The following is an 88,963-nucleotide window of genomic DNA, read 5'->3' on the forward strand; positions in this document are numbered from 1 at the left end:
CGGCGAACCTTTTAATCCGATCATGGCATCCTCGATGTCTGTCGTATCTGCATGCGTAATGACATGGATCTCAGCTTTTCTGGATGCAAGAAGACTTTTGATTGTCGCAAGCCTTGGCTCCCATGATGCTTTCGTAAAGGTAACGACAGCCGGGAGGTCTGCTTCGATAATCTGAAAACCTTCCTCCACTTCCTTTTTGATGCGGATACATGCCCCCTCCCTTTTCGCTTCCAGTCCGTATGTAATCTGGGGATATCCAAGATGTTCTGCAAGCTCCGGCCCCACCTGGGCGGTATCTCCGTCAATTGCCTGTTTTCCGCAGAATATGAGATCTATATTTCCTTCCCGTTTTTGGACCTCTTTAAGGCCCTGTGACAGTATATAGCTCGTAGCCAGTGTATCCGATCCCCCAAACGCTCTGTCCGACATCAGATAAGCCGCATCAGCTCCCATAGACAGGCATTCTCTGAGAACCGCCTTTGCTGCTTCTGGACCCATGGACATTACTATGATCTTAGTTCCTTTTGGATCCGCATCTTTCAGCCTGGCCGCCGCTTCCATAGCGTATGCATCAAAAGGATTCAGAATACTGGGTACTCCCGCACGAATCAATGTATTCCGTACCGGATCAATCTTAATTTCAGTTGTGTCCGGTACCTGCTTCACACAAACAAGTATATTCATGATATTTCTTTTTCCTTTCTCTTCCTTTGCCTTCCTATATAATTGCCTGCATATTCCTGCTCTCACCCTCATAAACGGCCGGCTGTTCCTCTCCGTTGAGAACACGCAGAGCCCCCAATGCCAGGGCTTCATTCTCAAACCCGCCGGGATAAGTACAAAGAGGAGCTAATTTTCCAACTCTCTGCCGTATTAGTTCGACCAAAGCGGTACTGTGGGACATTCCCGCCGTCAGAACAATTGCATCTGCCTCTCCGCATAATGCGGCATAGCAGGCTCCGATTTCCCTGGAAATCTGATATGCCAGCGCCTTGAATACCAATTCCGCTTCGGTGTCTCCTTTTTCAATCCGCTTTTCGATTTCCCGCAAATCTTCCGTTCCAAGATATGCTTTAAGCCCGGCTTCCCCTTTTAATAGTTTAAATACCTGTCTTTCCGTATACTTTCCGCTGTAACAGAGGTGTACCAGCTGGCCTGTTGGGAGTGTCCCAGCACGGTTTGGTGAGAATGCGCCGTCGCCATCACCGCTGGAATCATTGACATCGATGATCCGTCCATGTTCATGCGCCCCTACGGAAACGCCGCCTCCCATATGCACCACAATCAGGTTCACGTCTTCGTACCTGCTGCCCAGATCTTTAGCAGCCCTTCTGGCTACTGCCCTGTGGTTCAGCGCATGGAACGACGCCCTCTTATAAAACAATGGATTCCCGGTAATCCGCGCCTCCGGAAGAAACTGGTTTACAGTAGAAGGATCCGTTGTCAGCAGAGGTATTTCTTTCTTTATCCCTTCCTGCAGGCGCATTGCTATTTCATAAGTCAGATAGGTTGCGTGCGTTGCAGATTTGTCCGGATGGTACATGGATTTCAAATGTTCTTCCAGAGCACCTTCCACCACAAAGGTGCCGCCCTCTCCCCCATAAAACATTCCGCCAAAACGGGGTGCAATTGCATCAAAATCAGCGACCTCCATATGGATGGAATTCAGCCACTCCAAAACTTTCTTTGTTTTTAGCTCCACTTCCTGTTCAGAAGTCAGGCTGAGGTCGATTTCTTCTTGTGTATAATCCATCGAATAGTCTTCCACACAGATTTCGTCTTCCCAGACCGATAATTTTGCAGACGTACCGCCGAAATTTAAAGTCAGAATTCTATACATTTTTTCTGTCTCCTTTCCTGGGATTATATTTCTTTCCAGATCTCCGCTTCTGTAGGAGACTCTTTGCCGGGAACCGTATAGAAAAGTCTGGTATAGTTCAGAAGGTGCTCAAAAGTCAGATTTTCTCCCAGCACGTTCTGCTGCCAGTAACCGCAGCCAAGACCGGTTGTTGCAATGATTCCATTGGTATAATACGGTTCACCGCCGATAATGCCATTGTTATTGTTTACGATCAGGCGGCAGACCGGAAGTTCCAGACCGGCATAGCGCTGGTGTTCCTTATTCAAAGTATAGATATCACTGGAATGTCCGGCCCCTTCGTTCAAAAGATTAGCCTTTGCAATTGCAACACCCTCCGCCCAATCTCCGGAATAAGTAATATAATTAGTCACCGGACACATCTTTTCCTTACAGAGAAGTTCATCCTTTCCATATTTATGGATCTCTACAAAGAAGGACTTTACTTCAGCAGGTACATCCAGGCCGATTGCCTTTCCTATTGTCTGTACAGACTGTCCGACATAGTCCGGATTAGCACGATAAGAGCCCTCTTTCTCCTCGAATAGCAGGTTCCTAAGTTTTGCCACGGTTTCCTCCTCTTTGATTACCATAGCCCCATGCTTCACAAACGCCGCAACGATTGCTTCCGCGTCCTCCTCCGGCATGATCACCGTCTGTTCTCCGGTACATGGAATTCCACTATCCCAGATGCGGTTTTCGATTGCACCTTCCGCCAGCGAGTCAAAGTAGTCCTGCATCCCTTTATCAATCACAACCTGACAGTTTCCCTGTCCAACGCCGAGCGATGGCTTTCCGCTGCTGTTTGCAGCCTTTACCATGCCTGGACCGCCCGTAGCGATTACAACGTCACAGGCTGCCATTGCCGCTGCCGTCATCTCTATGGACGGCTCCTCAATCACCTGTACCAAATCTGCCGGGGCGCCTGCTTTTACGATGGCTTCCCGCATTAGCTGTCCACAGTGATTCGATACATTTTTTGCTCTTGGATGGGGACAGATAATGATGGCGTTCCCGCTTTTCAACGCATACATTGCATTGCCTCCAAAACAAGTGGTCGGATTTGTTACAGGCTGTACTGCTGAGATAACACCGATGGGCTTTGCAATCTTGAGGATGCAATCCACATCCAGCTTACCTTGCTCCCAGCCAACGACGCCGGTTGAGATCTTATCTTTTGTATAGCACCATTGTGTCGTCATCGCGGCACGCTGTTTCAGTATCTTTCCTTCCACGGTTCCCATGCCTGTCTCTTCCACTGCTTCTTTTGCAAAAATTTCTGCATTGTCATACACACAACGTGCCGCTGCTCTTGCAGTCCGGTTCAGCCCTTCCTGGTCAAACGAAGCATACACCGCCTGTGCCTCTCTTGCCTTTTTTACCAATTGGTCTATATATTCCTGTGTTGCTGCTGATATTTCCATATTCACTGCTCCTTTCTTAAATCATCCGTGCGATGTCATATGCACTATGTACGCATGTATAGACGTTTCCTGCCTTCTGCGCATCTCCGGCCGTATAGTACTCGATGCCGGATCCTTTGAATTCTTCTTTCATATCCGGATTTGCCCTTGTCCCCAGAGAAAGTATCACGGTATCCGCCGCAACCTCTTGTGATGCTTTACCATCCGCCGATGTGATGACAGCCCCCCGATCGTTTACTTCGCGGATCAGCCAGCCGCATTTTACATCAACATGATGATGGTCCAGGAGATCCGGAATCATCTGTCGTACACTTGGAGATATCATCGGCGTTGCCTTCAGCACTTCGGGCAATGCTTCCACCAGAGTGACCGAAGCCCCCTGCGCCGCAAAGTCAATCGCACATTCACAGCCGACCAGTCCGCCTCCGACACAGACCACTTTCTCCCCGATCCTAAGATGGTTCGCAAGTACATCCACCGCTGTTTTACATTTTTTGTGATCCGCTCCCGGAATATCCGGGACAACCGCATGAGCTCCTACCGCGTTGATGACAACATCTGGATTCAGTCTTTTGATTGCATCTGCATCCATCTCCCGATGATAGATCACCGGTATCTTAAGTTCTTCAATCTCCTGTATGTACCATTTGACTAACTGCCGTATTTCTTCTTTGAATACATGTGCTCCGGCCGGAAGCAGTAGTCCTCCCAGACAGCCGCTTTTCTCGTAGATTGTGACATCGTGCCCCCGCATCTTTGCAATTCTGGCTGCCTCCATTCCGGCAATCCCTCCGCCGATCACCGCAACCTTTTTCTTCATAAGCGCAGGTACCGTCTGATAATAACTCTCTTTCTGCAGTTGTGGATTTACGGCGCAGGCCACATGTTCACAACCGTCAAAGATCTTATAGCAGCAGGTCGTGCATCCGATACAAGGACGAATCTTATCCGGACGTCCCATTTCTACTTTATGCGCATAATATGGGTCCGCCAAGGACGGCCGTCCAAGGACGATTCCATCGATTTCTCCTTTTTCAATAGCTTCTTCCCCCATCCGCGGGTCATTCATACGGGATCCGCACAGGATTGGAATTCCTACAGCCTTCTTTACCTCTTTTGCAAGCGGAATCACATGGCCTTTCGGCATATACATGGGCGGAGCCGCATGGTAAAACGTGTCGTAGATCCCCACATCCACATTCAGCATGTCATACCCTGATTGCTCAAGGATCTTTGCAATTCTGACCGCTTCTTCCAATGTTCTCCCTTTTTCATCCTCACCGGTAAAGTTCCGCTTGTTCAGTCCGGAAATATAGCTCTTTAATCCCAGGCGCATGGTGACAATAAAATCATCTCCGCAAGTCTGCTTAATGCCCTGTACAATCTCCGATGCTGCACGCATCTGGTTCTCCAAGGACCCGCCATACTCATCTTCCCGCTGATTGGTAATTGCCATCGCAAACTGATCCAGCAGATAGCCCCAGTGCATAGCATGAACCTCCACTCCGGTAAATCCGGAACGCTTCATAAGTTCGGATGCCTGTATTACCGAATCAATTTTCTTTTTAATCTGTTCCTTTGTCAGCACAAGACTTTTGATTTCCGGAGAGCCATATACCTCCACAGCGGAAGGTGCATAAAGCCCTGCATAATTTCTTCCCAGTCCCATAGTTACCTGCTGGATGATCTTAGCCCCATAGAAATCAGCCCTTTCATTCATGCGGGCTGCCATCTTGGCAAAGTCATCCGGATGATTCATAAAATTAAAGCTTTGGTCCGTAGGATCCACTTCCCTGTCCGGATACAACGCGCCGGCGAATATGATTCCGAAGCCGCCGCGCGCCCTTTCTGTAAAATATTCCAGCGCAGTCTCCGTATACTCCCCGTGCGCCCCCTGGAGATCGCCATATCCGCCGCCCATTGGCGCTACACACATTCTGTTTTTGAATATTGTTCTGCGAACTTTCAAAGGGGATAATAAATGTTGAAATTGATTGCCCATAACTTCACCTTCTTCCTTTATCTGACACCCATCTTCTTGGAAATGATCATTTTATGTACTTCCGATGTTCCGTCAAAAATTGTAAAGATCCTGAGATCCCGGTAGATCCTCTCGATCGGATACCCTGCGCAGTAACCATATCCGCCAAATACCTGCAGACATTTGTCCGCAACCTGGTTCGCCGTCTCCGTCGCATAATACTTTGCCATAGAAGCCATATACGTCTCATGCTTTCCCGCATCCAGTGCGGCCGCACACCGATATGTAAGCAGTCTTGCTGCATCCAGTTTAGTCTGGCACTCAGCAAGGACAAACTGGGTATTCTGGAACTGTGAAATCGGTCTGCCAAACTGTACCCTCTGTTTTGCATATTCTACAGCCACGTCAATGGCTTCCTGTGCCAGACCGAGCGCACCGGCCGCCACACCGAGACGGGCCCCCATCAGACTATCCTTTGCATTGAGGAAACCTTCTCCTACTTTTCCAATCTGATTTTCCACGGGTACTCTGCAATCGGTATAGAATACATTGTTCAGTCCCACGCCGTGGATCCCCATTTTTCTCTCTGTTGCCCCAATGCTAAGTCCTTTAGCATCTTTATCTACAATAAGGCAGACCGTCCCCTCTTCCGTTTTTGCAAACGTAATAATATAATCTGCGCGGTCGGCATTTGTAATAAAGGTCTTCTGTCCGTTTATGATCCAGCATTCGCCCTCCAACGCTGCCACGGTCTGCATGCCCCGCGCATCGGAACCCACATTCGGCTCTGTCAGGGCAAATGCGCCCTTCAATCTTCCCTCCGCAGTACCCGGCAAATATTTCTGCTTCTGTTCCGGTGTCCCGCTGTCTATAATCGCCCCATTAAACGCCCCGTTCTGACCGGCTACGGGGGAGTACATAACTCCTGCGCCCTTTGAGACCTCCTCAATTGCAACTGCAAGTGCAAGATATCCCAGATGATTCCCGCCAAATTCCTCCGGTATCGTAAACCCGAACAATCCCAGTCTCCCCATCTTCCTCCAAAGCTCTTCAGGGATGTATAAATTCTCCTGGTCAAACTGTTCTGCCAACGGACGAATCTCCCTGTCTGTAAAATCCCGGATCAGATTTCTGACAGCCTTCAAATCTTCGTCCAGCTCAAATCCATTAAATCCCATCATTTCTCCTTTCTACTCAAAGTGTGGTTCCCGTTTTTCCAGAAACGCACGCATTCCTTCCCTCTGATCTTTACTTCCATAGTTCATCCCGATCATAAATGTCATCAGCTCACATGCCTTTTCTGCATCCATCTCATAACTGAGTGTCATAAGTCTTTTGCCATCCGCGATTGCATTCCGGCTGTTTTTACAAATGCGTTTTGCCAACTCCCTGCAGAATTCCATCAGTTTATCCGATGGCACGATATGTTCCACCATTCCAAGCTCCATTGCCCGGGCGGCCGGAACCTTTTCTGCCGTCGCAAGAAGCTCCTTTGCCCTACCAAGCCCTACTAGCTTGGGCAGGCGCATAGTACCGCCCGACCCAGGAAAGGAACCGATAGCGGTTTCCGTAAGCCCAAGCTTTGCGGTGTCTGACGCCACCCGGACATCGCAGGCCAGCGCCAGCTCAAGCCCGCCGCCAAGTGCGTAGCCGTTCACTGCTGCAATCGTAAAGGGCCTGGCTAATTCTATTTTTCGGAAAAGGCGGGTTGTAGTCTTGCTGAACCGCATTGCCTCCTGAGGTGACGCCTCTTTCATGCATGATATATCTGCTCCTGCCGCAAAGCTCCTTCCCTCGCCTGTTATAATAATAACCTTGCAGGATTCATCTTCATTCAGCCTGTCGATCATGCCCTCCAGTTCATCAAGCATCGGGATTGTTAAGGCATTTAGTACTTTCGGCCTGTTAAAAGTAATTGTAGCGATGCGTTGTTCTTGTTTATATGATATTTCTTCCGACATATCGTTTTCCTTTCCTAAGCAGCACAGTCTTTTGACTTAATCCATGTCCCAGAGCAGCACGGGCTTAATGGTTACACCCGTATGGGCATCTTCCATAGCCTGTTCCAGTTCAGTGAAATGATAGAATTTAATCAGTTTGTCAAACGGGAACATTCCTCTTTTGTAAAGCTCTGCCATAATCGGAATAATGGTGTCCCCTTCCACATTTCCCATACGGATAAACTGAACATTCTTACAGTCCTGGCACTCTGTCGTAAAGTATTCGAAGTTCAGTTCATTGATGAATGCCACGGATGCACAACGGCCTCCCATCTTCAATGCCTTCATTCCACCTTTATAACAGATTCCCTGTCCGGTACATTCGGCCATCCCCTGGGCGCCGCCGCCCGTGATGTCGTTCAGGGCCTCTCCCATTTCATCTGCTGTCATCCCTTTGCTGTTCAAAGCAGCATCTGCACCGAGCTCCATGGCAATATCCAACCTGTTCTGCAGAATATCTACCATCACGACCTTGGCTCCCATTGCTTTTGCCGTCCACAGAGCGCCAAACCCAACCGCGCCTGTTCCCGTGATGATCACCCAGTCATTCAGTTTTGGCTTCACAACATTGTAGATTGAACCGGCTCCGGTGCGGAACCCGCATCCTAGAGGTCCGGCAATCCTCAGGTCAAAATCATCCGGGAGTTTTGTACAGTTGTTTATATGAATGGTACTGTACTCAGCCAGAGCGGATTGATTAAAGAAGGTATATACAGGTTTTCCGTTTCTGCTCAGAGGCCCCGGCGTTCCGTAATAGTCCACGCCCCGGATCTCCAGATCATCCACATGTTCGCACGCCCACTGCTGGCCGCTGGAGCAGGCTGCACAGGTACCGCACCATGGCGTAGACATGGCCACCTTATCCCCTACCTTAAACTTGGTAACGCCAGGTCCTACCTGAACGACTTCCCCTGCACCTTCATGACCCAGAACAATCGGGAATGGGAGGCCCAGCCCCCACAGATTAACCTGTTCCGCACGCTCCGTATGGCACAAGCCGCAGCTTACAATTTTTACCTGGATTTCATTCGCTCTTGGATCTGCAATCTCCACATCATCTTCCCAATGGAAATCCTGGTGGAACCCGTCTAATATCGCTGCTTTCATTTTTTTTGACATAAGAATATCCTCCTTTGGTTTTCGTTTTTTTCTTATATATGTATCTTAAACTACGTCCGAAGGCCTTACAATTTACGATACTTTTTACTTGTCGAGATGTAGATTCCTGCATTTAACTGTCCATATATTGACATTTTTTAATTATGTAAATTGAAAAGCAGAAATTTCCTCCCTCTGTCAGGAATATTTCTCGGCATAGAAAATGAGAGTCCCTAAAAAAGGGGCTCTCATTTTTAAAAATAATCCTATATTGTATTCTTCCTCACGACTTTAAAAGTGAAAATCCATTTTCTTAGCGGCATCTACATACGGACTTCCGGACTCTTCTCCTGATTGTATCGGCTCAAATATAACCGAATTCAGGGACATAAGCCTGGATCGCAGAATGTTTTTTGCCAGCTCCTCCGGTGTCATATCAATTTCCCCCAGAATCCAATGGATTCTCATATAAATCCCGGCAACCGAATGATAATCTGAAGAAAATTTCTGTTCCTTTGTGAGAGGGATCCCCGCATTGTGGGACTGATGCCAGTCCCGGTCATACGTCTGGCTGTGTTTGTACATAAAATCCACAAGACAATTCGTACCGGTAATCTCGCACGCCTGTCTTAAAAACTTGCGGTATTTCAAATCATTTTTGAACGCATTTACTGTCGCATTATAATAGTTCAGTTCGTGAAGATTTTCTCTCTTCCAGTCGGCAATGATGCGATGTTCATAAATGTACTGGATTAGGTCCAGTTTGTCCTTAAAATGATTATAAAAGGTCTGCCTGCTGATACCCGATTTAGCCTGGATATCGCCTATTGTGATTTTCTTCAAATGCTTCTCTTCACATAACTGCAACATTGCATCCACAATAATTGATTTTACATCGATCCCCATGGAAACACTCCTTTCATCTTGTGATATTTATCATAAGATTATTATACCAAGTCTCTGCCGAAAGGAACAGATTTCAATACATAAAAATAGGATTTTCATTAATAACCAATAGATAAATCAATGTGAATATACATACACAAATCGTAATAATCTAAAAGGCTTTACAGCTCGCCCCGAGCTTCCCGTCTGGATAATTCTTTCATAATCTCCGGTAATTTCGCATCCAGCCTGTTAAACGAAGATATAATTCCCAACAGACCATACATAACAATCGGCGCCCAGATGTAAAGTGTTTTGATTGCTTGGATTGCCCGGTCCGGCTGCACCGCTCCCCCTGTAGTGGATGAGACAAATCCAAACGCTCCAATAATCGCCGTAATCAGTGAGAGGATAATCCCGCCTCCTACTTTCTGTCCCACAGAGCTAGCCGAAAAGACCAGTGTTTCCTGCCTCTGATGTGTCTTCCACTGTCCGAACTCAATCACATCGGCCACCATACCATTGAAGAACGCTGACGATGGGCCCTGTCCAAGCCCGCGGATCACCACCACCGCATAGTTTACCGGGATACTATAGGGCGCCGCCAGCAGCAGCAGGTGTCCCAGAATTACCAGCCCGCTTCCCATAACCAGCAGGGTCACTCTTTTTATTCCTGTTTTTCTTATTACAAGCATCATTAAGATTGATATTCCCCAGAATATTTTTTCAATAATAAATAGAGAGCTGTACATTGTATCGCTGTTCAGCACATACTTTGTATAATAAGACATCGTGGTACCGTTTACTCCGAACGTAGTCGCCCAGAATACCCAAAAACAAATTGCCCACCACCAGTACTGATTTGAAAAGAGTGCCTTCAGCTGCTTTTGCAGCGGTATGCTGCTCCCCTGTTTTCTAGCTGCAATATGAACGGTTTCCTTACAGTTTACGAAACAGATCAAATGCACTGCCAATGCATAGACTGCCCAGATTGTCATGACTTTTACCCATGCCTTCTGGTCATTTCCTAACAGTTTCACTAATGGAAGTGAAAGGCCTGAAGATATGATGTGGCCTACCGGAGCCAGACCAAGACGCCATACCCCCAATTTTTCACGTTCTTTTGTATCTCTTGACATAAAAGAACACAAGGTTGCCTGAGCCAGATTACTGATCGTATAGCATACCGTGTTTGCAAAATTGTATGCAATAAAAATGTAACATATTTTCATTGTCTCCGACCCCTGCGGCACCGTAAAACATGCCACACAGGCAACCGAAAACGGAACACTGATCCATAATATCCATGGACGCACCGTCCCCCATTTTGATTTTGTCTTCTGCATGACCAGGCCGGCTATAAAATCAGATACTCCGTCCAACACCCTGGAAATCAGCATGACAAGTGCCACAAAAGCCGGTGATAAGCCGATATAGTCTGTGTAAAACAAAACAAGTAAAGAAGATACTGTAGAAAACATAATATTATCCCCTGTATCTCCCAGCGCATATGAAATATACGTCTTAAATGTTATCTTCTCTTTTGCCTGTTCTGGTTCCAGATTTCTTGTTACCATCGTTCCCATTCCCTCTGCCTCCTTTGTTTAATATGACTATAATGTCCATTTATTCCTTAAAAAAATTGTATATTCTACCCTGTTTTTTCTCAATTTACATCTTTTAGTTAATTTCCAGAAGTAGACATTTTTTCTTTTATATCAACATTATCAAAATAATATCCGGCAGAAGGCCTGTGATTGATTTATCTTCAGTTGCCAGTGCACGAAGCGCCCTTCGTGTAACACAAAAAGACCGCCCCTGCTCTCGCAGTGACGGTCTGTCAACTCTTATTAATCCTGTACGTATGGCATTAAAGCAATGTGTCTAGCTCTCTTGATTGCTACGGTAAGAGCTCTCTGATGCTTTGCACAGTTTCCTGTAATTCTTCTCGGAAGAATCTTGCCTCTCTCAGAGATGTATTTCTTTAACTTTGCTACGTCTTTATAATCGATCTCGTTATTCTCTTTACCACAGAATACGCATACTTTTTTTCTTCTGCGGGCCGGTCCTCTTCTTTTGAAGCCGCCTTCTGGTCTGCCGCCTTTTTCGTAAGCCATGTCTTTTTACCTCCTATATTAATAGAAAGATTTCACAACCGTGTCTTAATTAAACGGTAATTCTTCGTCGATCCCGTCCGGGATGTTCATGAATCCGTCGCCTGCATCAACACTTGGTGAAGGACTTGGAGCCGCCTGATGGAAAGAAGAGCCTCTGTTGGCTTCACTCTCCGCTCTGCTCTCAGCAAATTCCTGATCCTCTACAATTACCTCTGTTGTGTATACTTTCACGCCGTCCTTGTTCGTGTAACTTCCGGTCTGAATACGTCCGGAAATGGAAACACGCATTCCCTGGCGGAAATACTTCTCCGCGAACTCACCGGAACGCCCGAATACAACACACGGAATAAAATCCGCTGTAGGTTCGTTGTCCCTCTTGAATCTGCGGTCAACAGCCAATGTATATCTAGCAACTGCAGTTGCACTATCACCCTGTGAATATCTAACTTCCGGGTCTCTTGTGAGACGTCCTACTAAAACTACCTTATTCATATATACCTCTTTCTCTATGCTTCCTGTCTAACGCATAAATATCTGAGTACATTGTCCATGATGCGGATACGTTGTTCCACTTCTGCAGGAACAGTACTGTCAGACTCGAAGTGGATGAAGTAGTAATATCCTTCTTTCATCTTCTGAATTTCGTAAGCAAATCTTCTCTTACCCCATTCATCAACGTCAGTCACATTGCCGCCGAAACGTGAAACTAATGCTTTCACTTTTTCAACAACTTCTGCTCTAGCGTCGTCTTCGATTTTTGCACTGACAACAACAGCTAACTCATACTTGTTCATGTCTCTTGCACCTCCTTATGGTCTCTGGCCCCCGGATCACCCGGGAACAAGGAAATTTGATGTCCGTGGATATAGAATCCTACGGGTACGTCACGAGTAATTATCATACCATAAGAACTTGTCCGGTTCAAGACTTTTTGCGAATTTCTTTTGTATTTTTTTCCACAAGCTTACGTGGAACCATGATCTGATGGCCGCATCCCGCACATTTCAGCCGGAAGTCCGCGCCCACACGCAGCACCTCCCACTCATGGCTTCCGCAGGGATGGGGCTTTTTCATACGAATTATATCACCGATATCAAATCTTTCTGCCACATTCATCCTCCTTATCCATCATATATTCTGAATATTCTGAAAACGAGCTGCAAAGGGGTCAGACCCCTTTACTCCTCCACAAGAACTCCCTGGAGCAGGAAGCGCTCATCATCGTTTACGTTGGTGCATGTTGACAAGCTGACGATCCTGGACTGGCCATTCACCTCTACATCCACCTGGTAGTTAGAAGACTCTTTGCAAATCTGGAGATAGCTGGAGAATTCCTCGTCATTCAGGTAAGTCAAATTGTAATTTTCTGCCGTATCTTTCACTGTTCCTACGGAGAATACCTGATACTTGAACTCTCCTTCCGGGGTATAGATGTAGAAGTACGGATGTTCCTTGCAGAATTCCTCACTGGCGTACTCGCTCAGCTGGGAGAACATCTCTCCGCCCACCTTCAGGTTGTGTCCGTATATAAATGTGTTTCTGTCGCTGAGGTTCGTGGCGTTTCGCATGTCCATAAAAATTGCACCCAGCTTGTTGTCATTAGCTGTAAATGTTTTTGTCAGATACTCGTTGTTATCTGCACTTTTTACAACAGGGTAACTAATTACTGAGGGCTCATCGAACCTAATCCATGCTACGGTATCCGGATTTTCTTTCAATAATGCATCAAAATCCACAGTATAGCCCGGTTCTCCGTCCTCTTCCTCATTCTTATCAACCGTAAGCGCCAGTTTCTTCACATCGTCATATTCTTTTCCGCCTGAATAATAAGGTACCAGCATTATGGTAAGCTGATACGCGCAAAAAACAAATACGCATATTGCAATAATCAATATGGCGGTAGATATAACTTCTCCAACAGAGCTTTCCTTTTTATGCCTTTTTTTCTTACTCATCGCGTGTTTCTCCTCTTCCCATCTCTTCTTCCGGTCTCATAGCGTTCTAATCCTGATTATTGTATCATATCTCTGCCTTAAAAACATTCTAAAAAAATATGAATTTGCAAAAATCACAAAAATAGCTTTTATCCATTCCTTCTAACTGCGCGGTATGGTAAAATAAGTATATTGAGACAGGGGAGGTGATGCCATTGAAAACACTGCTGATCTGCGACGACGATAAGAGCATCCTGGAGGATCTTAGCTTGCGTCTGTCCCATATTCTTCCTAAAAACTGGGATATCAAAACGTTTCTTGCTCCCGGTGACCTGCGTTTATATTTAGAAACTTCCGCTTCTCTGCCGGATATTATATTTATGGATATTCAATTTGGAGCTGAAAATGGGATCAGTCTGGCTTCTGACATCCAGACCCGTTATCCCTGGATTGCGATTGTATTGATCACCGGATATCTGGATTATGCCAGAGATATCTTTACCATACGTCCCGCCTATTTTCTTGTGAAACCTGTCGATACGGACAAGCTTACGGCGGCAATAGAACGGGCCCTTGCGTTTATGGACTGCTGCCAGGATACGCCGGTTGTTCTGCAGAGCAACGGCAGAATCTTCACACTAAAAAGCAGCGAGATCTGTTACATAGAAAGCGAAAAGCGTCGGCTGCATGTATATACATCGGAAGAAAAATTCACGGTTTATATGAAACTGAATGAGCTGAAGGAAAAACTCCCCGGCTGTTTTTTATCCTGCCATAAAAGCTATGTGGTCAATATGAATTATATCCAGAATTTTACGGCGCAGAAGATGATTCTGCTCAATCAGGCCGAGATACCGGTAAGCCGTTCCAGATATAAGAAGTCAAGAGAAGAATTTCTACGCTTTTTTAGTACGGAAGATTATGATACATAAAACGATTGCCTCGTAAAAGGAAAATGTTATGGTTCTTTATAATATCATCAGGCTGACCCTGGTAACTTCCCTGATAATCTATTTAATAAGCCCGGATGTCGAGCGGCGCCTTTCGTTTGCACTGGCGTTTACAGCTGCATTTTTCCTGCCCGCAAGTGTCTCTATCCCAACCACTTACCATGGTGACTGGCAGATTGCCGCTGTCAGCGAGCTTTTCCGTTTCCTGTTCCAGTTGGCAGTCTGCTATCTCTTCACCGGACGGGGAATGTATTATTTCGTAAAATATATGGTACATTTCATTCTGTTCAACTGCATTTTTTCCGGTTTCACAACCATCGAGGGACTTGTGCTCGGCAACTGGCGGTATTTTCTCCAGGGTATGGCGTTCCTGGAGAATACTTTGTTTCCGACATTGCTGTCTTGTATTGCATTCTTATGCGTATTCGGAATCCTGCGGCTGAAGCTTTTCGACCGCGTCCCCTACACTGTCATGAAGTTCCTGTTCGCGGCGGTATTGCTGCTCGATCTGGCGATGGGGCTGTTTATGCGTCTTACCAATGGAAGCTTAACCGTACTGGCCAGTACGATCGCTTCCGGAACAATACTATTTATTTTTCTGGTTGTGTTTGTCTGGTACCGGCAAAAGCAGGCTTTCCAGCTGCGGAAGCATTATGAACGGATCCTACAGGAGGAATATTCTTTTTATCAGAATATTCAAATTCAGAAGGATGCCGTCCATCAGCTCCGCCACGATCTTGCCAATCATCTGCAGGTGCTGGGGAATTTGTCGCAAAGCCATCTGGAACTGGAAGAGCAAAAGTACAAGCAGTCTCTTCTGCAGTTATTTGACAGTATCCTGACCTCCTTCGGGAAGGAAGCTTCTTCTGCGGATGCAAAAAGCGGGATTTTACGAAAAATCATTCCGCTTCTTATTCTTTCTTTCCTTGGATTCTTTATATTGTGGGAAATATTCTTTCCTTTTATGGATCATCGGTACACCGTGTACGAATGGACGGCCTTTTACTGGTTTTTCATCCTGTTTGCGGTTGCCTGTGTCGTAGTCTGCTTTGGCGCATATCTGGAATACAAAAGGCACAGAGCCCTTCAGACGCTGGAAGGTGCCCAAACATTCAGAAAACAGTGGGAAGATATGATGGTTATGGTCGAAAATCCGCCATTAGAAGATAGTACGCTGTCTGCTCAAGAACTAAAGCCCTTTACACCACAGCCCGTGATCAATACGATGCTGAATGCCAAATACCAGTATTGCCTCCAGAACCATATTTCCACAAACTGGCATGTTTATATTCCGCCGGAGTGTTCGCTGCAGTCCGTAGAAATCACCGGTCTGCTGGTGAATCTCATAGACAACGGAATCGAAGCCTGCCTCCGGGTACCGCAGGACAAACGCCTGTTGAATATCTGTATGCAGGAACGGGCAAATTTTTGGATTGTGGATGTTAAGAATTCTAAATCACCTTTGGAGCACCCGAAACAATTAGATTTTATTTCTGCAAAAGGGGACGGGCATGGGCTTGGACTCCAGATTATCAGAACCATTGTGAATAAATACAACGGAGATATTCAAAGTGTGGATAAGGGAGACTGTTTTCTTGTCACCATCATGTTAGATATACAGAAGCTGGGAACTGTATAATGTTTCAGTTCCCTGCCCCGTACTGCTCCAGAACTTTATAGATAGCATGCGCAGCTCCCAGGTCTTCATTCGATTTTGTCACATATCCGGCCACGGCCTTTACCTCAGGCACGGCATTTTCCATAGCCACAGCAGCCCCAAAATCCATGGACAACATGGAATAATCATTCATGCTGTCCCCCAGCACCATCACTTCCTCCATCTTATATCCCAGTGACTCAATATACTGTTTGAGCACGGGGCCTTTCTGCGCCTTCACATCCGTAATCTCCAGATTTGTTTCGAAAGAAGACGCTACTGCGATATCTTCGTTCTGTTCCAGTTCCGCCCATATCCTTTTCAACATAGGAATATCACCGGAAAACAGGAAAATTTTATATACCGGCACTCCTGCTTCCCTTAGTTCTTCAAAATCAGAAATCTTCTTTGTCATTTTTTTAATCTGCTCATATAAAGGTTCCTTTTTAGCCTGTACTTCATCGATGTCTTTATCCAGATGAAAAACCTTAAGCTGCCGGATAAAACTCTCCTCTATTTCCTCTTCACTTCCAATCCTGTAATCGTAATCATCTGTAGAGAAAACAAGAGATACCGGATATTTTTGCAGCGTTTCATAGATTTCCGCACACAAATCCAGATCAATCGGCGCCGTAAACACGACCTGTTTTTCTGGATTGCGCACTTCAGCTCCACTCCCCACTATGTAATCACAGTACAGGTCTGCGTCTTTTATAACTTCCATGGCTCCCCGGAAGTTTCTCCCGGTTGCAAGCATAAATCGTATGCCCGCATCACACGCCCGGCGTACCGCCTCAAGTGTCTCCGGCGCCAGCCGGTGGTCATCATTCAACAGCGTACCGTCCATATCCGATGCAATAACTTTAATCATACTTCATCTCCTTCTCAAATTGTTAAACTATTCTGAAAACGGAACGTAAAGGGGTCTGACCCCTTTACAGCATTCCTTCCACGCCGTCCATCTGGCGTACAATATCCTGATGCCGTTCGTCAAACAGCAGCCCCTTATTATACCGGTAGTAACTGTCGCTTCCATTCTCTTTGATAAACCAGACACTATAATAGTTTGCATTCAGTTCCGTTATAAACGCGACCATCTCCTGGCTTTGTCCAAATGCATCTTCCAAAAAATCGAATACATACTGAAGTGTCCGGGCTGTATGGTCTATTTCGTCTTCCCGCTTATCCACTTCTTTTTCAAAAAGTGCCTTGACCTCATCGAACACACCGTCCCCGATAAATAGTTCGCCTTTGATACTTATAGCAAATCTCTCAAGCGCCGCAATGACTCGTTTTAATACCAATTCATCCCGGCGGGTCAGCAGTTCTGAACGCATCTGTTGTTCCAGATCTTTTTCCGCCAGATGCCAGATATCCTCTACCATGGAAGTGACCTGGTTCTCCCTGTAGTAGATCAGATACTCATAAAGTTTTGTCACGTAGGCATCCGTCATATAACATTCGGTAAATAACTCGCAGAGTTTACCGTTCAGCAGGCTGACGATACTCAGATGCTCATCAAACGGAGCCGCCTTTACCTTCTGCAGGGTTGCCGTACTCCAATTTCCTTTCAGAATATCCTCTACGCCATAATCCTGTTTGTACTTATAATAGAGCTCGAGATAATTTGCGAAATCCTTGGAAATCGTGCGGTGCTGGATATACTGGTACACCACGTCCCTGTCCACCGTTTTATGCAGACTTTCATAAACCTGGATCAGCTGGGAAAGATCTTCCCAGCCCCGGGCCGTTGCAAAGTATCTGCCATCCACCGTTGTCTCGATCCGGTAAAAGTTCTCTTTTCTGAGTTCCAGATAGGATATCACAGCCGGGTGAATCCCCTGCCTGTATGCATATTCCTTCCAGACATCGAAGTTTTCTTCCACATCAATCTTCTTGATCCGGTCCAGCGTCACGACATCAAATTCCCGGACAGACTTGTTATACTCCGGCGGGTTTCCCGCAGCCACGATAATCCAGCCCTCCGGCACCTTCTGGTTCCCAAAGGTCTTGCCCTGCAGAAACTGAAGCATAGTCGGCGCCAGTGTTTCCGATACACAATTGATCTCATCGATAAAAAGAATCCCCTCTGCAATCCCGGTCTGCTCAATTTTCTCATATACCGACGCGATGATCTCACTCATCGTATACTCGGTTACAGAGTAATTCCTCCCGCCATACACCTTCTCCTTAATAAACGGCAGCCCAACCGCACTCTGCCTCGTATGATGGGTGATGGTATAGGCCACCAGCCCAATCTGGCATTCCTTCGCAATCTGTTCCATAATCTGCGTCTTCCCGATTCCGGGCGGCCCCATCAGCAGAACCGGCCTCTGGCGGATGGCGGGAATCCTGTATTCGCCGAACTCATCCTTCGCCAGATATGCTTCTATGGAATCTTTAATTTCCTGTTTTGCCCTTTTTATATCCATGGCTTTCCCTGTCCTCCAGCTTATAAATAGTAACTATATTGTCTCTTCCAGATCTTCCTGGCCCAATGTCAGTTTGATCGCCCACGGCGGTACATCCGTATCACAGTAATCATCCTGCATAAAAACAAATGCCGTCTTATAAGCAGGCATTTTCCGGGGATATATGCCATACCCATCCGTAAAATACAGAATCCCCCGCAGATCTTCAAAGCTCCCTTTCTCCGCCAGCGCATCCACATAGGCAAAAGCCGGCCGGTAATCCGTCCCGCCTTCCCCGTACAGAGTCAGCTGTTCCATATATTTTGCCAGCTCTTCGGCATTGGTAACACATTGGTCCGAATGCACCTTCTCATCACATTGTATGATATGAATATTTACTTTTTTAAAGAAACTATCCTCTTCACTCAGCACCGAATACGTCTCTTCCAAAAACCTTCTTACCTGGCTGCCTGAACAGGACATCGAGGTATCGATCACCACCGCAAATTCCGAAATCTTCTTTACTTCCTTTGTCTCCTGCGGCTCAATCAAAGGCATATTCCCATAAAGCCGCAGCCCGTAACTGTAAAAAGAATAATCGAAACTGTCTGCATCCACGCCGATTTCTTCCCGAAGTACCGCAAATTTTCTCAAAAACTCTTTATAATTATACCGGTCTCTGTTCTCAATTTTTATCTGATCCAGCAAATCCCCCGCCTGTTCGGATGATTCTTTTGAAAATGTCTCCAGATCCGTTTCCATGCGCTCATTCATATCCTGCCATTTCTGCTGCAGGTTTGGATCCGGCTTCTGCTGTGGGTATTTATTTTCCCAATATTTGTGGTCGTCCACATAAAACTCCTGCTCCAAACGCGCCAGTTCCTTCTCTTCCAAATTCCAGTCCATCAGTAGCGCATAGACCCGCTCCGCATTGAGTACTTTCCGCTCCGCCTCCAGCCTGCGGTAAGTCTCTCTTCTAAGAAGGCTCCTCGAAAACCGGACACAACGGTGCTGGTTCCCGTCTATCATATGTTCAACCGCAATGTCACAGCTCAGGTCCCAGTACCTGTCATCCAGTTCCCGTTTGACCATGTGCCGGAAAATGCAGTGGAATACCATGTGCAGATACCCCCTGTTTACCAGAATCCTGTTTTCTCTGTACATCCCCCCCAGATACTGGGGATGAAAATATATGGAACTCCCGTCTGTCCCAAAAGGATTTACAGTAATATCCATCTGATATAAGAAACTGCTCAGCGCCACATCCAGAAAACGCATTCCCAGATAAAGTTCATCCCGCGCCGCAAATAGAATCTTAGTCCCCACCGCCTCCAGGCGCACTGCTATCTCCTTTTTCTGCTCACTGTCTAATTCGATCACCGCCGGTTCCCTCCTTTCTCCTGCGCACTGCAAAGTCTTATTATATCGTATCCCTCCCGTCAAAGCCTAAACTCTTTTCTAACCGTTGGGAAAGATTTCTGCTTCTCATTCATCAAATAGCTAAGGATCTCTGTCCTGCCCATTTTTGCTGCTGTCTCCAGCGCAAACTCCAACATCCCCGCATCCCACAGCGCATGCGCCGTAAATAATTTGATTTGATCAAAATGTTCTTCTTTTATAAGATACGGCACAACTTCCTGATACCTGTCTCTTATCATATTTTCATAGGAACGCTTATGATTGTCAGACAGATCATATGGACAGGCCAGCCGCCACAATGCCATATCTGCCAGAACATCTGCTTTATCCCGTGCCGCGGCAACCGAAAAAAGACTGTCATATTTGCGGTAATCCACTACTTTATTATAAAAACACTGTCTGTAATTATTTCCGGAACCATGATGCTGTGTAAATAATATCCGTGCAGGCGTATTCTCTACCGCTTCCTCATAATGTTCCGGGAACACAAGAACCGCTTTTCTGCCTTCCTGCTCATAGCAGAACGTAACATCAATCCGCTGCCACAGTTCTCCTAAGATTTCCTTCACGCAGGACTGCCTGCCGCTCTTCATATGCACCTTTAAGAAGGCCAGTCCCCCGCAGCCGGTAAAAGCGCCGCCGCCGATCCGTACCAGCGCATCGGAGAATTCCAGCTTTCGCAATTTTTTGCAGCCATAAAATATATAATTACCGATTTCCCGCACCGTATCCGGAAAAATGATTTCTTCCACATTCCCCCCTGCAAGAAGCTCCTCTTCTCCCTTAAAAAGGGCATGATCTTCCGTCTCATAGACCAGGTATTCCCGATCTTCACTGTCCCTGCGGTCAGAAAATGTATAAGCAGCCACCTTTTCCACAGGCAAACCGTCAATACACTCCGGCAGAACTACTTTCCCGTCGCATCCAAAACATCTGATAATTTCAATAGACTGATTCTCTTCCCGGTAATAAAACTTCATAAATTTCTACTGACCTCTTTTTACTCCTTTTGCCACCTACTCATTATAAAAGTGCGGGGCATTTTTTTCAACTGCTCTGGTTATTTTATCTTTTATACTCACGTATTACTTCCTTACATTAAATGATACAGGATTAAGTTTAAGATTTGTCCTTGCATATGATAAATCAATAGTGTAGTATAAAATCAGTGATTTTACAAATGAATTAGGGGGATTAACATATTATGGATAAAATCGCAGTATTAATTCCGTGCTATAATGAAGGTAAGACCGTCACCAAGGTAGTTACCGACTGGAAAGAAGCCCTTCCCGAGGCAACCATATACGTATATGATAACAATTCTTCAGATGACACCGCCATACTGGCAGAAAAAGCCGGCGCCGTTGTCCGCCATGAATACCAGCAGGGGAAAGGAAATGTTATCCGCCGCATGTTTCGTGAAATTGACGCAGAAGCATATTTAATGGTAGACGGTGACGACACATATCCGGCAGAATTCGGACGGGACATGGTGGACAAGGTTCTTAACCGCAATGCCGATATGGTAGTTGGCGACAGACTCTCCTCCACCTATTTCACAGAAAACAAACGTCCGTTTCATAATTTCGGCAATTCTCTTGTCCGAAAAGCAATCAATTTGCTCTTTAAAAATGATATCAAGGATATTATGACCGGATACCGCGCTTTCAGTTACAATTTTGTAAAAACATTTCCGGTACTCTCAAAAGGATTTGAGATCGAAACTGAGATGAGCATCCACGCCGTCGATAAAAATATGCGCGTAGAAAATGTCGTTATCGAATACAGAGACCGCCCCGAAGGCAGCGAGTCCAAGCTGAACACTTACAGTGACGGAATGAAGGTTCTCCGTACAATCGCAAGACTTTACAGAAGCTACAAACCGCTGGGATTCTTCTCCGCCTTCGCACTTCTTCTGGCGGTTATCAGCACTATTTTCATCATTCCGGTCATCGTAACCTATGCGCGCACCGGCCTGGTGCCCAACTTCCCGACACTGATCGTCTGCGGCTTCGTTTACCTGACCGCAATCATAGCGTTCTTTGCCGGACTGATTCTATCCTCGATCGTGCATCAGGAGCGGCAGAACTTCGAAATACGACTGATCGCATGTCAGCACCGGTATGACCTTACGTTAAATAGAAACGAGGACGAGGACGGGATAAAACAAGAAAACCCAGCTGAATGGGTTTAAACAAATTGATAAACAATTCTGAAAAACAGCCGCAAAGGGGTCAGACCCCTTTGCGGCCTCTTTTTTAATATCAACCAATGTCAATACTCTACCTGATACAGATAATACCTTCCGATTTTTTCCGTCTCATTAAACTGGATTTCTTCTGAACTCAACCCACTTAAATCTTTATCCGTCATAATGTGCTTTACTTGAAGTACCTTCAGTTGATCAGGTTGTAGATTTACAACCAACTGATCATCATACGGGTTGAAAAATACCGGCTCCTGTGAGGTCTCATCCACAATATTTATGATAATATGTGCGTAACGATTATACTTGCTGAAATCTTTTTTTTCAGTGTCAAACTGCTCCCAGCGCTCCAGATCCGGATATACATTTGTCGTATTGATCGTTGGCGCTCCCACAGTTATGGGCAGGTTCAGATATGGGAAGCCCAGGCCTTCCACCATCCACAAACCTTTGCCCTGATCCGCTTCTGTTTGTTCCTTTATGGCCATAGTCAGTTTACTGGAATAGATAGAATCTGCCCCCTGATGTACTGGATTTACCGCTATCCCACAGACTAAGGAGATCATCAGTGCATAACAGGCCAGGCCTGCATATCTTTTCCACTTCATCGCCGCAAAAATGAGGACTGCCCCAGCAGCGATGACTGCAAGCAGTACCAGTGCCTTCTTCTTTCCCATAAACTGCGTGTAATATATAAAACAGATTCCCGCAAGTCCTGCTCCAATTACAGAAGAAATAGTGACGGCAGTTTTGCTCTTATAATTCACAATACTTTCCGAGATAAGATAGACGAGCAGCACAATACTGAGAAATCCGACTCCGACCAGCACCCTTCTTCCCTGGCACATACTCAGAAGTGTGGCTTTGGCAAGCAGAGAGGGCCATGGAAACGCGCAGTACAAGGCAAGAAAACAAGTTCCCGCCGTCATCGTGATTAACAGCGGATCCTTCTTTTTACTCCTAACAATCTGGATTATCCCTAAAATTATACCTAAGGGGAAGAAAGAGAAAAACTGCGCTTCTTCACAAACGTTAGATATCCCAAGACCTGGATCAATATACGGAAAAAACAAACCTCCTGCCCAGCTGAACATTCTTAGAAGCGAAGCTCCCCCCACAAAGGATCTGCTGCCAGGATAAGATGTGTTTAATACCAGCTCAATGGTGTCTGCAGACTTCAGGAAAATGGCCCCTAGCGCTCCGGTCATCAACATAAGAAGAACTACCGCACTCAAAATAACAGAACCCTTTTTCCATGTTACGTTCCTCCGCTCCCGCAGAATAATGCCTATCAACAGAAAAAGGTAAGCATATCCAAGCGGAATCTGCCAGGAGGGATAAAATACCAGAATATATGCTATCCCACACCATGCAATCCCCGCCGACAGCAACAGTTTCTTCCACAGGAATTCTGTATGCATCCACCGGACAAACATAAGAACGGCCAGCTGGCCAAACACCAGCATCTCCACCAGACCGTTAATTGCAAACCACCAGGCAACAACCGGAGAACAGCACACTAACAGCACATATGTCAAAGACAGTAGTTTTTTCTTTTTTGTCAAATACATTCCAAATTCCAGAGATACCAAAAACAGCGCCAGCATCCGGGCACACCAGAAAAATGCCAGCCCCCGCGAAGGTCCCAGAAAAAGATAACCGATTTGGAACGGGCGGAAAATGACCTCCCATGACTTTACCGGCTGCCCGTATACAATAAATGCATCCGTACTGTCTCCCCTGATTGTTTCTGAAAAATACGGGTATTTTCCCGTATGGTTATATTCCTGCGAAAAAGCCATGGGCGTACTCACCGCCCATTCATCCGTTCTGATGCTCCTGCTGGTTCCCAGCAGATCACCACTGTTATCCTGGGCACTGCTTTCATATGTGCCGTCGAGAAGAACGGACCAGAACCCAATGGAAGACCCGCTAATTTCAAACAAGACAGAGCATAACAGGATAACGGCCGCCACAAGATAGCGCAGCTGATACAGCCTTTCCGCAAAATACCCTTTTTCCTTCAAATTCTTCACGCTAAATTATTCTCCTTTATATAAAATTTACCCTCTTTGCTTATGTCTATTGACATAATAGCTTATAGCCAATATTTCGTCAATCATGAACTTTCAGCCCACAGTCTAAATCCTAAAATTGACATTCTATTAAATTAGTTATACTCTATATTACAGAAGTATTTTTTAGAAAAGAGGGAGATAATCATGTCAATTGAAAAGGTCAAAGCATATTTTGCCGGGTACGGCCTGGAGGACAGAATCCTGGAGCCGGAGGCATCCAGCGCTACTGTGGAGGAAGCTGCCCGTGCTGTTGGCTGCGAACCTGCACGCATCGCCAAAACCATGTCTTTTCTGACGGCAGACGGTCCAATTCTAATAGTAATGGCCGGAGATGCCCGGACGGACAACAAGAAGTTTAAAGCAGAGTTCCACGAAAAGGCCCGCATGATCCCGCATGATCAGGTTGAAGTGCTGACAGGCCATGCGCCGGGCGGTGTCTGTCCTTTTGTTGTGAATGACGGTGTGGGGGTCTATCTGGACGAATCTTTAAAACGGTTCTCGACTGTATACCCCGCTGCCGGAAGCGGAAACAGTGCAATCGAACTGACACTTGACGAGCTCGAGAAACATTCCCATTCCAAGAAATGGATTTGCATCTCAAAAGACTGGAATTAGATTCAGATAATGTTGTCAGGAGGGCTGCTATTTGTACCGCATTTTAATTGTGGAAGACGAGAAAGATATTCGCCTGGAACTGAAACTGATGCTGGAAAATGCTTTGTACCAGGCAGAAGCTGCGGAGGATTTCTCTGATATCCCCCGCCTTGTGGATGAAACTGCCCCGGACCTGATCCTTCTGGACATCCAGCTGCCGGGAACCGACGGCCTGAAGGTCTGCCGGGATATCCGAAAAAAGACGGATGTGCCCATCATTTTCGTAACCAGCCGCAGCAATTCCATGGATGAGCTTAACGGCATGATGATGGGCGGTGACGATTATATAACAAAGCCTTACCAGGCGCCCATTCTGCTCGCCCGGATCGCAGCGGTCCTGAAGCGGACGGGGCACAATAAAGCACCGGAGAATCCCTGCAGGTTTACCTGGAAAGGCTGCGAACTGGATATGCTGCAGGGCACCCTTACATATGAAGGCAGATCCGAACAGCTGACCCGGAACGAACTGCGCATCTGCTGCAACCTGTTTTCACGGGCAGGGCAAATCATTTCCCGGGAGGAATTGATCGACGATCTCTGGGAAAACCAGATTTTTATTGATGACAATACTTTAAGCGTTAATATCACCCGCATACGCGGTAAACTGAAAGAAATCGGCCTGGAAAATCTGATCGTAACCAGGAGAGGGCAGGGATATCAGCTATGAACTTTTTAGAATTCATGAAGGACAAGATCCTGCTTCTGCTCTTTCAATTACTTTGTATGCTGTTGAGTTATGTTTATTTGGGCATCTGCGGCCTGAAGAACAATCAGATGATTTTACTTTATCTCCTCTGGTTCTTCCTGCTGGCAGTCTGGTTTTTTGTGTCCTGGTACAGAAGAAACCGTTATTTCCGTGAAATATTTCATATACTCAATGGACTGGACAAGCCCTATCTGATCTCAGAGATCATGCCGGAATCCTGGCGGCTGGAAGACAGGCTCTATCGAAGACTGCTGAAACAATCCAATAAATCCATCATTGACGCCATACACCATCTGGAAAATGAGCGGACCGAATATAAGGAATTCATAGAAAACTGGATTCATGAAGTCAAGCTTCCTCTCACAGCCATGAATCTGATCTGTGACAACCGCAGGGAACCACATTCCTGGAGCCCCGAGGATACCCGACGCCTGAAATCCCATCTGGGCGAGCTGGAAAACGATGTGGACAAGGCCCTTTACTATGCCCGGTCAGACACAGTCTGCCAGGATTACATGATACGGAAATTTCCGCTGAAGAACCCCGTTTATACCGCAATCCGCCGCCTCCAGCCATATCTGATCCAGAACGGCGTTTCCATAAATATGCAGGCCGGCAGTGAAAATGTATACTGCGACGATAAATGGCTGGAGTTCATCATCGGCCAGATCATCATCAATGCCGTCAAGTATAAAAAAGAAGACGGCTGCCTTATCACCATCCGTACACAAAAACAGGAGCGGAAAATAATTCTATCCATTGAGGACAACGGAATCGGCATACGCTCAGAAGAACTGGGCCGTATCTTCGACAAAGGATTTACCGGCAGCAATGGACGGCAAAACCGGCAGTCTACAGGAATCGGTCTCTATCTCTGCAGGAAATTAAGCCGAAAACTTGGAATCACCCTGGATGCACAGTCAGAATACGGAACCTATACCCGTATCCTGCTGATATTTCCCGATGGCGGCAGCCATTTTGGGAGAGATTAAAAGAGAACCCTTTCTCTGCTGTTCACAGGGCCGTGCACCTTGCCGCAAGGCATCCGAACCAATAAAGTAACAATCTTTCAATTTTGTAAGGTTACTGAAAGCTGATTTGATACAACCTGATCACATTTTCCGTTACAATATTGATATCCAGAGGCGGCCCGCAATCCACAACCCGCGGAATAAAAGGGGTGATAAGCCGCCCGTCAAGAAGTAACGGGAAAGGAAGGTATCGATTTCATGAAGGAACTGCTCCATATAGAAGATGTGGAAAAATATTATGGAAACAAAAACAATCTGACCAAAGCAATTGACCGCATAAGCTTTACCATTGACCAGGGGGAATTTACCGCAATCATGGGGGCCAGCGGCAGCGGAAAGACGACGCTCTTAAACCTGCTCGCAACAGTAGACACCGTAACCTCCGGGCATATCTGGTATGGCCGGGACGACATTACAAACATGAACGAGGATCAGATGGCGGACTTCCGCAAAAACAATCTCGGCTTTGTGTTCCAGGACTACAATCTTCTGGATACGCTTACTCTGAAAGAAAACATCGCTCTTGCCATGTCGCTTACCAAAAAAGGAAAACGGGAGATTGAAAAGCAGACAAAAGATATCATGGAGAGGCTGGATATCTGGTCTTTCCGTGACAAATTCCCTTATCAGGTCTCCGGCGGTCAAAAACAGCGCTGCGCCTGTGCAAGGGCTCTCATTAACCATCCCAAAATCGTATTTGCCGATGAGCCGACCGGGGCCCTGGATTCCAAATCCTCCCGGATGCTGCTCGAAACATTTTCCTATATGAACAGCGCGCTCAATGCAACCATCCTCATGGTAACTCATGACGCTTTCTCCGCGAGTTACTGCAGCCGCATCCTTTTTCTGAAGGACGGGCAGATCTTCCATGAGCTGCGCCGGGGCCCGGGGACAAGGAAAGAATTTCTAAATGAAATCCTGGACGTTCTCTCCCTGACTGGAGGTGACGGGTATGCTGACTAAGCTGGCCCTGCGCAATGCCAGGCGCTCTCTCAGGGACTATCTCATTTATCTTATGACAATGGTCTTGATCACCGCCATGATGTTCGCCTTCAATTCTATGATCTTCTCCGATGCCGTCCTGGAAATCTGCACGGAAGCAGGAATGCTGGCGGCCATGCTTGGAATGGCAACCTTCTTCATCGTACTGATCATTATCTGGCTTGTGCACTATATGGTTAAATTCATGGCAGAAAAACGAAGCCGGGAGTTTGCCACCTATCTCCTTCTGGGCTTTTGCAAAAAGCAGATTGCCAACCTTTTCTTAAAAGAGACGATCCTGCTTGGAGGGGTGGCATTTGTCATCGGCCTGCTCCCCGGAGTATTTCTTCAGCAGATCCTCACCACCCTGATATATGCCATGGTAAATGCAGACTACAGCATCCGGCTTGAATGGAAAATAGGTACCCTGCTGATGACGGCGGGGATCTACTGCGGATCCTATCTGCTGGCCCTTTTCAGGAATAAACGCAGGTTTAAGAAAATGAACATCAGGGATATGATGTATATGGATCATCAGAACGAAGAATTAAAGAACGGCAACAAATCCGGCAAACAGTGGATGTTCTTCGCCTCTGTGGCTTTCATGCTCATTTTCGGCTGGATGCTGCTCTTCGGCCGCTTTAACGATTGGAACGTGTATCCCATGATCCTGGGGCTGGTGGTATCCGTTTATCTGCTCTATATGGGGCTCTCCGCTTTCCTCATCGGCTACATCAAAAAAGGCCGGGCCGGCGTCTGGAACCAGGCCAATATCTTCGTGCTGCGCCAGCTTTCCTCCAAGATCCGGACCATGCAGTTCACGCTTGGCACACTGACGGTCCTCTTTATGGTCGCTTTAATAGGAGCCTCCTGCGCCCTCATGCTGAACCAGTTCCAGAACACACAGTCTGACGAGAAATGGCCCTTCGACATTGCCGTATACCATCAGGATCCGGACTACGATTTCGCAGGAGAAAAGGAGGCCATACAAAAAGCGGCGGAAATAAAAGACGCATATATTTACCAGATATTTGAAAATGAATCCGATGACATGAACAATTTCCTGATTCATAATTATTCCCTGGCAGATAAAAGCTCTTACTACAAATATGACACCTATATGAAGCTATCCGATTACAATTATCTGCGCAGAATGCTGGGGTACCCGGAAGTATCTCTGGGGGAAAAGGAATATCTGCTCCACATCAAGTCCCGCCTGGCCAAGACGGCCGCCCCCTTCACGGAACATCCAATCGATATAGGCGGCGACCCGTACACCTGCTCCGGCATATACACAGAAGGCTTCGAGCAGAGCGGGCACAACGGGGCTGACTACATCCTCATCGTACCGGATCAGACCGCCGAATCCATGAAGCCGTATTATTCGCTTCTGATGGCCCAGATAAACGGCACCGTTCCCAAGGACTTCGGAGACACCCTCCTGAGCATCCAGGGGATCACATGGAATGAAGAAGAATACGAGTATGAAGGATACGGCGATGCCGAAGCACACAGAGGATACGGAACCGACAACATCTATGTCTCCGACAGCTACACCTTTGTACGGCAGAACGAAATGCGGGAAATGAAATTCCTCATGTCCACTCTCATTTTCCCGCTCTTTTATATAGGACTCGTCTTCCTGTGCGTAGCGCTCACCGTACTGGCAGTGCAGCAGCTAAGCGATTCAAGTAAATACCGCTACCGTTATAACCTGCTGCGAAAACTGGGCCTGCAGGAAAAAGAACTGAACAGCCTCATCCTGAAACAGCTGTTCCTGTACTACCTCTGCCCCTTTATCGGTGCACTTCTGATCAGCGGAGGGATCGCAGGCTATATCAGCCATGCATTCGTCACATATTCAGGAGTGGTGGCGCCGGTGTGGTCTTATTTTGGATTATCACTGCTGCTCTTTGGGGGGATCTATATGATCTACTTTATAGTAACTTATATTGAATTCAAGAGGAATATTCTTGGGGGTGAAAGGGGACGGGTCTGATGAAGGGGGCGCCGTGAGAACCGGATATGGGGATGTCTGGAAACGGGGCCGGGCTGTAAACAGGAGTAGCTGTTGGTTGATTTCAGGACTATCTATATATAAAGCATACCTTGTCCAAATCAATCCCATATTCCATCATGAATTGATATGGAAATATGAGCAATCCCCCTCTTGGATTCCTGCAATTTTGCGGAAGATACGCATGAAAGTCTCCGCTGTTGACCATAAGCAGGGTGTCTTTCGGAACGTCATACACGACTCCGTTTTTCCAGAAGCGGCAGGGATTGCTGATGTAATTTGCAATCTCAAAACTGTCATTAGAAGAGAAGGTCAGACTTCATTTAAGGATCGAGATTAAAGTTCGCTTGATCTCTTGACGTTTTGAGATTTTTTTGGTATAATCTAAAAGCTGATTGAGTAGTATATAAAGTACAGCGATTAGCTAAGGCGCAGTAGCCAAGCGGTAAGGCGTGGGTCTGCAACACCCTGATCACCGGTTCAAATCCGGTCTGTGCCTCTCCCAAACTTAAGAGTTTAAGGTGCACATTGATGAGTTCATGATTAAGAACTTGTTATAATTGCTGACAGACTTTGATCCAAGACGGACATATCGTCAATAGATGGTATGTCCGTTTTGTTGTATGATGCTAACCGCTTAGCACAAAGTGGGCAAGCCCACCTCAACTCCCCACCCCCTCACTCATGAGGGGCTTGCACACTTTGGCGCCGCCGCGATGCCGCCTTGCGGCTATTTACCTTATCGCGGCGTGTGCATCTCCCCTGAGGGGTTTTATGATATAGGAAATTCCAGAGGAATTTCCTATATCATAAAAAAGAAGATCCAGTTCACCTTTATTGGAGAAATACTCTTATACCCTTTTATGATTGATATTCACACTCCAATCTATGGTATCCGCCTGTAACTTCCTTAATTTTTCCGTTCGGTAGGATAATTTCCGCGGGGATACCTTCCGGTATTCTAACATCAAGAATGAAACGTTGATCTTTGATTTCCCAATCGCTGCGAATCATGCCCTGAATACTTTCATAACTACATGAGGCATTTTTCAAACTTCCGCCAGGAACCGGGGCGATACGAATCTTTTGAAAACCCGGTTGTGCAGGCTGAATGCCGGCGCAATACGCAAACAACCAGGCAACGACTGCGCCGGGTGCAAAATGATTATGGGAGTCTACAGGTACGCCGTTTCCAACGATACCGTTCCAGCTTTCCCATGTTGTTGTGGCTCCTTTCGTAACTGCAAATAACCACCCCGGCTGCTTTGTATTCTCTAGAAGTTTATACGCTGTTTCGCTGTATCCACATTCTGTTAGTACTTTCAACACCTGCCAGGTAGTTAAAAATCCAGTTCCTATTTTATAATCATTTTCTTTACAAAGAGAATTCAATTTTGCACATATCTTCTCTTTTTGCTCTCCACTTACCAGTTGATGCGCAATGGGCCTGACATATCTGCAATGACGTTTTGAATACACCATACCTTTTTTTAAAAACTCCTTATGATATGCCTGATACAGTTTTTCAGATAAAACCTCATATTTTTCTATGTCCTGCGTTTTTCCGAGAATTTTTGCCATAGTTACAAACTGCATGACTGTTGTATAAAACCAAGCCGTTGTTACTTCTGTGTCCGGAAAAAACAGATCCTTGAGTACATCTTTATACATCGGTCTTCCCGGTTCCAACCATTCACCGTAATGAAAGCCTGTTTCTACTATATATTTGCGATGTTTTCCGCACTTAAAAAGGAAAAACGGATTTTTCTTTTTTGCCCGCTCCACATTAAAATCTATAAACCGTTTTACGGAATCATAGACATCTTGCAAATCTTCTTTTTTACCGTAAAATTGATACAGCTCTATAGATATATTTGCAATGGCGTTTGACCAGCCAAGACATCCTCTCTGCCGCATTGGCTTTCCGGCGCATGGAACAACATACGGAAAATTTCCGTCGTCACTCTGCTCATATTTGTAATCCTGCAGCCATTTTTTTAAAAACTTTCTGGAATCACTTAAATAGCACGCTGTTTCTGCAAAAACAGAAATATCTGCAGTCCATCCACTTCGCTCTCTGGTGGGGCAGTCCCCGGGAATATCAACAAAATTACTTTTTAGGCTCCATCGCACATTTCGCACCAATTGGTTGATCAGTTCATTTGAACAGTGGAAATGGCCCTTCATCGTTATATCAGAATACACCGCAATTCCTTCAAAATTTTCTGCAATTACCTCTTCCGGCCAGTTTTTCAAAAGTACATATCGAAATCCACTATTTAAAAAGAGCGGTTGAAATGTCTGGTTTCCGTCTTTTAAAACATATTCTAGTTTCTGCCCAACTTCACCGCTGATACTCCCTGAGCCTTCCGCCACAAGATTTTTCATTGTGAAATTACCGTTTTCGTCGAGAACCTCTCCCATGGTAAGAGAAACACTTGTTCCCGCCTCACCTGTAACATGAAAACGGACATATCCAGCAAAATTTTGTCTCATATCAAGAACGACATTACCGTCGGGCGTATGAAGCACCTGCGGGGTAAAGTGCTCATGTTCCAGAATCAATTCTCCCTGCTGCGGAATTATCTGCCCATTATAGGGCGCAAGGTAGGCCCTATGCCACTGGCCCTTTACCATGTCATAGCCCGGTATATTCCAGCCAATCAATTCTTTTGATGCATCATAACGCTCTATGGTCTTGAGATTGTTTTCACGCAGCGCGCCCGACTGAGATACACTCCAATTTTCATTCGTCGTGATAGTTTCTTTTGTGCCATCTTCAAAATGAAGTTCCAGATAACATAAAAACTTTGTCTTTGTACCGTAGGCGTTTCTAACGCTCCCTATGTCAATACATCCACGATACCATCCGTCTCCTACAACGGCCCCCAGTACATTTTCACCCTGCAGTATGTTTGCCGTTACATCATATTCCTGATACTGCACACGATAGCGATAATCCGTATATCCCGGTGTCAGCTGCTGCTCTCCTAAGCGCTCACCATTCAGATATCCTACGTAAACGCCAAGCGCAGACATAATCAGATTTGCTTCGGAAATCTTTTTATCAACTACAAAAGAGTATCTCACATAAGCACCATTCTGCTGGATCTTCGGATCGATATCCTGTTCCAGTTCAACAAAAAATTGATTTAAATGTTTATTCATCTGCCGCTTCCCTCCTTCACTATTATTCAGCTCTGATCTCATCCATCTGTGGGTCAACGTTACAACAATACAGACAAATTAAAACAATAAAATTTATAAACAACGGAACAAATGCAACTGTATAGCGTTCTACCGCAATTGTATAGGCAGACTGCACCGCGCCTGCTGCAGCTAATGCCCCATCATATTTTGCAATTTCAAGAATCATACCGGTAATCGCTGCACCAATTCCCAAACCTGCTTTATTACAAAAGCTTGTTGCGCTCATCATCACACCGGTCGCATTTGTTTTGAATTTGTATTCACCATAATCGCAAATATTTGCCACGCGTGCTTGAAAGCATGCTGCAAAAGCTGAGCCACACAAACCTGCGATAATCTGTCCAGCGAAATACGTCGGCACATTTGTTGTTATCAGACCGAATGCTGCAACGATCAGACCAATCATATAACCCACACGTCCATATACCAGAATTTTATGATGTCCAATTTTTTTTGCAAGAGCAACTGCTGCCGGAAGACCGATTAACGTCGGTAATAATACCGCTAAAGTAACTAGTGTATATAATCCTGCGTTGCCAAAAATATCACGACAGAAATAAACTCCAAGTCCTGTTGTTATACCATTGATCAAATTAATCAGAAGTCCCGCAGCAACTGCGAACAGATAGTACTTATTGTGGAATATACTGTATACAACCGTTTTCATAGAACCGCTTTTCTTTTGATTCCTGTTCGCAGCTTTGGGAATATTTCTTTCTTTTAAACGAACTGTTGCAAAGATGCCTAATACTAGAACCAGAACTGAGTACAGAATTATCGTTATATCATATCCGAATTGTGTATAACCAAATGACACTAACAGGACGGATGTTAAAGTTGTCGCCACCAATCCGCCAATATAAGTTCCCGCCATATTGGAGGCCCCGAATTTATTTCTTTCCTGTGTATCGTTTGTCAGATATACCATCAGTGTGGAGTTTGCGACGCCTTCCATTGTTGCAAAGACAACCATAAGAAGAAAATAAGTAACTGCAAGCCAAACCACTTTACCACTGATGCTAAGAGAGCCCGGTGCATGGAAAATAAGAAACATAGTCAATGTTACACCTATGGTTCCAGTCAAAATCCATGGCCTTGCTTTTCCTAACCTGGTATTTGTCCGGTCAATTAAACCTCCTATAAGCAAATCACTGATGCCATCTGTAAATCTCATGAGCAGAACAACACTTCCAACTACCCCCGCCGAGACCAATGCAACGTCTGTATAGTATGCTGAAAGAAATGAACTTAGCAGATACTGCGGTAATATATATACCAGCGCAGAACATGCATAAGCGATGTAATCAACTGCTCCAATTTTTCTTGTCTTACTCATATAAATATTCTCCTCCCATGTGTGAAATATTATTTTTATATTGATTATAATTTCTCTTTGTTTTAAAATATAGTTACTTTCATCAACAAAAATATAACTTTCGTACAGGAGAATTTATGCCATATAATTATCACGGTCTTTCATTGTTTACATTATCTGATATCGTAGATGACAAAAAAATAGAGGCTCATTATAAATGCCTATCCGGTAAAATGCCAGAAGTTGAATTAAAAAAAATCCGTCCTTTTCATCAAGGCGCATTTCAGCTCTCCGGCACAAACCACTTTATGCCGGATTTTATTGTCAGCGAAGAAGCAAAGCAAACATTGAGCTACCCTCAGGGATTTCTAATTATGGAAGCCGACAGTTCTTACTATACAGACCGGAAAAATCTGGATTCTTATGAAATTAGTTTTACTCTGGAAGGAAAAGGGTTTTTAGAATACCGTGGAATGAAATATCAGCTGGAAAAAGGAGAAGGGTATTTTATCAGTTGTAAAGAACATCATTTATATGGCACAGCCACAGAAAAATGGAGCCGGACTATTTTCCATTTAAATGGTTCTCTTGTAGAAACATTATTTTCAAAATATTCTTCTGATAGAAATGTAAAGTTTACATTGAATTCGTTTCCCAATTTTGAAATGCTGCAACTACAAGTATTGAAAGCATCTCAAAAAATTATGCCATACCGCGAATATCGGGTTTCCTGTCTGATAGATTTACTGCTAACGGAGCTGTTGACAGCCAATAATGCTACAGCATTTCCTGCCTCAACGCAAAATGTGATTGCAGCAATCATACAGCATTTGAGAGATTATTATAATCAGGATATCACATTAACAGACCTTGCACATGATTTTGGAATCAATAGAACCAACCTATGTAAAGAGTTCAAAAACTATACCGGTTTTTCTATAAAACAGTATGTCTTGACACTTCGTATCAATCATGCAAAACTTTTTTTAAGAAACAGTAATTATCGTGTGGAAGAAATTTCGGAACTTATTGGTTTTCATGATACTGCCCATTTTATTCAGATTTTCAAAAAAATGATTGGACTTACTCCACATCAGTTTCGTAATCAGATATAGTAACAAAAAAGAACTATAATGTGAACATATGATTTAGTATAGTAGATCTGAAAAAAATAATATGAAATATTGCAGAAGTGGATTATAGCATTCCTATCTCAGGCTATAAACAAAGACTCCGTTAAAGGGCTCTCCATATACTGGAGCGCCCTTTAAAACTAATGTTTTTATTATTTTTATAGTTTAACAAAATTTTAGACCCAAAATAATTCTACACTCTTCTCTATAGTCACAGCATAATTTATCCCTTTAATCCTTTTCCATATCTAGAAAAACAATATCATAAATTTACGGTACTTGCAGAATATTCCGGTACTCCCCTTAGTTTATTGGGACATCAAATAGGTGATTTTTTCCGCAGTGGACTGTATTCAAATAACCGAAATGCTAATTTGTTATAGAAATGTTATCTTTCAGTGTTAGAGTGTATCTGAAAAGACAAATAGCCTGTTGGCCGGACCGTTATCAGGCTTTAGAGACAGGTACAATATTTTGCAAATCACTATGAGCTTTTTCCTGAGGAAATTTTGGCTCGCTTAAATCTTATGGAAAGGAACGACTAATATGAATGATCTTATTCTAAAAACAAATGATTTATCTAAACGCTATGGAGATCAATTAGCTGTTGACGGAGTCAGCCTGAAGATCAGGCGGAATTGTGTATACGGGCTGCTGGGACCGAACGGAGCCGGAAAGTCTACTACGCTGAAGATGATTACCGGACTGATAAGGCCCACGAAGGGGCAAATTTATTTTAACGGGAAGCCCTGGAAACGAAATGCCCTGGAAAAAATCGGATCTTTAATTGAATCACCCGCTTTGTATGGCAACCTTACGGCGGAAGAAAATCTGCTGGTACACACCAGGCTCTTGGGGATACCCGGCGAAAAGATTCATGAGGTGCTGGATACTGTTAATTTGAAAAATACCGGTAAAAAGCGGGCTTCTCAGTTTTCTATGGGGATGAAACAACGGCTGGGTATTGCCGCAGCGCTTCTGAATGATCCGGCCCTGCTGGTGCTGGATGAACCATCCAATGGACTTGATCCCTTCGGAATTCAGGAATTGCGGGAACTGATCTCTTCTTTTCCTGAAAAAGGCATTACGGTCCTGCTCTCCAGCCATATTCTCTCTGAGGCCGCTCAGGTTGTGGATCAGATCGGAATAATCAGTAACGGACGGCTGCTGTTTCAGGGCGCCCCTGATCCCGGCGCAGACCTGGAGGACTTTTTTACAGATATTATAATGAATGGAGGGTATAAATGATGAATGGACTTCGATCTGAACTCCTTAAATACAAAAGAACTTTTATGGGAAAACTAATTGTTTTGGTTCCGGTGTTTTTCGCAGGGTATGCGCTGATTATGCAGGCAACGCTTATGAAACATCCCTTGTCGCAGAACAGATCCTGGATGTGGGACAGCCTTTTAGCCCTGATCTTTAACTGGTGGACCTTTGTATTCCTGCCTCTTGGTTTTGCACTTTTTGCTGCATTAGCGGCCGGGCAGGAAAAGAAGTCCGGAAATTATCGCGCCTTACGTTCACGCTGTATTTCACCAAAGCTGCTTTGGATATATAAGGTGGCTGCTATGGCGGTCTACAGCCTGCTTTCATCGATGGTCCTGACCCTTGCCGCAATTCTGGCAGGAGTATTCGCAAAATCCGGCGCAATTCCCTTCCGGCAGATTGCAGCAGCAAGTATTGTCTGCTGGGCAGCTTCCCTTGCCCTGATTCCTATTCAATTGTGGGCGGCTACGTGGAAAGGGCTGTTTCTGAGCATGGGGATCGGATTTGCGGGCATGACAGCCGGGGTTCTTGCCGCGCCTGAACCTTTCTGGTTTACGGTACCCTGGAGCTGGGCAATACGGCTGATGTGCCCCATTGTTGGAGTACATCCAAATGGTTCGGTATTAGAAAACGGCGATCCGCTCTTGGATACATCCGTGATCCCAATCGGAATCGTGGTGCCATTTGCTGTATTTCTGGCAGCTACACTGCTTACCGCTGTATGGTTTAACAGGAGGGAAGAAACATGCTGAATCTCTTATTATCAGAATGGCTCCGGACAAAACGGACGGCTGTCCGGTGGCTTACTTTTTGTATGCCGGTTATATTCTCTCTGTGTACGGCTGCCTATCTGGCAGCCCGGGAGGGAAGCACGCAGGCGTTTGCTTTTGAAGGTTTTTTTACAATCTGGACGGTGTTTATAATCCCGGCAGGCATAGGTGTTTTAGCAGGTTTCATTGTGCAGGAGGAAGAACTTGCCGGAAACTTTTCCGGCTTTTTAGGCACCGGGCTTTCCCGTGTCAGGCTATATGCCGGTAAGTTTTTACTATTGTTTTTTTGTGTGGCCGTGTGTACATTTATCGCGGTATTGCTCCTCTGCGCAGGAATGAGGGCCGCAATGCCGGCAGGAGTTACTGTCTGGGTCTTTGTGGCAGGCGCCACTCTTACAGTTATAGGAACCCTCCCTCTGCTTGCACTTCACCTGTGGATCAGCTTCGCATGGGGAATGGGAGCCTCTGTCGGCATTAGTTTTGGAGGTCTTTTAATGGCGGCAATACTTGGGCTGACAGGCCTTGGTTCAGGGTTATGGCCGCTCATTCCATGGACATGGCCGGTCAAACTGGGGATGCTCCCGGGCACTTACTTCCTCAAACATACCGTTTCCCTACCGCAGGCAGAGATTACATCCGGCTTGATAAAAACGGCATCCACAGGACTCAGCGCTGCAGCAGCTGGTCTGATTGTGTTCTTGATTGGAGGGATGATATGGTTTAATATATGGGATGGAAGGAAAAGCTACGAGTAAACGGTGATTGTTTTGTAAGCAGAAGGGAGTGCCATATTGAGTAAAATATTGATAATTGATGACGAAACAGACCTTGTCATGCTGCTCAAGGATGAGCTGGAAGCAAAGGGACATGAAGTCCTTACGGCTTATGACGGGCAAACGGGTATTGATCTGTCACAAAAACAGCCGGACCTGATCATTCTGGATATTATGATGCCCGGTATAGATGGGTTTGAAGTGTGTCGGGCAATCCGGGCTGATGTCTTGTGCCCTGTTATTTTTCTGAGTGCACGGCAGTCGGAAACCGATAAGATCAGAGGATTAACACTTGGCGGCGATGACTATATAACCAAGCCCTTTGGACTGCATGAGCTGATGGCGAAAATTGAAGCAAACCTGCGGCGCGAGAGACGGTCGCAGTACTTGAATGCGGAGAACAAGCGGTCTAAGCTGTACTTTGAAAAACTGTGCCTGGATATGAGAGAACGCACTGTCAGGGTTGATGGAAAAGACATAGAATTGACCAAACGGGAGTATGACATTGTAGAATTACTGGCGCTCCATGCGGGTCAGGTTTTTTCGAGAGAACAGATCTACGAAAAGATATGGGGCTTTGATTCCGAAGGAAATTCCTCCACCGTTGTTGAACGCATCAAGAAAATCCGGGCAAAATTTTCAGCAGCGGCTGACAAAGAGTATATCTCCACCGTCTGGGGGATCGGATATAAGTGGAACAAAACGTAAGAAAGCGGGGTACATTCTATGAAGAATCAATCACTTGCTTCCCAGTTCAGGCGTACTTTAATATGGATTCTGACAGCCAGCGCAATCGGGACGGCGCTTACCTCTGCGATTGCATTTTCTTTATTTACCCAATCCCTGGACCGTGATATTTATACTCCGGATTACTACGAGCGGCAGGTTCCCGGTATTGAGGCTTATATTCGTGAAACGAACCTGGATCTGCTGTCCCCGTCCGAAGAAACCGGTTTAAAGAATACCATTCCGGACGGCGGGATGCTTTATCTGGTTGTAGATGAAAATGGAGACATTCTCTATGGTTCGGATTCCCGGAAACCGTTTGAGACAAAGGAAGAACTATTTCAAAGCTTTGCAGGGACAACTGTTTTTCGGCAGGGGCATTACATCTATACAGTTCCTCTCCTGGATAACAGAGGAAATACAGCAGGGGCCGTCCTTCTCTCCTATCAGATTAAAACAACCTTTGCAAATAACAGGGGAAAAATGGTATTCGCAGCTGTCATCCTGGCTCTGTGCTCTCCGTTTCTCTATATCATCGGTTTTACACTCCTGTTTTCAAAAATTTTTGCCCGCAAGATCAATCAGCCCCTCCAACTTTTGATTGATGCGTCCAAAAAGATACAGGAAAAAGATCTCGACTTTGAAATCGACTATCATTCAGACAATGAACTGGGCAGGCTCTGCCATGCTTTTTCTGAAATGAAAGGGGAACTTCAGAATTCGCTGTCTGCCCAATGGAAAATGGAACAGGAACGTGTGGAAATGGCAGCGGCTCTGGCCCATGATTTGAAGTCCCCTCTTTCTATTATTCTGGGATATACTGACGCGTTGATTAAAAACAATTCCGAGGGAAGCGAAAAGTTATACCGGTATCTCAGCGTTATTCGGGAAAACGCTGAAAAAAGTGCGGCTCTTGTCCAAAAGATACAATATTCATCCGGTCTGGAAACATCAGACATACAGCCCAATCTTGTGCCTGTATGCTTACCTGATTTTTTGACGCAGAAAGTCCATGAATTTGAGCTGCAGGCAGGGCAAAAGGATATTAAAATTGCTTTGGAGATGCAGGGTAACATGGAGAATACCATATGGACTGATTCAGAAAGGCTGTCGCGGATTTTTGATAATATTATTTCGAACAGTCTGCGTTATACCCCGGCAGGTGGGACGGTTCATATTTCCGTAAAGGCAGAGAAAGAACGGATTACGTATAAGATTTGTGATTCTGGCTGTGGATTCAGCCCCAAGGATTTAAATAAGGCTCTTGAAAAATTCTATCGCGGCGATGAAGCCCGGCAGTCGGACGGCGGGCATTCCGGGCTTGGACTCTATATTGTCAGACAATTAGTGGAACAGCTTGGCGGTACTGTGGAAATCGAAAACACAAAAGCGGGCGGAGCGTGTGTGATGTTTTGTCATAGTATTTCATAACTAAAAGCATTATAAAAGGTGAATTGGGCAAGCCCACTTCAACTTCTCCCCCCTCCCTCATGAGGGGCTTGCATACTTTAGCACTGCTGCAATACCGCCGGTGGACTTTTCCCTTGTCCCGGCGGTATCCTCTCTTTAAAATCCCAGATTGTCGTTCACAAGTATGACTTTTATTCTTTCCTTTACTCCCGAATTACGCGTCACAAGCACCTGACAGCACATGGAATTTGCACCTTTACAGTCATAGCACAGCCCATTGTTCCTGCAAGGTGTATCTATGCCCAGACGAACTGCATTTATGGGGGTAGCCTCATTGTGCACACGACTCAGTGCTTCTTCCAGATTTTTAACCGCTTTATTCATTCCAACGATTAGAATCACATTTTTCGCTCCAAAGGCAATGGCCGCGATCCGGTTCCCGAACTTATCTATATTAACCAGTATTCCATCATATGTAATGGCATTGGAGCCGGCAAGGAAGTAGTCACTCTCAAAGCATGCCAGTTCTGCCTGACGCTTTTCCTCCGGAGTCTTACAGACATCCCTGTTGATCACCTGATAATTGCCTTCACAGACCGCCTGCTTCAGTCCAATCTCCGTCACGGAGGCAGAACCGCCCCAGCCTACGCTGCTTCCTTCCGGCATCATCTCAAGCGCCATTTTCAGGGCTTCCTCTTTCGTCTTTGCATAATAACCAGCCATATTACGGCTTTTTAGATTCTTAATCATGTGTTCTGCAAGTATTTGATTGCGTTCTGCACGGTAATTATCCATACTTTCATCCTCCTGTCATTTACAAGGTTTACATGTTCTTCACATATTCATTATAAGCATTGCGGGTGGAAAAATCTACCTGGCAGAAACATTTTTAAGTTTCAAAGGGAGGTTAACGCAAGCTTCAAGTCTTGTAGACATATGGGGGCGCGAAATGAAGGAATAACTGCAAGCCTGCCAAGCGAATTAATACGCTGTCACCATTTTGGAGCCACTCCCAGTGGACAAGCCTTTCCTACCGGTCGGATATACCAGCCGAAAAACTAAACCTTGCGTACTACTGGGGTCAGTCCCCCCTTTTGCACTTATTAAGCCAGCTCTTGAAAAAGTTTTTTCATGGCCGGGTATATTTTTCTGAATTTCTGGTAGCGTTCTTCATATTTCTCTACCAGCTGTACATCTGGTTCCACGGTCTCAATCACCTTTACCAGCTTGCCTGCTGCCTCTTCCACGGATGCATATTCCCCGCAGCCTACTGCTGCCAGGATCGCGCCTCCGTATCCGGGGCCTTCTTCGCTTTCTATGACATCTACTTTCAGGTTCATGACATTCGCAATAATTTTTTTCCAGAGCGGGCTCTTTGCCCCGCCGCCGCATATCTTTGTTCTTTCGATCCGGATACCAAGGCTTCTGGCCACTTCCAGAGAGTCTCGCAGCCCGAATGCCACGCCTTCCAGTACGGCCTGGGTCATTTCCTCTCTTGTAGTATCCATAGTCATTCCCGTAAACGTTGCCCTTGCTTTCGGATCATTGTGCGGGGAGCGCTCTCCCATCAAATATGGCAGATAGAATACCTGATTTTCTCCCAGTTTGACAATAGCCTCCTGCTCTGCTGCATATTCTTTTGTCTTCAGAATCTCATCCATCCACCACTTATTGCAGGATGCAGCACTTAGCATACAGCCCATTAGATGATAATGGCCGTCTGCATGGGCGAATGAATGCAGCGCATTGTTGTCATCCACGCCAAAAGAACTGCTTGAGATAAAAATTGTGCCGGATGTTCCAAGAGAGATATTGCACATCCCATCCCCCACCGTTCCGGTACCTACCGCTGCCGCCGCATTATCCCCGGCTCCTGCGATAACCTTTACACCGCTGCCAAAACCAAACTCTGCTGCCACATCAGCTTTCATATCCCCTACAACATCATAGCTCTCATAGAGCGTGGGAAGCTGCTGCTCTGTAACACCACAGATCTGCATCATTTCCTTAGACCAGCATTTATTCTTCACATCCATCAGAAGCATACCGGATGCATCGGAATAATCTGTGCAAAACACGCCGCTCAGCTTATATGCCAAATAGTCCTTTGGAAGCATAATCTTACTGATTCTTGCAAAATTCTCCGGCTCATTTTCCCTCAGCCAAAGAATCTTCGGCGCTGTAAATCCGGCAAAAGCGATATTTGCCGTGTATCCAGACAATTTGTCTTTTCCAATCACCTGGTTCAGATAATCCGTCTCTTTACCGGTCCTTCCGTCATTCCAGAGAATTGCAGGCCGGATAACCTCGTCCTTCTCGTCCAGTACCACAAGTCCATGCATCTGCCCTCCAAAACTGATACCGGCAATCTGCTGCCTGTCGCAATCGGCAGTCAATTCCCTGATTCCCTCAACAGTCTGCGCATACCAATCCTGTGGATTCTGCTCCGACCAGCCGGGGTGTGGAAAAAACAGGGGATATTCTTTAGAAACGATATTGTGGATCTTACCGTTTTCATCCATCAGCAAAAGCTTCACTGCTGAAGTACCTAAATCTACACCTATATATAACATATTAACCTCCGCATCATTCAAAAAAGTCGGGCAAGGGGGTCAGACCCCTCTGCAGAGGGGTCTGACCCCCTTGCCCACCGTTTTCAGAATATTCTGTTTATTTCCAGGGATTCTCAGTCGGATATCGTACGCCGGCCGGCTGGTTATACCCAATCTCTTCCACCGGCACTCCTATGTATTTGAATACCTCAAAAAGCGCCTTTCCATAATTGCCGAACGCTACTGCACCATGATGCGGGTAGTTGCCCTCAATTAATACATGGCGGTAGAACCTTCCCATCTCCGGAATTGCGAAGATGCCAATTGCTCCAAAGGAGCGGGTTGCTACAGGGAGTACTTCTCCCTGGGCTATGTATGCGCGCAGCTTACAGTCCGCTGTGCTCTGAAGTCTGAAGAATGTAATATCTCCCGGTACGATATCGCCTTCGAGCGTTCCCTGTGTCACTTCTTCCGGCAGCGCTCTTGCCATGATCATCTGGTATTTCATCTCACAGAAGGAAAGCTTGCTGGATGCGGTATTTCCACAGTGGAAGCCCATAAAAGTATCTTTGTGTGTGTAGTTGTATTTGCCCTCAATCTCCTCTTTGTACATATCTGCCGGTACTGTATTGTTGATATCCAGCAGGGTAACGACATCTTCGCTTACTACGGTTCCGATAAATTCACTTAAAGCCCCATAAATGTCGACTTCACAGGATACCGGAATTCCCTGTCCGGTCAAACGGCTGTTTACATAGCATGGAACGAAGCCAAACTGTGTCTGGAACGCCGGCCAGCATTTGCCTGCAATTGCCACATATTTTCTGTAACCTTTGTGCTCCTCCACCCAATCCTTCAGGGTGATCTCATACTGCGCTAACTTTGCAAGGATCTCCGGCTTTTTGTTCCCTGCACCGAGTTCTTCTTCCATCTCTTTTACAATAGCCGGAATTCTCTCGTCCCCTGCATGTTTGTTATATGCTTCAAATAAGTCCAGTTCAGAATTTTCTTCTATCTCAACGCCCAGATTGTAAAGCTGCTTAATCGGTGCGTTGCATGCAAGGAAATTAAGCGGACGCGGTCCAAAGCTGATAATCTTCAAATCATTGAGCGCTGCAACAGCCCTCGCGATTGGCCTGAATTCATAAATCATATCAGCACATTCTTCTGCTGTGCCAACCGGGTATTCCGGGATATATGCTTTAATATTGCGCAGTTTCAGGTTGTAGCTTGCATTAAGCATGCCGCAGTAAGCATCCCCGCGCCCCTGTACAAGATTGTCTCCGCGCTCCTCCGCCGCTGCAATAAACATCTTCGGCCCGTCAAAGTGCTTTGCAAGCAATGTCTCTGCAATCTCCGGCCCGAAGTTCCCAAGATAAACAACAAGTGCATTACATCCGGCATTCTTCACATCTTCCAGCGCCTGTACCATGTGGAGCTCGCTCTCCACGATACAGACCGGGCACTCATAGATTCCCTCTTCCCCGTATTTCTCGTGATAAGCCTTCATCAGCGCCTCGCGCCTGCTTACCGACAAACTCTCCGGGAAACAATCCCTGCTGACAGCTACAACTCCAATTTTCAATTCCGGCATGTTATTCATAATCATGTACCTACCTTTCTTTATAAATAAATTTATTCGTTTCTTTAATAACAGAATATTATAGGATCCCTCCGCATGAACCCGGTTCTTCCGGCCTATATGTACAGTCTGTTTTTAATCCAACGTAATATTGTCGCCCTTCAGTCCGCAAAAAGCACCCTCGATCTTTGCATCCTCATGGGCGATCAGCCACTTATTCTTCGCGGTGATCAGACAATCCTCGCCCTCGGTGCCCGGAGTGAATGTCAGATCCGTATTGGTGCCCTCCGGCAGAATTACAACGCATCTGAATCCTCCCGGCTGTGCGGTACAAGGCGCATAGTGCAGCGTGGTCGCATACATCTCCACCACCGTTCCCGCAGGCACATAAAACGCCTCCACCTTCGAAGTATCATACGTAAAATCCGTTCCCACATCCTGCTGGGAACCGAGCAGCAGAATCATATCGGTCACCGCAATATTAATCTCAGATGAACGGTGGTACTCCAGCCCGTTCAGCTTATGATTATCTCCATTACAGTATCCGATTTCGATCGGGAGTCCCCCAAATGCCCGGTTTTTAAAGGCTTCCGCTTCCGGAAGGGCCTCCATCTCTTCTACAGATGCTACGTAAATTACTTCTTTCGGCAGAGGCGTGTGCTCCATCTCCTTCAGAATTCTGCAGATAGAATAGCCCTGCAGCACTCTTCCGTATTTGCCAAACGAAGAATCCGTTACTTTTTGAATATCCATCATTATCCCTCCTAAAAACAAAAATTTATTGATATTTATCCTTATGAGGTAATTTTATCAGCATATTCTGTACTTTTCGACCAAATATTTATCTAATCAATGGCACTTTTTTGTCTTTTTTCTAAACTCGCTTGGCAGCATTCCGTACTTTTTGCGAAACGCCTTGGCCAAAGCCTTGCTGTTCGGAAATCCATGATCCAGCGCAATCTCACTGATCGTCCGTTCCGTATTTGCCAGTTCCTGGTATGCGTACTCCACCCGAATGCTCTGCAGATAGGTCAGATAATTGATTCCCGCATACTTTTGAAACATCCTGGAGAGATAAGCAGGAGAATAGCCAAAGATCTCCGCCAGCCGTTCCAGCGAAATCTCTTCCGTGTAATGCTCTTTCACATAGGACGTAATGACAGACAGCCTGTTCAGTTTACGGTTTTTCCTTACCATCTCCCGGCTCACTTCCATCTCCCGGTATCTGGTTACCAGTAAGTACAAAAGCTCATAAAACATCCCCTGTACTTTCAGGTCATATCCGCACTTTTTCTCGGTATATGCCCGGTAAATAGAAGAAATCAGGATCATCACCCTCTCATCCTGGGATTTTGAATCATGGGTAAAACGGATGAACTGCTCTCCTGTATAGTATTTCTCAAAAACCTTCAGCGGAATCTGTACAACAACCGTCATATTGGGCTCCGGAGAATCCACGGAATGGATCTCATTGGAATTCACCAGCATGAATTCCCCCGGTCTGAGAGGATACTTTTCCTCATTTATATAAAAAGAGAGCTCTCCTTCAAATACCGCAAATATTTCCACCGAACGATGCCAGTGCTTATCACGGAAATAATTGCCTTCCCTGCCCTCAAAGACAAATACCTTAAAAGGTAAATCTTCATTCGGCACAATCAACTCATGGCTGAATTCCATATTGCCGCCTCCTTTACTGATCCTTTCCGGATTAAACATTCCACGTCTCTCCTATTCCGTTAGCTTCAGGGGTAATTACAATCTTCCGGAGGGAGATGTAACGCTGCCCTGATTATAGTATGTTTCAGGTGATTTTGTAAACACCGGCAGAAAGACTTACCAATATTTATTATTTATAAAACAGTTCATTTCTTCAAACTGCATTTATCAAATTTTCGCAGTAAACTGTCTGCAAATCCCAGGAAGACTCCCACCACCACAAACAGAGTCCCAAGGAATAATAATATAATCCCTGTCACTAATTTACCCAGTATCTCCACTGTCTTTTGCTTTATCATAGACCGGCCTCCTGTCTGATAAAAGAAAACTCTTTGCGCCTAAATACACTTTTATTCTATCACAGTAAATTTGTGAAAGCCTTGCATAAGTCTTTCAATCAAACGGCTTAACCTTACGTTTTTGCAAGATAAGGCTCCCGATTCAAACTCAGGCATACAAACACACTGCCTCACCAGGGATCGTCCCTTTTGCAGAGGGGTCTGACCCCTTTGCTTCACCCCTGCAGCCGCAAGCATACGCCCCTGCCGTCTCTGCATTGTTTGACAGACTCCCCCCGGAAGATTATAATGTTTATATTACATACGTAAGAGATAATGGAGGAATAAACATGACGGTACTGCCTCAGATTTCAGAAGCAGAATTTGAAGTAATGAAGGTCGTATGGAAACGTGCACCGGTCAGTACAAATGAAGTGACCGACTATTTAACAGCCCATACCACCTGGAGCCCCAAAACAATACAGACTCTGCTGAAACGCCTGGTGAATAAAGGCGCACTCTCTTTTGAAAAAAAGGGCAGGGTATTTATCTATAGCCCGCTTGTGATGGAAGAAGAGTATATCAACCAAAAAAGCTCTTCTTTTTTAGAGCGCTACTTTCATGGGGATATTACCGCCATGGTATCTTCTTATCTGGAACATGATAACTTAACCGAATCCGATATCGAAGCCCTGCGCAGCCTGCTCGCAGAACAATCCAAAGAGGGAGGAAAGTAATGTGACCGGTTTTGGCATCCGATTTTTTATCTGTAACTTTTTTATCGCTCTCTTTATATGTATCATGTTCGCCGCGAAGCGGCTTCTCAAAAATCATATTTCAGCCCGCATGCAGTACAACCTCTGGTTTCTTCTGCAGGCAATATTTGCCGTACCCTTTCTGCCGCCGGTTCCCATTGGGTTCAGCCAGATCCTTTCCCTGTTGGGATCCGGCTCCCCCTCTATACTTTCCGGGGGCCGCATTGATGCTGCCGATGCAGGAAATGCAGTGTCCACCGCAACAGGTTGGATGAATGATTTCGCCATGTCTGTTTCCCACAATAGGGGGGCTGTTATTGCCGGAGCTCTCTCTGCCGTCTGGTTTGCCGGAATGCTGGCAATGGCTCTATATTTTCTTCGCTCCCGATTACGCCTCTGTCGGTTGGAACGTTCTGCACTTTTGCTCCAAAATAAAAACATCCTCGCACTTTATCACAACTGTGTAAACGAAATGCATTTGAAAAAGGCTCTCCCAGTCTACAGTACCCCCTACCTGAGTTCCCCGATTACTACAGGTCTGATCCACCCCCGCATATATCTTCCCCTTCATCTGGTCTCAGAATTTCACAGCGGCACGATAAGCGGGAAAGAACTGCGTTTTATGCTTCTGCATGAGTTGCAGCACCACCGGCACAGAGATGCCCTGGCAAATCATTTTATAAATCTTTCAAAGTTCGTATACTGGTTTAACCCCCTGGTCTGGTATGCGATGAAAAAAATGCAGTGTGACCGGGAGATCGCTTGCGATGCCGCTGTTCTGCAGATGCTCGCTAAAGAAGAGTATACAGAATATGGAATCACCCTGATCAACCTTGCCTCAAGACTTACTTGTGCTCCCCCCTCCTATTCCGCCCCCATGGCAGGAAACAAAAAACAAATTACAAGAAGAATTCTGCACATCGCTGATTACCGCCCTCAGTCCAGATCCGCTAAAATCAAAGGGGTTTTGCTATGCCTGCTTCCGTCCGTCGTTTTGCTGGGCCTCTCTCCCATTTTATCTATCAACGCCGGCGTACAGGAGTATGATTCCTTCCAGAATACCGGAGAAACCACAGAATATATAGATCTCGAATCCTATTTTCAGGGATATGATGGCAGTTTTGTATTGTTTGACACCGAAACAAATATCTGGCAGATTTACAATCAGGAAATGGCTTCGCGCAGAGTCTCTCCCAACTCCACGTATAAAATATTCGATGCGCTCCTTGGGCTGGAAACCGGGATCATCACGCCCGGGCATACACATATGGGCTGGGATGGAACCAAATGGCCTTTTGACGCATGGAATACAGACCAGAACCTGAATTCTGCTATGCGAAACTCCGTTAACTGGTATTTTCAATCGATCGACCGACAGGCCGGTCAGTCTGCGGTGAAAGACTATTTTCGAAGAATCGGATATGGCAATCAGGATGTGAGCGGAGGGACGGACTCTTACTGGATGGAATCATCACTCAAAATCTCCCCCGTTGAGCAAGTATCTCTTTTGAAAAAATTCTACTACAATGAATTTGGATTTCATTCAGAAAATATAGATGCGGTGAAAAATGCGATGTATCTTGCATCCAAAGGCAACGCCTCACTTTATGGAAAAACCGGGACCGGAGCCGTGGACGGTCAGGAAATAAACGGATGGTTTACAGGATTTGTCAGCCAGGACGGCCATGTGTCTTTCTTCGCCGTTCAGATTCAAAATGAAAAAAATGCATCCGGCAGTAAGGCGGCCGAAATCGCCTTGGATGTGCTGGACAAGATGGGGAAGTATTGAGAAAAAGAGCCGTTCGTCTTGTTCATTAACTGCCTCGGCTGGCTTTGCTTTTTCCCCAGTTATGCAAGTGCGGCTTATACCAACGAAGGCGTACATAACCTTTACATCGGTTTAAGATTTCTATTGAGCCTATCCACCATCCAGGCGATACGCTTTTCCCGTCCGGCATCTGTCTTTGCGTCAAAATATGCCCGCGTGTAGGTTTTCTTGACTGATAAGGGCATTGCTTGAAAATTTGCATAAGCGGGCTCGTAGACTTTTAGCAAATCAGATAAAAAGGCGATCTGTTCCTCTGTCCCCGTCGGGGATTTGGGAGCATCCCATTGTCCGTTCTCTTTCGCTTCCTCTATTTTCTTCCTGCCCCAATCGGTCATAAGTCCTTGTTCTTCAAGGCTTTTAACCAACGCCTTGTTCTTATCCGACCATTTACTGTTCTTCCTGCGTAAAGAAAAATATTTCTTGTATGTTTTGTCATCAATGCTTTGCATCTGTCCGTCAATCCAGCCAAAGCAAAGGGCTTCTTCAAGCGCTTCGCTTGCCTTTATTGTTTTCGGCCCTCCCGCTTTTCCAAACAGAAGCCAAACGCCGGCATTTGACAGGTAATGGTCAGAAAGCCATTGCCTGAATTCTTTTCTGTCTGCAAATTCCATTATGTCACTCATTATGTGCTCCTCCTTTCGTACGCCTTCTATGGCCTCCTTGTCAGTTTACTGTTTCTTTCATTCTACCACAAATCCGAGAGCCTGAAAATCTTGTATTTATCAGCGTGATTTCCAACCTTTTGGATATGCGGAACAGGCCGGGCCGGAGAACAGCCCAAGTCTGTGAGGCTGGGTTACTATGCGCGGCCCCTGGGCCGTAAATAGTAACGAGGCTGGGAATATTAATTTGTCTGACATAAAATGGAAGTAGTTTTCTTGCTTTGAATTGTTTATAATAAGAACGGTATGTAATACTTGTGGGAGGACAAATGATGTTGAAATTTATGGTATTGATCGCCGCTTTGATATGCTCGGTTGTTTATATGACGCTTTTTTGGATTTCCAGTCCGAAGGCGAATAGAATTGCTCAGAAAATTCAAAAGCCTTTTGTGATTACCAGTGCACTGCTTCTTGTGCTGTATATTTTGCTCTAATGGCTTTCGCAACAGAGCCTTTTGTTCCCGCACTGGATATGCAGGGACGGAAGGCTTTTTTTGTACGCTGACAGGAGGCGTGGGGGTTAGTTTCCTGCAGCGAGGAGCTTCTGCAATAACATGCAGAGTTCCTCTTCAGTCTTTACGCAGTAGTCAGGGCTCACACTTCCGGTCTGCTGATTGTGGCTTCTGCGCCTGATCCAGATGGTATGAAGACCGGCGTTTTGAGCGCCTTCTATATCGTTAACGTAGGAGTCCCCTACAAACCACACATTTTCCCGGGCGATACCCATTCGTTCACAGGCTTTACAGAAAATGCGCTTGTCCGGTTTGTCCATTCCCATTTCTTCCGATATGAAGATGTTCTGATCTGGAATCCATTGCCTGATACCAAGCTGCTCTATTTTGGGCCTCTGGTGGTCGGCTGTGCCATTTGTTATGATTCCCATCGGAATTCTTTCCTTACAAAAAGACAGAATTCCCTTCATCTTTCCGGATATACTGACTTTCATCTGATACCCGGCATACCGGCGCTGGAACTCCCGGGCCTGCTCTGCCGGGATCTCTATATGAAGCTCCTGAAAGGCCTTCTGTATTCTGTAAATGCATAATTCATCCATGGTAATCCCGCCGCACTGCAGACGTTCAAAGGCTTTATCGCTGTATTTTCTGCTTATAAAAAATAAATGCTCCACGGAAATCGCGTATGTCCCTGCAAACATATCCTCATATGCCAGAGCAAAGGGTTCCAGGTGATCGTACAGCGTGTCATCCATATCAAACAAAAGCGCATCCATATTCTTTTTCCTCCATAATCAATTTGATATAAATCACATTATAACCTGTAAAAGCTGTTTCGTCTATGTAGTAATCTGTGTTAAGGATCAACTGGACCGGGATGTGTATTCTTTCATTAGTATGAAATATATACAGGAATTTCTGAGCAGATAAAAGGACTGACTCCCTTTATATCTAAGCGGAATTCAGCCCTATAAAATTATGATGAATTACTTTGTGTAACCAGGCCGGCGTCTCTGCCTGAGACACTGCGGCACCTCGAATCATCCGGATTATCCCTGACAGGAACTGCTCTCCTTGTCATAGACAATCTCCCCATCCACGATTGTATATAAAGTCTGCGTAAATACCTCCATAGGATTTCCGTCAAACACCGCAATATCCGCATCCTTTCCTGGCTCAAGACTGCCTACGCGGTCATCCGTCCGGCAGATCTGCGCCGGATTTATGGTCAGCGCTTTCAGCCCTTCTTCCATAGGCAGCCCGTATTTTACAGAGTACCCCGCACAAATAGGGAGATATTGGATCAAAGCGACCGGGTGATCCGTTGTCACCGCAATCTTCACTCCCGCGTCAGCGAGAACCCCGGCCGTCTTAAAGCTCATATACTCTACCTCTACCTTGGATCGGGAAGTCAGATCCGTCCCTACAATCGCCGGATATCCCGACGCTGCGATCTCTTCCGCGATCAGATGCCCGTCGGTACAATGATCTATAGTGATATCCACATCAAACTCCTTCGCAATCCGTATGGCGGTAAAGATGTCGTCCGCCCTGTGTGCGTGAGCCTTCAGGGGGATTTCCTTCTTCAGCACGGGAATCCACGGCTCCATATCAAAATCCTGTTCCTCCAGATTGCCGCTCTCCCGTTTTTCCAGATACTTTCTGGCATCAAACAGCGCTTTCCTCAGCATATAGGCTGTTCCCATCCTTGTAGAAGGACATGTATTCTGTTCCCCATAGGTTGTCTTTGGGTTTTCCCCGAATGCTACCTTCATAGCCGCCGGGCTTTTGACAATCATTTCATCCACACAGCGCCCATGTGTCTTCATAAATACAAACTGACCGCCCACGACATTTGCGCTGCCGGGCCCGGCCATTACTGAGGTGATTCCCGCCTGGATCGCATCGTGGAATGCCGGATCCATGGGATTCACCGCATCCAGCCCACGGATTGCCGGGAGGACAGGATTCGTCATCTCATTGCAGTCATCCCCGATGGTCCCGCTCTTCTCTTCCGTCAGGCCTATGTGTGCGTGTGCCTCGATCAGACCGGGAAGCACCCATGCACCATGTACATCCAGTACCGCTTCGTCATATTCATCCTCTGCAGTACCCCCGCCCTCTTTATCCGAAATTGTCCGTCGGGTCCCGCCGGATAAAGAAGACAGACTTCTCTTACCTGAAGAAGTTTCATCCTTCTTCAGGCCTCCCAGATCCGGCAGCCCTATTTCGACCGCATGCTCCATGGGTCCGACTGCATCAATGATTTTCCCCTTGATTCTTACATATCCATTTTCATATACCTTCCCTGCCATGGTATAGATTTTTCCGTTAATGATCCACATAAAAAAGCCCCCTTCCAAAAATACGATTTCAGATACGTTTCGCTTTAAAAACATATTCCTATAAAGTATTTCCGAAGAGAGCTTATTTATTCTGAATCTGTAACTATATGGCCGATCCGGTATACGCAGGTATCAGACACTTGTTACCGAAATATTAATACACTGATGTACTAGTACATCGTATAATAATTAACTGCCACATAAGCCGACCTAAATTTCCGATAGCACTGCTCCACAAGCCTGAGCGTAGCCCACACTACGCCTGCGTTTGCAGAGCAGCACTCTTGAAAATTTATCTCAGCTTATGAGGCAGTTACTTATTTTACGATGTACTAGGGAATTTCCAGGTCTGCTGCAAATTGTTTCACGGTCTGCTGTACTTCTATGATCTCTTTTTCTGTGATTCCGTCCGTGTGAAAACCACCGCTGCACACCGTTACTGCATTCTTTTTCCGGCATACCTCTTCCGCCACATAGCGGCAGATAATGTCGTCTTTATGCCCCGTCACATTCAGTGTGGAGGATGTAACACTGATGCTCCCATCTCCGCTCAGAGAGGGTCTGGGTATGGAGAGAACCGTACATCCGATATGCGGCTTGTCACCGCCCTGCATGATGATAAAATAATCCTCTCCCAGCCGTTTCACTTGAATTTTTAACGTTGCAAATGACAGTATAATTGTCCATTCCATCTTACATACTCCTATGTATCTATTTTATTTCCTACGGTACAGTCCAGGCCGGTCTTAACTGTTATGTTCCTTTACCATATCTGCGTTTTTAAATAGTCCGTAATTTAAGAAACAAGCGGCATTATATACGTCACCCACAGATAGGACAACGGCATTACAATAATCATCGCGGGTATCATATCTGCTGTTGGGAACTTCTTTATATTTACCATGCGGAAACCGGTTGCCAGCATCAGAAATCCGCCGCAAGCCTTGAAGTCATTAATCATCGCCGGTGTAGTAAGCGGGAAGATTATGGTTGCTCCGAAAAACAGTAAAGCGAAGATTATAAACTGCGGCACTGCGATCAGGGATACCACTGCACCCAGATTGCATGCAAAAATAGCTGCTGTAAATAAGTCCAGGATTGATTTGGAGATCAGAATGGAGTGGTCTCCGCTCATTCCCGCCACGATAGATCCATAGATACCTGTACCACTTGCACAAAACAGTACAATAATTGTAATGAGGGTACTCATGAATTCTTCTTCCGGCAATGAGCTGTTGGAACCTTTTACAAACTTACTGATCATCTTCTGCATACCGGCTGCACCTTTATTGATGCCGGCGCCAAGATGGATGACAAGTCCAAGCCCTGTTCCGATTACAATCGCAAAGATTACAGCGGGCATATTTTCCATTAATCCGATGGTGCTGATTCCCATTCCCATGGAACACACTCCGAATACCATCGTAATCTGTGCTTTGAATTCTGCTGACAGTTTCTTGCTCAGTACCGTTCCTAATACTCCGCCGATTACGACGGACAATGCATTTATAATTACTCCTATTGGCATGTCACTTACTCCTCTTCCTCTCAAATTTGCAGGACTGCACCGATTTTATTACAGCCTGTTGTATTTCTGTAAAATTTAATGTTATAATGTTATAGTCCATTCCATCTTCGAAATTTCCTGGCATCTATTCCAAATGGCTCTACCAGTTTTGCTGCAGTGTGATAGATCATCTCGTCAATATTTTCCGGCCTGTGATAGAAGGTCATCATTGGCGGGATAATCCGGACTCCCTGCATCATAGAAAGTTCGTAAAGATTTCTCAGATGGATCGGACTTAAGGGGGTCTCTCTTGCCGCCAGCACCAGAGGCCTCTGCTCCTTTATTGTTACGTCTGCTGCCCGAAGAATCAGATTATCTGCATACCCGCCGTGAATTCCGGCTATTGTCTTCATACTGCAGGGTACAATGAGCATCCCCTCTGTACGGAAGGACCCACTCGCAGGAGCGGCTCCGATCTCGGTCATGTTCAGTACATGATCCGCGCTTTGGCATATGTCTTCCACCGTATAGGAAGTCTCCTGCTTCAGCGTTATTTTTGCCGAATCACTCATGATCAGGTAAGATTCGTAATCTTCGGCTTCCCGAATTAATTCCAGGCAAGTATGCAGTATAGGAAGTCCGCTTGCCCCTGTGGCTCCTATTATAATCCTCTTCTTTTCCATAGCTTATATCCTCAGTCTTTCACCCAATGTGTTGGATCAACGTCCATAAACTGTGCTCTCTTAAATCTTTCTTTCTGGTCAAACGGCACGGTGCAGTCAAAGATTGTCTTGCAGGCGATTCCGCGGTTTTTAATACTCGGTGAGCATGCAGGATCATTTGATGGATCCAGCGGATGGCATCTTACGCCCGGGATGGTAATAATATCTACATCTCCCTGGAATCTGGTGTTCATGGCCCAGAGCACATCATTGATATCAAAGCAGTCCACATCCTCATCTACAAGGAAGATATGCTTCAATTCACTAAATGCCGTAAATGCAACCAATGCTGCCTGTCTCTGTCTTCCTTCATCACTTGCAACGGTCTTTTTAAACTGCATTACCGCCATATATTTTCCACCGCCTGCAGATGCGCAGTACACGTTCTGGAGTTTGCCAGGCATTGCTTTTTCTACCATTCCGTAGATACTTGCTTCTGTTGGAATGCCGGCCATAGATACGTGCTCTTCGCTTGGTCCGATACAGGTCTGCATGATTGGTTTCTCTCTATGAGTCACTGCTGTTACCTTGATTGTCCAGCACTGATCACATGCCGGTCCTGTATATCCCGGGAACTCAGGCATTGCATAGCCTGTATGGCTGTTCTGGTCTTCCTTTACACGTACATTTGGAAGGATCTCGCCTTCAATTACATATTCTGCGTTAGCAATTGCTTTCTCATTTACAGTCAGGCACTGGCACAGTTCTACAGGTTCTCCTCTCAGTGCACCGGCTACTGCGAGTTCGTCATATCCCATTGGTGTTGTAGGAGCCTCGAAGCAGGAACCAATTTCAATGGCCGGATCTACACCTATACTGATGGAGATCGGAAGTTTCTGTCCCAGTTCTTCTGCACGCTCTGCCATAGCGCCGATGTGACGTGCACCAGGTGTAAAGAAAATAGAGAGTTCATCTTTTCCCTGAATGCAGAGGCGGTGAATGGTAACATCACTCAGTCCAGTCTCCGGATGAGTTGCATAGCACATACCAAGTGTGATGTAAGGACCCGCATCTACAGGTGTGTTTGTTGGAGCCGGAACCAGTTTAAAAAGATCAAAATCAGGATCTTCTGCTTTATGTACTACCTGCTGGCATAACGGTGCATCTTTTACAAGAACCGGAGGAATCGGATTGTCTACGCTTTTGTATAGCATCTTGCCAACCTCTTCCGGTTTGCATCCGAACAGTGCTGCCACCCTCTTGCGGCTTGCCATAACCCCGATCGCTACCCGTGCATCCGGATGGCCTTTAATGTTATTAAAGATCATCGCAGGACCTTCTTTTGTCGGACGCATTACCGTACCGCCTGCTCCTACATGACGGTATACTCCTGACAATTCTGCCATCGGCTCAACAGGTACATCCGTCTCAATCAACTGTCCGGGCATTTCCCTCAACAATTCCAACGCGCTTCTGAGATCCACTACTTTTTTCTCCATTTCATTCTCTCCTTTGCTTTTATATTGCTTTTAGATTGATTTCATTTTAATGCTATTTATCTGGTGAATCAATTCAACTTGTGTTATAATTCATTCCAGAATGGAATGAATCAAAGGAGAGATCATATGACATTTGAACAATTGGATTATTTTATTGAGATTGTAAAACACAAAACTTTCTTTGACGCGGCAGAATCCTTACATATCTCTCAATCTTCACTTTCCAAACAGATTATAAAGCTTGAAAAAGAATTGGACGTGCAGCTTTTTGACAGAAGTAAAAGAACGGCACATCTGACGGATGCGGGTCAGTTTTTCTATAAAAATTCATTGCCGCTCGCCACTCAGTACCACCAGCTGATGAAACAGCTGAGAACCTATCAGCAATCCAAGCAGCTCAAACTTCACATCGGGATACTGCCGATTCTGAACCAGTATCAGTTTATCCCCCGATTCCGGGAATTTTCCAAGCTCCATCCGGATATTATGATTCATCTTGACGAGCTGGAGGAAAATGAACTTCTGGAAGGTCTTGCAATGGGGAAATACGATGTGATTATCGCAAGAGAAGGCCTTGCCGATACCAAACTGCACCGTACCTGGGAAGTCGCACAGGACGAGCTGGTCGTTGTAGTGCCTTCCGGCCACCCGCTTGCCGATAAGCAGGAAATCACCATTCAGGAATGCAGCCAGGAGTCCTTTATTCTGATGAATCCCTACACTACCGTTCACCAGCTCTGCCTCCGGCTGTTCCATAAAAACAAAATTAATCCTGAAATACTGCGCACCGGCAGGGTTGAATCCATCATCAGCTCGATCTCAATCGGAGATGGTATCAGCCTGCTGCCTAAGAAAAACTTTCAAACCTTCCATAGTGAAAATATAGCCGTAATTCCTTTGGTTCCAAAAGTGAACCTTCCCGTCTGCTGCATAAAAAATAAAGCCGAAGAGATTACTCCGGCTTTAAAAGAGTTTATTTTTTATTTGCGGCTATTGCATTAACTTGCGAAACCCATGCCGCCTGCCTCTTACGCACAAAGCGCCTTCAGCACAAAGCTGAAAGCGCTCTTTCTTTTACCCTGGAGTTTCGTGTCGTCAAAACTACTGAAACATTTCGTCACCGCTTTTATATCCGAAAGCCGGATGGCAGTCAAATTTTACTGCTCCTACCGCGATATCCGGGCCAACCGCTTTTTTAACTCTGGCAACACCTTCGTAACCAAACCCTGCGCATAATTCAATTGCTTTACAGCCCTTGGCCGCCATTTCTTTGGCCGCGATTTCTGCTTCCTCATAGTTTTCAACGCCGACCACATTCAAGTTGAGCTCCGCACATGGGATAACTACCTTTTTCATCTCTTCGTTCACGCCCTCTGCTACATAGATAAATGCACATTCAAACATCGGAAGTCTCCTTTCTTAAGTTATATACTGAAGTACGCACAAGGGCACACCGTAACGCATCCCCTGTTGGCAGGTTTTCAGCAAAGCTGAAAAATAAAGGATCAAAACACTTCAGCATATGGTTGATTTGTTTCACTGATTTATAAAACTATCATAGTCTTTTACCTGCCGGATGTCAATCAACCTTACAATCCATTTTATCTATGATGTTACTGTTCACGGCCTATAGGCCGTGTATAGTAACTCTATGATTTCCACAACAACTGCCCGTTTTCAAAGAGCACTTCTACACGCCCCCCGTCCTTTAGCCAGGCTAAATACGACCGTACTGTGCTTCCAACCAGCACATACTGCTCAAAGTTCATAGTAAGTCCATAGCCCAAAAACAGCTTTTGCAACACCTGTTCAAATAAGCATGGCACTTTACAGATCTCTGTAATCCTGTCTGCGATTTCATTTACCTTATCTATGTTCAGCTGGGCCAGCGGCGCAATCTGCTCCACTGCATCTGCGTGCGCAGGGACGAACATCGACGCCTCCATCCTTTTTACCTTTTCCAGGGTATCGAGATAAGCCGCAACATCATAGATAAACCCGATCTGATATTTCTCCAGCGTCTCCCTGCTGGACAGACAGTCTGCAAGATAAACCACGTCATCGGATGTCCTGAATCCCACCATATCAAAGAAATGTCCCGGCAGCGGAATTATGCTCAGTCCTTCCGGCAGGTTTTCTCTCCGCAGATACTCTGCATGACTGGGCTTTGCCATCAAAAACTTGTGCCTTAAGTCCTTTGGCGGATAACCACCATAAAGAAATGCGGGTTCAAGGACAGGGGAATTTGTAAAATCACGTTCGATTCCCGGAGCATAGATCATGCATCCAGTCTGTCCCTGCAGGTACTGATTGCCGCCAATGTGATCTGCATTGGAATGGGTATTATAGACGGCAGTCAGGCGCCAGCCGTTCTTGTCCAGAATCTGCCGGACTTTTCGGCCAGCATCCTTATCGCTTCCACTGTCAATCAGGCAGACCTCCGCCTCATTTAACTTATAAAGCCCAATCTTTGCGGGGCTTTGGATATAATAACTGTTTTTGCCTGCTTGGTTTAATTCGTACATGGCAGTACCTCCACTGTATCGTCAGGATTGTTTGGTTTTAAGCTGCATTGGCATAATCTTAAGATCTCAGGCTTTCCAGCTGATCGGAATGCATCCCGTCCGGTAGGTCTTTCTTTGCCGGAAAACAAAAAAGCCTCGGAAATCTTGAAATTCCGGGCTTTTTCCAGAGGCACAGACCGGATTTGAACCGGTGATCAGGGTGTTGCAGACCCACGCCTTACCGCTTGGCTACTGCGCCTTAGTATGACTCCTACGGGAATCGAACCCGTGTTACCGCCGTGAAAGGGCGATGTCTTAACCGCTTGACCAAGGAGCCATTATCTATTCTATAAGTGACACCGCTTTTACAGTGACCGTTGTCTATATTATCATAACTCGCCTCAAAAATCAAGCCTTTTGAACAATTTTTCTTTGTAAACTATAACAGTTCAAATGGGTCTGCGCATTTGCTGCGCAGACCTGAAAAACACCTTCACCGCCAGTAGAAATTCTACTTCATCCAGTACCCCACAATTAAGTCCACCATCCGGTCATAGCTTTCTACTCCGTCTTCCTGACCGTTTGCCTTGAGATATGTATCGTTTACTTTATTTGACACTTCCGCCACTGCCCCGTCATACTTTGCCCAGAACCGGCTGTTAGCCTGGAGGTCGGCCTCTACACTCTTATCGAGCGCCGTCCTTACCGCCTGCCATGCTTCTGCATCAGCACGCCGCAGTGCATTCATACTATAGATCCAGCCCATAAGGTATCCGCTATACTGAAAGTCCCCTCGTTCGGCATCTTTACACGCAAGAAATGCGATAAAGTTGGCTTCTTCCTCCTGCATAAATCCACGCAGGTGTGACAGTTCATGGCAGGCCGTAAACGGTATATTGTAAGCAGTCATGTCTTTGTTATAATTCGCCTCTACCGTAAATGGAACATAAACACCGGTCAGCCCCTGATAGGAAAGAATCTCTGATACGAGAAGCCCTTTCGGTCTTGGGTAATATCCCTCAAGCGCGGGATACTGGCTGCCCAGCGCTTTCATGGCTTTCACCGCATCTTTTTCCTCCGCACTCTCCAGCAGCATCACCCCGTTCTCGTCCCGTTCCACCTGTCCGGCCCTTGCATTTACTTCCTCAGTCAGCCACAGGCAGGTCTGTTTGAGGTCTTCCACCGTATATGCAGCCGTCTCAATGCCCGATTTTTCAGAGAATGAAACCCGCCTGTAATTAATGCCGCAGTTTACAACGTATAGAAGCATAAGAACAGAGACCGTCAAAAAAAGGCCGGAAGCCCACCGCAGCATGACAGCGCCCCCGCTTCCGCTTCTGGCTGCTTCCACAACCGCATGGATCAGGGAGCCCACTGTCAAAAGCACCAGAACATACAAGCACAATTCAGCCAGTGAACAGGAGAATAATCCGGAAACCCGCCCCACCACAGACACAATCACCGGATAGATGTGGGTAGAATACCATTCAGCCATCCCCGGGGACTGCCCTGAGAGTACAGTAAGAACCGCGCTCACTGCCAGCATAGAACAGCCTGTAAGCATCCGTTTTTCAGTTGTACCGAACTTCCGTTTTCTCCGCGCTCTTCCCATTCCTGCTGCTCCTCTGCAATTATGCTTTATGTACGATTGCCAGAAAAAATATATGATATATAAATCATACTGTATTCGGAAGCAAAAGACAAGATTAGACTTATGAAAGGAGGAGCCGAAATAAAGAGGTAGGTGCAGTCATCCTCCCGCAGTTACTGTACACATCCTAAAGGTATGAGCAGCAGTTGCCCCCTCTCGCAGTCTTTAAATTCATCTTGTTGTTATCTAATAAATTAAGTATAATAAAAGTAGATAGAAAGGACGAACCTAAAATAAGAGAAAGGAGCTGTAGACTATGTCAAAGAATGTAATGATCACGATAGGCAGGGAATTTGGAAGTGGCGGGCGCGAAATAGGTGCGCGGCTTGCGGAGCGGTTGAATTTACCATTATATGATAAAAATCTTGTTGAACTTGCAGCAGAAAAAATAGGCATCAGCGAAGAGAGGGCTAATTCCGTGGATGAAACTGCATTGAACGGATTTTTAACAACATACGCATACCCGCCGGGAACTATGATGGACTATGTTGGACGAGTAGATTACCAACAGCCTTTGACTGACAAAATGTTCTATGTACAGTGTAATTTGATTCGCGGACTGGCACAAAAGGGACCGGCTGTATTTATTGGAAGATGTGCGGATTATGTGCTGCGGGAACAGGCGGAATGCCTGAATGTTTTCATCTGTGCCGACAAGGCATACAGGGTAAAGAGAACCATGGAACTCTACGGACTGACTGAACGGAAGGCCGCCGATAAGATGAAAAAGATTGACAGAGAACGCCGTTATTACTATGAGACATATACCGGAAATGAATGGGATGCTGTCAGTTCTCATGATATGATCCTGAACATAAGCAAACTAGGGATGGACCGGGCAGTCAGGTATCTGGAACTGATTTATAAGGGAATGACCGGTGAATAAATTACCACAGGCACAGTTATTACAACAGCGCTACTGTCAAAAATGTAACATCCGGCCATATTCACATACTGCCGGGTCAATAAAAGTTAATTGAAAGGAATCACCAATCATGTCAGAAGAAAAAACATTTTCCCACATACCGGGAGAGTCCCAGTTAAAAGAAATCGGTATCTACCAATATGGTTTCATAGCAACCACCGACATCCTGTTTCAGGAAGAAGTCCGCAGAATCTGCCAGTCAAACGGCTGCGGCCAATACGGAAAATCCTGGGCCTGTCCCCCTGCCGTAGGCACCGTCAGCGAATGCAAAGCACGGTGTCTGGCATTTGAAAACGGCATGGTATTCACCGGAAAATACGACCTGGAAGATTCCTTCGATGTGGAAGGAATGCAGGAAGGCCACAAAGAATTCGAACAAGTATCCGCAAGACTGCGCGGACTCCTTGGCAGCAGCTTCCCCTACCTTCTGCTCTCCAACGAAGGCTGTATCCACTGCGAGACCTGCACATACCCCGACGCCCCCTGCCGCATGCCCGGAACCCTCACCCCCGCCGTAGAAGGCTTCGGAATCAACGTCCAGCGCCTCTCCAAAACAGCCAAAGTCCGCTATATAAACGGCCCCAACACAGTAACCTACTTCGGCCTCCTGCTATTTTAGACCCCCTGTTCCAGCCCAAAACACACCCCATTTCCATCACCATCCGCTGCCCCCGTCAGCTCTCGCCGCATAAAGTTCTTCCGCCTGGATGCACCAAGCCTGTATGGAATGTGCCTCCTGCCGTAGCCCGGGAAGTTTCCCGGACTGCGGCAGAAGGCACACTCCATACAGGCGCCCCTCCTAAAGATCATCCACAAGCGCGCTGCTCTTAGCATAAGCCGTGCTCCGAGCCTCGAAGAAGTCAGTCTTTATCATATTAGCATTCGAAAACTGACTGACCCAGGCCATGCTTTGCGGTTCTTTCTCATGCCCTTCGTAAATAGGATCCAGCTCCAGACCTCTACACCGCAGGTTCCCCAGATACTGGATATAATCCGTGATCATATCCCGGTTCAGCCCCTGTATATCATCCCCGATCACATAATGCCCCCAGCGGATCTCCTGCTCGCAGCCCTCCTGGATCATACTACGGTAAATTTTTGTTCTCTCCGGAGTAAACAGCAATGGCTCCTCTTTTTTCAGTTCCATCAAAATACTACGGAACAGCCACAGATGGGTGTTCTCATCCCGGTTAATATATCGGATCTCCTGCACAGATCCTGGCATCCTCCTGTTCCTGCCAAGATTATAAAAGAACATAAACCCGCTGTAGAAATACACACCTTCCAGAATATAATTGGCAATTAGGGTACATGCCAGCATTTCCGGGCTTTTTTCCTCCTGAAATGCATTATAAAGTTTTCCGATGAATTCATTTCTTTCCAGCAGATGCCGGTCTTCCTTCCACTGATAGAGTACGGCATTGCGTTCCTGCGGTTCACAGATCGTATCCAGCATATAACTATAGCTCTGGCTGTGCACCGCCTCCTGAAATGTCTGGATAGACAGACACAGGTTCACCTCATTTGCAGTAATGTATTCTCCGATATTCGGCAGATTCGCAGTCTGGATACTGTCCAGGAATATCAGGAAGGACAGGATCTTATCATAAGCCCTGCGCTCTGCAGCAGGAAGCATTTTATAATCCTTGATGTCAACGCTCAGATTGATTTCCTCCGGCACCCAGAAATTATTCATAGCCTGGCGGTACCAGTCGCTGACCCAATTATACTTCATATGATTAAAATCATTCAGATTGGTAGTATTTCCCCCAATCATTTTTCGTTTTGTAACTTCGATATCTCCCTCCGGATTAAAGAGTGGTTTCTTAACTAGTTCTGACATGTCAGCCTCCTGATTTTAACATTGTTCTTAAGAAGAGCAAACCTCACATTCCTCAACTTCAAGGCTTCTGGAGCGAATATAGTAAATCGTCTTCACCCCTTCTTCCCATGCCTGCAGATACAGATTCAAAACTCCGCGGAAGGTGTACTCATTCGTAATATAAAGGTTCATACTCTGTGCCTGGTCAATATGCCTCTGCCGGATGCCGCAGGCCCGCACAGACCAGGACTGGTCTATTAAATGTGCATTTTTATAATACCAGAATGTCTCCATCGAAAGTTCTGGTGCAACTCTCGGCATCAGCCCGTTTTTCTTCTCCTCCAGAAAATACCGGTTCATCACAGGATCCAGACCTGCCGTCGTCCCGGCTATAATGCTGGTACTGCTGGTCGGTGCCGCTGCCAGAAGATAGCCGTTTCTCAGTCCCTGTGCCGCCACCCTGTCTGCAAGCTTCTTCCACCTTTCATCTATCAGATTTCTCTGCCGGAAATACGCCCCTGTCTGCCACTCACTTCCCTCAAAATAGGCGTAGCTGCCTTTTTCCTTTGCAATATTACTGCTGGCCTCTAATGCAGCATAGTGAATATCCGCAAAAACCTTTTCTGCAAAATCCAGATGTTCCTGGCTTTCCCAGCGAATCCCATGCTTTGCAAGCATATGCTGGTATCCGCTGACGCCGAGACCGATCGGACGATATCTGAGATTATTAATCCGGGCATAGGGCACCGGAAAGAAATTCAGGTCAATCACGTTATCCAAAGCACGTACAGCGCTCTCGGTAATGTAAGACAATTCCTCATAGTTCTCCACCTGTATATGCCCCAATGACAGGCTGGCAAGATTGCACACTACAAACTCGCCTGGTTTTGTCACCGTCACGACAACGGTCTCACCGTCTACTTCCTCGGTCCGCTGCTCTTCCAGCTCTATCGCGCTCATATTCTGGGCGATCTCCGTACATAGGTTGCTGCAGTAAATCATACCTTTATGCCGGTTTGGGTTGGCTCTGTTCACCGTATCCCGGTTGAAAGCAAAGGGCGTCCCGGTCTCCACTGCACTGCGGATAATCAGCCGAAGCACATCTTTTATCGGTATGACCCGCTTGCGGATCCGTTCATCCCGCACACAGTCCAGGTACTTTTCCTCCCATTCCTCCCCAAAAGCATCTTCCAGGGCATATCCTTTAATAGTCAGTATCTCATGGGGGCACATAAGATACCAGTCACTGTCTATATGATCCCGTACCTGCTTCCAGAAATAATCCGGATAGCAGACTGCTGGAAATACATCGTGAGCCTTCATCCGTTCATCGCCGTTATTTGTCCTCAGATTTAAAAATTCCGGCAGGTCTCTGTGCCACACATCCAGATAAACCGCCACGGCCCCTTGCCGGACCCCAAGCTGGTCCACCGCCACAGCCGTATCATTAGCGAGCCGTATCCAGCGGATCACACCGCCTGCAGCGCCCTCAAATCCGCGGATAGAGCTTCCGCTTGCCCGGACTTTGCCAAAATACATGCCCATCCCTCCGCCGTATTTACTAACCTTAGCAAAGTTATCAATACTGCGGTAAATTCCATCCAGACTGTCCGGCACTGTGTCAATAAAACAGGAGGACAACTGGTGGTACGGCTTTCTCGCATTAGAAAGCGTCGGCGTTGCCATCGTCACTTTAAGCGTACTGAGCATATCATAGAAACGCCTGACCCAGATGCTTCTGTCTTTCTTCTCTTTCATCGCCAGATGCATTGCAATTCCCATGAACATTTCCTGGGGTGCCTCCAGCGGTTCCCCCGTCCTGCTGCAGATGGTATATCTCCCAAGCAGCAGCTCCAGACTGGAAAATGTAAACAGATCATTCCTTTTCTTACAAAGCCATGTCTCAAACTCCCCGATCTCTTCCTGGGAATAATTTTCTAATATATATTTTCCATAAAGCCCCTGTTCCGTAAGCCAGCATATTTTTTCATAAAAGCTGTGAATATGAAATGCCTGCATCTGCCTGTCCAGCTGAAGATCAAAACTGAGCATTCTGATCCTGGCAGCAATCATCTCCCACTTTGGCGCCTCCTGTGTCGTCAGCTCCGCACATGCTTTTACGAGTACAGCCAGCTTTTCCAGATCCGTCAGCCCAGGGCTTAAAAGCGCCTGAAATCTGGCATTCAGCTGCTCCAGCTCGTATTCCTCCTGAATAAATTCCTTCTGAATGCCGGCCAATACGCCTGTAACTCCGGGAATACTTTCTAGTTCTGCCGCAATCCGCTGGCGGGATATCCTTCGTCTCGCCCTCCCCTCCCGGTACAGGATATAGCTCTTCAGTTCCCTATAATAATTCTCCTCCATCAGAGTCCGTTCAACAAAATCCTGAATTTCCTCCACCGATATGGGCCGTTCTCCTGCATTTACATCGACCGGAAACTTCGACTCAATTCTATTCAGAAGCCTGTTGCTTTCTGATTCTTCAATAGAACTGCCCACACTGGAAAAGGCACGCCCTATCGCATTTTTAATTTTCTCCGGGTCATACACAGCCAGAGCTGCATCTCTCTTATAAATCTTCATAGAATTTCCAAGCCTTTCACACCAAATATTTTCACACACTTATACAATCTATTGTGCCATGTAAAACATATTACCACAACATATCGTTGTTAGCAATATACAGATTCTTACATTGTGAGACGAATAGTAACAGTTCAGGCAGGCCTGAACTGTTACGGCGAATGTTTCAATCCACGTTTGGTTATTTCACAGAGTACAACTACATCTTGGAATTAGTCTTCTTGCTGAAGGAGAATTCTATTCGGAATACTTAAGATTTGGCAGAGATTTTCTAAGATATCATTTTGCAGTAATCCAAAGCTTGTTCAGGGGTTATTAAGAACCTCTTTACCAGCTTAATTCTTATCTTTTCGTCGCTAAAGCCTTCTTCTCGATAATCTGCGATAAACGCTTTAATTCCTTGATGTATCCCCTGTTCTACTCCTTGTTGTATCCCTTGTTCTACTCCTTTTTTTACACCATCCTGATATAAGTCATCCAATGCCTTACACATATCTATCCCTCCTGTTTTTTCTTCCATCTCTTTTAAACTGCCCTCTGAACCAAGCAATACCCTCAGTGCATTGTAAGAATCCTCTTCTATATTTTTAAAATACTTCAGATTCTTTTCCACAAAATTAAGCAACTCTTCCTTGCTTTTTCTATATTTTAGCATTCCGAAAACGATCTGTAAATCAGTTTGAAAACACATTAGCCCGTCCAGCTTTCTTGGATCAATCAGATTAATTTTGTAATTAGGCACATATCTTTTCAGTAACTGATATTCTTCTCTGTCTATCCCAAGCAGTCCATGTAATTCCCTGTTTGCATCCCATTCTTTTTCACCATAATAAAAGATTACCGTTATGACAGGTGTCAATAAATCTGTTCGATTCAGCCCCGAAAGAAATTCCGCAGGGCTTTCAAAGGTCCTGTCTTTTCTCCTCATTTTCCTTATTTCATTCACTTGGTCCGCATAACTCAAGGCATCATACAACATTGTGCGCACAGGCATTGCATAGTGGATTTCCTCCTGGTTTTCACATGCCAACACGACAATCCTAGTTTGATTCTCCGTTGTCATTATGATGTCCCGGTATCTTTGGACTGCAATCTCTTTACCGTCTGATTTTCGAATCATTATTCTCTGCTCTTTGTCTTCAGCCCGCAGACTATCCCCCGAAAAAATCTGCTTTCCATGAAACAGCGAGCCGTTTATCAAATCGGCAAATCGCTCTTTATTAGAAAGCCAGCGTTTCATATATACATCACTTTTTCCCATATTTTATCTCCTGGTCTGATTTTTCTGTATAAAAATAACATTATATTCTCGTAATTTCTATTCAGCCCATAAGCACCACCTGTTTCTGCCTGTATACGCCTTTATTCTTTTTTCAAACATTGAATATTAGGACGAATTTGTCCAAAAGAATGAAATTCTTCATTATGATTAGATATAAAGAATGTTTGAAATGCACCCGGTCATTATTCCTCCGAATGCATTTAATTTAACACGGTATGAGTGTTAATTCAAGAAAATTTTTATTAAATTTTTTATGCTATCTTCAACAAACCCAAAATACTCCCAGTCTGGAAGACAGATCAATTAAAATACTAATCTGTCTGCCCGGCTGGGAGCAGGTTTTTATCTCTCTCACCCGCAGAAAAAATGATAAGATCCCCTTAGGCATCCTTTATTTCACCAAATACACATCCGCCTGATTCACGCCCATACTAAGAGCCCTGTCATGGTCATTGACATAAATATCAATATGGTTCCCTTTCACCGCGCCTCCGCAGTCCTCCGCAGTGAATACATGTCCCCCAATAATAACCTGAGTTCCATAAGGAATCACGCTCGGATCTACCGCAATCGTCTGTCCTTCCACAACCGGAGTTCCCGTTGCTGTAATACCGGTCTCCACGTCACAGCATATCTCACAGGAACAATAATAAGTCAGCTGGTAATCTCCCAGATACTCTCCATACATATCGTCTGTGGCATTCACTTCGCCAATACTGCTGGCAAAACCGCCGCCCACACTGTCATCCAGGACTTTAACCGCCCACACTGCCTCGGATGTATCCACATTCCCCTGGACGATTCCATAATCTGATCCCATGGCCTCAACAGTCTTTCCGTCTCCCGCATAGATCACGACATGATGAATATAACCGTTCTTTGCATAGAATATCAGATCTCCTGGCTGTGCATCCTCCACGGCAATCTTGGTTCCATACTGTGCCTGATCCTCCGCCACTCTCGGCAGGCTGTATCCGTATTCCTTATAAATACTCTGTACGAACCCGGAGCAGTCTGCACCTTCTGTCAGGCTGGTTCCGCCCCAGACATAAGGATTGCCGATAAACTGTGAGGCAAACTCTAAAACAGACTGTCTGACACTGCTGCCGGGAACCCCTGATTTTACTGAAGTCAATGTGTAATAACAGGCCTTGTTCTTTTCCGGTTCAATAATCTCGCTGGCAGTCGGGAAGTTCTCTTCTCCCTTCTCCTCCACAGTCCTATTCACTTCATTCCCTGTCTTAAGATACTTTTTATTTACAAATCCTCTCACATCGCCGGATTCAATATAAACCCACTCTTCATTCTCATCTGCAAGCACATAGCACAGGCTGTCTGCCTTCAGCGTCCCTACAATCCGGGTATTCGTATCTTTGCCTTCTCTAACGTTGAGCAGTCCGATGGTTGTCAGTGCATACTTCTTGTCAATAACGGTCCTGTTCACCGTTGAATGTGTATGTAAAAACGCATTGTTCTCACTCTGGGAAATCAGCTCCTTCGCAACAGAAACCACGCTTTCTATTCCGGTATACTTTGTCTTTGTTCTCTCGGCCTTTTTCTTCGCCCTGTCCTGATACTTTGTTAAAAGCTTCTGTGCATCCTCTCCGCGCTGAACCTCATCCGCTTTTACAAAACCGCGAACCGTACCTGATTCCACATACAGCCAGCCGTCTTCCTCTTCCTGAAGTACATACAGAAGTCCGTTTGTGTTCAAAGAGCCAACGGCTCTTGCATCCTCTGTCATCTCTTCACGCACGGATAACTTAGCTTTTGCAAAGGCATACCTTCTTGCCACCGTCCAGAACCTGAAGTCCTTCTTTATCTCGGGAAGTTTAATAATCTGCTGGCCGGCAATTAACGCTTGATTTGTAGAATGCTCCTGCACAGCAGGTGCCTCCTTGGCATCTTCGGGCTGCTTGCCTTCACTCCCTTCTTCGCTGCCAGTTTCTCCGGAATCGGATGGTTTCTGTGTATCTCCATTCTCCTGGTCTGATCCATTCTGACTGCCCCCGGTATTTCCATTGTCGGATGTGCTGCCATTCTCTTCTTTATCCCCGTTGTCTTTTCCGTCTTCGCCATCATTACCCGGCTTGTCCGGTGTATTCTCACCCGGTTTATCGGTCGTATTATCCCCTGGTTTCTCCGGTGTGCTGTCACCTGGCTTGTCCGGCGTATTATCCCCCGGCTGATCAGAAACGTCACCGCCTGGATTCTCCCCGGGCTTTTCTTCCACCCGCTCTCCCGTAACCGGATCTACCTTCTGCCCTGTCTTGCTGTCGTATAAAAACTTCGTCTCCTCATCCTGGTAAACGGAGCCATCCTCCAGCATTTTGAGAACTTCTTCCGAGATATCTACCATGGTTTCTCTTCCGTCAACTGCCGCTGCCTGGCGGATCTCTTCGGGCTGTTCTGTGTCGTTTGGCTGTTCTGTGTCGTTTGGCTGTTCTGTGTCTTCCGAACGCGCGCCGTCCTGTCCCGCTCCTGCTTCCTGCTGTAACGGATCGTTCAGGCCTGTGTCGGCTGCCATAACGGATGCCGGCTGTGCAGCCATCATCCCTGCCGACAAAACGACTGCCAGCATTCTTTTGTACTCTTTTGCTTTCATTCTAATTATTCCTCCCGCAAATTCACTGCAATTCTCTATGGGTCTCATACCTCTGCGTAATCATCATTCTCCCGGCTATGGCAGCCCCCCTAAAACTTCCAACACCGTCCGCCTGTTAAGGCAGAAACTCGCAAAAAAGAGCTTTGCTCTGTATCTTCCATGTATCTATCTCCTATGAGATCATTATTCTTATATTGTACTCCCTGTCGGGAATGAATGCAATGATATTTTCCCCTCAATACAATGCAATTTTTTTATTTCTTCTCAGCATTGCTGCTTATTCAATTTTGGAATCATCATACGATAAATTGGAATACCCTATTTCCTTTAAATTCCATAAACCATATTGACAGTTCGTACCTGCCTCACTATAATAAACTTAATTGAATACAAACTATCTTCAGGGCAGGGTGTAATTCCCTACCGGTGGTACAGCCCACGAGCCGCAAGGTATGATTCGGTGCAACTCCGAAGCCGACAGTAAAGTCTGGATAAAAGAAGATGAAAAGTAAACGTGCTTTTTATATACTCTGAGATGATTCTATCATTTCAGAGTTTTTTGTTTAAATCGCATAAATCACCTTTTTACATGTCTTGGATAGATTTTATTCAAGGCATTTATTTTTTATCGGAGGTGATGATTTGGACAATTTAAAACACATGCAATCCGCCTTGGCGCTAGCAAAAAAGGGCTGTGGGTTTGTGAACCCGAATCCAATGGTCGGTGCCGTTATTGTGAAAGACGGCAGGGTGATCGGGCAGGGCTGGCATGAATACTTCGGCGGGCCGCACGCTGAAAGAAATGCCCTTCGTAACTGTACGGATTCCCCGGAAGGAGCAACACTGTATGTAACCCTTGAGCCCTGCTGCCATTACGGGAAGACCCCGCCCTGCACCGAGGCTATAATCCGGAGCGGAATAGCAAAAGTGGTGATCGGCACTCTGGATCCCAATCCGGTCATGGCAGGGAAAAGTGTTGAGATCTTACAAAACCATCAGATCCAGGTCGAGGTTGGCGTTCTGGAAGAAGACTGCAAAAGGCTGATAAAAGTATTCAGCAAATTCATAACGTCAAAAATTCCCTTTGTTCTGATGAAATACGCTATGACAATGGACGGGAAAATTGCCACTTACACAAACCATTCAAAATGGATAACCGGTGAGGAGGCCAGACAACGGGTGCAGCAGACAAGACATGAATTTTCAGCAATCATGGTGGGAGTTAATACAATCATATATGATAATCCATTATTAACCTGCCGTCTTGAAAATGGCAGGAATCCGGCCCGGATCATTTGTGACACACATCTGCGGACTCCCCTGGACGCAAATGTCGTGCAGACAGCCGGTTCCGACACAACCTTCCTGGCTACCTGCAGCAAAGATGAAGAGAAACGGAAACAATACCTGAAAAAAAACTGCGTACTGCTAGACGTAGGGGAAAAAGACGGCCATATAGACCTTACGGACCTTATGGCTGACCTGGGTAACCGGAATATTGACAGTGTACTCTTAGAAGGAGGCAGCACCTTAAACTGGAGCGCCTTAGATCAGAAGATCGTGGATGAGGCGGAGATTTATATCGCCCCCAAACTTTTCGGAGGTACAGCCAGCACTCCTGTAGGCGGAAAAGGCGTTGCTTTTCCGAAAGAAGCATTTCAGCTGAAAGCGTCGTCTGTTTCTCAGATTGGTGAAGCTTTTCTTATCGAAAGTGAGGTGATATATCCATGTTTACAGGAATCATAGAGGAAGTTGGCAAAATTTCCGGTATACATAAAAAGGGGAATTCTATCCGATTGATTATTAATGCAAAAACAATCCTGGAAGATATCAAAGCCGGTGACAGCGTCGCTGTAAACGGGATCTGCCTAACTGCCGCTGATCATGACGCGACCTCTTTTTCCGCAGATGTCATGCACGAAACGCTGAACAGGACGTCCCTCTCCTGTCTGAAACAGGGAAGCCCCGTCAACCTGGAAAGGGCGCTGCCGGCAGACGGGCGGTTTGGCGGACATATCGTTACCGGCCATATTGACGGCACAGGGACTATTATTAAAATTCAAAAAGATAATATTGCGGTATGGTATACAATTCAGACGACTGATAAAATCGCGCACTATATCATTGAGAAGGGTTCTATTGCCATAGATGGCATCAGTCTTACGGTTGCCACGGTATCCGGAAACAGCTTTCGCGTCTCTGTGATTCCGCATACTCTGGCTCATACGGCACTTATCACAAAAAGAAACGGCGATACCGTCAATCTTGAAAACGACTGTATCGGTAAATATGTGGAGAAGTTTCTGGTCAAAGAAGATACATCTAAGATAACAAAAGAGTTTCTACTTAAAAATGGATATTAGGAGGTCAAGCATAATGAAACAGGAATCAATTAAAAGAGCGGTCGAAGCATTGCAGGCTGGAAAATTAATTCTCGTCATGGACGATGAGGACAGAGAAAATGAGGGCGATCTCATTTGTGCAGCCGAGTTTGCAACAACAGAAAATGTGAACTTTATGGCAAGCTATGCAAAAGGGTTGATCTGTATGCCAATGAGCAGACAAATTGCTGAAAACCTTATGCTTCCACCTATGGTTGAGAAAAATTCAGATAACCACGATACCGCATTTACCGTGTCTATTGACCACAAAGACACAACCACCGGCATTTCCGCGGGAGAAAGAGGATTTACCGCCCGCATGTGTGTATCAGAGCATGCCTCTGCAGCAGATTTCCGCCGTCCCGGCCATATGTTTCCCCTGATTGCAAAAGAGGGCGGAATTTTAGTGAGAAACGGACACACAGAGGCAACCGTTGACCTTATGCGTCTGGCTGGTTTGAAAGAATGCGGGCTTTGCTGCGAGATCATGAGAGACAACGGGGAGATGATGCGAACTTCTGAGTTAAAAAAGTTTGCGGAGAAATACAGCCTTCCATATATTACAATTAAAGAATTACAGGAGTATAGAAAAGTAAAAGAAGTTTTGGTGGAATGTGTCTCCGTTACAAGCATGCCGACAAAATATGGGGATTTCACCGCATACTGTTATGTCAACAAGTTAAACAGGGAACACCATATCGCCTTGGTTATGGGCGATATATCAAGTGGAAACGACATATTATGCCGTGTTCATTCGGAATGCCTGACTGGTGATGTATTTGGCTCGCTGCGCTGCGACTGCGGACAGCAATTGGATCAGGCGATGAGAATGATTGCGGAAAAAGGAACCGGCGTGCTGCTGTATATGCGGCAGGAAGGGCGGGGAATCGGCCTGGTTAATAAAATGAAGGCATATCAATTACAGGAGAATGGATTAGATACCATAGACGCCAACATTGCATTAGGATTCAAGGGAGATCTTAGAGAATACTATACCGGGGCACAGATTCTACGTGATCTGGGCATTAAATCCCTGAATCTGCTGACAAACAATCCGGATAAAGTGTATCAGCTTGAGGATTATGGAATATCCATTACAAAACAGCTCCCAATAGAAATTGAAGCAACCGAATATGACCGGTTCTATTTAAAAACAAAGCAAACACGTATGGGGCACACATTAAACATTGAGGAGGAAAAATAACATGAGCATAGATAACATAAAAACATATGAAGGGAAATTAGTTTCTGAAAATATTAAAGTAGGCATTGTAGCGGCAAGGTTCAACGAGTTTATTACATCCAGGCTGCTCGCCGGAGCAATTGATGGATTAAAACGTGAAAACGTAAATGAAAATGATATAGAAATCGCCTGGGTGCCCGGCGCTTTTGAAATCCCCCTGATCGCCTCAAAAATGGCCGGAAGTAAACGGTATGATACCGTGATTTGTTTAGGGGCAGTCATCCGCGGAAGCACCAGCCATTATGATTATGTATGCAGCGAGGTTTCAAAGGGCATCGCACATGTAAGCCTAAGCAGCAATATTCCCGTCATGTTTGGTGTTCTTACAACTGATACAATTGAACAGGCCATAGAACGTGCAGGTACAAAGGCTGGAAATAAAGGATTTGAATGTGCGCAGGGAGCAATCGAAATGGTGAATTTGATCCGTTCGATGGAATAGAATTCTGCAAAAATGTCCGTACAGCAAAAGTTCACAGCTGTACGGACATTTAACCGCAAAATTTATCGAATATCTTTCATATTTATTATTTGGAAATAATCTCTCAGCTAAGCCTCATCCTCACTGTTTTTCATATATTTTATCATCTGATCGGCCACTTTTTCCAGATATGCCCTGTCCAGGATCCGATACCCTGAGTCTAGTTTTTGTATACATCCACTTTCTTCAAAACGGTATAAAATATTGTATATTCCTCTTCTGCTGATTCCCAGGTTTTCACAAATATTATAAATACTTTTATACTTAAAAATATCGCCGCTGGAATGCTTTAAAATATAATGTGCCAGGATTTCATTCTCGCCGAAAAGGCTTCTCGCGAGAATATTTTTATACATCACATAGACACGCTTACTGGTTTTCTGATAAAACATCACTAAAAACTCATCATTCTGCATCAGCTCATCCATAAGAGACTTTTTCAATACCAGCACTTTTGCATTTGTCTCCGCCACTCCGGAGCATTGAAAATCCGCATTATGAATACTGCTGATGGGCCCCACAAAGTTGTCCGCATCCAAAATATCCACAATCAGCTTTTTACCATTGTACGAGATATTCTCTACTTTAATAAGCCCATCAAAAATATAGAACAAATTTCCAGTTTTTCGTTCAGCCCTGAATAAATATTCCCCCTTCTTTAACTCTAATATTGGAATTACCGGTAAATAATCTTTAATATGTTCATAGATCATAGTATTCTTGATCATGCTGTGATTATCCAAGTTTTTGATCCCCTCTTCTAAAGCATGTACTCTATGACGTGTTTCCCCTGATCCTCCAATGCTTCCTTATCTTTAATATATATATATAATTGTCGTCCTTCGCTAAAATCCCATCTTTTATCAGATCATTTAATGTGTTATACAGGCTCCTCCTGCTAAAGCCTAAAAACTCGCACAGCGCGTTCATATTAGGACAGACCATTCTGTCTTTTTTAGAATTTGAAAGAATGTAGCTTGATAATATCTCTTTTTGGCTGTACATGCTGTTCATAAGCATACGTTTGTACATATGGTAAACCCTTTGGCTCATCTTATAATAGAATGCCTTGGCAAATCGGACGTCATTTAACAACTTTTCGAATATCTCATCGTTAAATTCCAGTAACATCGTATCTTTTACAGCCCATGACTCACAATTCAAATATTCTTCATATACGTCGCTCAAATCGCCGGCAAACCAATCCTCACCGATTTCATCCACCCAGATTTTCCTGCTGCCTACATTGTTCCAGACTCTTATTTGACCGTTTAATATGTAATATTTGTTCGGTGTCCCATCCCGGGATGAACGTCGTTTCGTAATATACTCACCTTTTTTTACCTTAATAACCGGAATCTGCTCCATGTAACCTTCAATCGAATCATAAATGGCGATTTGTTCCAACTTCATAAGCTCACTCTCCTTTCACTGTAGTTTTACATTATTTTACATAAACAGAGGTAGTAAACTTTTCACACTTTTTATCAATTTGTACATTTTTTAGTAATTAACTGTTAATTTTTCATCAATTTTCACAATTTTTTATCAATAGTTAAGGCCTTTTCCACTTCATCTATTGAAGCATATCCCTGCAGCACTGCCATGTTCTTCCTGACAACATTTGTCAGATTCAGTCCCTTCTGCACACATTCTTCCAGAAATGCTGCGTATAATATAATAGTATTCTCACCATAGGTAGATAATTCGCCTTTGAGATAAGTTTCAATAGAAGTCGTATACCCATTTTCTTCTGAAGTATATGTAGGCCGTCCCTGCCCCGCATATGCAGGATATCTGCGTTTAAAATCTTCCGCCCATCGAAGCTGTATATCCGCAATGTGATCAATCAGACGGCGCTTTTTCTCCGACATCTCCGGAAGCACGCTTTTTAGCTCTTCAAACCGCTCCGGCATAGTGTCCTTCATCATAAACGCATACTTTTCAAACAGCAGATTACGCCCATTCGCTTTTGCCTTCATCAAATCCATATAATAGCTGTCTGCAATATTTTTTGGCCATGCCATAAACTGGCTTTTCCGCATAATATAAAACTCCTGCCAGTTATCCTGGCAGTCCGCGCGGCCTCCCTCATTTTTCACAAGCTGAAACTGACGCCATTCCTCTTTGATAATATCGTCTATGCTTACCATAATATCAACCTCTCTTATGATGCCATTACAGGAAGGGAACGTATCGTATCGTCCTTAATACGATGCCTTGCTGCATAGGCATGTTCTTCCAGGTAATCGGATGAGCTGTTGCTGATTCCCTGATTCTTCATTTCCTCGATAACAAGAGCGCAGATGTCTTCGATCATAACGATCACTTTGTCGTTCCTGTTCAGCTCAATCTGGTAGGTATTCCATTCGTTTGTATACCAGCTGCCTCTGTTCGGACCCACATCCACAAGCTTTTTCAGGATTGTCCTGACTTCGGTCAGCTTATCCATTCCTTTCATTCCCTTCCACATCCATTTATAGTAAGGGGTATATTCTTTGTTCAACAGATACACCATGGATATGGCTGCACGGATAAATTCAGACAAGGCAAGAACCGCCGCTACGGTGTCGTGCCTTCTCATCATCCTGCTGTAGTTGCACTGGCCTGAATGCGCCATGGTAATTGCACGGGCTGCTATCTTCTTCAGCCGGATATCTTCCGGATAATATCCCAGCAGTCTTTCGCGTATACCCGTAAATTCTCCCAGATTATCCTCAAACACCTTACCGTTGGTAGCCACTGCCAGATAATGTTCCGGTATGATCAGCCAGTCCTCCAGTTTCTGCGGAACCCCTCTTGCCCCAAGAAATTTCCGGTAGAATTTGTCTATTTCCAAAACGCCTCTGCGCCCTTCCGCCTCGGTCCGGTGAGTCTTGGCAGAGATCCCGCCGTACTCCTTGGGAAGCGCGTCATATATTTCGCTCATCTCCTCTCCGAATACTTCATAATCCTTCTTGGTCAGCCAAATACAGAAGCTAGGTCCGTAATCATGATCCATGGAAATCATATCGTCATATCCAAAGCACTCAGAGCCTTCGCCCACCAGGCCCACAGCGATCTTATCCATATAAGCCGGAAATAATTCCTCCAATACAGGCCTTCCGATCGTTTCGTAATATTCCTGGGAGAGCTCCAGCCCCTTTTTCTCAAGCTGCAGACCATTACTTTGTACCATTTTCCAATTTCCTCCTGATCGCATTGTAGTTTTCTACAAGACGTTTATAATCGGAATTTTCCCCATAATGCCTCTTTGTCTCTTTCATAGCTTTTTCATACATTGCAAGAGAGCCTTCCAGATCTTTGCTTAAATACGCCGTATATGCCTTCATGGCAAGCACACCGCAGTAATGCGGACTATTGTCGCATTCCTTTTCAAAAAGCTCTACAGCCTGATCCAGATAGGACTGCACACGCTCAAAATCCGGCTGCTCCACCCTGAGAAATGCACCTGCCAAATTCCCATATACTGTTGCCCGTTCGTCTGCTGAATTCGGTACCTGTTCCAGTACTTTTACGGCTTGTTCACCATACTTCACAGCGTCCTGAAGTCTGCCTGCCTCCAATGATGCTACTGACATATTATTATAAAGACCGCCAAGACGATAGTCAACTTCTAAATTTTCCCGCTTATATACTTTTTCTACCTGAAGATAAAGTTCCATGGCCTTGTCTACCTGCCCGGACGCACGGTAGATATTTGCTACATTCAGATAAGTCGTCATTCCTGCCAGTGTCTCATCTAGTTTATGCTGCATAACAATCTCTAATGCCTCATAAGCATATTCCCATGCCTGATCCAGATGGCTGATACTTCTGTAATATCCCATCAGCTCGTTTAGTATGGTAAGCTGTGATGCCCAATCGCTCTCCGAACGGGCCGTCTTCAGGGAGTCTTCCAGATATTCGCAGCCCTCTTTTGATTTTCCTTTAGCAAAAAGCTCGTCTGATTTATCAAGTATCTTTTTTATCTCCATATTTCCCCTTCTTTCTAAAAAAGCGATGAAATCCGGATTCCTCCCAATCTCACCGCTTTTACTCTCCATTAACGAGTTTGTCAGATATTACCCCAAATTGTCCATCTGACTTCTAACGTTCTTATACTCTGCCAGTTCCTGATCATTTACTTTAATATGAGTATATAACCATTCAATGACTTTCTTATTAACCTGCTCTTCAAAGTCCTTTGTCGGGCCTTCTGCTGCAAGCTTAACTGCAAGATTCTTTACATCTTCTACAAGCGCTGCATGCATCTCCTTGTGAGCATCTGTCTTTGGATACTGTACTTCGTCCATCAGTTTTTCTTCTTCACTGAAATGGTAGGTTGTATAATCTGCCAGGAATCCCAAAGTCTCCTGCACTTTCTCCGTGCTATCCCCATTTTCAATGCTTTCAAATAAATCGTTGGCACGTTTGAACAATTCTTTATGATGAGCATCGATCATCTCATCGCCAGTCAAAAGACTCGGCGTAAATAATGCTTTCATTCCCATTTCCTCCTAAATTTAGTTTCATACCGTAATACTATATGTTTTAAGCCTTTGCTTCTGCCTTTTCTTCACCTGCATGAAGCCATCCTTCAATAGACTTAGCAAAACGTTTGGACAGGAATTTTACAACCTGGCCTACGCAGATCGCTGCAATAATTGTTCCCTCTCTTACTACAACGCCTTCTCCAACGAAAGACTGCAGTCCTCCAAGGAAAATTAACTGAAGAATCAATGCGATAACGATCATACTTGTATCAACGATTGTCTTACAATCTCCAAATGTCTTTCCTGTAACCTGTGCAATTGCACCTGCGAGACCTTCTGCAGGCATCGGAACCCAGTTCGGACGCAGATAAAGAAATACACCGATACCAATGATAATAACGCTGACTACCATATAAATAAACTGCATAATATAATTTGACGGCCTTGGGAAGTTAAGCATAAGGTGCCCTATGGCCTTCGGATCTGTTCCGGTTAAATCTATCATCCAGCTGAATACAAATGTCAGCAGAATTCCTAAAGCATTTCTCAGTTTAAAGTTCTTTCGAAGAATAATAAGCTGTGCTAATACCAAAAAGACATAGATAATAAATGTAGTTACACCCAGAGTAAATCCCCAAATCTGTTCTGTTGCTCTTGGAATAGAACTTACCGGAGAGATACCCAGATTGGACATCTTGGATATATTGATACCAATCGTAATAATAAATAATCCACCTATATAACATATAATTTGTTTTACGATATTTCCTGGTTTAGAATTAGACATTCCTGCCCCTCCATTTCCCTTATGTGAATTCGTGTCCTTTAGAAAGGTGTGTCATCACCAATATAACATGCAATTCCATTATCCAGATATAAAGTCTGCAGTTCTTTCATTCTCTCATCTGTCATATCCCCGTGGTCAACATATTCATACTGTTTTCCCAGCTGTTCCCATTTCGAGGTTCCCATACGATGGAATTTCAGAAGGTTGATTTCAAAAAGATCCAGCCTCTTCATAAACTCGATCAATTTCATTGCATTTTCATCACTATCATTATAATCATGGATCGTCGGCTGACGAAGTATCAGACGTCCTTTCCATGGGGATTTTACCAAAGCCTCTATGTTCGAAAGAATCAATTCATTTCCGACGCCCGTACCCCACTTATGAGCCTCTGTGTCCATATTCTTTACATCAATAAACGCGAAATTAATATTTGTTAAAATCTTTAAAAAGTTTTCTTCCGTTGCAAAACCGCTTGTCTCAATTGCCGTATGTATATGTGACTTCTTGCATTCCATCAGCACATCATACAGAAAATCGTGATGCATAAGCGGATCGCCGCCTGTAAACGTAACACCGCCTTCGGAACCCCAGTTGCTGAAATCCCGTTTTAATATTTTCATCAGGCCGTCTACTGTGTACTCTTTTACACATTGTTTCAAGGCATTGTTCGGACATATGCTTATACACTCAAAGCTCTCGCAGTCTTCACAAATGGACCATGTTATGCTAGGTTTCCCATTCTCATCGAATTTGATAGAGTCCTTGGGGCATGTATTTCTACATGCCCTGCAACCCTTATCATACTTACATACTTTCTCTGCAAACATTATATGTTTTTTTCTTTTCCAGCTTTCCGGATTGGCACACCATCTGCACTCAAGCGGACAGCCTATGAAAAATACATTTGTCCTGCAGCCCGGTCCATCATGCACGGAATAGCTTTGAATATCGAAAATTAATCCATTCTTTTCCATATATGACTTCCTTAATTAATTATTTTTTATTTTTTGTAGTTTTCGCAGCTAAATGCTCCGCATGTTGAATAAGCCCAGTTCTCTTTGCAGAATCCTTTGCAGGTTCCGATTCCGTATTTATCTGGATTTTCGAAATTCTGGCAGTTTCCGCAAGCCGGAGCTGCTTCAAACTTCGGGCAAGCATCGCTTCCCTCGCCATCGATCGGAACGATCACTTTTGAAAGTGCACACATACCTTTTTCGCAGTCAAGATTTATATAATTTACACAGTTATTATGTTTCATGATTCTACCTCCATCTCTCTCTTTTTTTATGCTTCGTCGTATTCTGTTCTAAAGATAACCTCATCCTGAATTGCCTTACCGATTTCACACCAGTACTGTGTAAATCCAGCAACACGAACCATCAGGTCACGGTAAGATTCTGGTTTCTTCTGAGCAGCTCTCAGAGTATCGGAACCTACGATGTTGAACTGTACGTGGAATCCACCCTTACGCATGTAAGCACGGATAACATCCAGAAGCTTTCTTGTTCCTGTTAATCCCTTAACAGCCGTCGGATGAATCTTTAAGTTCATCTGTGAGTTCTGGCACATAGAATGATCATATACTGTAGCTGATTCAAATACTGCATACATACCATTCTTATCTGTTCCTGGTGCTGCAGATGCAGATGCGTCTGAGTAAGTTGTTCCTGCAAGTCTTCCGTCTGCTGTTGCCAGTGTAATGAATCCCTGAGGACCATGTGTAGATACGGAGATCTGGCACATATACAGCGGTTTGCCGTAGTAAGATCTGATCGTAGGTATGTATTCTTTCATACGCATTTCGTAATCTACTAAAAGCTCATCTACATATCTTTCTGCATTGCCGTACTTCGGTGCATTTACACATGCTGCGAAGATCTTTTCATATTTTTCAGCCTGATCTGTGCTCTCTCTGAAGTCAGGTGAGAATACGCCTGTCTCATAAGCTGTCTTGAAGCCGAAGTTGTTAATCATTGCGTCTGTCATTTCTTCCAGTGTGAATGCTTTGTCATCAAATACATTCTTCTTAATAGAAGCAAGCGCATTAATAAATGTAATAGTTCCGCAAGACTCAAAGTTAATTGTTGCGTTGTATTTTGCTCCACAGTTTCCAATATGCTGTCCGTTTGTGAAGAAGCCGCCCTTAAGCAGAGAAGCTACTGCCGGCATATTGTATTTTCTCCAGATATCCATCTGCAGGTTGTTAATCTTGTTAACGATCTGATTGCTGAGATCCAGATATTTATACCACAGATCTACCATCTTCTCGTAGGAATCAATCTTTTCGTTGTGAGGCGGGAATACCTCTTTGCCTGTTCTTGCATCAACACCGTTTGTCAGCACGAGCTCGAGAATCTTAGGAAGTGCTGTAAAGTGGATACCTGTTCCACATGTCGGAGAAGCTCCGCCAGGAACCATCGTAACTTTACCATTGTAGTTCAATGGTGAGAATGTTCCAGGAGATGACTCAAGACATCCGCCAAGGCACCATGCCCTTGCTTCAACAACGCCCATTCCCTCTGGTCCATACTGTCTCATCATGAAGTTCATACCTGTCTGGTTGTTCATCCATGCCGGATATCCCATACCAAGTTTAGTACAGCGAGCACACTTCATCAGGAAGTCTTCAGGAGTTTTCTCATCATACAGTACGCTCAGTGTAGGCTGTGGTGTCTGAGCTCTCATACCAGCTTCAACGATCAGGTACTCTAACGGAGTAACTGCTGTAAGACCATCGTATCCCAGACCGCCCATTGACAGGTTGTTGAATGTATTTCCGGAAAGAACACCACCGGATACACCAGCTGATGCGAAACATTCAATACATGTAATCTTAATTCTGTATAACTCAAGAAGTTCGATGATATCTTCATCTGTTGCAACTCCATCCTGGATGTCTTTCTCATAGAATGGCTGCAGAACCTGTCCGAGACGTCCGATAGACTGTCCTGACTGAGGATCTTCGTTTACTACGCCATAGTGTAAGCAAAGTGTCATCTGAAGAGCTTCACGGAATGTAGCTGGAGCCTTATGAGCGATATTTCCCATAACCTCTGCGATTTCTTCGTAATTCTTCTTGAATTCCGGATCCGGCTCACGTGCCGCAAGATCTTTTGCTTTATCAGCATAGTTTTGGCACCATTTGCTTAAACCTTTACATACTTCTTTCATTGCTGCGTAATAGTATCCACGGCTCATGCCAAGAACACCGTCATCGCCTGCTTCGCCCATGAACTCTGCGATCTTCTCATCACACAGTTCCATGATTCCATCAAAACCATACTGTAATGGCAGGTAGTAGTTCATAACTTCACGTCCCTGAGGAATTGCGAAGGAATCGAACATAACAACTACTGAATCCATAACTTTCTCGAACTGATCATATCCAGGAAGCATCTTTCCATATTTTGTACTGATATCTTCTACTGAAATTCCATCCCAGTATCTTGATACTTTTACAAGTACAGGAATATCTTCTTTTCTCATACCAAACTTCTTAGCAAGAGAAATGATCTCGCCGTAACTTTCTGTTACGTTACCGCCGCCGGCACCAACCTGAGAAACAGCATCTGCTGAGCTCTCTGCTGGAGCATCAACTTCGTTCATAAGAGCTTCAGCCTGAGCATTGAAGAAACTTGCTGTAACCCATGGGAATGGGAATGCACCACGAACGTTTTTACACTTGTTCATTACAAGTTTTTCCCAAGGAAGGATAGTCGGTGTTGTATGAGCATATCCGCCCGCAACAGCTTTCGCTCTTCTAACTTCAAGAAGATCACCATCATTCTCCCACCAGATTCTGTTGTACCAGTATGGAGTCTCCATATCTGCTGATACCTTTAAGGTGTAATAAACTTCCATTAATTGTTTAAAACGATCACATGGTTCCGGAATATCGGCTTCTGTAGCATCATCAACTGCCGCCGTATCAATACCCCGCTGTTTTAAGATTTCCTGTACTTTACTTTCGTTTGAATTCATGTTTTTTCCTCCTTTTCAATCTTGAATTCGTTGTTATAGCCATCTTAACTCTCTTTTAGGGTTAATCGTTAGTGCACATTGCACACCTTTGAAAAATTCTAATTTTCTTTTTGTATTTCTCTCAACCCCGCTGATTTAGCGCGTTGCAAGGGTAAAGCAGTGAATTTCGAAGGCATTTTACGACATCGGGCATTTCAGCACTTTAACCTATAAAAGGGTAGGAATCACCCCGGAACCCAGCAAAGTTTACAAGTCCTGTATCATGAAGAAAAAGGGAAGGAATGCCACAATACATGTGGGACTCCTTCCCTTTTTAACCTGAGCGCAGAAACGGAATCTCATTCCCTTGGTTTACGCTTACGATCTCACCTTTTAAAATATACCTATTTTTCTTCTGCCATTTCTGTCTTTTCACTGGAATCAGCAGCTAATACTACAGGTTTTTCTTCCGCTTTCTGATTTCTTACCGTTTTACCGGCTTTTTCATTCTCAATGTTAGGATTCACATTCAGATTTACTTTTCCTTCCTCCATGCAGATGTACACATCATCTCCCGGAAGAATATCGCCTGAAAGCATTCTTTCTGCCACTACATCTTCCACTTCTGACTGGACAGCCCTCTTCAGAGGTCTTGCACCGTACTGCAGATTTACATACTTCTCTACCAGGTACTGTTTCACATCCTCCCCAACATGAACTGTAATCCCCATGCCATCACACCGAACGGTCAGATCCTGGATCAGCAGGCTGACAATTGCGTTCATGTCCTCATCGTTCAGCTTTCTGAAGACGATGATATCATCAATACGGTTTAGGAATTCCGGACGGAATACATGCTTGATCTCGGACAGAATCTCGTTCTTAATCTCTTCATTGCTGCCCTGGTCACTCTCATTTCCAGTCTTAAAGCCAAGTTTGCGGTGGATATCGTGGTTCTGGACGCCGGCATTAGAGGTCATAATCAGAACCGTATTCTTAAAGCTTACCCGTCTGCCCTTCGCATCCGTCATATGACCGTCTTCCAAAACCTGAAGCAGCATATTGAATACGTCCGGATGAGCCTTCTCAATCTCATCAAATAAGACGACAGAGTAAGGATTTCTGCGTACCTTCTCGCTCAGCTGGCCGCCATCTTCAAATCCCACGTATCCCGGAGGGGAACCAATCATCTTGGCTACAGAATGGGGTTCCATATACTCGGACATATCAAGGCGGATAAATGCATCCGGCTTATCAAACATAAACTCTGCCAGTACCTTGCTCAATTCTGTCTTACCAACTCCTGTCGGTCCTAAGAACAGGAAAGAACCGATCGGCCTGTTCGGGTTCTGTATACCAGCGCGCCCTCTGCGCATTGCTTTTGCAATAGCCTTGACGGCTTGCTGCTGTCCTACGATCCGCTCTCCGATCATCTCTTCCAGCTTCAGCAGGCGGGTGCCTTCATCGGCATTTACCTGCATGATCGGGATTCCGGTCCACTGTGAAACGGTACGTGCAATCTCATTGGCGCCAATCTCAGTCACTACCTCTTCTGCCGGACTCTCTTCCCCTGCTTCCAGTTCCGTGCCGTCGGATCTGTCCAGGCATACAGCTGCGGCGGTCTCATCGATTAAATCCAGAGCCTTATCCGGAAGATAACGGTCATTGATATAGCGTTTGGATAATTCTACAGCGGCTTCCAATGCCTCAGGCAGGAACTTCACCGAATGGTGCTTCTCATACCTGTCGATTACGCCGTTCAGAATTGCCAGGCTTTCCACCTCGGTCGGCTCTTCCACCTGAATCGGCTGGAAGCGACGTTCAAGAGCAGCATCCTTCTCAATATATCTGCGGTATTCCTCTGTGGTCGTCGCACCAATGACCTGTATCTCTCCCCGTGCCAGACACGGCTTCAGAATATTCGCAGCGTCAATTCCGCCCTCTGTTCCCCCGGCTCCTACAATGGTATGAATCTCATCTATAAACAGGATTACATTTCCCGATTCGGTAATTTCCTGAATAATATGCTTTAAGCGTTCCTCAAAATCTCCCCTGTATTTGCTTCCTGCAACGACGCTTGCCAAGTCAACTGCAACGACTCTTTTGTGCTTCATGATTCCCGGAACTCTTCCCTCAGCGATAGCAAGAGCAAAGCCCTCTACGATTGCTGTCTTCCCAACTCCAGGAGCCCCAATCAGGCAGGGGTTGTTCTTTCCCCAGCGGCAGAGCGACTGAAGAAGCCTGCGGCTCTCGTTCTCCCTGCCAATCAAAGGGCTTAACTTTCCTTCCCTTGCCATCTCCGTCAGATCACGTCCAAACTGGTCCAGAAGCTCCGTACGCTTATAGATTCCGTTTGTCTTGGACTCATCCAGTTTTGCCAGACCGATTTTCTTTCGCTTCATCTCTGCGATCATATCTACATATATGGCTGAAGTGTTCACCTGTGCGGCTTTAAAAAACCGCGTAACGGAAATTGTCTCATCCTGTAATATTGCCAGTAAAATATGCTCTGCCCCGGTCAGCTCTGCCTGGAACCACGCGGCCTGCTTATGGCTTTTGTCCAGGATCTTGGTGCATTCCGGAGAATAACTCCAGGCCGTCTGCAGGATTGTAAGCCCGGTTGACGGTACCCACTCTTCAATCATCGCTGTTACCAGTTGTTCATCTAATCCGTTCCGCTTTAATACTGCCTGTGTAATACCGCTTTTTACCTTGGTCAGCCCCAACAGAATATGTTCTGTTCCCACAGTGACCTGCCCCATGTTCTTTGCTGCTTCTGCTGCAATTGCAAGGACTTCTCTGGCGGTATTATCATAATAGGGACGCATATCTATCACCTCACTTTACTATTTTCAAACAGTCGCAGCCTCCACAGCATGTTCAGATACAAAGTCCATTGCTTTTCTTGTTAAAATGTCCTTTTTCAAACGCCGTTCCTCTGCCCCCTGCATGATTTCCCTGATCTTCTTCTCATCCAAAGGATATCTCATGGTTAACTTCTTAATCTCGGTGTCTACATCCTGTTGTGTCACGGTAATGTTCTCTTTTTCCGCGATCGCCTCCAGAATCATTTTCCCTTTCAGCTGGCTCTTAGCTATCTCCTGCATCTTTTTCACCAAGGCTTTCTCATCTGTTTTGGAAGCCTCATAATACTGTTCAATAGACAGACCCTGCTGGGTTAAACGAAGCGCATACTCCTCGGTCATCATTTTTGCTCTTTCATTCACACTACTTTCAGATACCTTTGCCTTCGAGCTTTCAACCAATATTTTCATGAGGTAATCTTCTTTTTCTCTTCCCTTCAGCTGCGCAGGAAACTCTATTCCCTTATACTGACCAAGAACTACATCTTTCATATGCACCTACTCCTTCTCTTCCTCAATTGACCTGATGCTGTCAACCGCTGGTTCATAAATACTTAAATTCGTCATCTTACACCGCTCCATCATCTGTACGGCTTCTTTATATTTAGCCAGGCATTCTTCCCACTTTTCAATCTTTTCCAAAAGCCTTGCCTTCTCATAAATGATGACTGCAATTGCATGATTCCGCTCCTGGATCCAATTCCTTGTAGCCACTGCAATCCCGTCTTCATCCACATCACCGCCGCCGCACATAACACATCCCGGATCCGGCATAACTGACTGTTTCACTTCCTGTTCCTTATGATCTAAATATACCTGTAAATCTTCGTAGTTGTCAAGTTCATAATAGCTGGCAATGTCCTGATAAAACTTCTTCTGATCTAATAACATGGCACTTTCCGCTCCTTTCTATACCTATTTTCAGTATAGCCACAATATTTAAAATTACTTAGTGAATATTGCACACTTGGCGGGCGGGTAGGGGACGCCTGCCAGGGAGGGAGACGGGGGCGGAGGGAGGCGTACAGCCTGTTTGAGATTGCTGTCCGCTCGCTAAACAGCAGTAAGAGGAAACACGCAAAATCAGCCGGCTCCATACGCATTCACCGCCTGCTCTGATGAGCAGACGGCTCAGGCGTATTCAAAAGTTGATTCGGTATCAACTTTTGGCCGGCTGATTTTGCGTGTTTCCTCTAACTGCTGTTAAGCTTGCTCTATGCACTTCAAACAGGCTGTACGCCTCCATCCGCCCCCGTCTCCCTCCCTGGCAGGCTTGGCGCATCCGGACGGCAGGTATGGTGCAATCCATGCGGGATGCATAATCGGGAGCAGCGGATGGTGAATGGCTGTGCAGTACTTTATCTTGGGTTTAAAGCAGGGCTTTGAATCGTCTGTTATGTCGTTTGTTCGAGCCTTACAGTTGAGGGGTTTCTTCCATATATGATGTATGTATAGATAGTAAATATTATGTCATAATTATATAATTAAGAGATAGAACAATAAATAATTTCCCAAACACACATCTTACTTACTATACCCTTTATTATAGTAAATACACATCCGCCACTCCCGCCAGACCCTTAAAAGATGCAGCCGTCTTACCGCGTTGATGCGCCAGACCTGGAAAACGGACATAGGGGTGTGCGGATGCGTCTTTTGGCTGTAAGTCAGAGTTAAGAAAAAAGGAAGAAAAAATGCGGCAAAAACGGTGATTACCAGATCACCGTTTTTCCTGGCCCCAGCGCGCAAAGCCATCAAGGCTTTGGGCGATGTGGCCACGGTCGCCGCATTTTTTCTTCCTTTTTTCTTTACTCTGGCTTACAGCCAAAACCCGTATCCGCACACCCCTATGTCCGTTTTCCAGGTCGTCCCTCACCCGCCATAAAACTCCCTACATCTTACATCGTACATCTACAACTCAATCTCAATATCAAACTTTTCTTTTAACAGTTCTTTTAAGCGTCCGCCAACCGGTTCTATTATAACGTTATCTTCTGACACTTCTTTATACTCATCATTGATAAGCGTGCGGTACCCATCCTCGGTACGTATGTTAATAACTCTTAGCATACAGAAACGCGCATCTTTACAGGTCGACTGAAAATAGTTCAAAAAGGTAAAATCAGAACTGAAGCATGCTATATCAGAAAACAGTATTTCTATTCTCTGGGATGCATCCTCCCTTCCCACTTGCTGGCTGATGCGGGTTTTCCGATGAACTTCATACCAGCCCTTTATGCTTGGCAGAACACGGAATGACTCTTTTTTATAGGTCTGCCATTCGTCGGTATGAATCTTTAATGCGCCTGCAGGCATTGGACCTCCAAGGCCGCCATCGCAGAAATATTCTGCCCCATCAAGAGTTACAATTATTGCTCTGTGATCCGCCCAGGTCGTAAAGTCATCTGATCCCAATAAAACCCTTACAAAGCATAATCTTGCATCATATCCGAGACTGATGAGCAGACGATATAATAACCCATTCAGTTCCAGGCAGTATCCGCCTCTTTTTCCCCGAATAATTTTTTGAAATACATAATCAGGGTCAAGGCACACTTCCTTATGTAGATCAAAACTGTCTAAATTCTCAAATGGAAGTGAACATTGTTGGCGATAGATTATCTCATCCAACGCTTCTTTGGTAGGTTTTTCCACCGGAGACATTCCTATACGATCCAGATATTCTTTAATTTCTTCCGGAGTAAACAACTTAACAACTTCTTTTACTTCTCTCATCTTCTGCTACCATTCCTTTCTCTGACAGAGTATGTTTGATAATTCATGTGCCCGGGTGAGCAGGGCGGTCAGATGGGTGCTATGAATTATCAAGCATGCTCTAATCTTGTTTCATTGTTTCCCTTTATAATAAATGGTCTTCACCCATTTATTCCTGTCAGCTGCCTTGCTGCGTCAGGAATACTATTATAGAAAAGTACTCCTGCCGCCATCAGCTTTTCATGGATTTATACTTATTTTTAATGTAAATAAAATATCAAAAATTGCCTAGTGAATATTGCACACAAACAGCGGAAGCAGCATGGCTTGTGTAACTTTAAGGAATACGCATTGAGGTATGAAATGGCCTTACAACAAAGGATATATGATACCATCTTAACGAAACAAACCGGGAAAACAGACACTATCCAGCCCGTTCTCCCGGTTTGCTCTCATATACAATATAACATTTCCCACTGACCTACAGCAGCAGATACACCAGGATCAGGATCATCCCGATCCCCGCCAGCTGCAGCCCATAAGAAAGGCTGTAGCGGATCATATCCCGGCTCTCCTTCCTCTCCAGCGCCCGGATTCCCAGCTTCCTCCGATATGACACATTCTCCTCCTGCCTCTTTAAGTACATCGCACCCTGATCCAGCAGCTTCCCGATCGCCGTGTCCACTTTCGGCAGCGAACCCGTACGGTAGGGGATCTTCCGGTCCTTAAACAGCGTCTTCCTAAGCAGCACCACCAGCCCGTCTACCAGCGAATCCCCGATCCGGCACACAAAGATCCCGATAAACGGCAGCACCCGCTGGATCA

At 45.4% G+C, this 88,963-nt stretch carries 80 protein-coding genes, 3 tRNA genes, 1 pseudogene and 1 riboswitch (1 of these 85 running past the window's edge); of the genes and pseudogenes, 25 read left to right on the forward strand and 59 right to left on the reverse strand.

Translation table 11 applies throughout. The features are described 5' to 3' along the window. The 14 genes from BN1938_RS11815 to srtB form a co-directional block, all read right to left on the reverse strand. A protein-coding gene (locus BN1938_RS11815; RefSeq protein WP_050640887.1) for an electron transfer flavoprotein subunit beta/FixA family protein crosses the window boundary here: on the reverse strand, positions 1–684 show its 5' portion. Its footprint begins 123 nt before the window's first position; the window shows 684 of its 807 coding nt (coding positions 1–684); its start codon is at positions 682–684; its stop codon lies beyond the left edge, outside the window. Positions 685–718: 34 nt separating this feature from the next. After that, positions 719–1,840 (reverse strand): butyrate kinase, encoded by a 1,122-nt coding sequence (buk, locus tag BN1938_RS11820; protein ID WP_050640766.1) that lies wholly within the window; start codon positions 1,838–1,840, stop codon positions 719–721. 23 nt (positions 1,841–1,863) lie between these two features. Further along, positions 1,864–3,282, reverse strand: coding sequence for an aldehyde dehydrogenase family protein (locus BN1938_RS11825; RefSeq protein ID WP_050640767.1), 1,419 nt, complete (start codon positions 3,280–3,282; stop codon positions 1,864–1,866). Positions 3,283–3,298: 16 nt separating this feature from the next. After that, entirely contained in the window at positions 3,299–5,284 is a 1,986-nt protein-coding gene (locus BN1938_RS11830; RefSeq protein WP_050640768.1) for an oxidoreductase, read from the reverse strand. Between the two features lie 17 nt (positions 5,285–5,301). Then, a complete protein-coding gene (locus BN1938_RS11835; protein WP_050640769.1) occupies positions 5,302–6,441 on the reverse strand; it encodes an acyl-CoA dehydrogenase family protein in 1,140 nt (379 codons plus the stop codon). A 12-nt stretch (positions 6,442–6,453) separates the two neighbouring features. After that, the gene (locus BN1938_RS11840) at positions 6,454–7,224 is read right to left on the reverse strand and encodes an enoyl-CoA hydratase/isomerase family protein (protein WP_050640770.1); all 771 of its coding nucleotides are present in this window, start codon (positions 7,222–7,224) and stop codon (positions 6,454–6,456) included. A gap of 36 nt (positions 7,225–7,260) precedes the next feature. Further along, on the reverse strand, positions 7,261–8,382 hold the full coding sequence (locus tag BN1938_RS11845) for an alcohol dehydrogenase catalytic domain-containing protein (RefSeq protein WP_050640771.1): 1,122 nt from the start codon (positions 8,380–8,382) through the stop codon (positions 7,261–7,263). 270 nt (positions 8,383–8,652) lie between these two features. Beyond that, complete coding sequence (locus BN1938_RS11850; RefSeq protein WP_050640772.1) at positions 8,653–9,267, reverse strand: TetR/AcrR family transcriptional regulator C-terminal domain-containing protein; 615 nt, start codon at positions 9,265–9,267, stop codon at positions 8,653–8,655. A 161-nt stretch (positions 9,268–9,428) separates the two neighbouring features. After that, the gene (locus BN1938_RS11855; RefSeq protein ID WP_050640773.1) at positions 9,429–10,832 is read right to left on the reverse strand and encodes an MFS transporter; all 1,404 of its coding nucleotides are present in this window, start codon (positions 10,830–10,832) and stop codon (positions 9,429–9,431) included. A 264-nt stretch (positions 10,833–11,096) separates the two neighbouring features. Further along, positions 11,097–11,363 carry a 30S ribosomal protein S18 gene (gene rpsR, locus BN1938_RS11860; RefSeq protein WP_025655760.1) on the reverse strand — a complete coding sequence of 89 codons (267 nt, stop codon included), beginning with the start codon at positions 11,361–11,363 and terminating at the stop codon, positions 11,097–11,099. A 45-nt stretch (positions 11,364–11,408) separates the two neighbouring features. Next, entirely contained in the window at positions 11,409–11,855 is a 447-nt protein-coding gene (locus BN1938_RS11865; RefSeq protein WP_050640774.1) for a single-stranded DNA-binding protein, read from the reverse strand. A 14-nt stretch (positions 11,856–11,869) separates the two neighbouring features. Continuing rightward, the gene (gene rpsF / locus BN1938_RS11870) at positions 11,870–12,157 is read right to left on the reverse strand and encodes a 30S ribosomal protein S6 (protein ID WP_050640775.1); all 288 of its coding nucleotides are present in this window, start codon (positions 12,155–12,157) and stop codon (positions 11,870–11,872) included. A gap of 127 nt (positions 12,158–12,284) precedes the next feature. Next, positions 12,285–12,479, reverse strand: a complete 195-nt coding sequence (locus tag BN1938_RS11875; protein ID WP_369794762.1) for a DUF951 domain-containing protein — start codon at positions 12,477–12,479, stop codon at positions 12,285–12,287. 62 nt (positions 12,480–12,541) lie between these two features. Then, entirely contained in the window at positions 12,542–13,318 is a 777-nt protein-coding gene (gene srtB, locus BN1938_RS11880) for a class B sortase (protein WP_050640776.1), read from the reverse strand. Between the two features lie 188 nt (positions 13,319–13,506). Here srtB and BN1938_RS11885 point away from each other — a divergent pair, with 188 nt between their 5' ends. Together BN1938_RS11885 and BN1938_RS11890 are read left to right on the forward strand one after the other, a co-directional pair. After that, a complete protein-coding gene (locus tag BN1938_RS11885) occupies positions 13,507–14,229 on the forward strand; it encodes a LytR/AlgR family response regulator transcription factor (protein WP_082202950.1) in 723 nt (240 codons plus the stop codon). Positions 14,230–14,257: 28 nt separating this feature from the next. Beyond that, positions 14,258–15,886, forward strand: coding sequence for an ATP-binding protein (locus BN1938_RS11890; RefSeq protein WP_050640778.1), 1,629 nt, complete (start codon positions 14,258–14,260; stop codon positions 15,884–15,886). A 4-nt stretch (positions 15,887–15,890) separates the two neighbouring features. Here the strand turns inward: BN1938_RS11890 and BN1938_RS11895 are convergent, their stop codons facing one another. The 4 genes from BN1938_RS11895 to BN1938_RS11910 form a co-directional block, all read right to left on the reverse strand. Then, positions 15,891–16,775, reverse strand: coding sequence for a Cof-type HAD-IIB family hydrolase (locus BN1938_RS11895; RefSeq protein WP_050640779.1), 885 nt, complete (start codon positions 16,773–16,775; stop codon positions 15,891–15,893). A gap of 64 nt (positions 16,776–16,839) precedes the next feature. Continuing rightward, positions 16,840–18,336: an AAA family ATPase gene (locus tag BN1938_RS11900; RefSeq protein ID WP_050640780.1), complete on the reverse strand. Its 1,497-nt coding sequence runs from the start codon at positions 18,334–18,336 to the stop codon at positions 16,840–16,842. A gap of 33 nt (positions 18,337–18,369) precedes the next feature. Next, complete coding sequence (locus BN1938_RS11905; protein WP_330581565.1) at positions 18,370–19,695, reverse strand: vWA domain-containing protein; 1,326 nt, start codon at positions 19,693–19,695, stop codon at positions 18,370–18,372. 59 nt (positions 19,696–19,754) lie between these two features. Then, the gene (locus BN1938_RS11910) at positions 19,755–20,714 is read right to left on the reverse strand and encodes a leucine-rich repeat protein (RefSeq protein ID WP_050640781.1); all 960 of its coding nucleotides are present in this window, start codon (positions 20,712–20,714) and stop codon (positions 19,755–19,757) included. Positions 20,715–20,938: 224 nt separating this feature from the next. Between BN1938_RS11910 and BN1938_RS11915 the strand changes: the two genes are divergently transcribed. Then, positions 20,939–21,928 (forward strand): glycosyltransferase family 2 protein, encoded by a 990-nt coding sequence (locus BN1938_RS11915; protein WP_050640782.1) that lies wholly within the window; start codon positions 20,939–20,941, stop codon positions 21,926–21,928. A gap of 80 nt (positions 21,929–22,008) precedes the next feature. Here BN1938_RS11915 and BN1938_RS11920 read toward each other — a convergent pair whose 3' ends face one another. Next, positions 22,009–23,976 carry a DUF7657 domain-containing protein gene (locus BN1938_RS11920; RefSeq protein ID WP_050640783.1) on the reverse strand — a complete coding sequence of 656 codons (1,968 nt, stop codon included), beginning with the start codon at positions 23,974–23,976 and terminating at the stop codon, positions 22,009–22,011. Between the two features lie 186 nt (positions 23,977–24,162). On the opposite strand from BN1938_RS11920, the gene BN1938_RS11925 reads away from it, so the two are divergent. The 6 genes from BN1938_RS11925 to BN1938_RS11955 all read left to right on the forward strand — a co-directional run bounded on the left by BN1938_RS11925 (position 24,163) and on the right by BN1938_RS11955 (position 29,906). Beyond that, positions 24,163–24,633 (forward strand): YbaK/EbsC family protein, encoded by a 471-nt coding sequence (locus BN1938_RS11925; RefSeq protein ID WP_050640784.1) that lies wholly within the window; start codon positions 24,163–24,165, stop codon positions 24,631–24,633. A 31-nt stretch (positions 24,634–24,664) separates the two neighbouring features. Further along, complete coding sequence (locus tag BN1938_RS11930) at positions 24,665–25,339, forward strand: response regulator transcription factor (RefSeq protein ID WP_082202951.1); 675 nt, start codon at positions 24,665–24,667, stop codon at positions 25,337–25,339. Continuing rightward, the gene (locus tag BN1938_RS11935) at positions 25,336–26,370 is read left to right on the forward strand and encodes a sensor histidine kinase (RefSeq protein WP_050640785.1); all 1,035 of its coding nucleotides are present in this window, start codon (positions 25,336–25,338) and stop codon (positions 26,368–26,370) included. The genes BN1938_RS11930 and BN1938_RS11935 overlap by 4 nt, the downstream gene beginning before the upstream one ends. A 237-nt stretch (positions 26,371–26,607) precedes the next feature. Then, complete coding sequence (locus BN1938_RS11940) at positions 26,608–27,372, forward strand: ABC transporter ATP-binding protein (protein ID WP_050640786.1); 765 nt, start codon at positions 26,608–26,610, stop codon at positions 27,370–27,372. Continuing rightward, a complete protein-coding gene (locus BN1938_RS11945) occupies positions 27,362–29,389 on the forward strand; it encodes an FtsX-like permease family protein (protein ID WP_050640787.1) in 2,028 nt (675 codons plus the stop codon). The genes BN1938_RS11940 and BN1938_RS11945 overlap by 11 nt, the downstream gene beginning before the upstream one ends. A gap of 446 nt (positions 29,390–29,835) precedes the next feature. Next, positions 29,836–29,906, forward strand: a tRNA-Cys gene (locus BN1938_RS11955). A gap of 362 nt (positions 29,907–30,268) precedes the next feature. On the opposite strand, the gene BN1938_RS11960 is transcribed toward BN1938_RS11955, so the two are convergent. Then, positions 30,269–32,575 carry a family 78 glycoside hydrolase catalytic domain gene (locus BN1938_RS11960; protein WP_050640789.1) on the reverse strand — a complete coding sequence of 769 codons (2,307 nt, stop codon included), beginning with the start codon at positions 32,573–32,575 and terminating at the stop codon, positions 30,269–30,271. Between the two features lie 22 nt (positions 32,576–32,597). After that, positions 32,598–33,953 (reverse strand): MFS transporter, encoded by a 1,356-nt coding sequence (locus BN1938_RS11965; protein ID WP_050640790.1) that lies wholly within the window; start codon positions 33,951–33,953, stop codon positions 32,598–32,600. Positions 33,954–34,069: 116 nt separating this feature from the next. Here BN1938_RS11965 and BN1938_RS11970 point away from each other — a divergent pair, with 116 nt between their 5' ends. From BN1938_RS11970 to BN1938_RS11995, 6 genes are all read left to right on the forward strand, one after another. After that, entirely contained in the window at positions 34,070–35,047 is a 978-nt protein-coding gene (locus tag BN1938_RS11970; protein ID WP_050640791.1) for an AraC family transcriptional regulator, read from the forward strand. A gap of 564 nt (positions 35,048–35,611) precedes the next feature. After that, positions 35,612–36,313 carry a lantibiotic protection ABC transporter ATP-binding protein gene (locus tag BN1938_RS11975; RefSeq protein WP_050640792.1) on the forward strand — a complete coding sequence of 234 codons (702 nt, stop codon included), beginning with the start codon at positions 35,612–35,614 and terminating at the stop codon, positions 36,311–36,313. Then, positions 36,313–37,086: a lantibiotic immunity ABC transporter MutE/EpiE family permease subunit gene (locus BN1938_RS11980; protein ID WP_050640891.1), complete on the forward strand. Its 774-nt coding sequence runs from the start codon at positions 36,313–36,315 to the stop codon at positions 37,084–37,086. The genes BN1938_RS11975 and BN1938_RS11980 overlap by 1 nt, the downstream gene beginning before the upstream one ends. Next, a complete protein-coding gene (locus tag BN1938_RS11985; protein WP_050640793.1) occupies positions 37,080–37,859 on the forward strand; it encodes a lantibiotic immunity ABC transporter MutG family permease subunit in 780 nt (259 codons plus the stop codon). The genes BN1938_RS11980 and BN1938_RS11985 overlap by 7 nt, the downstream gene beginning before the upstream one ends. Positions 37,860–37,892: 33 nt before the next feature. After that, a complete protein-coding gene (locus tag BN1938_RS11990) occupies positions 37,893–38,585 on the forward strand; it encodes a response regulator transcription factor (protein ID WP_369794765.1) in 693 nt (230 codons plus the stop codon). Between the two features lie 18 nt (positions 38,586–38,603). Further along, entirely contained in the window at positions 38,604–40,034 is a 1,431-nt protein-coding gene (locus tag BN1938_RS11995) for a HAMP domain-containing sensor histidine kinase (protein ID WP_050640795.1), read from the forward strand. Between the two features lie 135 nt (positions 40,035–40,169). On the opposite strand, the gene BN1938_RS12000 is transcribed toward BN1938_RS11995, so the two are convergent. The 6 genes from BN1938_RS12000 to BN1938_RS23385 all read right to left on the reverse strand — a co-directional run bounded on the left by BN1938_RS12000 (position 40,170) and on the right by BN1938_RS23385 (position 46,165). Beyond that, positions 40,170–40,808 (reverse strand): lactate utilization protein, encoded by a 639-nt coding sequence (locus tag BN1938_RS12000; RefSeq protein ID WP_050640796.1) that lies wholly within the window; start codon positions 40,806–40,808, stop codon positions 40,170–40,172. A gap of 308 nt (positions 40,809–41,116) precedes the next feature. Then, on the reverse strand, positions 41,117–42,586 hold the full coding sequence (gene xylB / locus BN1938_RS12005) for a xylulokinase (protein WP_050640797.1): 1,470 nt from the start codon (positions 42,584–42,586) through the stop codon (positions 41,117–41,119). Positions 42,587–42,683: 97 nt separating this feature from the next. Then, positions 42,684–44,168: an L-fucose/L-arabinose isomerase family protein gene (locus BN1938_RS12010; protein ID WP_050640892.1), complete on the reverse strand. Its 1,485-nt coding sequence runs from the start codon at positions 44,166–44,168 to the stop codon at positions 42,684–42,686. Between the two features lie 114 nt (positions 44,169–44,282). Beyond that, positions 44,283–44,900: a DUF4867 family protein gene (locus BN1938_RS12015; RefSeq protein WP_050640798.1), complete on the reverse strand. Its 618-nt coding sequence runs from the start codon at positions 44,898–44,900 to the stop codon at positions 44,283–44,285. Positions 44,901–44,996: 96 nt separating this feature from the next. Continuing rightward, a complete protein-coding gene (locus tag BN1938_RS12020; protein WP_330377580.1) occupies positions 44,997–45,866 on the reverse strand; it encodes an AraC family transcriptional regulator in 870 nt (289 codons plus the stop codon). Positions 45,867–46,012: 146 nt separating this feature from the next. Continuing rightward, on the reverse strand, positions 46,013–46,165 hold the full coding sequence (locus BN1938_RS23385; protein WP_154253364.1) for a hypothetical protein: 153 nt from the start codon (positions 46,163–46,165) through the stop codon (positions 46,013–46,015). 329 nt (positions 46,166–46,494) lie between these two features. Here BN1938_RS23385 and BN1938_RS12030 point away from each other — a divergent pair, with 329 nt between their 5' ends. Next, the gene (locus tag BN1938_RS12030) at positions 46,495–46,881 is read left to right on the forward strand and encodes a BlaI/MecI/CopY family transcriptional regulator (protein WP_050640800.1); all 387 of its coding nucleotides are present in this window, start codon (positions 46,495–46,497) and stop codon (positions 46,879–46,881) included. 1 nt (position 46,882) lies between these two features. Next, entirely contained in the window at positions 46,883–48,688 is a 1,806-nt protein-coding gene (locus BN1938_RS12035) for a BlaR1 family beta-lactam sensor/signal transducer (RefSeq protein WP_242843850.1), read from the forward strand. A 101-nt stretch (positions 48,689–48,789) separates the two neighbouring features. On the opposite strand, the gene BN1938_RS12040 is transcribed toward BN1938_RS12035, so the two are convergent. Next, a complete protein-coding gene (locus BN1938_RS12040) occupies positions 48,790–49,350 on the reverse strand; it encodes a YdeI/OmpD-associated family protein (RefSeq protein WP_050640801.1) in 561 nt (186 codons plus the stop codon). Positions 49,351–49,658: 308 nt separating this feature from the next. On the opposite strand from BN1938_RS12040, the gene BN1938_RS23390 reads away from it, so the two are divergent. Continuing rightward, positions 49,659–49,823 carry a hypothetical protein gene (locus tag BN1938_RS23390; RefSeq protein ID WP_154253363.1) on the forward strand — a complete coding sequence of 55 codons (165 nt, stop codon included), beginning with the start codon at positions 49,659–49,661 and terminating at the stop codon, positions 49,821–49,823. 86 nt (positions 49,824–49,909) lie between these two features. On the opposite strand, the gene BN1938_RS12045 is transcribed toward BN1938_RS23390, so the two are convergent. The 6 genes from BN1938_RS12045 to BN1938_RS12070 form a co-directional block, all read right to left on the reverse strand. Continuing rightward, positions 49,910–50,620, reverse strand: coding sequence for an HAD family hydrolase (locus BN1938_RS12045; protein ID WP_050640802.1), 711 nt, complete (start codon positions 50,618–50,620; stop codon positions 49,910–49,912). Positions 50,621–50,893: 273 nt separating this feature from the next. After that, positions 50,894–52,189, reverse strand: coding sequence for an amidohydrolase (locus BN1938_RS12050; RefSeq protein WP_050640803.1), 1,296 nt, complete (start codon positions 52,187–52,189; stop codon positions 50,894–50,896). Positions 52,190–52,521: 332 nt separating this feature from the next. Further along, a complete protein-coding gene (locus BN1938_RS12055; RefSeq protein WP_050640804.1) occupies positions 52,522–52,881 on the reverse strand; it encodes a prenylated flavin chaperone LpdD in 360 nt (119 codons plus the stop codon). A gap of 104 nt (positions 52,882–52,985) precedes the next feature. Further along, a complete protein-coding gene (locus tag BN1938_RS12060) occupies positions 52,986–53,717 on the reverse strand; it encodes a DUF554 domain-containing protein (protein ID WP_050640805.1) in 732 nt (243 codons plus the stop codon). 89 nt (positions 53,718–53,806) lie between these two features. Then, entirely contained in the window at positions 53,807–54,379 is a 573-nt protein-coding gene (locus tag BN1938_RS12065) for a UbiX family flavin prenyltransferase (protein WP_050640806.1), read from the reverse strand. An 11-nt stretch (positions 54,380–54,390) separates the two neighbouring features. Beyond that, complete coding sequence (locus BN1938_RS12070) at positions 54,391–55,857, reverse strand: UbiD family decarboxylase (protein ID WP_025655725.1); 1,467 nt, start codon at positions 55,855–55,857, stop codon at positions 54,391–54,393. A gap of 126 nt (positions 55,858–55,983) precedes the next feature. Between BN1938_RS12070 and BN1938_RS12075 the strand changes: the two genes are divergently transcribed. Continuing rightward, positions 55,984–56,859, forward strand: coding sequence for a LysR family transcriptional regulator (locus tag BN1938_RS12075; RefSeq protein WP_050640807.1), 876 nt, complete (start codon positions 55,984–55,986; stop codon positions 56,857–56,859). Positions 56,860–56,958: 99 nt separating this feature from the next. Here BN1938_RS12075 and BN1938_RS12080 read toward each other — a convergent pair whose 3' ends face one another. The 5 genes from BN1938_RS12080 to BN1938_RS12100 all read right to left on the reverse strand — a co-directional run bounded on the left by BN1938_RS12080 (position 56,959) and on the right by BN1938_RS12100 (position 59,973). After that, entirely contained in the window at positions 56,959–57,261 is a 303-nt protein-coding gene (locus BN1938_RS12080; protein WP_050640808.1) for a DUF6506 family protein, read from the reverse strand. Positions 57,262–57,506: 245 nt separating this feature from the next. Further along, positions 57,507–58,382, reverse strand: a complete 876-nt coding sequence (locus BN1938_RS12085; RefSeq protein ID WP_050640809.1) for an MBL fold metallo-hydrolase — start codon at positions 58,380–58,382, stop codon at positions 57,507–57,509. Positions 58,383–58,549: 167 nt separating this feature from the next. Further along, a tRNA-Cys gene (locus tag BN1938_RS12090) sits at positions 58,550–58,620 on the reverse strand. Between the two features lie 6 nt (positions 58,621–58,626). Then, positions 58,627–58,698, reverse strand: a tRNA-Glu gene (locus tag BN1938_RS12095). A gap of 174 nt (positions 58,699–58,872) precedes the next feature. Further along, positions 58,873–59,973 carry a DUF3810 domain-containing protein gene (locus BN1938_RS12100; protein ID WP_050640810.1) on the reverse strand — a complete coding sequence of 367 codons (1,101 nt, stop codon included), beginning with the start codon at positions 59,971–59,973 and terminating at the stop codon, positions 58,873–58,875. Between the two features lie 295 nt (positions 59,974–60,268). On the opposite strand from BN1938_RS12100, the gene BN1938_RS12105 reads away from it, so the two are divergent. Next, on the forward strand, positions 60,269–60,898 hold the full coding sequence (locus BN1938_RS12105; RefSeq protein ID WP_050640811.1) for a cytidylate kinase-like family protein: 630 nt from the start codon (positions 60,269–60,271) through the stop codon (positions 60,896–60,898). Between the two features lie 109 nt (positions 60,899–61,007). Beyond that, on the forward strand, positions 61,008–61,556 hold the full coding sequence (locus BN1938_RS12110) for a DUF2284 domain-containing protein (protein ID WP_050640812.1): 549 nt from the start codon (positions 61,008–61,010) through the stop codon (positions 61,554–61,556). Here BN1938_RS12110 and BN1938_RS23395 read toward each other — a convergent pair. The 5 genes from BN1938_RS23395 to BN1938_RS12130 all read right to left on the reverse strand — a co-directional run bounded on the left by BN1938_RS23395 (position 61,553) and on the right by BN1938_RS12130 (position 69,229). Further along, positions 61,553–61,723, reverse strand: a complete 171-nt coding sequence (locus BN1938_RS23395) for a hypothetical protein (protein WP_156320700.1) — start codon at positions 61,721–61,723, stop codon at positions 61,553–61,555. The two genes, BN1938_RS12110 and BN1938_RS23395, sit on opposite strands and share 4 nt — an antisense overlap. Before the next feature lie 13 nt (positions 61,724–61,736). After that, entirely contained in the window at positions 61,737–62,780 is a 1,044-nt protein-coding gene (locus BN1938_RS12115; RefSeq protein ID WP_050640813.1) for a ribonucleotide-diphosphate reductase subunit beta, read from the reverse strand. A gap of 27 nt (positions 62,781–62,807) precedes the next feature. Next, positions 62,808–65,342 carry a ribonucleoside-diphosphate reductase subunit alpha gene (locus BN1938_RS12120; RefSeq protein ID WP_050640814.1) on the reverse strand — a complete coding sequence of 845 codons (2,535 nt, stop codon included), beginning with the start codon at positions 65,340–65,342 and terminating at the stop codon, positions 62,808–62,810. Between the two features lie 271 nt (positions 65,343–65,613). Beyond that, positions 65,614–66,603, reverse strand: a complete 990-nt coding sequence (locus BN1938_RS12125; protein WP_050640815.1) for an Rpn family recombination-promoting nuclease/putative transposase — start codon at positions 66,601–66,603, stop codon at positions 65,614–65,616. Between the two features lie 412 nt (positions 66,604–67,015). Further along, the gene (locus BN1938_RS12130) at positions 67,016–69,229 is read right to left on the reverse strand and encodes an NlpC/P60 family protein (protein WP_050640816.1); all 2,214 of its coding nucleotides are present in this window, start codon (positions 69,227–69,229) and stop codon (positions 67,016–67,018) included. A 392-nt stretch (positions 69,230–69,621) separates the two neighbouring features. Then, a riboswitch (FMN riboswitch) is annotated at positions 69,622–69,736 on the forward strand. Between the two features lie 135 nt (positions 69,737–69,871). On the opposite strand from BN1938_RS12130, the gene ribD reads away from it, so the two are divergent. The 4 genes from ribD to ribE are packed head-to-tail and all read left to right on the forward strand — an operon-like array spanning position 69,872 to position 73,295. Then, positions 69,872–70,975, forward strand: coding sequence for a bifunctional diaminohydroxyphosphoribosylaminopyrimidine deaminase/5-amino-6-(5-phosphoribosylamino)uracil reductase RibD (ribD, locus tag BN1938_RS12135; protein ID WP_050640817.1), 1,104 nt, complete (start codon positions 69,872–69,874; stop codon positions 70,973–70,975). After that, positions 70,957–71,592 (forward strand): riboflavin synthase, encoded by a 636-nt coding sequence (locus BN1938_RS12140; RefSeq protein ID WP_050640818.1) that lies wholly within the window; start codon positions 70,957–70,959, stop codon positions 71,590–71,592. The genes ribD and BN1938_RS12140 overlap by 19 nt, the downstream gene beginning before the upstream one ends. Positions 71,593–71,605: 13 nt before the next feature. Continuing rightward, positions 71,606–72,814, forward strand: coding sequence for a bifunctional 3,4-dihydroxy-2-butanone-4-phosphate synthase/GTP cyclohydrolase II (locus BN1938_RS12145; RefSeq protein WP_050640819.1), 1,209 nt, complete (start codon positions 71,606–71,608; stop codon positions 72,812–72,814). 16 nt (positions 72,815–72,830) lie between these two features. Beyond that, entirely contained in the window at positions 72,831–73,295 is a 465-nt protein-coding gene (ribE, locus tag BN1938_RS12150; protein WP_050640895.1) for a 6,7-dimethyl-8-ribityllumazine synthase, read from the forward strand. A 107-nt stretch (positions 73,296–73,402) separates the two neighbouring features. On the opposite strand, the gene BN1938_RS12155 is transcribed toward ribE, so the two are convergent. From BN1938_RS12155 to BN1938_RS23700, 15 genes and pseudogenes are all read right to left on the reverse strand, one after another. Then, positions 73,403–74,077 (reverse strand): Crp/Fnr family transcriptional regulator, encoded by a 675-nt coding sequence (locus tag BN1938_RS12155; protein ID WP_050640820.1) that lies wholly within the window; start codon positions 74,075–74,077, stop codon positions 73,403–73,405. A gap of 31 nt (positions 74,078–74,108) precedes the next feature. Continuing rightward, positions 74,109–74,747, reverse strand: coding sequence for a Crp/Fnr family transcriptional regulator (locus BN1938_RS12160; protein WP_050640821.1), 639 nt, complete (start codon positions 74,745–74,747; stop codon positions 74,109–74,111). 122 nt (positions 74,748–74,869) lie between these two features. After that, positions 74,870–75,487 (reverse strand): DUF4125 family protein, encoded by a 618-nt coding sequence (locus BN1938_RS12165; protein WP_050640822.1) that lies wholly within the window; start codon positions 75,485–75,487, stop codon positions 74,870–74,872. Between the two features lie 14 nt (positions 75,488–75,501). After that, entirely contained in the window at positions 75,502–76,512 is a 1,011-nt protein-coding gene (locus BN1938_RS12170; RefSeq protein WP_050640823.1) for a DUF4037 domain-containing protein, read from the reverse strand. Next, positions 76,499–77,311 (reverse strand): tetratricopeptide repeat protein, encoded by an 813-nt coding sequence (locus BN1938_RS12175; RefSeq protein ID WP_187376307.1) that lies wholly within the window; start codon positions 77,309–77,311, stop codon positions 76,499–76,501. The genes BN1938_RS12170 and BN1938_RS12175 overlap by 14 nt, the downstream gene beginning before the upstream one ends. 87 nt (positions 77,312–77,398) lie before the next feature. After that, complete coding sequence (locus BN1938_RS12180; protein WP_050640825.1) at positions 77,399–77,821, reverse strand: bacteriohemerythrin; 423 nt, start codon at positions 77,819–77,821, stop codon at positions 77,399–77,401. Positions 77,822–77,867: 46 nt separating this feature from the next. Continuing rightward, positions 77,868–78,596 carry a YczE/YyaS/YitT family protein gene (locus tag BN1938_RS12185; RefSeq protein WP_050640826.1) on the reverse strand — a complete coding sequence of 243 codons (729 nt, stop codon included), beginning with the start codon at positions 78,594–78,596 and terminating at the stop codon, positions 77,868–77,870. A 38-nt stretch (positions 78,597–78,634) separates the two neighbouring features. After that, positions 78,635–79,573 (reverse strand): 4-hydroxyphenylacetate decarboxylase activase, encoded by a 939-nt coding sequence (hpdA, locus tag BN1938_RS12190; protein ID WP_050640827.1) that lies wholly within the window; start codon positions 79,571–79,573, stop codon positions 78,635–78,637. A gap of 26 nt (positions 79,574–79,599) precedes the next feature. Further along, positions 79,600–79,857 (reverse strand): 4-hydroxyphenylacetate decarboxylase small subunit, encoded by a 258-nt coding sequence (gene hpdC, locus BN1938_RS12195; protein WP_050640828.1) that lies wholly within the window; start codon positions 79,855–79,857, stop codon positions 79,600–79,602. Positions 79,858–79,883: 26 nt separating this feature from the next. Continuing rightward, positions 79,884–82,580 (reverse strand): 4-hydroxyphenylacetate decarboxylase large subunit, encoded by a 2,697-nt coding sequence (hpdB, locus tag BN1938_RS12200; RefSeq protein WP_050640829.1) that lies wholly within the window; start codon positions 82,578–82,580, stop codon positions 79,884–79,886. Positions 82,581–82,963: 383 nt separating this feature from the next. Next, positions 82,964–85,387 (reverse strand): ATP-dependent Clp protease ATP-binding subunit, encoded by a 2,424-nt coding sequence (locus tag BN1938_RS12205; protein ID WP_050640830.1) that lies wholly within the window; start codon positions 85,385–85,387, stop codon positions 82,964–82,966. Between the two features lie 24 nt (positions 85,388–85,411). After that, positions 85,412–85,915, reverse strand: coding sequence for a trigger factor (locus tag BN1938_RS12210; RefSeq protein WP_050640831.1), 504 nt, complete (start codon positions 85,913–85,915; stop codon positions 85,412–85,414). 6 nt (positions 85,916–85,921) lie between these two features. Then, entirely contained in the window at positions 85,922–86,314 is a 393-nt protein-coding gene (locus BN1938_RS12215; protein WP_050640832.1) for a hypothetical protein, read from the reverse strand. A gap of 1,020 nt (positions 86,315–87,334) precedes the next feature. Further along, positions 87,335–88,159, reverse strand: coding sequence for an arylamine N-acetyltransferase family protein (locus BN1938_RS12220; protein WP_050640833.1), 825 nt, complete (start codon positions 88,157–88,159; stop codon positions 87,335–87,337). Between the two features lie 460 nt (positions 88,160–88,619). Beyond that, positions 88,620–88,963, reverse strand: a pseudogene (locus tag BN1938_RS23700) (sodium:proton antiporter); the annotation flags it as partial.

The sequence above is a fragment of the Eubacterium sp. SB2 genome (assembly GCF_001244405.1).
GTDB classification, from domain to species: Bacteria; Bacillota; Clostridia; order Lachnospirales; family Lachnospiraceae; genus Faecalicatena; species Faecalicatena contortus_B.

Excerpts from the sequence above, each read along its gene's own strand:
- BN1938_RS12100 (WP_050640810.1), bottom strand. The coding sequence starts at position 59,973 with ATGGGAAGAGCGCGGAGAAAACGGAAGTTCGGTACAACTGAAAAACGG.
- BN1938_RS23385 (WP_154253364.1), bottom strand. The coding sequence starts at position 46,165 with ATGATAAAGCAAAAGACAGTGGAGATACTGGGTAAATTAGTGACAGGG.
- BN1938_RS12130 (WP_050640816.1), bottom strand. The coding sequence starts at position 69,229 with ATGAAAGCAAAAGAGTACAAAAGAATGCTGGCAGTCGTTTTGTCGGCA.
- BN1938_RS11885 (WP_082202950.1), top strand. The coding sequence starts at position 13,507 with ATGCCATTGAAAACACTGCTGATCTGCGACGACGATAAGAGCATCCTG.
- BN1938_RS12220 (WP_050640833.1), bottom strand. The coding sequence starts at position 88,159 with ATGAGAGAAGTAAAAGAAGTTGTTAAGTTGTTTACTCCGGAAGAAATT.
- BN1938_RS12020 (WP_330377580.1), bottom strand. The coding sequence starts at position 45,866 with ATGTTTAATCCGGAAAGGATCAGTAAAGGAGGCGGCAATATGGAATTC.
- BN1938_RS11890 (WP_050640778.1), top strand. The coding sequence starts at position 14,258 with ATGGTTCTTTATAATATCATCAGGCTGACCCTGGTAACTTCCCTGATA.
- BN1938_RS12180 (WP_050640825.1), bottom strand. The coding sequence starts at position 77,821 with ATGAAAGCATTATTTACGCCGAGTCTTTTGACTGGCGATGAGATGATC.
- BN1938_RS12125 (WP_050640815.1), bottom strand. The coding sequence starts at position 66,603 with ATGGGAAAAAGTGATGTATATATGAAACGCTGGCTTTCTAATAAAGAG.
- BN1938_RS11945 (WP_050640787.1), top strand. The coding sequence starts at position 27,362 with ATGCTGACTAAGCTGGCCCTGCGCAATGCCAGGCGCTCTCTCAGGGAC.
- BN1938_RS12080 (WP_050640808.1), bottom strand. The coding sequence starts at position 57,261 with ATGTTTGAATGTGCATTTATCTATGTAGCAGAGGGCGTGAACGAAGAG.
- BN1938_RS12205 (WP_050640830.1), bottom strand. The coding sequence starts at position 85,387 with ATGCGTCCCTATTATGATAATACCGCCAGAGAAGTCCTTGCAATTGCA.
- BN1938_RS12015 (WP_050640798.1), bottom strand. The coding sequence starts at position 44,900 with ATGGATATTCAAAAAGTAACGGATTCTTCGTTTGGCAAATACGGAAGA.
- hpdC (WP_050640828.1), bottom strand. The coding sequence starts at position 79,857 with ATGAAACATAATAACTGTGTAAATTATATAAATCTTGACTGCGAAAAA.
- rpsF (WP_050640775.1), bottom strand. The coding sequence starts at position 12,157 with ATGAACAAGTATGAGTTAGCTGTTGTTGTCAGTGCAAAAATCGAAGAC.
- BN1938_RS11935 (WP_050640785.1), top strand. The coding sequence starts at position 25,336 with ATGAACTTTTTAGAATTCATGAAGGACAAGATCCTGCTTCTGCTCTTT.
- BN1938_RS11995 (WP_050640795.1), top strand. The coding sequence starts at position 38,604 with ATGAAGAATCAATCACTTGCTTCCCAGTTCAGGCGTACTTTAATATGG.
- BN1938_RS11965 (WP_050640790.1), bottom strand. The coding sequence starts at position 33,953 with ATGAGTAAGACAAGAAAAATTGGAGCAGTTGATTACATCGCTTATGCA.
- BN1938_RS11900 (WP_050640780.1), bottom strand. The coding sequence starts at position 18,336 with ATGGATATAAAAAGGGCAAAACAGGAAATTAAAGATTCCATAGAAGCA.
- xylB (WP_050640797.1), bottom strand. The coding sequence starts at position 42,586 with ATGTTATATATAGGTGTAGATTTAGGTACTTCAGCAGTGAAGCTTTTG.
- BN1938_RS12040 (WP_050640801.1), bottom strand. The coding sequence starts at position 49,350 with ATGAGTGACATAATGGAATTTGCAGACAGAAAAGAATTCAGGCAATGG.
- srtB (WP_050640776.1), bottom strand. The coding sequence starts at position 13,318 with ATGAGTAAGAAAAAAAGGCATAAAAAGGAAAGCTCTGTTGGAGAAGTT.
- BN1938_RS11970 (WP_050640791.1), top strand. The coding sequence starts at position 34,070 with ATGCCATATAATTATCACGGTCTTTCATTGTTTACATTATCTGATATC.
- BN1938_RS12175 (WP_187376307.1), bottom strand. The coding sequence starts at position 77,311 with ATGGAGATAAAAAAGATACTTGATAAATCAGACGAGCTTTTTGCTAAA.
- BN1938_RS12105 (WP_050640811.1), top strand. The coding sequence starts at position 60,269 with ATGTCAAAGAATGTAATGATCACGATAGGCAGGGAATTTGGAAGTGGC.
- BN1938_RS12110 (WP_050640812.1), top strand. The coding sequence starts at position 61,008 with ATGTCAGAAGAAAAAACATTTTCCCACATACCGGGAGAGTCCCAGTTA.
- BN1938_RS12140 (WP_050640818.1), top strand. The coding sequence starts at position 70,957 with ATGTTTACAGGAATCATAGAGGAAGTTGGCAAAATTTCCGGTATACAT.
- BN1938_RS12055 (WP_050640804.1), bottom strand. The coding sequence starts at position 52,881 with ATGGAATGGACAATTATACTGTCATTTGCAACGTTAAAAATTCAAGTG.
- BN1938_RS12160 (WP_050640821.1), bottom strand. The coding sequence starts at position 74,747 with ATGAAGTTGGAACAAATCGCCATTTATGATTCGATTGAAGGTTACATG.
- BN1938_RS11940 (WP_050640786.1), top strand. The coding sequence starts at position 26,608 with ATGAAGGAACTGCTCCATATAGAAGATGTGGAAAAATATTATGGAAAC.
- BN1938_RS11895 (WP_050640779.1), bottom strand. The coding sequence starts at position 16,775 with ATGATTAAAGTTATTGCATCGGATATGGACGGTACGCTGTTGAATGAT.
- BN1938_RS12060 (WP_050640805.1), bottom strand. The coding sequence starts at position 53,717 with ATGCCAATAGGAGTAATTATAAATGCATTGTCCGTCGTAATCGGCGGA.
- BN1938_RS11835 (WP_050640769.1), bottom strand. The coding sequence starts at position 6,441 with ATGGGATTTAATGGATTTGAGCTGGACGAAGATTTGAAGGCTGTCAGA.
- BN1938_RS11845 (WP_050640771.1), bottom strand. The coding sequence starts at position 8,382 with ATGTCAAAAAAAATGAAAGCAGCGATATTAGACGGGTTCCACCAGGAT.
- BN1938_RS12165 (WP_050640822.1), bottom strand. The coding sequence starts at position 75,487 with ATGGTAAGCATAGACGATATTATCAAAGAGGAATGGCGTCAGTTTCAG.
- BN1938_RS11850 (WP_050640772.1), bottom strand. The coding sequence starts at position 9,267 with ATGGGGATCGATGTAAAATCAATTATTGTGGATGCAATGTTGCAGTTA.
- rpsR (WP_025655760.1), bottom strand. The coding sequence starts at position 11,363 with ATGGCTTACGAAAAAGGCGGCAGACCAGAAGGCGGCTTCAAAAGAAGA.
- BN1938_RS11825 (WP_050640767.1), bottom strand. The coding sequence starts at position 3,282 with ATGGAAATATCAGCAGCAACACAGGAATATATAGACCAATTGGTAAAA.
- BN1938_RS12120 (WP_050640814.1), bottom strand. The coding sequence starts at position 65,342 with ATGAAGATTTATAAGAGAGATGCAGCTCTGGCTGTGTATGACCCGGAG.
- BN1938_RS11875 (WP_369794762.1), bottom strand. The coding sequence starts at position 12,479 with ATGAATGTGGCAGAAAGATTTGATATCGGTGATATAATTCGTATGAAA.
- BN1938_RS11855 (WP_050640773.1), bottom strand. The coding sequence starts at position 10,832 with ATGGGAACGATGGTAACAAGAAATCTGGAACCAGAACAGGCAAAAGAG.
- BN1938_RS12000 (WP_050640796.1), bottom strand. The coding sequence starts at position 40,808 with ATGGATAATTACCGTGCAGAACGCAATCAAATACTTGCAGAACACATG.
- BN1938_RS11910 (WP_050640781.1), bottom strand. The coding sequence starts at position 20,714 with ATGAAGTTTTATTACCGGGAAGAGAATCAGTCTATTGAAATTATCAGA.
- BN1938_RS23395 (WP_156320700.1), bottom strand. The coding sequence starts at position 61,723 with ATGGAGTGTGCCTTCTGCCGCAGTCCGGGAAACTTCCCGGGCTACGGC.
- BN1938_RS12045 (WP_050640802.1), bottom strand. The coding sequence starts at position 50,620 with ATGGATGCGCTTTTGTTTGATATGGATGACACGCTGTACGATCACCTG.
- BN1938_RS12145 (WP_050640819.1), top strand. The coding sequence starts at position 71,606 with ATGAAACAGGAATCAATTAAAAGAGCGGTCGAAGCATTGCAGGCTGGA.
- BN1938_RS11865 (WP_050640774.1), bottom strand. The coding sequence starts at position 11,855 with ATGAATAAGGTAGTTTTAGTAGGACGTCTCACAAGAGACCCGGAAGTT.
- BN1938_RS11925 (WP_050640784.1), top strand. The coding sequence starts at position 24,163 with ATGTCAATTGAAAAGGTCAAAGCATATTTTGCCGGGTACGGCCTGGAG.
- BN1938_RS12170 (WP_050640823.1), bottom strand. The coding sequence starts at position 76,512 with ATGGTACAAAGTAATGGTCTGCAGCTTGAGAAAAAGGGGCTGGAGCTC.
- BN1938_RS12215 (WP_050640832.1), bottom strand. The coding sequence starts at position 86,314 with ATGTTATTAGATCAGAAGAAGTTTTATCAGGACATTGCCAGCTATTAT.
- BN1938_RS11840 (WP_050640770.1), bottom strand. The coding sequence starts at position 7,224 with ATGTCGGAAGAAATATCATATAAACAAGAACAACGCATCGCTACAATT.
- BN1938_RS11960 (WP_050640789.1), bottom strand. The coding sequence starts at position 32,575 with ATGAATAAACATTTAAATCAATTTTTTGTTGAACTGGAACAGGATATC.
- hpdB (WP_050640829.1), bottom strand. The coding sequence starts at position 82,580 with ATGAATTCAAACGAAAGTAAAGTACAGGAAATCTTAAAACAGCGGGGT.
- BN1938_RS12085 (WP_050640809.1), bottom strand. The coding sequence starts at position 58,382 with ATGTACGAATTAAACCAAGCAGGCAAAAACAGTTATTATATCCAAAGC.
- BN1938_RS11980 (WP_050640891.1), top strand. The coding sequence starts at position 36,313 with ATGAATGGACTTCGATCTGAACTCCTTAAATACAAAAGAACTTTTATG.
- BN1938_RS12065 (WP_050640806.1), bottom strand. The coding sequence starts at position 54,379 with ATGGAAAAGAAGAGGATTATAATAGGAGCCACAGGGGCAAGCGGACTT.
- BN1938_RS23390 (WP_154253363.1), top strand. The coding sequence starts at position 49,659 with ATGATGTTGAAATTTATGGTATTGATCGCCGCTTTGATATGCTCGGTT.
- BN1938_RS12185 (WP_050640826.1), bottom strand. The coding sequence starts at position 78,596 with ATGTCTAATTCTAAACCAGGAAATATCGTAAAACAAATTATATGTTAT.
- BN1938_RS12210 (WP_050640831.1), bottom strand. The coding sequence starts at position 85,915 with ATGAAAGATGTAGTTCTTGGTCAGTATAAGGGAATAGAGTTTCCTGCG.
- BN1938_RS12075 (WP_050640807.1), top strand. The coding sequence starts at position 55,984 with ATGACATTTGAACAATTGGATTATTTTATTGAGATTGTAAAACACAAA.
- BN1938_RS11985 (WP_050640793.1), top strand. The coding sequence starts at position 37,080 with ATGCTGAATCTCTTATTATCAGAATGGCTCCGGACAAAACGGACGGCT.
- BN1938_RS11830 (WP_050640768.1), bottom strand. The coding sequence starts at position 5,284 with ATGGGCAATCAATTTCAACATTTATTATCCCCTTTGAAAGTTCGCAGA.
- BN1938_RS11975 (WP_050640792.1), top strand. The coding sequence starts at position 35,612 with ATGAATGATCTTATTCTAAAAACAAATGATTTATCTAAACGCTATGGA.
- buk (WP_050640766.1), bottom strand. The coding sequence starts at position 1,840 with ATGTATAGAATTCTGACTTTAAATTTCGGCGGTACGTCTGCAAAATTA.
- BN1938_RS12115 (WP_050640813.1), bottom strand. The coding sequence starts at position 62,780 with ATGTCAGAACTAGTTAAGAAACCACTCTTTAATCCGGAGGGAGATATC.
- hpdA (WP_050640827.1), bottom strand. The coding sequence starts at position 79,573 with ATGGAAAAGAATGGATTAATTTTCGATATTCAAAGCTATTCCGTGCAT.
- BN1938_RS11915 (WP_050640782.1), top strand. The coding sequence starts at position 20,939 with ATGGATAAAATCGCAGTATTAATTCCGTGCTATAATGAAGGTAAGACC.
- BN1938_RS12050 (WP_050640803.1), bottom strand. The coding sequence starts at position 52,189 with ATGTGGATCATTAACGGAAAAATCTATACCATGGCAGGGAAGGTATAT.
- BN1938_RS12010 (WP_050640892.1), bottom strand. The coding sequence starts at position 44,168 with ATGAATAACATGCCGGAATTGAAAATTGGAGTTGTAGCTGTCAGCAGG.
- BN1938_RS12070 (WP_025655725.1), bottom strand. The coding sequence starts at position 55,857 with ATGGAGAAAAAAGTAGTGGATCTCAGAAGCGCGTTGGAATTGTTGAGG.
- BN1938_RS12030 (WP_050640800.1), top strand. The coding sequence starts at position 46,495 with ATGACGGTACTGCCTCAGATTTCAGAAGCAGAATTTGAAGTAATGAAG.